Annotated in this window: 104 protein-coding genes and 2 tRNA genes (1 of these 106 running past the window's edge); 34 read left to right on the plus strand and 72 right to left on the minus strand. The window is 66.6% G+C overall.

Annotation, left to right across the window (positions count from 1 at the left end; genetic code table 11):
- Window positions 1-70 precede the first annotated feature (70 nt).
- From DQG17_RS07150 to DQG17_RS07175, 6 genes are all read left to right on the plus strand, one after another.
- On the plus strand, window positions 71-607 hold the full coding sequence (locus DQG17_RS07150; RefSeq protein ID WP_116132019.1) for a hypothetical protein: 537 nt from the start codon (window positions 71-73) through the stop codon (window positions 605-607).
- Window positions 608-675: 68 nt separating this feature from the next.
- A complete protein-coding gene (locus DQG17_RS07155; protein ID WP_116132020.1) occupies window positions 676-1,962 on the plus strand; it encodes a homoserine dehydrogenase in 1,287 nt (428 codons plus the stop codon).
- 125 nt (window positions 1,963-2,087) lie between these two features.
- Window positions 2,088-3,059 carry a class II fructose-bisphosphatase gene (glpX, locus tag DQG17_RS07160; RefSeq protein WP_116132021.1) on the plus strand — a complete coding sequence of 324 codons (972 nt, stop codon included), beginning with the start codon at window positions 2,088-2,090 and terminating at the stop codon, window positions 3,057-3,059.
- Between the two features lie 7 nt (window positions 3,060-3,066).
- Window positions 3,067-4,812, plus strand: a complete 1,746-nt coding sequence (gene recJ / locus DQG17_RS07165; protein WP_116132022.1) for a single-stranded-DNA-specific exonuclease RecJ — start codon at window positions 3,067-3,069, stop codon at window positions 4,810-4,812.
- Between the two features lie 104 nt (window positions 4,813-4,916).
- Window positions 4,917-4,991 (plus strand) — tRNA-Glu (locus DQG17_RS07170).
- Between the two features lie 115 nt (window positions 4,992-5,106).
- Window positions 5,107-5,181, plus strand: a tRNA-Glu gene (locus DQG17_RS07175).
- A gap of 145 nt (window positions 5,182-5,326) precedes the next feature.
- Here the strand turns inward: DQG17_RS07175 and DQG17_RS07180 are convergent.
- The 5 genes from DQG17_RS07180 to DQG17_RS07200 all read right to left on the minus strand — a co-directional run bounded on the left by DQG17_RS07180 (window position 5,327) and on the right by DQG17_RS07200 (window position 13,849).
- The gene (locus DQG17_RS07180) at window positions 5,327-8,461 is read right to left on the minus strand and encodes an efflux RND transporter permease subunit (RefSeq protein ID WP_116132023.1); all 3,135 of its coding nucleotides are present in this window, start codon (window positions 8,459-8,461) and stop codon (window positions 5,327-5,329) included.
- On the minus strand, window positions 8,458-9,768 hold the full coding sequence (locus tag DQG17_RS07185) for an efflux RND transporter periplasmic adaptor subunit (RefSeq protein ID WP_116132024.1): 1,311 nt from the start codon (window positions 9,766-9,768) through the stop codon (window positions 8,458-8,460). Before DQG17_RS07185 ends, DQG17_RS07180 begins: the two co-directional genes overlap by 4 nt.
- 151 nt (window positions 9,769-9,919) lie before the next feature.
- The gene (locus DQG17_RS07190) at window positions 9,920-12,007 is read right to left on the minus strand and encodes a bifunctional DedA family/phosphatase PAP2 family protein (protein ID WP_116132025.1); all 2,088 of its coding nucleotides are present in this window, start codon (window positions 12,005-12,007) and stop codon (window positions 9,920-9,922) included.
- A 4-nt stretch (window positions 12,008-12,011) separates the two neighbouring features.
- The gene (locus DQG17_RS07195) at window positions 12,012-13,238 is read right to left on the minus strand and encodes an MFS transporter (protein ID WP_116132026.1); all 1,227 of its coding nucleotides are present in this window, start codon (window positions 13,236-13,238) and stop codon (window positions 12,012-12,014) included.
- A 236-nt stretch (window positions 13,239-13,474) separates the two neighbouring features.
- Window positions 13,475-13,849 (minus strand): helix-turn-helix domain-containing protein, encoded by a 375-nt coding sequence (locus DQG17_RS07200; RefSeq protein ID WP_116132027.1) that lies wholly within the window; start codon window positions 13,847-13,849, stop codon window positions 13,475-13,477.
- 106 nt (window positions 13,850-13,955) lie between these two features.
- Between DQG17_RS07200 and DQG17_RS07205 the strand changes: the two genes are divergently transcribed.
- Window positions 13,956-14,969: a zinc-binding alcohol dehydrogenase family protein gene (locus tag DQG17_RS07205; protein ID WP_116132028.1), complete on the plus strand. Its 1,014-nt coding sequence runs from the start codon at window positions 13,956-13,958 to the stop codon at window positions 14,967-14,969.
- Window positions 14,970-15,140: 171 nt separating this feature from the next.
- Here DQG17_RS07205 and lpxB read toward each other — a convergent pair whose 3' ends face one another.
- From lpxB to DQG17_RS07240, 7 genes are all read right to left on the minus strand, one after another.
- Window positions 15,141-16,331 carry a lipid-A-disaccharide synthase gene (gene lpxB / locus DQG17_RS07210; RefSeq protein WP_116132029.1) on the minus strand — a complete coding sequence of 397 codons (1,191 nt, stop codon included), beginning with the start codon at window positions 16,329-16,331 and terminating at the stop codon, window positions 15,141-15,143.
- Window positions 16,331-17,137, minus strand: a complete 807-nt coding sequence (locus DQG17_RS07215; RefSeq protein WP_116132030.1) for an LpxI family protein — start codon at window positions 17,135-17,137, stop codon at window positions 16,331-16,333. Before DQG17_RS07215 ends, lpxB begins: the two co-directional genes overlap by 1 nt.
- 5 nt (window positions 17,138-17,142) lie before the next feature.
- Window positions 17,143-17,940, minus strand: a complete 798-nt coding sequence (gene lpxA / locus DQG17_RS07220; protein WP_116132031.1) for an acyl-ACP--UDP-N-acetylglucosamine O-acyltransferase — start codon at window positions 17,938-17,940, stop codon at window positions 17,143-17,145.
- 5 nt (window positions 17,941-17,945) lie between these two features.
- Window positions 17,946-18,467, minus strand: coding sequence for a 3-hydroxyacyl-ACP dehydratase FabZ (fabZ, locus tag DQG17_RS07225; protein ID WP_116132032.1), 522 nt, complete (start codon window positions 18,465-18,467; stop codon window positions 17,946-17,948).
- A 348-nt stretch (window positions 18,468-18,815) separates the two neighbouring features.
- Window positions 18,816-19,535 (minus strand): OmpH family outer membrane protein, encoded by a 720-nt coding sequence (locus DQG17_RS07230; RefSeq protein ID WP_116132033.1) that lies wholly within the window; start codon window positions 19,533-19,535, stop codon window positions 18,816-18,818.
- Window positions 19,535-21,820 carry an outer membrane protein assembly factor BamA gene (gene bamA, locus DQG17_RS07235; protein ID WP_116132034.1) on the minus strand — a complete coding sequence of 762 codons (2,286 nt, stop codon included), beginning with the start codon at window positions 21,818-21,820 and terminating at the stop codon, window positions 19,535-19,537. The genes DQG17_RS07230 and bamA overlap by 1 nt, the downstream gene beginning before the upstream one ends.
- A 368-nt stretch (window positions 21,821-22,188) precedes the next feature.
- The gene (locus DQG17_RS07240; RefSeq protein WP_157973548.1) at window positions 22,189-22,725 is read right to left on the minus strand and encodes a DUF3611 family protein; all 537 of its coding nucleotides are present in this window, start codon (window positions 22,723-22,725) and stop codon (window positions 22,189-22,191) included.
- Between the two features lie 211 nt (window positions 22,726-22,936).
- Between DQG17_RS07240 and purL the strand changes: the two genes are divergently transcribed.
- Window positions 22,937-25,096 (plus strand): phosphoribosylformylglycinamidine synthase subunit PurL, encoded by a 2,160-nt coding sequence (gene purL, locus DQG17_RS07245; RefSeq protein ID WP_116132036.1) that lies wholly within the window; start codon window positions 22,937-22,939, stop codon window positions 25,094-25,096.
- Between the two features lie 120 nt (window positions 25,097-25,216).
- On the opposite strand, the gene DQG17_RS07250 is transcribed toward purL, so the two are convergent.
- Entirely contained in the window at window positions 25,217-26,146 is a 930-nt protein-coding gene (locus DQG17_RS07250) for a 5'-methylthioadenosine/S-adenosylhomocysteine nucleosidase (RefSeq protein WP_116132037.1), read from the minus strand.
- Window positions 26,147-26,598: 452 nt separating this feature from the next.
- Here DQG17_RS07250 and DQG17_RS07255 point away from each other — a divergent pair, with 452 nt between their 5' ends.
- From DQG17_RS07255 to DQG17_RS07280, 6 genes are all read left to right on the plus strand, one after another.
- Complete coding sequence (locus tag DQG17_RS07255) at window positions 26,599-28,212, plus strand: MFS transporter (RefSeq protein WP_232829353.1); 1,614 nt, start codon at window positions 26,599-26,601, stop codon at window positions 28,210-28,212.
- Window positions 28,213-28,359: 147 nt separating this feature from the next.
- Entirely contained in the window at window positions 28,360-28,671 is a 312-nt protein-coding gene (locus tag DQG17_RS07260; protein ID WP_116132039.1) for a helix-turn-helix transcriptional regulator, read from the plus strand.
- Entirely contained in the window at window positions 28,668-29,732 is a 1,065-nt protein-coding gene (locus tag DQG17_RS07265) for a permease (RefSeq protein ID WP_116132040.1), read from the plus strand. Before DQG17_RS07260 ends, DQG17_RS07265 begins: the two co-directional genes overlap by 4 nt.
- A gap of 10 nt (window positions 29,733-29,742) precedes the next feature.
- Complete coding sequence (locus DQG17_RS07270; RefSeq protein WP_116132041.1) at window positions 29,743-29,979, plus strand: thioredoxin family protein; 237 nt, start codon at window positions 29,743-29,745, stop codon at window positions 29,977-29,979.
- A 340-nt stretch (window positions 29,980-30,319) separates the two neighbouring features.
- On the plus strand, window positions 30,320-31,255 hold the full coding sequence (locus tag DQG17_RS07275; protein ID WP_116132042.1) for a calcium/sodium antiporter: 936 nt from the start codon (window positions 30,320-30,322) through the stop codon (window positions 31,253-31,255).
- Window positions 31,256-31,262: 7 nt separating this feature from the next.
- Window positions 31,263-33,059, plus strand: coding sequence for an SLC13 family permease (locus DQG17_RS07280; protein WP_116132043.1), 1,797 nt, complete (start codon window positions 31,263-31,265; stop codon window positions 33,057-33,059).
- A 9-nt stretch (window positions 33,060-33,068) separates the two neighbouring features.
- Here the strand turns inward: DQG17_RS07280 and DQG17_RS07285 are convergent, their stop codons facing one another.
- Window positions 33,069-34,448, minus strand: a complete 1,380-nt coding sequence (locus DQG17_RS07285) for an L-serine ammonia-lyase (protein ID WP_116132044.1) — start codon at window positions 34,446-34,448, stop codon at window positions 33,069-33,071.
- Between the two features lie 105 nt (window positions 34,449-34,553).
- Window positions 34,554-35,459 carry a LysR family transcriptional regulator gene (locus tag DQG17_RS07290; RefSeq protein WP_116132045.1) on the minus strand — a complete coding sequence of 302 codons (906 nt, stop codon included), beginning with the start codon at window positions 35,457-35,459 and terminating at the stop codon, window positions 34,554-34,556.
- Between the two features lie 117 nt (window positions 35,460-35,576).
- Between DQG17_RS07290 and DQG17_RS07295 the strand changes: the two genes are divergently transcribed.
- Window positions 35,577-36,518 (plus strand): ring-cleaving dioxygenase, encoded by a 942-nt coding sequence (locus DQG17_RS07295; RefSeq protein WP_116132046.1) that lies wholly within the window; start codon window positions 35,577-35,579, stop codon window positions 36,516-36,518.
- An 89-nt stretch (window positions 36,519-36,607) separates the two neighbouring features.
- Window positions 36,608-37,759: a low temperature requirement protein A gene (locus DQG17_RS07300; RefSeq protein ID WP_116132047.1), complete on the plus strand. Its 1,152-nt coding sequence runs from the start codon at window positions 36,608-36,610 to the stop codon at window positions 37,757-37,759.
- A gap of 55 nt (window positions 37,760-37,814) precedes the next feature.
- Here DQG17_RS07300 and DQG17_RS07305 read toward each other — a convergent pair whose 3' ends face one another.
- Window positions 37,815-38,144 (minus strand): GNAT family N-acetyltransferase, encoded by a 330-nt coding sequence (locus DQG17_RS07305; RefSeq protein ID WP_116132048.1) that lies wholly within the window; start codon window positions 38,142-38,144, stop codon window positions 37,815-37,817.
- The gene (locus DQG17_RS07310; protein WP_116132049.1) at window positions 38,141-39,676 is read right to left on the minus strand and encodes a VOC family protein; all 1,536 of its coding nucleotides are present in this window, start codon (window positions 39,674-39,676) and stop codon (window positions 38,141-38,143) included. The genes DQG17_RS07305 and DQG17_RS07310 overlap by 4 nt, the downstream gene beginning before the upstream one ends.
- A gap of 399 nt (window positions 39,677-40,075) precedes the next feature.
- Here DQG17_RS07310 and DQG17_RS07315 point away from each other — a divergent pair, with 399 nt between their 5' ends.
- Genes DQG17_RS07315 through DQG17_RS07335 form a run of 5 tightly spaced genes read left to right on the plus strand, consistent with a single transcriptional unit; the run spans window position 40,076 to window position 45,906 of the window.
- Window positions 40,076-41,098 carry a BMP family protein gene (locus DQG17_RS07315; RefSeq protein WP_116132050.1) on the plus strand — a complete coding sequence of 341 codons (1,023 nt, stop codon included), beginning with the start codon at window positions 40,076-40,078 and terminating at the stop codon, window positions 41,096-41,098.
- Window positions 41,099-41,102: 4 nt separating this feature from the next.
- Window positions 41,103-42,644, plus strand: coding sequence for an ABC transporter ATP-binding protein (locus DQG17_RS07320; RefSeq protein WP_116132051.1), 1,542 nt, complete (start codon window positions 41,103-41,105; stop codon window positions 42,642-42,644).
- Window positions 42,634-43,683 carry an ABC transporter permease gene (locus DQG17_RS07325; RefSeq protein WP_116132052.1) on the plus strand — a complete coding sequence of 350 codons (1,050 nt, stop codon included), beginning with the start codon at window positions 42,634-42,636 and terminating at the stop codon, window positions 43,681-43,683. The genes DQG17_RS07320 and DQG17_RS07325 overlap by 11 nt, the downstream gene beginning before the upstream one ends.
- A 1-nt stretch (window position 43,684) precedes the next feature.
- Window positions 43,685-44,629 carry an ABC transporter permease gene (locus DQG17_RS07330; protein WP_116132053.1) on the plus strand — a complete coding sequence of 315 codons (945 nt, stop codon included), beginning with the start codon at window positions 43,685-43,687 and terminating at the stop codon, window positions 44,627-44,629.
- Window positions 44,629-45,906, plus strand: coding sequence for an amidohydrolase family protein (locus DQG17_RS07335; RefSeq protein WP_116132054.1), 1,278 nt, complete (start codon window positions 44,629-44,631; stop codon window positions 45,904-45,906). The genes DQG17_RS07330 and DQG17_RS07335 overlap by 1 nt, the downstream gene beginning before the upstream one ends.
- A gap of 24 nt (window positions 45,907-45,930) precedes the next feature.
- Here DQG17_RS07335 and DQG17_RS07340 read toward each other — a convergent pair whose 3' ends face one another.
- The 13 genes from DQG17_RS07340 to DQG17_RS07400 all read right to left on the minus strand — a co-directional run bounded on the left by DQG17_RS07340 (window position 45,931) and on the right by DQG17_RS07400 (window position 61,053).
- Window positions 45,931-46,602, minus strand: a complete 672-nt coding sequence (locus DQG17_RS07340; protein ID WP_116132055.1) for a cysteine hydrolase family protein — start codon at window positions 46,600-46,602, stop codon at window positions 45,931-45,933.
- Between the two features lie 18 nt (window positions 46,603-46,620).
- Entirely contained in the window at window positions 46,621-48,420 is a 1,800-nt protein-coding gene (locus tag DQG17_RS07345; protein ID WP_116132056.1) for an ABC transporter ATP-binding protein, read from the minus strand.
- Window positions 48,417-49,361, minus strand: coding sequence for an acetamidase/formamidase family protein (locus DQG17_RS07350; RefSeq protein WP_116132057.1), 945 nt, complete (start codon window positions 49,359-49,361; stop codon window positions 48,417-48,419). The genes DQG17_RS07345 and DQG17_RS07350 overlap by 4 nt, the downstream gene beginning before the upstream one ends.
- Complete coding sequence (locus DQG17_RS07355; protein WP_198666079.1) at window positions 49,351-50,982, minus strand: ABC transporter substrate-binding protein; 1,632 nt, start codon at window positions 50,980-50,982, stop codon at window positions 49,351-49,353. The genes DQG17_RS07350 and DQG17_RS07355 overlap by 11 nt, the downstream gene beginning before the upstream one ends.
- Window positions 50,983-51,026: 44 nt before the next feature.
- The gene (locus DQG17_RS07360) at window positions 51,027-51,947 is read right to left on the minus strand and encodes an ABC transporter permease (RefSeq protein WP_116132059.1); all 921 of its coding nucleotides are present in this window, start codon (window positions 51,945-51,947) and stop codon (window positions 51,027-51,029) included.
- The gene (locus DQG17_RS07365; protein ID WP_116132060.1) at window positions 51,947-52,843 is read right to left on the minus strand and encodes an ABC transporter permease; all 897 of its coding nucleotides are present in this window, start codon (window positions 52,841-52,843) and stop codon (window positions 51,947-51,949) included. The genes DQG17_RS07360 and DQG17_RS07365 overlap by 1 nt, the downstream gene beginning before the upstream one ends.
- Window positions 52,840-53,436 carry an ANTAR domain-containing response regulator gene (locus tag DQG17_RS07370; protein ID WP_116132061.1) on the minus strand — a complete coding sequence of 199 codons (597 nt, stop codon included), beginning with the start codon at window positions 53,434-53,436 and terminating at the stop codon, window positions 52,840-52,842. Before DQG17_RS07370 ends, DQG17_RS07365 begins: the two co-directional genes overlap by 4 nt.
- A complete protein-coding gene (locus tag DQG17_RS07375; protein ID WP_116132062.1) occupies window positions 53,433-54,593 on the minus strand; it encodes a transporter substrate-binding protein in 1,161 nt (386 codons plus the stop codon). Before DQG17_RS07375 ends, DQG17_RS07370 begins: the two co-directional genes overlap by 4 nt.
- 779 nt (window positions 54,594-55,372) lie before the next feature.
- Window positions 55,373-56,395 carry a carbohydrate kinase family protein gene (locus DQG17_RS07380; RefSeq protein ID WP_116132063.1) on the minus strand — a complete coding sequence of 341 codons (1,023 nt, stop codon included), beginning with the start codon at window positions 56,393-56,395 and terminating at the stop codon, window positions 55,373-55,375.
- Between the two features lie 6 nt (window positions 56,396-56,401).
- Window positions 56,402-57,403, minus strand: coding sequence for a hypothetical protein (locus DQG17_RS07385; protein WP_116132064.1), 1,002 nt, complete (start codon window positions 57,401-57,403; stop codon window positions 56,402-56,404).
- Window positions 57,404-57,507: 104 nt separating this feature from the next.
- Window positions 57,508-58,740 carry an MFS transporter gene (locus DQG17_RS07390; protein WP_116132065.1) on the minus strand — a complete coding sequence of 411 codons (1,233 nt, stop codon included), beginning with the start codon at window positions 58,738-58,740 and terminating at the stop codon, window positions 57,508-57,510.
- On the minus strand, window positions 58,737-59,381 hold the full coding sequence (locus DQG17_RS07395; RefSeq protein ID WP_116132066.1) for a DsbA family oxidoreductase: 645 nt from the start codon (window positions 59,379-59,381) through the stop codon (window positions 58,737-58,739). Before DQG17_RS07395 ends, DQG17_RS07390 begins: the two co-directional genes overlap by 4 nt.
- A gap of 112 nt (window positions 59,382-59,493) precedes the next feature.
- Window positions 59,494-61,053, minus strand: a complete 1,560-nt coding sequence (locus tag DQG17_RS07400; RefSeq protein WP_369907995.1) for an AMP-binding protein — start codon at window positions 61,051-61,053, stop codon at window positions 59,494-59,496.
- Window positions 61,054-61,088: 35 nt separating this feature from the next.
- On the opposite strand from DQG17_RS07400, the gene DQG17_RS07405 reads away from it, so the two are divergent.
- Window positions 61,089-61,724: a helix-turn-helix domain-containing protein gene (locus DQG17_RS07405; protein WP_116132068.1), complete on the plus strand. Its 636-nt coding sequence runs from the start codon at window positions 61,089-61,091 to the stop codon at window positions 61,722-61,724.
- Between the two features lie 50 nt (window positions 61,725-61,774).
- On the opposite strand, the gene DQG17_RS07410 is transcribed toward DQG17_RS07405, so the two are convergent.
- From DQG17_RS07410 to DQG17_RS07435, 6 genes are all read right to left on the minus strand, one after another.
- On the minus strand, window positions 61,775-62,170 hold the full coding sequence (locus DQG17_RS07410; RefSeq protein WP_116132069.1) for a VOC family protein: 396 nt from the start codon (window positions 62,168-62,170) through the stop codon (window positions 61,775-61,777).
- Window positions 62,171-62,272: 102 nt separating this feature from the next.
- Window positions 62,273-63,574 carry a DUF3422 family protein gene (locus tag DQG17_RS07415; RefSeq protein ID WP_116132070.1) on the minus strand — a complete coding sequence of 434 codons (1,302 nt, stop codon included), beginning with the start codon at window positions 63,572-63,574 and terminating at the stop codon, window positions 62,273-62,275.
- Between the two features lie 129 nt (window positions 63,575-63,703).
- A complete protein-coding gene (locus tag DQG17_RS07420) occupies window positions 63,704-64,876 on the minus strand; it encodes a type III PLP-dependent enzyme (protein WP_116132071.1) in 1,173 nt (390 codons plus the stop codon).
- A 243-nt stretch (window positions 64,877-65,119) separates the two neighbouring features.
- A complete protein-coding gene (locus DQG17_RS07425) occupies window positions 65,120-66,553 on the minus strand; it encodes an NAD(P)(+) transhydrogenase (Re/Si-specific) subunit beta (protein ID WP_116132072.1) in 1,434 nt (477 codons plus the stop codon).
- Between the two features lie 15 nt (window positions 66,554-66,568).
- Window positions 66,569-68,140: a Re/Si-specific NAD(P)(+) transhydrogenase subunit alpha gene (locus DQG17_RS07430; RefSeq protein ID WP_116132073.1), complete on the minus strand. Its 1,572-nt coding sequence runs from the start codon at window positions 68,138-68,140 to the stop codon at window positions 66,569-66,571.
- 141 nt (window positions 68,141-68,281) lie between these two features.
- Complete coding sequence (locus DQG17_RS07435; RefSeq protein WP_232829354.1) at window positions 68,282-68,746, minus strand: isoprenylcysteine carboxylmethyltransferase family protein; 465 nt, start codon at window positions 68,744-68,746, stop codon at window positions 68,282-68,284.
- Window positions 68,747-69,205: 459 nt separating this feature from the next.
- Here DQG17_RS07435 and DQG17_RS07440 point away from each other — a divergent pair, with 459 nt between their 5' ends.
- Both DQG17_RS07440 and DQG17_RS07445 read left to right on the plus strand, forming a co-directional pair.
- Window positions 69,206-69,379: a DUF1328 domain-containing protein gene (locus tag DQG17_RS07440; protein ID WP_116132074.1), complete on the plus strand. Its 174-nt coding sequence runs from the start codon at window positions 69,206-69,208 to the stop codon at window positions 69,377-69,379.
- Window positions 69,380-69,465: 86 nt separating this feature from the next.
- Window positions 69,466-69,885: a hypothetical protein gene (locus DQG17_RS07445; RefSeq protein WP_157973550.1), complete on the plus strand. Its 420-nt coding sequence runs from the start codon at window positions 69,466-69,468 to the stop codon at window positions 69,883-69,885.
- A gap of 128 nt (window positions 69,886-70,013) precedes the next feature.
- Here DQG17_RS07445 and DQG17_RS07450 read toward each other — a convergent pair whose 3' ends face one another.
- Window positions 70,014-70,967: an MBL fold metallo-hydrolase gene (locus tag DQG17_RS07450; protein WP_116132076.1), complete on the minus strand. Its 954-nt coding sequence runs from the start codon at window positions 70,965-70,967 to the stop codon at window positions 70,014-70,016.
- Between the two features lie 133 nt (window positions 70,968-71,100).
- On the opposite strand from DQG17_RS07450, the gene kynU reads away from it, so the two are divergent.
- Window positions 71,101-72,294: a kynureninase gene (gene kynU / locus DQG17_RS07455; protein ID WP_116132077.1), complete on the plus strand. Its 1,194-nt coding sequence runs from the start codon at window positions 71,101-71,103 to the stop codon at window positions 72,292-72,294.
- A 255-nt stretch (window positions 72,295-72,549) separates the two neighbouring features.
- On the opposite strand, the gene DQG17_RS07460 is transcribed toward kynU, so the two are convergent.
- From DQG17_RS07460 to DQG17_RS07525, 14 genes are all read right to left on the minus strand, one after another.
- Window positions 72,550-73,236, minus strand: coding sequence for a D-lyxose/D-mannose family sugar isomerase (locus DQG17_RS07460; protein WP_116132078.1), 687 nt, complete (start codon window positions 73,234-73,236; stop codon window positions 72,550-72,552).
- Between the two features lie 117 nt (window positions 73,237-73,353).
- Window positions 73,354-74,130, minus strand: coding sequence for a gamma-glutamyl-gamma-aminobutyrate hydrolase family protein (locus tag DQG17_RS07465; protein ID WP_116132079.1), 777 nt, complete (start codon window positions 74,128-74,130; stop codon window positions 73,354-73,356).
- A gap of 131 nt (window positions 74,131-74,261) precedes the next feature.
- Window positions 74,262-75,035, minus strand: coding sequence for a VPLPA-CTERM sorting domain-containing protein (locus DQG17_RS07470; RefSeq protein WP_116132080.1), 774 nt, complete (start codon window positions 75,033-75,035; stop codon window positions 74,262-74,264).
- A gap of 208 nt (window positions 75,036-75,243) precedes the next feature.
- A complete protein-coding gene (locus DQG17_RS07475; protein ID WP_116132081.1) occupies window positions 75,244-77,424 on the minus strand; it encodes a malate synthase G in 2,181 nt (726 codons plus the stop codon).
- A 179-nt stretch (window positions 77,425-77,603) separates the two neighbouring features.
- A complete protein-coding gene (locus tag DQG17_RS07480) occupies window positions 77,604-78,005 on the minus strand; it encodes a DUF302 domain-containing protein (RefSeq protein WP_232829392.1) in 402 nt (133 codons plus the stop codon).
- 129 nt (window positions 78,006-78,134) lie between these two features.
- The gene (locus DQG17_RS07485) at window positions 78,135-79,724 is read right to left on the minus strand and encodes a c-type cytochrome (protein ID WP_369907996.1); all 1,590 of its coding nucleotides are present in this window, start codon (window positions 79,722-79,724) and stop codon (window positions 78,135-78,137) included.
- On the minus strand, window positions 79,708-80,994 hold the full coding sequence (gene soxC, locus DQG17_RS07490; RefSeq protein ID WP_116132083.1) for a sulfite dehydrogenase: 1,287 nt from the start codon (window positions 80,992-80,994) through the stop codon (window positions 79,708-79,710). Before soxC ends, DQG17_RS07485 begins: the two co-directional genes overlap by 17 nt.
- Before the next feature lie 100 nt (window positions 80,995-81,094).
- Window positions 81,095-82,798, minus strand: coding sequence for a thiosulfohydrolase SoxB (soxB, locus tag DQG17_RS07495; RefSeq protein ID WP_116132084.1), 1,704 nt, complete (start codon window positions 82,796-82,798; stop codon window positions 81,095-81,097).
- 101 nt (window positions 82,799-82,899) lie between these two features.
- On the minus strand, window positions 82,900-83,757 hold the full coding sequence (gene soxA, locus DQG17_RS07500; protein ID WP_116132085.1) for a sulfur oxidation c-type cytochrome SoxA: 858 nt from the start codon (window positions 83,755-83,757) through the stop codon (window positions 82,900-82,902).
- An 86-nt stretch (window positions 83,758-83,843) separates the two neighbouring features.
- Window positions 83,844-84,173 (minus strand): thiosulfate oxidation carrier complex protein SoxZ, encoded by a 330-nt coding sequence (soxZ, locus tag DQG17_RS07505; protein WP_116132086.1) that lies wholly within the window; start codon window positions 84,171-84,173, stop codon window positions 83,844-83,846.
- 78 nt (window positions 84,174-84,251) lie between these two features.
- On the minus strand, window positions 84,252-84,668 hold the full coding sequence (soxY, locus tag DQG17_RS07510; protein ID WP_116132087.1) for a thiosulfate oxidation carrier protein SoxY: 417 nt from the start codon (window positions 84,666-84,668) through the stop codon (window positions 84,252-84,254).
- A 74-nt stretch (window positions 84,669-84,742) separates the two neighbouring features.
- The gene (gene soxX / locus DQG17_RS07515) at window positions 84,743-85,225 is read right to left on the minus strand and encodes a sulfur oxidation c-type cytochrome SoxX (protein WP_232829355.1); all 483 of its coding nucleotides are present in this window, start codon (window positions 85,223-85,225) and stop codon (window positions 84,743-84,745) included.
- Window positions 85,226-85,404: 179 nt separating this feature from the next.
- Entirely contained in the window at window positions 85,405-85,980 is a 576-nt protein-coding gene (locus DQG17_RS07520) for a thioredoxin family protein (RefSeq protein WP_116132639.1), read from the minus strand.
- A gap of 33 nt (window positions 85,981-86,013) precedes the next feature.
- Window positions 86,014-86,748, minus strand: a complete 735-nt coding sequence (locus DQG17_RS07525; protein ID WP_116132089.1) for a cytochrome c biogenesis CcdA family protein — start codon at window positions 86,746-86,748, stop codon at window positions 86,014-86,016.
- Between the two features lie 71 nt (window positions 86,749-86,819).
- Between DQG17_RS07525 and DQG17_RS07530 the strand changes: the two genes are divergently transcribed.
- The 3 genes from DQG17_RS07530 (at window position 86,820) to DQG17_RS07540 (ending at window position 88,862) form a co-directional block, all read left to right on the plus strand.
- Window positions 86,820-87,221, plus strand: a complete 402-nt coding sequence (locus DQG17_RS07530; RefSeq protein WP_232829356.1) for a hypothetical protein — start codon at window positions 86,820-86,822, stop codon at window positions 87,219-87,221.
- Window positions 87,222-87,383: 162 nt separating this feature from the next.
- Entirely contained in the window at window positions 87,384-87,725 is a 342-nt protein-coding gene (locus DQG17_RS07535) for a helix-turn-helix transcriptional regulator (RefSeq protein WP_116132090.1), read from the plus strand.
- An 81-nt stretch (window positions 87,726-87,806) separates the two neighbouring features.
- Window positions 87,807-88,862, plus strand: a complete 1,056-nt coding sequence (locus tag DQG17_RS07540) for a YeeE/YedE family protein (RefSeq protein WP_116132091.1) — start codon at window positions 87,807-87,809, stop codon at window positions 88,860-88,862.
- 164 nt (window positions 88,863-89,026) lie between these two features.
- Here the strand turns inward: DQG17_RS07540 and DQG17_RS07545 are convergent, their stop codons facing one another.
- The 3 genes from DQG17_RS07545 to DQG17_RS07555 all read right to left on the minus strand — a co-directional run bounded on the left by DQG17_RS07545 (window position 89,027) and on the right by DQG17_RS07555 (window position 93,044).
- Window positions 89,027-90,013, minus strand: coding sequence for an aldo/keto reductase (locus DQG17_RS07545; RefSeq protein ID WP_116132092.1), 987 nt, complete (start codon window positions 90,011-90,013; stop codon window positions 89,027-89,029).
- A 215-nt stretch (window positions 90,014-90,228) separates the two neighbouring features.
- The gene (locus DQG17_RS07550) at window positions 90,229-91,617 is read right to left on the minus strand and encodes a bifunctional enoyl-CoA hydratase/phosphate acetyltransferase (RefSeq protein WP_116132093.1); all 1,389 of its coding nucleotides are present in this window, start codon (window positions 91,615-91,617) and stop codon (window positions 90,229-90,231) included.
- Window positions 91,618-91,901: 284 nt separating this feature from the next.
- Window positions 91,902-93,044, minus strand: coding sequence for an alpha-D-ribose 1-methylphosphonate 5-triphosphate diphosphatase (locus DQG17_RS07555; RefSeq protein WP_116132094.1), 1,143 nt, complete (start codon window positions 93,042-93,044; stop codon window positions 91,902-91,904).
- A 71-nt stretch (window positions 93,045-93,115) separates the two neighbouring features.
- On the opposite strand from DQG17_RS07555, the gene DQG17_RS07560 reads away from it, so the two are divergent.
- Entirely contained in the window at window positions 93,116-93,805 is a 690-nt protein-coding gene (locus DQG17_RS07560) for a DUF1045 domain-containing protein (protein ID WP_116132095.1), read from the plus strand.
- Here DQG17_RS07560 and DQG17_RS07565 read toward each other — a convergent pair.
- The 15 genes from DQG17_RS07565 to DQG17_RS21835 form a co-directional block, all read right to left on the minus strand.
- Window positions 93,787-94,329: a phosphonate metabolism protein/1,5-bisphosphokinase (PRPP-forming) PhnN gene (locus tag DQG17_RS07565; RefSeq protein ID WP_116132096.1), complete on the minus strand. Its 543-nt coding sequence runs from the start codon at window positions 94,327-94,329 to the stop codon at window positions 93,787-93,789. The two genes, DQG17_RS07560 and DQG17_RS07565, sit on opposite strands and share 19 nt — an antisense overlap.
- A gap of 59 nt (window positions 94,330-94,388) precedes the next feature.
- Entirely contained in the window at window positions 94,389-95,309 is a 921-nt protein-coding gene (locus DQG17_RS07570; RefSeq protein ID WP_157973551.1) for a CorA family divalent cation transporter, read from the minus strand.
- A gap of 307 nt (window positions 95,310-95,616) precedes the next feature.
- Window positions 95,617-96,363, minus strand: a complete 747-nt coding sequence (locus DQG17_RS07575) for a hypothetical protein (protein WP_116132641.1) — start codon at window positions 96,361-96,363, stop codon at window positions 95,617-95,619.
- 87 nt (window positions 96,364-96,450) lie between these two features.
- Window positions 96,451-97,596 (minus strand): LysM peptidoglycan-binding domain-containing protein, encoded by a 1,146-nt coding sequence (locus DQG17_RS07580; RefSeq protein ID WP_232829357.1) that lies wholly within the window; start codon window positions 97,594-97,596, stop codon window positions 96,451-96,453.
- 91 nt (window positions 97,597-97,687) lie between these two features.
- Window positions 97,688-98,329 (minus strand): protein-L-isoaspartate(D-aspartate) O-methyltransferase, encoded by a 642-nt coding sequence (locus tag DQG17_RS07585; protein WP_116132098.1) that lies wholly within the window; start codon window positions 98,327-98,329, stop codon window positions 97,688-97,690.
- A complete protein-coding gene (surE, locus tag DQG17_RS07590; protein ID WP_116132099.1) occupies window positions 98,326-99,114 on the minus strand; it encodes a 5'/3'-nucleotidase SurE in 789 nt (262 codons plus the stop codon). Before surE ends, DQG17_RS07585 begins: the two co-directional genes overlap by 4 nt.
- A gap of 99 nt (window positions 99,115-99,213) precedes the next feature.
- Window positions 99,214-99,867, minus strand: coding sequence for an SDR family oxidoreductase (locus DQG17_RS07595; RefSeq protein ID WP_116132100.1), 654 nt, complete (start codon window positions 99,865-99,867; stop codon window positions 99,214-99,216).
- Between the two features lie 132 nt (window positions 99,868-99,999).
- Window positions 100,000-100,266 (minus strand): hypothetical protein, encoded by a 267-nt coding sequence (locus tag DQG17_RS07600; protein ID WP_116132101.1) that lies wholly within the window; start codon window positions 100,264-100,266, stop codon window positions 100,000-100,002.
- 446 nt (window positions 100,267-100,712) lie between these two features.
- Window positions 100,713-102,236, minus strand: a complete 1,524-nt coding sequence (purF, locus tag DQG17_RS07605; protein ID WP_116132102.1) for an amidophosphoribosyltransferase — start codon at window positions 102,234-102,236, stop codon at window positions 100,713-100,715.
- A gap of 189 nt (window positions 102,237-102,425) precedes the next feature.
- Window positions 102,426-103,034: a CvpA family protein gene (locus tag DQG17_RS07610; protein WP_116132103.1), complete on the minus strand. Its 609-nt coding sequence runs from the start codon at window positions 103,032-103,034 to the stop codon at window positions 102,426-102,428.
- Window positions 103,035-103,070: 36 nt separating this feature from the next.
- On the minus strand, window positions 103,071-104,432 hold the full coding sequence (radA, locus tag DQG17_RS07615) for a DNA repair protein RadA (RefSeq protein ID WP_116132104.1): 1,362 nt from the start codon (window positions 104,430-104,432) through the stop codon (window positions 103,071-103,073).
- A 42-nt stretch (window positions 104,433-104,474) separates the two neighbouring features.
- On the minus strand, window positions 104,475-104,924 hold the full coding sequence (locus tag DQG17_RS07620) for a paraquat-inducible protein A (RefSeq protein ID WP_198666081.1): 450 nt from the start codon (window positions 104,922-104,924) through the stop codon (window positions 104,475-104,477).
- Window positions 104,925-104,999: 75 nt separating this feature from the next.
- On the minus strand, window positions 105,000-105,779 hold the full coding sequence (locus DQG17_RS07625) for an SDR family oxidoreductase (RefSeq protein WP_116132105.1): 780 nt from the start codon (window positions 105,777-105,779) through the stop codon (window positions 105,000-105,002).
- Between the two features lie 137 nt (window positions 105,780-105,916).
- Entirely contained in the window at window positions 105,917-106,540 is a 624-nt protein-coding gene (locus DQG17_RS07630; RefSeq protein ID WP_116132106.1) for a ParA family protein, read from the minus strand.
- 36 nt (window positions 106,541-106,576) lie between these two features.
- Window positions 106,577-106,738: a hypothetical protein gene (locus DQG17_RS21835; RefSeq protein ID WP_198666047.1), complete on the minus strand. Its 162-nt coding sequence runs from the start codon at window positions 106,736-106,738 to the stop codon at window positions 106,577-106,579.
- A gap of 308 nt (window positions 106,739-107,046) precedes the next feature.
- Between DQG17_RS21835 and DQG17_RS07635 the strand changes: the two genes are divergently transcribed.
- The 3 genes from DQG17_RS07635 to DQG17_RS07645 all read left to right on the plus strand — a co-directional run bounded on the left by DQG17_RS07635 (window position 107,047) and on the right by DQG17_RS07645 (window position 108,396).
- A complete protein-coding gene (locus DQG17_RS07635; RefSeq protein WP_232829358.1) occupies window positions 107,047-107,301 on the plus strand; it encodes a PepSY domain-containing protein in 255 nt (84 codons plus the stop codon).
- 62 nt (window positions 107,302-107,363) lie between these two features.
- Window positions 107,364-107,894 (plus strand): cytochrome b/b6 domain-containing protein, encoded by a 531-nt coding sequence (locus DQG17_RS07640; protein WP_116132107.1) that lies wholly within the window; start codon window positions 107,364-107,366, stop codon window positions 107,892-107,894.
- Between the two features lie 49 nt (window positions 107,895-107,943).
- Complete coding sequence (locus tag DQG17_RS07645; protein WP_116132108.1) at window positions 107,944-108,396, plus strand: helix-turn-helix transcriptional regulator; 453 nt, start codon at window positions 107,944-107,946, stop codon at window positions 108,394-108,396.
- A gap of 64 nt (window positions 108,397-108,460) precedes the next feature.
- On the opposite strand, the gene DQG17_RS07650 is transcribed toward DQG17_RS07645, so the two are convergent.
- Window positions 108,461-108,802 carry a nuclear transport factor 2 family protein gene (locus tag DQG17_RS07650; protein WP_116132109.1) on the minus strand — a complete coding sequence of 114 codons (342 nt, stop codon included), beginning with the start codon at window positions 108,800-108,802 and terminating at the stop codon, window positions 108,461-108,463.
- Window positions 108,803-109,149: 347 nt separating this feature from the next.
- On the minus strand, window positions 109,150-110,217 hold the full coding sequence (locus tag DQG17_RS07655) for a Gfo/Idh/MocA family protein (RefSeq protein WP_116132110.1): 1,068 nt from the start codon (window positions 110,215-110,217) through the stop codon (window positions 109,150-109,152).
- Window positions 110,218-110,593: 376 nt separating this feature from the next.
- On the opposite strand from DQG17_RS07655, the gene leuC reads away from it, so the two are divergent.
- Together leuC and DQG17_RS07665 are read left to right on the plus strand one after the other, a co-directional pair.
- The gene (gene leuC, locus DQG17_RS07660) at window positions 110,594-112,000 is read left to right on the plus strand and encodes a 3-isopropylmalate dehydratase large subunit (RefSeq protein ID WP_116132111.1); all 1,407 of its coding nucleotides are present in this window, start codon (window positions 110,594-110,596) and stop codon (window positions 111,998-112,000) included.
- Between the two features lie 41 nt (window positions 112,001-112,041).
- Entirely contained in the window at window positions 112,042-112,566 is a 525-nt protein-coding gene (locus tag DQG17_RS07665; protein ID WP_116132112.1) for an HdeD family acid-resistance protein, read from the plus strand.
- Window positions 112,567-112,597: 31 nt separating this feature from the next.
- Here the strand turns inward: DQG17_RS07665 and DQG17_RS07670 are convergent, their stop codons facing one another.
- A protein-coding gene (locus DQG17_RS07670) for a HupE/UreJ family protein (protein ID WP_232829359.1) crosses the window boundary here: on the minus strand, window positions 112,598-113,527 show its 3' portion. It continues 219 nt past the right edge of the window; only the last 930 of its 1,149 coding nucleotides appear in the window; the start codon falls outside the window, past its right edge; its stop codon occupies window positions 112,598-112,600.

Raw genomic sequence — 113,527 nt, forward strand, 5'->3', positions numbered from 1 at the left:
GGCCCATCGCCAGCCTTGCTCGATTCCGTCGCATCGCGATAAGGTGCGCGCGATCCTTCTGGAGCCCCGGATGCGCACCGCCCCCCCACTGTTTTGCCTCCTTCTTGTCGCCATATCCCCGGGCTGCGCGCGGTTTCCCCAGCTTGATGCCAAGCTGACCGAAACCGGGCGGCAGGCGCCCTCGCCGGTTCTGACCGACATTCGCCCGATCCTCGCCGGGGCGCCCAAGGTCACAGCGAACGAGACCGAAACCGACATGATCGAGCGGGCCGACGCGCTCAGGGCATCGGCTGCGGTGATCAGCCTGCCGGTCATGACCGAAGACGAACGCACGCAGCTTGCCTCTGCGCGCGGCCTTGGGCCGGATGCGGACGCCGCCGCCATCGACGCGGCCGAGCGCGCGCGCCTTGAGGACGCCCATGCCCGCCTGCGTGGCATCGCCGATGCGGCCGCGACCGGCGATGCGGCCGCAAGCGATGCGGCCGCCGCCACGGACCCGACCGCCCCCGCCGATGAGGGCGACCAGCAACGGCTGGAGGATGCCGCCGCCCGGCTTCGAAAGCTCATGCAGGATGCCCAGACCGGCGTCGTTGCGCCCGACCCGTGAACAGGATAAGTCACGCCGGCCGGACGATTTCGAGCGGCAGACATCCTACCTGAACCGGAGGCGCGACCATGACCGACCCCCTTCGCCTTGGCATTGCAGGGCTCGGCACCGTCGGCACCGGCGTGGTGCGGATCGTGCGGCAAAAGGCGAATCTGCTGGCCCGCCGCACCGGCCGCGCGATCGAGATCTCGGCCGTCTCCGCCCGCTCGCGCACCAAGGATCGCGGCGTGTCGCTGTCGGGCTATGCGTGGGAGGATGACCCCGTGGCGCTCGCCACCCGCGACGACATCGACGTCTTCGTCGAACTGATGGGCGGCAGCGAAGGCCCGGCCCGCGCCGCGACCGAGGCCGCACTCGATGCCGGCAAGGACGTGGTGACCGCGAACAAGGCCTTGCTGGCCCTGCACGGCCAGGAACTGGCCGAACGCGCCGAGGCGATGGGCCACGTGATCCGGTTCGAGGCCGCCGTCGCCGGTGGCATCCCGGTCGTCAAGGCCCTGACCGAGGGCCTTGCCGGCAACGAGATCTCGCGGGTGATGGGGGTGATGAACGGCACCTGCAACTATATCCTGACCCGGATGGAAGAGACCGGCCAGGGCTACAACGCGCTGTTCGAGGAATGCGCGCAGCTCGGCTATCTCGAGGCCGATCCCAATCTCGACGTCGGCGGCATCGATGCCGGCCACAAGCTGGCGCTGCTCGCCGCCATCGCCTTCGGCACCCGGGTCTCGTTCGGCGCGGTCGAGCTTGAGGGGATCCAGCAGATCTCCCTCGACGACATCCACCATGCCGCCGACCTCGGTTTCCGGATCAAGCTTCTGGGCGTGGCCCAGATGACCGGCCGCGGACTGGAACAGCGGATGTCGCCCTGCCTGGTGCCGGCCGACAGCCCGCTTGGCCAGTTGCAGGGGGGCACCAACATGGTCGTCCTCGAAGGCGACAGCGTCGGCCAGATCGTGCTGCGCGGACCCGGTGCGGGATCGGGTCCGACGGCAAGTGCTGTGATGAGCGACGTGATCGAGATCGCGCGCGGAACCCGGCTGACCACCTTTGGCCAGCCCGCCGCCGGGCTGATCCATCCGACCCCTGCCCGCGCCACGGCGCCCGCGCCCTATTACCTGCGGCTGCGTCTGTCCGACAAACCGGGCGCACTGGCCAAGGTCGCGGCCGTACTGGGCGAGGCCGGCATCAGCATCGACCGGATGCGCCAGACCCGGCACGACGAGATCACCGCCCCGGTGCTGGTCGTCACCCACAAGACCAGCCGCGATGCGCTCGACCGCGCGCTCGAAGCCTTCCCGGCGACCGGCGTTGTGGTGGACGAGCCCATCGCGATCCGGATCGAATCGATCTGACGCATCACTTTCGGCGCCGGCGCGAGGCCCTTTGACGCTTTAGCGCAAACACCAGTTGCATCCTCCCACGCCACGCCGCTACCCCGTTTCAGGCCTTGATCCAATTAACCGCAGGAACCTCTCCGATGTCGACGATTCACACCCCTCCCGAATTTCACGACCGTTTGCTCTCGCTCTCCCTCGCACGGGTGACCGAGGCCGCCGCCATGGCTTCGGCCCATCTGGTCGGGCGCGGCGACGAAAAGGCGGCCGACCAGGCTGCCGTGAACGCCATGCGCGTGCAGCTCAACAAGATGGAAATTCGCGGCGTCGTGGTGATCGGTGAGGGCGAACGCGACGAGGCGCCGATGCTGTTCATCGGCGAAGAGGTCGGCATGGGCGAAGGCCCCGAGGTCGACATCGCGCTCGACCCGCTGGAGGGCACGACCCTGACCGCGCTCGACAAGCCGAACGCGCTCTGCGTCATCGCCATGGGTCCGCGCAATTCGATGCTGCACGCGCCCGACGTCTACATGGACAAGCTGGCGATCGGCCCGGGCTATCCGCTGGACGTCGTGACGCTGAAGATGTCGCCGGCCGAGCGCGTCCATGCGCTGGCCAAGGCCAAGGGCTGCGCGCCCGAGGATATCAATGTCTGCGTGCTGGAACGGGACCGTCACATCGACATGATTGCGGAAATCCGCAAGACCGGCGCCGCGGTTCGGCTGATCCAGGACGGTGACGTCGCCGGTGTCATGCACTGCGCCGAGCCTGAGCTGACCAACATCGACATGTACATGGGTGCAGGCGGAGCGCCCGAGGGCGTGCTGGCCGCCGCGGCGCTGAAGTGCATGGGCGGCCAGATGTACGGCCGGCTGCTGTTCCGCAACGACGATGAAAAGGCGCGCGCCGCCAAGGCCGGGATCGACGATCTCGACCACATCTATACCCGCGACGAGATGGTGACCCGCGACGTGATCTTTGCCGCCACCGGCGTGACCGACGGCAGCATCCTTCCCGGCGTCAAGCGGACGCCGCACCGCTATACCACCGAAACGATCCTGATGCGGTCCAAGACCGGCTCGGTTCGGCGCGTGATCTATTCGAACCCCGTCTGATCGCGGGATGGTGGCTGCGTTCCTTGGCGTCGAACATTCCCTGACCGGCCGCAGATGGGTCGGTCCGGGCGTCGACCGGGAACGTCAGGCCGAAGCACTGGCACAAGCGACCCGGCTGCCCGGGCCGCTTTGCCACATTCTCGCGCAACGCGGGGTCGCCCCCGAGGCGGCCGCGTCATTTCTCGCCCCCGCCCTGCGCGACCTGTTGCCCGATCCGCTGACGCTGAAGGACATGGGCCTTGCCGCCGAACGGCTGCTGGCCGCGGTCGAGCGCACCCAGCGGATCGCGATCTTTGCCGATTACGATGTCGATGGCGGCAGTTCGGCCGCGCTGCTGATCTGGTGGCTGCGCGCGCTGGGGCGCCGCGCCACGCTTTATGTCCCCGACCGCATCGACGAGGGCTATGGCCCGAACCCGCCCGCGATGGCCCGGCTTGCCGCCGACCATGACCTGATCATCTGTGTCGATTGCGGCACGCTCAGCCACGAGGCGCTGGCGGCGGCGGCCGGCACCGATGTGCTGGTGATCGACCATCACCTGGGGGGCGAAACGCTGCCGCCCGCACTTGCCGTCGTCAACCCGAACCGGCAGGACGAGTCGGGCGATCTTGCGCATCTATGTGCCGCCGGGGTGGTGTTTCTGGTACTGGTCGAGGCCGGGCGCAGGATCCGCGCCGCGGGCGGCAGGCAGCCCGACCTGATGGGCTTGCTCGATCTGGTGGCACTGGCCACGGTCGCCGACGTTGCGCCGCTGGTGGGCGTCAACCGGGCGCTGGTGCGCACAGGGCTGAAAGTGATGGCCCGCCGCGACCGGCCCGGTCTGCGCGCGCTCGCCGATGTGGCAGGACTGAACGAGACGCCGCGCGCCTATCACCTGGGCTTTCTGCTCGGGCCGCGGATCAACGCCGGCGGCCGGATCGGTCAGGCCGATCTTGGCGCGCGGCTGTTGGCGACCGAGGACCCGGCCGAGGCGCAGGCGCTGGCCGAACGGCTCGACACACTCAACCACGAACGCCGCGAGATCGAGGCCGCCGTGACCATCGCCGCCATGGCGCAGGCCGAGGCGCGCGGCACCGACGGCCCGCTGGTCTGGGCGGCGGGCGAAGGCTGGCACCCCGGTGTTGTCGGCATCGTCGCCTCGCGGCTGAAAGAGGCCACAAATCGCCCTGCCATCGTGATCGGTCTGGCGGGCGGCGAGGGCAAGGGATCGGGCCGCTCGGTCACCGGTGTCGATCTTGGCGCCTCGATCCAGAAGCTCGCCGCCGAGGGGCTGCTCGTGAAGGGCGGCGGTCACAAGATGGCGGCCGGACTGACCGTCATCGAAGCGCAGCTTGAACCCGCGATGGAGCGGCTGGCCGAGTTGCTGGCACGCCAGGGCGCAGGTGCCGGGGGGCCGCGGGATCTGAACCTCGACGGGCTGTTGATGCCCGGTGCCGCCTCGATCGAACTGATCGAACAGGTCGAGGCCGCCGGCCCCTTCGGCCAATCCGCTCCGGCCCCGCGTTTCGCACTGCCGGACGTCGCGATCCTGCACACCCGGCGGATGGGCGAAAGCCATCTGCGGGTGACCATTGGCGACGGGCTTGGCGCACGGCTCGAAGCGGTGGCCTTTGGCGCCTTCGACGGCCCGATCGGTCCCCGGCTCGACGCGCACGGCGGTGCCAGGTTCCATCTGGCCGGAAAGCTCGAAATCAACGACTGGAACGGTCGGCGCAGCCCGCGACTGCGGCTGGACGATGCCGCCGAGGCCTGATGTCCCGCGCTGACGATCAGGGTCCGAGAAATTCTCCCGCGAACCCGAAAAACCGCTTGCACGCTGCGGCAGCGTTTCATAAGTAACGCCGCACTGATTGCTGCGGTCCGTTCGTCTATCGGTTAGGACGTCAGGTTTTCAACCTGAAAAGAGGGGTTCGACTCCCCTACGGACTGCCACTTTCAGCATATCCCACGTATCAGGACAGGGTGTCGCAGCCACACCCGGCCCGGCAGGAATACCAGGATCGTGGGTCGATGCGCCAATGCCGGATGGCGCGACACTCGTGGTTTGGGTCCGTTCGTCTATCGGTTAGGACGCTAGGTTCTCAACCTGGAAAGAGGGGTTCAACTCCCCTACGGACTACCAACCACACCACCGCTTCAAGTGTTTTCAATGGATTGGCGGCTATAACCAGGCGGTTTTGGCGCGCGCCTGACGGGCAACGCCGTCCAGGGCGCCGTGCCCGGCGCCCACCCTTCGGCTCAGCATTCCGCCCTCCGGCGACAGGCCCTCAGGCTTCGACGCCGGGAGGAAGGGTTTCGCCAGTCCCGGACTCCGCCCGCCCCGTGCGCAACACTCCGAAGTCATTCAGGATCAGCAGCATCGCCGGTGTGACGAACAGCGACAGGATCGTGGCGCTGGTCAGGCCAAAGGCGAGGCTGGCCACGATGGGGCGCAGAAACTGCGCCTGGGTCGACGGCTCGAACAGCAGCGGCCCAAGCCCCACCAGCGTCGTCAGCGAGGTCAGAACGATGGCGCGGAACCGGTCGCGCACCGCTTCGCGCGCGGCATCGGCAAGCTCGGCACCCTCGGCATGACGGTCCTTGATGAACCCGACCAGCAGGATCGAACCGTTGACGACCACACCGGCAAGCGTGGCGAGGCCCACGAGGCTCGGCAGCGAGATCTGCAGGCCAAGCGCCATATGCCCCCAGACAACACCGATCAGCGACAGCGGGATGGCGGCAATGACGACCACCGGCAACAGGAAGCTGCGGAACTGGAAGGCGAGGATGAGATAGACGCCGATCAGCCCGATCGCCATGTTGCGGCCAAGCGAACTGCCCGTGGTCGCGGTATCCTTCGCCTCGCCGACGATGACGACCCGCACGTCGGGGCGTTTGTCGGCCAGCCCGGGCAGGAAATCGCGGCGTAGCGCCGCCATCAGTTCGCGGGAATTGGCGATGGCGGGGTTGATCGAGCCTTGCACCGAAACCGTGCGCTGGCCGTCGATGCGCTGGATCGTGGCATAGTCGCGCGATTGCCGGATCTCGGCGACGGCCGACAGCGGCACCAGCGCCCCGTTCGCCCCCGCGACGCGGATTGCCGCCAGATCGGCCGCCGTGGCGCGGTCGGCGCCGGTCAGCCGCGCCGTGATGTCGAGACTGCCCAGATCGTCGCGCACCTCGAGCCCGGTGTCGCCGCGGAAGGCCGCGCGCAGCGCAGTCGCGATCCCTTGTGCGCTCACGCCGAGCGCGGTCGCCGCCGAAGGGCGGATCGCGATCAGGTATTCCGTCCGGCCGGGCTGCAGGTCATAGGTCACTTCGCGCACACCGGCAAAGCCGCGAAAGAACTTGCGCATCTCCTTTGCCGTGACCGCCAGGTCCGCCAGATCTGGACCCTGCAGGCGAACGTCGATCGGCTTGCCACCGGCGCCGCGCTCCTTATCGGTGATCCGGAAGGCAGCCATGTCGGGCAGCGGTCCGGTCAGCTTCTTCCAGGTATCGAGGACCTCGGTCACCGAGGTTCTGCGCTGCCCCGCAGGCAGCAGCGCCGCACTGACCGTCGCCAGGTGGGGTCCCGTCTCGGGCGTGTCGGCGTTGCTGCCATAGGTGACCGTATAGCCCTGCACCAGCGGCTGGCCGTCAGGCTGGGCGGGCGATAGATCGGCGTTCATCTGGTTGAGCGCCGCCACGACCTTGTCCACCCGCTGCTCGGTGCGGGCCAGCGGCGATCCCTGCACCAGCAGCAGGCGCGCCTCGACCGTGTCGCTTTCGAGCGTCGGGAAGCTTTGATACTTGATGAAGCCGCCGGTGAAGGGCGCAATCGACACCAGCACCAGAAACGCCGCAATCCCGACCGTCAGGTAACGATAGCGCAGCGCAAGACCGGCGAAGGGCACGACCACCCGGTCGCGCAGCCGGTCGAAGCCGCCGTTCACCGCCCGGCCCACCATCCCCGGTGAAAGATCCCGGTCGAGCGCGCGCAGCATGTGATGCGGCAGGATCAGGAACGCCTCGATCAGGCTGACCACCAGCGTGATGACCAGCACGATGGGGATGTATTTCAGCACCGCCCCGATGTTGCCGGCCATGAAGCCGAGCGGACCAACGATCATCACCGTGGTAAGAAACGAGGCGATGACACCGGGGCCGACCTCGGTCGCCCCGTTCACAGCCGCGTCGATGGCGCTCTCCCCGCCCTGACGGCGGCGCACGATGTTTTCCGAAATCACGATGGCATCGTCCATCAGCAGGCCGACCGCCACCAGCAGCGCCACCATGGTCATCATGTTGATCGTCAGGCCGAAAAGCTGCATGGCAAAGACCGTGCCCAGAAACGACACCGGCAACCCCATCGCCACCCAGAACGAGACCCGGACGCCAAAGAACAGCCACATGGTGACGAGCACCAGCGCCAGCCCCTGCAGCCCGTTCACACCGATGATCCGCAGCCGGTCGCGAATGTTCGAGGTCGAATCCTGCGAGATCGCCAGTTCGATATTGCCCGGCGCCTCGGCCTGCGCCACGGCGATCTGGCGCTGTAGCGCCGCCATCACCTGCAGGGCATCCTGGGTCTCGGTCTTGCTGACCGCGACGATGGCCGCCCGCCGCCCGTTGTACCACGCGGCGACGGACGGGTCGGAAAAGGTCGTGGCAATGGTCGCGATATCGCCGAGCAGAACCTCGCTGCCGGTATCGGTTCCGGCAACCGGGATGCGGGCCAGTTCGGCGGGGCTGCGCCGTTCGCCCAGAAAGCGGATCGCGGCATCGCCGCCCGGTCCCTCCATGGTGCCCGCCGGCATGTCGATCGATTCACGTGCAAGCGCTGCGCCGACGTCCCCCAGCGTCAGGCCGAAGCGCAACAGCGCCACGGCGGGCACGTCGATGGCAATCTCGCGGTCGGAAAAGCCGTTGATCGCGACCTTGCTGATCGCCGGATCGGCCCGAAGGCGTTCGGCAAAGGCATCGGCATAGGCCAGCAGGACGGCCGGGTCCTCCGGCCCGGTGATGGCGACCGAGGCAACGCTTGCCACCCGCTCGACCACCTGAACCACCGGATCCTCGGCCTTGTCCGGGAACGTTGTGATCCCGTCGACGGCGGCCGAGACATCGGCGGCAAAACGGGTCATGTCGGCGCCTTCGACCATCTCGGCCGTCACGACCGCCATGCCGTCCCGGGACAGGCAGACGAGTTCGGCAAGGTTGTCGACTTCGCGGATCGGGTCCTCGACCTCGCGACAAATTTCGGCCTCGACCCCGGCGGGCGTGGCCCCCGGATAGGCGATGCGCACCTCGACATCGGTCGGCGGCACGGCGGGAAAGGTGTCGCGCTGCAGGGTCGGCGCGGCGGCCAGCCCCAGAACGATGAAGGCCAGCATCAGGATGTTGGCGGCGGTCGGGTGGGTGGCAAACAGCCGGATCATCGGGCCTTCCCCGCACCGGCGGCGGTCTTGCCACCCGCAGCCGTCTGGGCGATGCGGGCTGCCGTGGCCTTGTCCTCCATGGCCTTGACGCCCATCCCCGGCACCGCGATGGCGGGATCGGTCACGACCAGCCGGTCACCGGCCGCCAGCCCCTCGGCAACCACGGCGATCCCCTCCATCGTGTAGCCGAGCGTCACCTCGCGCGGTTCGAGCGTGCCCTCGGGCGAAACGACAAGCGCGCGGCCATTCACCACCGCCTCCTGCGGGACAACCAGCACCTCGACCGGCGGGGCGCTGAGAATGACCTCGACAAAAGTGTTGCGGCGCAAGGGCGGCCGCAACCCGGCCTGTGCGCGGTCGAGAGGGTTCTCGACCCGAACGACCAGTGTGCTGCTCTGGGTCGCGACATCGACCGCCTCGCCGACGCGAACGACCTTTGCGTCCCATGTTACCGAATGATCGGCCGCGGGCAGCCGGACCCTGGCCTTCAGGTCGGTCACCTGGCCGCTGGCCAGCATCCGCACCAGCGGGCCGACCTGACCGATGGGGAACCGGGCCGCGATCTCGACCGCCTCCGTGCCCTCGGCCGCGATCATCTGCTGACCGTGGCTGACCACCTGCCCCAGTTCGGCCGAGACATCGGTCAGGCGAACATCATAGGGGGCGACGACCGTGGTGAACTCGAGGCTGCGTGCCTCGAGCGCGCGCCGCGCTTCCAGCACCCGGCGTTCGGCGAGGTTAAGCGCAAGCTGGTTTTCCAGATCGACCACCTTGGCCCGGGCCACCAGTTCCTGACGCCGCGACTGTTCCAGCGTCGCCCGCGTGGCGACCCCCTGATCTGCGAGGTCCTGCTGGCGTTGCATCTCGGACCGGCTGAGCTCCAGATCGGCGCGGGTGATTTCAAGGCTCGCCGCCAGTGTCTGGTCCTTGACCGCCAGGGCACCAAGACTCGCGTCGATCTCGGCGAGCGACAGCCGCAGGTCGGTATCGTCGAGCCGCAAAAGCTCGGTCCCGGCCGGGACAATCTCGCCCGGCGAAAGCTGGTCCGATGTCTCGACCACCATACTCTCGATCCGCGCGATCGCCCGCCATTCGCGGGCAGGCTCTGCGGTTCCGTGCCCGATGACCCGCGGCGTCAGCGTGACGGGGGCCAGCGTGATCGTGCGCACCGGCGTCGCGGGCGGCGTGCGTTCGGTCCCCGCAGGCGCCTGTTTCAGATCTGCGGAATAGCCGATTGCCAGCAACCCCAGGGCCACCGGAAGCGAAACCGCCAGGGCGCGCAAAAGAACCTTCCCGGGTCCGGCCATCGTGATCTCCTGATATTTGTCGAATGGAACGCGTCCGCGGCACGTTCATATCACGCTATCAGAATATATCCTATGCGCCCTGACGCACCATCCCCGGTCGGGCCTGCCATTGCGGCGCAGTCTTCGAAGCGGCGATCCGGGTCGCGGGACCTCAGGGAAGGGTCACGACGATGGCCTGATGCCGGGGGGGATCGGGCATGGCCCCCTCTGGCACTTGCGTGGCGGCTCGCAGATCCAGTCGGGTCGCGAGTGTCGCGCCAGAGGCAAGCAGGTCGCTGACAAGCCGGTCGCGGGCGGCAAGGTCGCCCGCGACCGTTGACCCCGCCTCGGCGCCCTCATCGACGCCAACCGCCCCCGCAAAGACCCGCAGGCCCTGCGAAGTGACATAGTCTGAAGCCCAGAACCGCGCCCGATAGGCTTGCCCGAGCGGCATGCCTGCCGGCCCCTGCCCGGTCTGGAAGGCGATGTCGTTTGGCTGGCCGCGCCAGAAATGGGCGACGATCTCGGCCGTTGGATCTTCGCGCCCCTCAAGGGCTGCAAACATCGCATCGAACACCATCCCGGGCGACGGCCTCGCCGCCGCGGTCCAGCCTGCATCGACAAGCGCTCGGGTCACCGTGCCCGTATCTTTCGCAAGCACGATCACGCCAATCGGCTGAAGCTCTGACCCGAGCAGCGATTCCGTGCCCGCCGGAAAATCCTCGGCCACGGCAAGGCCCCCGATATCGCTGAGGGTCCAGTCGGCGGACGCAACCACCGAAAGGTTCAGCGGATGGTCATAGCGCCAGGCGCTGACGACCGCGAGGCACAGCAGCATGGCAGCCGCGCCAAGGCAAAGCGGCCGCAGCCATGCCCGCGCCGGCGCGACCGGCATCGCGGGCGCGTCGCGCGCAGACAGCCATTCGGTGACCGCGATTGCGACCAGCACCCAGAGGCAGCCGACAAGCCACCCGTTCACGACATCGCTCAGATAATGCTCGATCAGATAGATCCGGCTGACGCCGATGGCAAAGGCCGCCAGACCCGCGCCAAGCAGCGCTGTCTCGGCGCGCAGCCGGCCGGCCCGCCAGAGTACAAACATCAGCATGCCATAGAACCCGACCGAGGCCGCCGCATGGCCAGAGGGAAAGCTGTTCGAGGTTTCGAGGAAATAGCCGAGCGGAGACCGTGGCCGCTGAAACACCATCTTGAGCAGGGCGACCGAGAGCGTGCTGCCCAGGACCGAGACCACAAGCCCCAGCGCCAGGGCGCGACGACGCGCGCTCAGCAGCCACAGCACCGCTGCCGCCATCAGAGGCCAGACCACCTGCCAACTGCCCAGGGCCGTGATCCGCGTCGCCAGCCGGATCGGCCCCGGCGACTGGAAATGGTGGATCAGTTCGGCCAGCCGCATGTCGAGCTGCCGCACCGGGTCGTCGAGCAGGAAATCGACGATCGAATCGAGCCACACCGAGGCGATATAGACAAAGACGAGGCCGAGGACCGTCAGCGGCATGCCGGTGAAACTTGCGCGATCGAAGCGGGCCCTGACCCACCCGGCGATGCCGCGATGCGCCCCGATCCAGCCCGCAACCGCCGGCCGGTCGGCGATGGCGTGCGCCGCATCCTCAAGGATCGACCAGGTCAGCGGCATCAGCCGGACCACGCTGAACAACAATCCCCACACCACGACCAGCAGGAATGCGACAACGCCGGTCAAAAGCGCGATGCGGGTGAACGAGCCGCTGATGCGCCCCGCAACGTCGCCAAGGAAATACCCGATCCCTACGTGGACCAGCGCATAGGGGATGCTGCCCGCAAGGTTCCAGATCAGGAACCGGCGCCGCTCCATCCCCGCCGCTCCCGCCACCAGCGGCACAAGCCCGGCGAGCGGGCCAAGAAACCGTCCGAGGACCAGCGCCAGACCGCCGCGCCGCTGGAACAGCGCCTCGGCGCGGGCGAACGCCTTTGAGCGCTCGATGCGGCGCGTGCCGGGCACCCGGTGCATGGCCAGCCGTCCGGTCCAGTAGCCGGCCTCTGACCCCAGCACAGAGCCGAGTGCCACGAACCAGGCGAGATCGAAGAAATCGAGCAGCCCGCGCTGGACCAGAACGCCCCCGGCATCGACGATCAAGGTTCCCGGCACGACAACGCCGGTAAGGAAATAGGCCTCGAGCGCCGAGGCAAGGCCGATCAGCCAATAGCTTCCGACACCGAACGCCTGAAGGGAGGGCAAGATCTGGTCGATGGAATGGGGCATCAGATCACTTCCCGGCCTCCTGCGGGTCCCTGCGGCCCAGTCGTTGCCGGAGCGGCAGCAGGCCCAGAATGGAGACCGCGGCAAAGACGGAGCCTGCCAGGAACGTCGCCTGCGGTCCGAAACCCTGCCATAGCGCGCCCGCAAGCACGCTTGCCAGCAGCAGCATGACGCCGGTGACAAGGTTGAACATGCCAAAGGCCGTGCCGCGCAACTCGGGCGGCACCGCCTCGGCCACCAGCGCCGCGATCAGCCCCTGGGTGAACCCCATGTGCAAACCCCAGAGCAGTATGCCGATCCCGAATCCGGCAAGACCGTGCGTCAGCGCAAGGAACAGATCGGCCGCGATCAGCAGGACAATTCCCGCGATCAGAAGCCCGAAGCGATCCACCCGGTCCGACAGCGCGCCCACCGGATAGGCCGACAACGCATAGACCGCGTTCATCGCGACGAAAACGAGCGGCACGAGCATCAGCGGCACGCCCGTCACCTCGGCGCGCAGGATCAGAAACGCCTCGCTGAACCGCGCCAGCGTGAACAGCGCCGCGACGGCAACCACCCACCAATAGACCGCACCCAGCAGGCCGAGTTCGCGGCGGCTGAGCGGATTGCGCACCTTGCGCAGGCCCGCAGGCCGGGCGGGCTCGTGCACCGCAAACAGGATCAGCGCGAGGGCCAGAAAGGCCGGGATCACCGCGACCCAGAACACGCTCCGGAAATCGTCGGCAAACAGCCACATCAGCGCGATGGCGGCAAGCGGCCCAAGAAAGGCCCCGAAGGTGTCGAGCGACTGGCGCAGGCCAAAGGCCGCCCCGCGAAGCCCCGCTGGCGTGATGTCGGCGATCAGCGCATCGCGCGGGGCGCCGCGAATGCCCTTGCCGACCCGGTCGACAAACCGCGCAGCGACCAGCCAGCCGATGCCGGGGGCCAGCGGAAACACCGGCTTGGTCAGCGCCGCCAGACCATAGCCGAGCGCGGCCAGTTCCTTGCGCCGCCCGATCCGGTCCGAAAGCGCGCCGGAAAAGACCTTGGTGATCGACGCGGTTGCCTCGGCGATCCCCTCAATGACACCGACGGCCAGCACGGTCACGCCGAGCCCGACGGTCAGATAGACCGGCAGCAGCGCGTGGATCATCTCGGACGAGACATCCATCAGCATCGAGACGAACCCGAGCGCCCAGATCCCCGCGGGCAAGCGTGGCCACTGCTGTCGGGTCGCGTGGTTTTCCGTCATCCCGTCTTTCCGCCGCTCGCCGCTCCATCAGCCTTGCCGAGGGCCTTGGTCATTCCCGTTGACGCCGGCGCTCAACCCGGTCGGAGCACGCTACTGCAACGCGTCGCTGCCAGCCATGTCAAGCGCGCTCCCCCACCCGACGTGGATGACGCCGTGAGGATCCGGGCTGCAGCGCCCGTCCAGCGCCCTTCGATGGGTGAGTTCCGGAAAACGTCGGATCGCGGTGCCGGGATGGCTCAGGCGGCGTCCCGCGGATCGTGACCGTTCGGCTTGCCATAAAGGCCGATGTTCGCGTCGCCCCAGTCTTTCAGCGCCCGCAGGATCGGCTCCATGCTGCGGCCGAGATCGGACAGCGAATATTCCACCTTGGGCGGCACCTGGGCATAGACCTTGCGGGTCACAAGCCCGTCGGCCTCCATCTCGCGCAACTGGTTGGTCAGCATCCGGGGGGTGCAGTTTTCCACATTCCGCCGGATTTCGCTGAAACGCAGCGTGCCGGACAGCAATTGCCACAGGATGATCGACTTCCACTTGCCGTCGATCAGGCCGATGGCGGCCTCGACCGAACAGCCGGGCGTACAGTCGAACCGCGAGTGCCGTGGCTTGGCCATTTTACAGTATCCTTTTGATACTATGTGCAGCGTTTGTACGTATTGCACATGTTTGAATGTAGGCCCAGTTTCCGTACAGCGCAACGGACCCTCAGGAGCGACGACCTTGAAAGCCATCGGATACAGAAACGCCGGAGACATCGCGCGCCCGGACGCGCTGGAAGACATCGAGTTGCCGCGCCCCAGCGCCAGCGGCCACGACCTTCTGGTCGAGGTGGCGGCGGTCTCGATCAACCCGGTCGATACCAAGGTGCGCCGCAGCGCCGCGCCCGGGCCGGGGCAGTTCAAGGTGCTGGGCTGGGATGCCGTCGGCCGGGTGGTTGAACTGGGCGAGGCCGCGACAGGCTTTGCCGTGGGTGACTCGGTGTTCTACGCAGGGTCGATTGCCCGGCCCGGCGCGAATGCCGAATTCCATCTGGTCGACAGCCGCATTGTCGGTCACAAGCCCGCCTCGCTTGGCAATGCCGAGGCGGCCGCGCTGCCGCTGACCGCGATCACCGCCTGGGAGACGCTGTTCGACCGGATCGACATCCGCCGCCCGGTTCCGGGGGCCGCGAATGCCATCGTGATCGTGGGCGGCGCCGGCGGAGTCGGCTCGATTGCCATCCAGCTTGCCCGCGCGCTGAGCGATGTGACGGTGATCGCCACCGCCTCGCGCCCCGAGACGCAGGCCTGGGTCCGCGAGCTTGGCGCGCATCATGTCATCGACCACTCAAGGCCACTGGCGCCACAGGTCGACGCGCTGGGGATCGGCGCGCCCGCCTTTGTCTTCTCGACAACGCAGACCGACCGGCACATCGACGAGATCGTTGCCTTGATCGCCCCGCAGGGCCGCTTTGGCCTGATCGACGATCCCGAAGGCCTGAGCATCATGGGCTTCAAGCGCAAGGCCGTGTCGATCCACTGGGAATCGATGTTCACCCGCGCGGTGTTCGGCACGCCCGACATGGCGGAACAGGGCAAGCTGTTGAACGAGGTGGCGAAACTGGTCGACGCGGGCCGCATCCGCACCACGCTGACCGAGACCCTGTCGCCGATCAATGCCGCAACCCTGAAACGGGCCCACGCCCTGATCGAAACCGGCACGGCGCGCGGCAAGATCGTCATCGAAGGCTTCTGAGGCGGCAGGGCACCTGAGCCACCTTGCCCCCTTGCGGGCATCGTGGCGGCCGGCCGGTGCGTGGGTTTTCAGGCGGCCGGACGATCCGCCGGCCGTCGGTTCCCGCGCCCGACGACGCGCGTCACGACATGGCTGCAACCGTCCGGGAGCCGAGGTTCCGCAACCATACCTTCAGCCCGGATCGCCTGCGCCCGCCCCGCGCGCGGCGATCCCCTCCAGCACCGCGCGCGCCGCGCGCAATCCCGGCGGTTCGGCGCCGCGGCCGAGCCGTTCCATGGTCAGCGCCATCGCCTCGCGCTGATTGCCCGGATCCTGCAGCACCTTCAGGAGCGCAGGGGCAATCGCCTCGGCCCGGCACGCCTTGCCGACAAACTCGGGCACCACGCGGGTCTCCGAGACCAGATTGACCAGCGTCACCGTGTCGACCAGCAGCATGCGGGTGACATAGACCCGCGCCAGCCAGGACGCGTCATAGGCGATCACCATCGGGGTATCCGCCGCCGCCAGTTCCAGCGACACGGTGCCCGAGGCCGCAAGCGCCACATTGGCGGCCCGGAAGGCCGCGCGCTTGGCCGCCAGCGCCTGCGCGGCATCGCAATCGCGCGGATCGAGAAGGATCGGCTCTCCGGGCCAGGCGGCGACCACCTCGCGCGCCAGATCGGCGCGTGCCGCCACGGTCGGCACAACGATCCGCGCCTCGGGCCGCACCGCCAGAACCTGCGCCAGCGCCTGGCCAAAGACCGGACCGAGCCGCGAGATCTCGCTGCCGCGCGATCCCGGCAGGGCAAGGATCAGCGGCGCGGCGGGATCGATGCCGTGGGCTGTGCGAAACGCCGCCGCCTCGGCCGCGCTTGCCTGCGGCTCCGACACCACCGGGTGGCCGACGAAATCGCAGCGCATGCCTGCAGCTTCCATATAGGGCGGCTCGAACGGCAGCAGCGCCAGTACCTGGTCGATATCGGGCGCCATCTTGGCGGCCCGTCCCGGACGCCAGGCCCAGACCGTGGGCGCCACATAGTGGACATTGTGCTGCGCCGGATTGCGCTCGCGCACGAGGTGCGCCAGCCGCAGGCTGAACTCTGGCAGATCGATGGTGATCAGCGCGTCGGGCCGCTGTGCCAGCACGTCTTCGGCCGTCTCGAACAGCCGCCGCCGCAGCGCCGGATAGTGGCGCAGGATGTCGACAAGCCCGACGACGGACAACTCCTCCATCGGAAACAGGGACACCAGCCCTTCGGCTTCCATCAGCGGGCCGCCGATGCCGACGATCTCGACCCCCGGGACAAGCTGTTTCAGACCGGCCATCAGTGCCGCCCCAAGCCGGTCGCCCGAAGGCTCGCCTGCCACAAGATAAAGCCGCATCAGCCCGCCTCCCGCACCCAAAGGAACAGCCCGGCCGCGTCAGCAGCCGCGATCACCGCCCGATGGTCCAGAACCATGACGCCCGCCGCCTCGATCACAACGCCAGAGAGCCCCGCCGTGGCCGCGCCTTCGATGGTCTCGGGCCCGATCACCGGCAGATCGACGCGCCGGTCCTGCCCCGCCTTCGGCGCCTTGTAGAGGATCCCGCCCTCGGGCAACCCCGCGCGGTCCCGCGCGAGCGACGCAAGCATCCGGTCGGTTCCGGGCATCGCCTCGATCGCCAGCGCCTGGCGCCGGGCCACCACGCAGGCCTGCCCCACATCCGCCACGCTCAGCGCCGAAACAATGGCCTCGGCGCGCGCGGCATCGGCCTTCGCCGCCTCGTCGGGCTGGGCGATGGTCGGTACGCCCGCCTGGGGCAGCAGTTCGGGCAGGATCTGATGCGCGCCACGCACCGTCATGCCGCGCGATTCGAACAGCTCCAGAACCACGCGCAAGGCGCCGTCGTCACCCTTGCCAAGGGCGGACAAAAACCGCGGCACCAGTGGCGCCGTGGCAAGATCGAGCTTTTTCGGGTCGAACTTCGGCCGCCGGATCGCGCCGGCAAAGCAAACCTCGGTCGCACCGCGTTTCTGCAGTTTCTTCAGAAGGCTGCCCAGGGTTTCGAGCCGGAATGCCAGATCGGCGCCTTCGGGGACCCCGCCCTCGGGCGCATAGGCGCAGACCGCCATGTCCCGGCCCTCGGCGCGCAGCCGCTCGGCCAGTATCTGCGGCAACCGCCCCTCGCCCGCGATCAGCGCCAGCAAGCGCGCTACTCCGGGGTCAGGAAATGCCGGTCGCTCGGGCCGGTGATGAACTCGACAACCTGACGGACAGGCTCGCTCTCGGTCGCCGCGCCGATTGCGCGCGCGCGTTCCTGGAATGTGCCATCGTCGGATTTCAACGCCTTGTAGGCGGCCATCAACGCCGAAATGTCGGCCCGGTCCATGCCGCGCCGTTTCAGCCCGATCAGGTTCAACCCGACCAGACCGCCCGGCACCGCCTGCACCATGCCAAAGGGGATCACGTCCTTCTCGACCTTGCAAAGCCCGCCAATGATGGCGCCCTGGCCGATCCGCACCCATTGATGCACGCCCGAGAGCCCGCCAAGGATGACGTCGTCGCCAATGTGGCAATGACCTGCCATGCCCGAGTTGTTGACCATGACGACCCGGTTGCCGACGTGGCAGTCATGCGCCACGTGAACCCCGGCCATCAACAGGCAGTCGTCACCAACCGTGGTGACCCCGCCGCCACCGGCGGTGCCGGGGTGGATCGTGACATGCTCGCGGATCCGGTTGCGGGCGCCGATCACCAGCCGGGTTTCCTCGCCGCCGAACTTCAGGTCCTGCGGAACCTCGCCGATCACCGAGAACGGAAACAGCACCGTCCCGGCCCCGATCTCGGTCCGGCCCGAGATCACGACATGGGACTTCACCTCGACGCCTTCGGCCAGCACCACCTTGGGGCCGATCACCGAAAACGGCCCGACCGTGACGCCCGGGCCCAACACGGCGCCGTCTTCGACCAGAGCCTGGGGGTGAACATGCGCCGTCGCATCGATTGTCATCGGGGTCAGCCTTCTGTCTTCTCGATGGACGCAGCGTCCCGGGGCGTCGCGTCCTCGGTCTCGGGCTCTTTCGGCATCTGCATCATTGCCGAGAATTCGGCTTCGGCCGCAAGCTCGCCGCGGACCATTGCCCGGCCTTCAAACTTGCCGATCCGGGCGCCGGCCCGTTTCACCGTGATGTAGAGTTCGAGCACGTCGCCCGGCACCACCGGACGGCGGAACTTTGCCTTGTCGACGGTGGCAAAATAGATCATCAGCTCGCGCTCGATCCCGCGCGACGCGCCAATGAGCACCGCCCCCGTCTGCGCCATGGCCTCGATCACCAGAACCCCCGGCATCACCGGATGGCTCGGGAAATGGCCCTGGAAATGCGGCTCGTTGAAGGTGACGTTCTTGATACCCACCGCGCTCTTGTCCGGAACGATGTCGATCACCCGGTCGATCATAAGGAACGGATAGCGGTGCGGCAGGATTTTCAGGATCGTGGCATAGTCCGCTTCCAGCAGCGGGCCCGGTGTCTCGGTCATGGATCTCAGCGCCTCATCTTTCTCCGACGGGTCACGGCCGCGCCCGCCACGCGCCGCTCCTACACGCCAAGTGACGGTTCGGCAAGCGATGGGCCCTGCCCCCGACGTCGGTCGCGGTCGCGCCGGGGCCAATGCAGCAGCGCGGCGCCGGACCGGATTGCGCCCGCGCCGCGCAAGATCCGACCGCGTCCAAGCGTTGCCGGACCGAACCCGGAGGGCCCGCCCGAAGGGCGGCGTGCACCTGCGGGTGCCGCCGGCCTGCATTCGGGCCAGATCCTGTTCGGTCCGGATTGCCTTTGGCGGCGTTGGCTAACACGGCTTCCTCGCGTCTGCGTCACGGGCGAAATGTCACGGCCGGGCGACCCCGGGGTCCGGCACCGCCAGCGGCGTATTCCCCGAACCGGGCTGCGTCCCGGCATTTCCGGCCGCACCCGCGCCAATCCCTGACCCGTCCGGTGCCGGCGCGTCCGCCGGTCCGGTATCTTCGGCCTCGGCGGGTCCGAACTGCGCGCCGTCGCCCAGGCGCTCGTCGATCTGCGCAATCGCCCGGTCGGTGATATCGATCTGATCGGACGCAAGGATCACCGCACGCTCGTCAAGAATGGCAAGCCCGCCGACCTCGGCCACGATGTCGCGCAGGATCGGCAGGATCCGCACCGAAAAGGCGTGCCGCTCCTGGTCGCGCTGGCGCTGCAAGGCGACGATCTTGTCGTCCTGCTCCTTGCGCAGCCGTACGACCTTTTCGTCGAAGGCATCGGCCAGCGGACGAAACTGTTGAAGCGTCATCTGCTTGCGCTGTTCGGTCAGGTCCTTTTCCTCGGCCGCAAGCTCGGCGCTGACGTCGCGGTTGCGCTGCGCCAGCTCCTCCGAAACCCGTTCGACCTCTGACACCAGCCGCTTGCCATAAAGCGTTTCGGAAAACAGCCGTTCCTGGTCGAGCGTCAGGATCTGCGGCGGTACGGCGACGGTCGCCTGCTGCGCGCTTGCCGGACCGCCCGACGGAACGCTTGCCGCGAAGGCCAGCGCCATCCCGATCAGACCCGCCCGAACGGCCCCCCGGACAAGCATCAGAACCGCGTCGAAACGGTGAATTCGAAGTTCTGCTCCTGGTCGTAATCCTCTTTCAGGATCGGACGCGAGAAGTTGAACCGCAATGGCCCGACCGCTGTATCCCAGAAGATCGAAATACCGGCAGCCGAGCGCAGATGGAATGCGTCGTCGACCGGATCCTGCCCGTCCGGGCCGCCGTTGATGTTGTTCAGGTCCCAGACCGAACCGATGTCCCAGAACAGGCCGCCGAGGATGCCATATTCCTCGGGCAGGCCGAGCGGGAAGTCGGTCTCGAACCGGGCGACGGCATAGTAGTTGCCGTTCAGCACATCTTCGTTCTCGACGTTCAGGTCGCGCGGGCCGACGCCGTTCGACTTGAAGCCGCGGATCTTGTTCGACAGCGAGAAACGGTCGACGATCAGGCTGTCGCCGCCGAAGTAGTTCAGCGCCCCGCCCTCCAGTTCCGCCCGCAGGTTCACCTGTTCGTTCCAGATTGCTTTCTTGGCACGCAGCGACGCTTCGGTCTCAACCCAGGTTGCGCTGTCGCTGCGATATCCGAAGTCCTGGCTGAACGACGCCTGAAAGCCGGACGTCGGATCAAGCGAGGAGCGCAGAGTGTTGTAGGACAACGTGTAGCCGGCCAGCACCGATGTCAGCCCGCCCATCTCCTGTTCGACCCGCAGGATATCCGAGGATCGATCGTCGACACCGTGTACCTTGCCGTATTGTACGCCGACACGCAGGCCGAACCGGCTCTGCTCGGTGATCGGGAACGAAAAGCTCGGTTGGAACAGCCCGCGGTCGGTGCTGTAGTCCGAGTTGTCGTCCTCGGTCGTGCGGTAGAACGCGTTGAGGCCAAAGTTGACATCGCGGCCCAGGAACGCCGGTTCGTTGAAGCTGAACGCCAGGTTCTGGCTCGACGAAGTGGCGGCAATCGTCGCAGACAGTCCCTGGCCGCGGCCAAGGAAGTTGCGTTCACTGAAGGTGATGCTGACGCCAAGACCGTCATTGGTCGAATAGGTACCGCCAAAGCCCAGCGATCCGGTCGGCTGTTCCTCGACGTTGACGTCGATGATGACCTCATCCGATGACGTTCCCTCGCGGGTCTGCACGTCGGCATCCTTGAAGAATCCCAGCGCCCGGATCCGGTCGGCACCCTCGCGCACCATCCGCGGGTTGAACGGGTCGCCCTCGACCAGATCGAACTGGCGCCGGATGACCTGATCGAGCGTGGTCACGTTGCCCTCGATGTCGATCCGTTCGACAAAGACCCGCGGCCCCTTGCTGATCACATAGGTCACGTTCACGGTCAGGCCGCGGTCGTTGCGAGTGATCCTCGGTTCGATCTGGATGAACTGCAGCCCCTCCTGCACCGCCAGCCGCTCCATGCGTGCGACGTCGGTGTCGATCGGAACCGGGGAATAGATCGCGCCCTTGCGCAGCTTTGCTGCCCTCAGGAACTTCTGGGCATCGACCTCGGGCAGATCCGAGGCAACCGAAACCTCGCCGATCCTGAACCGCTGTCCCTCGCGCAGGTTGAAGGTCAGGATGAAACCGCGACGGTTGCGGTCAAGCTCGGAACTGACGCTGAGCACCTGGAAATCGATGAAGCCGCGCGAATTGTAGAAATCGGTCAGCAGTTGCCGGTCATAGGCGATGCGATCCTCGATCAGCGTATCGTTGGAAAACACCCGATGCAGCAGGCCGGCCTGCTTGGTCGCCAGCACCCGACGCAGCCGGCCGTCCGAATAGGAGCGGTTGCCCACAAAGGACAGCCGCTCGATCTCGCTGACCTGGCCTTCCGAGATTTCGAACACCAGATCGACGCGGTTTTCAGACCGGCGAATGATCTTGGGCTGGACCACGGCCGCGATCCGGCCGGACTGGCGGTACGCATCGGCGATGATCTGGGAATCCGCCTCGGCCATCGACGGCGAATAGACCCGGCGCGACTGGGACTGGATCAGCCCCTGCAGCATCTCGTCCTTCAGCCGCTTGTTGCCCTCGAACGAGATCACGTTGATCGTGGGAAATTCCTGGACGTTGATCTTGAGTGTGTTGCCCGACGGCACCAGTTCGACGGTTTCGAACAGGCCGGTCCCGGCCACCCGCTGATAGGCATCGTTGAGCTCGGACGCCGTCACCGGCTGGCCTTTGCCGATTCCCGCATAGGTCAGGATCGTGGCGCCATCCACCCGGATGTTGCCGTTGATGTCGACATTGCTGAAAGTATAGGTTTGCGCGAATGCCCGATCCGGGAAAAATCCGGCCGGAACAGCTATCAAGCAGATCGCAAGCAGCATGGCGTGAAGCCTTGCGGCAACGCCTCCCCCGAATAAACTCCGCACTTGCGCGCCTGCCCTGCGTCCATGACCCATGCTCACGCCCCCCAAGGCGCCGTCTGTTTATATTCTTTGTGCCCTTAGCTAGCGATCATCGCAAATGTTGTCAAAACTCCAAAGCAGCGCGGGTAAAAACCAATGCCGAAGCCGCGGAGTGTTGCGCTCAGGGCGCGCGCGGCGGGCCACCTGCCTGATCCTTGACCGATCCATGCCCGATGGGCCCGGCCAAGGTGCCCGGGGACTGCAACACCACCTCGTCTATCAGCAATTTCTGGAGGTGGCAGGCGCGCGGATCGACCGCCGGTGGCGCGGCGGGACCGCGCCCCGCCTCACGCTGCCGCGCGCTCGTGCTGGATCTTGATCCGCGCCAGCATCCACAGGCTGAGCACCAGAACGATGATCTCGCCCGTCAGCGCCAGAACCACCGTCATCAGGCTCAGGATATCCACCGCCGAGATCCACGAGGCCGTGGCCTCGGCCGTCTGAATCACCGGTACGCCGGCCTGGGGCGCCTCCAGAAACCGGATCAGCAGATAGGTCATCTCGCTCAGCAGGACGACGACCGAAAGAACGATCCCCGTCGAGGTCAGGAACAACCCCATCCAGATGACCTTGATCAGCTTGGTCAATGTCGTCGCGCTGCCGCCAAGAAGCTTCTGCCCGAGCTTGCTGTAGTACCAGCACCAATAGGTCGTCGCCAGCAGCAGCAAAAAGCTGATCAGCGAAAGCAGGCCGAGGAACCCGGCCGAGTTGACCGGCGACTGAACCCCATAGGCCAGCGTGAACGCGATCGTAATGACAATGACCGGAACCACGGAGATCACGATCTGGGTCCAGAATCCGATTGAGCCGAAGCGTCTCAGCATTCGGCCGGTCTGGAGGGGAACGCTGGTCTTGCCGGGCTTTGCGTCGGGTGCGTTTTCCACAGAACCATCTTTCTGAAGACTGTTTTGCCCCTCTATAGGTAGCGCAAACCCATTCCGCCCCACATGAGATATCTCGACACAGCAAGCCGCGCCGGACCCTTCCGTTTTCCGCGGCTCTGCTCTAGACACCCCTTGCACAACGGGGGTGCCCATGACCGAACCAGCGATGACCGAAGACCTGATTGCCGCCCACGGGCTCAAGCCCGAGGAATATGCCGAAATCCTTCGGATCCTGAACCGCGACCCGAACTTCACAGAACTGGGCATCTTCTCGGCGATGTGGAACGAGCACTGCTCGTACAAATCCTCCAAGAAATGGCTTCGCACCCTGCCGACCGAGGGCCCACAGGTGATCTGCGGTCCCGGCGAGAACGCGGGCGTGGTCGATATCGGCGACGGACAGGCGGTGGTCTTCAAGATGGAGAGCCACAACCACCCCTCGTATATCGAGCCTTATCAGGGGGCGGCCACCGGCGTCGGCGGCATTCTGCGCGACGTCTTCACCATGGGCGCGCGCCCCATCGCGGCGATGAATTCGCTGTCCTTCGGCATGCCCGACCACCCCAAGACCCGCTCGGTCGTCTCGGGCGTCGTCGCGGGCGTCGGCGGCTATGGCAACTGCTTCGGCGTTCCGACCATCGGCGGCGAGGTCCGGTTTCATCCGGCCTACAACGGCAACTGCCTTGTCAACGCCTTTGCCGCGGGCCTTGCCGACGCGAATGCCATCTTCTATTCGGCCGCCTCGGGCGTCGGCATGCCGGTTGTCTACCTCGGCGCAAAAACGGGGCGCGACGGCGTCGGCGGCGCGACCATGGCCTCGGCCGAGTTCGACGAGACCATCGAGGAAAAGCGTCCCACGGTGCAGGTCGGCGATCCGTTCACGGAAAAGCGCCTGATGGAGGCCTGCCTCGAACTGATGCAGACCGGCGCCGTGATCTCGATCCAGGACATGGGCGCCGCGGGCCTGACCTGTTCGGCGGTCGAGATGGGCGACAAGGGCGGCCTTGGCATCCGGCTCGACCTCGACCGGGTTCCGCAGCGCGAGACCGGCATGACCCCCTACGAGATGATGCTGTCCGAATCCCAGGAACGCATGTTGATGGTGCTGCGCCCCGAGAAAGAGGCCGAGGCCCGCGCCGTCTTCGACAAGTGGGACCTCGACTTTGCCATCGTGGGCGAAACCATCCCCGAGGACCGTTTCCTGATCGAACATCAGGGCCGCATTGTGGCCGACCTGCCGCTTGCCACGCTTGCCGGATCGGCCCCCGAATACGACCGTCCCTGGGTGCCGACGCCGGCCGCCGAGCCGCTTGCCCCGGTTCCCGAGATCGACCCCATCGACGCGCTCAAGGCACTGATCTCGTCGCCGAATTACGCCCACAAGGCCTGGGTCTATGAACAATACGACCAGATGGTGATGGCAGACACAGTGATCGCGCCGGGGCTGGGCGCCGGGGTCGTGCGGGTTCACGGCACCTCAAAGGCGCTCGCCTTCACCTCGGATGTGACGCCGCGCTATGTCCGCGCCAACCCGGTCGAAGGCGGCCGCCAGGCCGTGGCCGAGGCCTATCGCAACCTCACGGCGGTTGGCGCGACCCCGCTTGCCGCCACCGACAACCTCAATTTCGGCAATCCTGAAAAGCCCGAGATCATGGGCCAGCTGGTCGGCGCCATCCAGGGCATCGGCGAGGCCTGCAAGGCGCTCGACATGCCTATCGTTTCGGGCAACGTCTCGCTCTACAACGAGACCGACGGCGAGCCGATCCTGCCCACCCCGACCATCGGTGCCGTGGGCCTGATCGAGGATCTAGAGCATATCATCGCCCGCCCGGCCCGTGCCGGCCACGTCCTGCTGCTGTTGGGCGAGACGACCGGCCACCTTGGCCAGTCGGCCCTGCTGGCCGAGGTTTTCAACCGCGAGGACGGCGACGCGCCGCATGTGGATCTGGAGGCCGAACGCCGCCACGGCGCGTTCATCCGCGCCAACCGCGACTGGATCGACGCCTGCACCGACCTTTCGGATGGCGGGCTGGCCCTTGCGGCCTTCGAGATGGCGGAAACTGCGGAGGTCGGTCTCGTGCTCGAACCCGGCGACACCGCGACCTATTTCGGCGAGGATCAGGGCCGCTATCTGATCGCCTGTTCCTTCGACAAGGCCGAGGCGCTGATGGTCGCCGCGGGCCGGGCCGGCGTCCCGCTGACATCGGTCGGCCGATTCACCGGCGACAAGCTCCGCCTTGGCACCTCCGAGGCGCCGCTGGCCGAGCTTTCCACGCTCTATCGTGGCGCCTTCGCCGCAGCACTCGGCTGAGACAGAACCGCCCGATCCCGTCTGCCGCACATCTGGACGGCGGGCGGGATCGGGGTATTGCCCGTGGCACCTCGCAACTGCGCGGCGCCACGATGACAAGCTCGGGGCGTGCCGCTCGGATCACGGCGCTGTCGGCACCTCGTAGGCAGCCAGAAAGGCCCTGACGAGGGCTGCGGAGTTTGCCGCGGCGAGCGAGAAGAAGGTGCCCATTTCATTTTCGCCCCGGCCGCCGCCGGCAAGATCCGACAGCGAGCGGAAGGCGATGAACGGCACCTGATTGGCATAGGCGACCTGCGCTACGGCCGCGCTTTCCATGTCGACCACCTCGGCGCTGAAGGTGTCGGACAGGTAGGACCGGAAATCGGCGTTGTCGAGAAACGACATCCCCGAGACCCCGTTGCCGCCAACGACAACCTTCGGCGGGGTCGAAAGGCAGTCGTTATCGGCGTTGCAGGCCAATAGATCGAAGCTCGCCGCAACCTCTGTGGCGGTTGCCAGCATCCCGGGATCGACGGCGAACCAGTATTTCCGCTCGGGGCTATCGGGGCGGTCCGAGGCGACCTCGACAGGGCCGGTGAACATCATGCCATAGTTCGGGAAATCGGATTTCAGGAACCCCGGGATCGCAAAGCTGCCGGGCGAAGTCTCGCGCGCCAGGATGCCTTCGAGATACTCGATCCACTGCCCGGCCACGACCACGTCGCCGATGTTGAGATCCGGATCGACCCCGCCTGCGATGCCCGAAAACACGATGCCGTCGATCATGAAATGATCGAGCGCCAGCTGGGTCGTCATCGCGGCGTTGACCATCGAGACCCCCGACAGGAACAGCACCACCTCCTTGCCCTCGACCCGGCCGGTGACAAAGGTCACGCCGTTCAACTCCTGCACCGCGGGCGCCTCGAGCACGTCCTTCATCAGCGTCCATTCCGGTTCGAAGGCCGAAATCACGGCGATGCGCGGCGTGGGGTCCAGAACCTCGGCGGGGGCGAGAGCGGGAAGCGCGGCAAGAACGGCCGCAATAAGGACCGTGCGGGGGACGATGGGCATTTGAGATTCCTTTGACGTGGGCAAGCGGTGGCAGGATCCGCCGGGTTCGGGGGGATTGTCAAAGCTCTCCCCCGTCGCCTTGCGACAGATTTAAGCTATTGAATTCATATTTTTATACGATTTCGCGTGGATGACCCTATCCCCGCGTGACAATAAGGCCGCAACGGATTGCAGCGTGCGAGCGCCCGGATTTTGAGTGACCTGCCCGGATTTTCAGCGACGGGGCCGTTGCTCTGCCCAGACCTCGAATCGACTCCGGGCCGCCCTGCCCCTCGCCCTCGCCAAACCCGATCAGGGCGCGCCCAACGCACCGGACGTTGCAGGCGGCATTTGCATTTGGCCGTTCGGATGGCGTAGCGATAACCGGAAAGCGGAAGATCCCCAAAGCCTCTCTATCGCCTGCCATTCCGATCCCGGCCCGAATGCCCGCCGCCCGACCGAAAGAAACGCTCGTGTCCGACTCGACCTTCGCGCCGTTGAAATACCCTGCCTATCGCGCACTTCTGGGCGCCTCGCTGGTCGCGAACCTCGGGGTACTGGTTCAGGGTGTCGGCGCGGGCTGGCTGATGACCTCGCTGACCGACGACGCCGGCATGGTCGCGCTGGTACAGGGCTCGCAGACCCTGCCGCTGGCAGTGCTGTCGCTGCTGGGCGGGGTTCTGGCCGACAGTTTCGAACGCCGCTCGGTGATGCTGCTGGCCCAGATCTTCATGCTGGCGATGGCGGCCCTGCTGGCGGGTCTGGCAGCCCTGCAGATCATCACGCCCTGGAGCCTGCTTGCCTTCACCTTCGCAATCTCTTGCGGCACGGCGATCCGGCTGCCGTCCTGGCAGGCGTCGGTTGGCGATCTGGTGCCGCGCGAACACCTGCCGCAGGCGGTGATGCTGAACGGCATGGGGTTCAACCTGATGCGCAGCGTCGGCCCGGCGGTCGGTGGGGTGATCGTGGCGCTGTGGGGCGCAGGGGCTGCCTTCACCATAACGGCCGTGGGCTTTGCCCCGATGCTCTACACACTAGCGAACTGGCGCCCGGCCAGCCTGCCAGATCCGCTGCCGCGCGAGCCGCTTGGCGCCTCGCTGCGGGTCGGGCTGCGCTATGCCTCGCTGTCGACCGAACATCTGAAGATCATGATGCGCGGGGCGATCTTCGGGTTCGGCGCGGTGTCCTTCCTGGCACTGCTGCCGCTGGTGGCCCGCGACATGCTGCAGGGCACCGCCAGCACCTATGGCCTGATCCTGGGGTTCTTCGGGGTTGGGGCGGTCGGGGCCGCGATGTCGCTGCGGCGGCTGCGCGAGCGGTTCGACACCGAGACCATCGTGCGGATCGCCTTTCTATGCCTTGCCGTGGCGCTGCCGCTGACCGGGCTGTCGCGGTCGGTCTGGCTGACCGGGGTGGCGGGGATGATCGCGGGCTTTGCCTGGCAGTGCTCGATGGCGCTTTTCAACATCGCGGTCCAGCTTTCTACCCCGCGCTGGGTGCTGGGGCGGATCATCTCGGTGCTGCAGGTATTCACCTTCACCGGCATGTCGCTCGGAAGCTGGCTCTGGGGCGAGGTCGCGACCCGATTCGCCGTGCCCGAGGCGCTGTTCGGCGCGGCCGCGGTCTGCCTGCTGGGCGGTTTGCTCGGCCTTGTGGTGCGGCTGCCCGAAGAGGGTCGCGACAATCTCGAACCGCATAACGGCGCCGCGCCGCCGGTTCCGGCGCTCGACATCGACATGCGGAGCGGGCCGATCAAGGTCCAGGTCGAATATATCGTGCCGGACGAGAAGACCGAGGCGTTTCTGGAACTGATGGCACGACGCCGGGTGATCCGGCAACGCGACGGGGCGCTTGGCTGGTCGCTCTATCGCGATCTGGCCGAACCCGAGCGCTGGCACGAAAGTTATCGCGCCGCCACATGGGCCGGCTATCTGCGCCATCTGGCGCGGCGCACGACGACGGATGCCGAGAATTACAAATTGCTGGTCGCACTGCTCGGCGGCGATCCGCGCGCCAAGGCCCGCCGCTGGATCGAGCGGCCGCCCGATCCGCGGCAACTCCACGCCCGCCGCGACGAGACACCCTGATCCTGCGCGGACCGCGCCGCGGTCTTCGCGGTGCCGGTACGCCCTGCCCCGAAGGATCGGAACGCCAGGCCGGAGGCCGTGCGAGATGATCCAGATCATGGCCGCGTGCCACCCCATATGCGCACATGCGCATGAAGGGAGCCGCCTATGATTCTGTCCGTTCTGACCGCCCTTGCCGAACCGACCCGGCTCGACGCCATGCGCCTGCTGCGCGATGGCGACGAACATTGCGTCTGCGAGTTGATGCGCAAGCTCGGCGCCACGCAAAGCCGCATGTCGCGGCACATGCAGGTGTTGAAGCGAGCGGGCCTCGTGCTCGACCGGCGCGATGCGCAATGGGTCCGTTACCGGCGAAATCCGCAACTGGCGTCAGAGCTTGCCGCGGTCCTCGATGCCGTACTGGCGGTGCCAGCGGACGCCGTCGCTGTGCCCGAGATCCAGTCAAGGAGGGTCGCATGACCGTCGAAACCCACGACCTGCACCCGGGTCACCGCCCGCCAGCGTTGCTGTGGCACGCGGGGGTTGCGGGGTTCGTGCTGCTCTGGTGGCTGGTCTATCATCGGCTTTCGCCGCTGGCCGATCGACTGACAGGGCTGATCCCGGTCGACCGTCACAGCCACACCGGCGAGGCGATCGCCTTCTTTCTGTACGACGTGCCCAAGGTGATGATGCTGCTGGCGCTGATCGTCTTTGCCATGGGCGTCGTGCGCAGCTTTTTCAGCCCCGAGAAGACCCGCGCCCTGCTGTCGGGCCGCCGTGAAGGCATCGGCAACGTGATGTCGGCCGGGCTTGGCGTGCTGACGCCGTTCTGTTCGTGTTCGGCGGTGCCGCTGTTCATCGGCTTCGTCTCGGCGGGCGTGCCGCTTGGGGTGACATTCTCGTTTCTGATCGCGGCGCCGATGGTGAACGAGGTGGCGCTGGTGCTGCTGTTCGGGCTGGTCGGCCCGGCGGTCGCCCTGACCTATCTTTTCTTCGGCCTTGCCATTGCCATCGTCGCGGGCTTCGTGATCGGCAAGCTGCATCTCGAGGGCTGGCTGCAGGACTGGGTGCGCGAGATCCATTCCGGCGCAACACCCCCCGGCGGCGTCGAGGGCGAGGACCTGACCATGGTCGAGCGCTATCGCCTCGGCCTGCAGGCGGTGCGCGAGATCTTTGCGAAGGTCTGGATCTGGATCATTCTCGGCATCGCGCTTGGCGCGCTGATCCACGGCTATGTGCCCGACGAATTGATGGCGCGGATCATGGGGGCGGATGCCTGGTGGTCGGTGCCGGCGGCCGTGGGGATCGGCATCCCGATGTACACCAACGCCGCCGGGGTGATCCCGATTGTCGAGGCGCTGCTTGGCAAGGGCGCGGCGCTGGGGACGGTGCTGGCCTTCATGATGAGCGTGATCGCTTTGTCGCTGCCCGAAATGATCATCCTGCGGCAGGTGCTGACGCTGCGGCTGATCGCGGTATTCATCGGCGTTGTCGGCAGCGGCATCCTTGCCGTCGGCTTCCTGTTCAACGCCCTGTTCTGAGGAGACGAAAATGAAACAGGTCAAGGTCTATGGCCCAGGCTGCAAGCGCTGCGAGACGACCGAGCAGATGGTCCGCGACACCGCCGCCAGGCTGGGGCTCGATGTCGAGGTCGAGAAGGTCACCGATGCAAGGGCCATCGCCATGGCCGGCGTGATGTCGACCCCGGGCATTGCGATTGACGGCCGGTTGGTTCACGCCGGCGGTCTGCCCGACGCGACCCGGCTGGAAGGCTGGCTTACGGCCTGAAACCCGCAGGCGCAGGCGCGCAATCTGCACAAAAGCGCGCCGGTGCCGCGTCGCTGCGGCGCAGATCCGCTCAGCGCACGCGCCCCTGCCCCACCCGACACAGGCCGCCGCAATCCGGCCTCTTGAATTGCCCCATTGCGGCGCCAATCTGCGCCTGAGGACGACAATGGCGCACGCGGTCGTGCACCCGTCCCGGAGGCTTGCTGGCGCGACCCGTGCTGAAAGATCGACCGGCCCCCGAAGGGGCCTTTGCCGCGCCAGGCGCGGCCACAAATCACCCAATTGTTCCCTCTCAAGCCAGCCCGCGGCGCGACCTCCGCCCGGCGGGATCGGTAAGATCATGACAGTATTCCTCGTTCTGGCGGGCATCGCACTGCTGGTCACTGGCGGCGATCTCTTGGTGCGCGGCGCGGTGCGGCTGGCCGAATCGCTGCGGGTCTCGCCGCTGGTCATCGGCGTCACGCTTGTCGGCTTCGGCACCTCGGTGCCGGAACTGGCGACCAGCCTGATCGCGGCCCGCGACGGCGCACCGGCCATCGCCATCGGCAATGTCGTGGGATCGAACATCTGCAACATTCTGCTGATCCTTGGCGCGGCGGCCGTTCTGCGGCCCATCGTGATCGACGCGCGGATGCTGCGCCGCGATGGCGCTGTGCTGGCGGCAACCACGCTTCTTTGCATCGCGGTTCTGGCAGCCGGGCTGCTGGTGCCGGCAACGGCGGCGGTGTTCCTGCTGCTGCTGATTGTCTGGACCGGCGCGACCTTCGTGGCTGGCCGCACCGCGATGACGGCAGCAGGGCCGTCGCTTGGCGCCGCGCCGCTGCCCCGACCGGCGGTGCCGGTGCTGCTGACCCTTGGCGGGATTGCGCTGGTAATCCTTGGCGCCAACATGCTGGTCGACGGCGCCGTCGGCATCGCCCGCGGCCTCGGCGTCTCCGAGGCGGTGATCGGCGTGACGGTGGTGGCCCTTGGCACCTCTCTGCCCGAGCTTGTGACCTCGGTCTCGGCGGCGCTGCGGGGCCAGAACGACATCGCGTTCGGCAATATCCTCGGCTCGAACGTCTTCAACGTGCTGGCGATCCTTGGCGTGACCTCGGCCTTCGGTCCGGTTCCGGTGAATCCCGAATTCCTGCGGGTCGATATCTGGGTTCTGGTCGCAGCCACGGTCGCGCTGCTTGCCTTTTCCGCCACCGGCCTGCGCATCACCCGGGCCGAAGGCCTCGCGCTGCTGGCAGGCTATGCCGCCTATTGTACAAGCCTTTTCATTCACATCTGAGGTTTCGATGACACCCTGGATCCCCGATGCCGTCGCCCCTTTCGCAGCCATCGCCCTGATGGCCGGCGTCTTCGGCTTTTTCCTGCTCGAACGCTTCCCGGCCGAGCTGATCGCCTTTTGCGGTGCAGCCCTGGCGCTCGCCCTCGGCCTTGTCGGGGCCAAGGACGTGGGCGCGGCGTTGTCGAACTCGGCCCCTGCCACCATCGCCGCCATGTTCATTCTCAGTGCAGCCCTCGTGCGCTCGGGCGCGCTGGAAACCGCGGTTGCGGGCCTTGGCCGGCTGGTCGAGGCGCGCCCGATGACCGGGCTTGTCGCCTTCTTCCTGTCGGCTGCCGCCGCCTCGGCGCTGATGAACAACACGCCCGTCATGATCGTGCTGATCCCGGTGGCCATGGGGCTGGCGCGGCAGGCGTCGATCTCGTCCTCGAAGCTTCTGATGCCGCTCTCGTTCATGGTGATCCTCGGCGGCACCTGCACGATGATCGGCACCTCGACCAACCTTCTGGTCGACGGCATGGTCCGCGATCTCGGCATGCCGCCGTTTCATCTGTTCGAGATCACGCCGGTCGGGCTGGTCGCGGCGCTGGCGGGCGGCGCCTATCTGGCGCTGGTGGGCCAGCGGCTCCTGCCCGACCGCGGCCCCGGCGTCGCCGATGTTGGCTCGTCCTCGCGGTCCTGGACCACCGAGCTGTTCCTGCCCGAAGGCTCGCCATTGGTCGGCAAGGCACTGACCGAGATCGAGGCGCTGGAACGCAAGGGCACCCGGGTGATCGACGTGCTGCGCGGCGATCAATCGATGCGCCGCGAGCTGCAGGGCCTGCGGCTGGAACCCGGCGACCGGATCGTTCTGCGCACCCGCGACACCGAGATCGCGGGCCTGCGCGAGGGCAACGAAAAGGGCCTGACGCTGACCGGGACCGAACCCGGACGCTCGATCAGGACCGAACTGACCGAGGTCCTGGTGACGAGCCGCAGCCGCGCCCTTGGCCGCACCCTCCGCGCGCTGACCCTGCGCCGGCGCTTCGGGGTCTATCCGCTGGCGCTGCACCGTTCGGGCCATCAGGTCGCGGGCAGCCCCGACGACCTGCCGCTCGAGGTCGGCGACGTACTGATGGTCGACGGTCCTGCCGACGGCATCGCGCGACTGTCCGAGGCGCTGGGTCTCGTGTCCCTTGGCCGGACCGACGCGCGCGCCTATCGCCGCAACAAGGTGCCGATTGCCATCGGGGTGCTGGCCGGCGTGGTTCTGCTGGCCGCCTTCGGGGTCGCGCAGATCCTGGTGCTGGCGCTGATCGGCGTCGCCGTGGTGCTGGTCACCGGCTGTGTCGACATGGACGAGGCGCTGGCCAGCATCGATGGCAGGCTGCTGTTGCTGATCGTCTCGATGCTGATCCTCGGGTCCGCATTTCAAAGCTCGGGCGCGATGCAGATGGTGGTGGATGCGCTCGAACCGGTTCTCGACAGGTCCGGGCCGCTGGTGGCGCTGATCCTCGTCTATGCGCTGACCTCGTTCCTGACCGAGCTTGTGACGAACAACGCGGTCGCGGTGTTGCTGACGCCGCTTGCTGCCGGGATCGCCAGCCAGCTCGGGCTCGATCCGCGGCCCTTTGCGGTGGCGGTGATGTTCGGAGCCTCGGCGAGCTTTGCCACGCCCATCGGCTATCAGACCAACACCATGGTCTATAACGCCGGGGGATACCGGTTCCGCGATTTCCTGCGCGTCGGCCTGCCGATGAACTTTGTCGTCGGCGCCGCCACCGTCGCGGCGATTGCCTGGATGTGGCCCCTGCGCTTGCCGGGTTGATGCAGAGGCTCAGCACTCGGGCAGGTTGACGGCGAGCCCGCCAATCGAGGTTTCCTTGTAGTTCGTGCTCATGTCGAGCCCGGTCTGGCGCATCGTCTCGATGCAATTGTCGAGCGGCATGAAGTGGCTGCCATCGCCGCGCAGCGCCAGCGACGCCGCCGAAACCGCCTTGATCGCACCCATGCCGTTGCGTTCGATGCAGGGCACCTGCACCAGCCCGCCCACCGGATCGCAGGTCATCCCGAGGTGATGTTCGAGCGCAATCTCGGCCGCGTTTTCGACCTGTTCGTTGCTGCCGCCAAGCGCCGCGCAAAGCCCCGCCGCCGCCATGGCCGAGGCCGATCCGACCTCGCCCTGACAGCCGACCTCGGCGCCCGAGATGGAGGCATTGTGCTTGATCAGCCCGCCGATCGCCGCGGCAACCAGCAGGAAATCCCGCTGTCCGGCCAATGTCGCGCCAAGGCAATGGTCGCGATAATACCGCAGCACCGCGGGCACCACACCTGCCGCGCCATTGGTCGGCGCGGTCACGATGCGCCCGCCGGCGGCATTCTCCTCGTTCACCGCCATGGCATAGACCGACAGCCAGTCGTTGACGATATGCGGCTGCGACAGGTTGCGGCCCTGTTCGGCCAGCAATTGCTGGTGGATCAGACGCGCCCGCCGCCGCACGTTCAACCCGCCGGGCAGGACGCCTGTCTGGCCAAGGCCGCGGTCGATGCAGGCGTCCATCACCCCGTGCAACTGGTCAAGCCGCTGATCGAGGTCTGGACCGTGCAGCGCCGTTTCATTGGCGCGCTTCATTGCCGCGATGGACAGCCCGGCCGCGCGGCCCATGGCGAGCATCTGCGACGCCGTGGCGAAGGGCCAGGGATAGTCGGCGGGCGGCTCCGCGATCAGCGGGCCACCGGTCAGTTCGGCCTCTGTCACGACAAAGCCGCCGCCAATCGAATACCAGGCCTGCCGCAGAACCGGCGTTTCCTCCGCGCAAAGCGCCGACAGGATCAGTCCGTTGGCATGCCCCGGCAGCGGCGGGCCATAGTCAAAGACCAGATCCGCCGCGGGGTCGAAACCGACCCGGCCGACGCCCGCAACGTCGATGCCACATCGGTCGCCCAGGCCCACCAAGGCGATCTCGGCCAGATCGGGATCGAGCGTGTCGGGACGAAACCCCAACAGCCCCAGCATCACCGCACGGTCGGTGCCATGCCCCCGGCCGGTGAAGGCAAGCGAGCCGTGCAGCGAGGCGGTCAACCGCCGCGTCTGGCCGCAATCGGGCACCTCTCGCAACGCCTCGATAAACCGCGCGGCGGCCAGCATCGGCCCCATCGTATGCGACGAGGACGGGCCGATCCCGATCTTGAAGATGTCGAAGACGGACAGAAACATCGGGACTCCCTGAGGCGGGCAGCATCGTCTGCGCGCTGGCCTGCTGCTGAGCTTGGGCACAGGGCAGGCGTTGTCAATCGGCTTGGCGGCGCACGCGGGCGCCGCTCAGGGCAGATCCGTCAGCCAGGGCGGGCGGTCGCCGAACGCCTGCGCCAGATGGTCGACAAACAGCCTCAGCTTGCGCGGCATCGGCCGGGCCGGCAGCCAGACCGCGTTGATCGGCAAGGGCAGCGGCTCCAGTTCGGGCAGCAGACGCACCAGCGTCCCGGCCCGCAGCGCCTCGTGCGCGATGAACACCGGCAGCAGCGCGATGCCAAGCCCGGCAATCGCCATGTCGCGGATCGCCTCGCCGTTGTTGGTGGCAATCCTTCCGGCCCTTGGCAGAACGACCGGCTGGCGGAACTGCCAGACCTGCCCCAGCCGGACGTTCGAATAATTGATCGCCGGATGCCCTGCCAGCGCATCGGGACCGGTCAGCGGACCGAACCGGTCGAGATAGCCGGGGCTTGCCACCACAACGCAGGGATCCTCGCAGAGCTTGCGCGCCATCAACGAGCTGTCCGACAACCGGCCAACGCGGATCGCGATGTCATGCCCTGTCGCGGCGAGGTTCGAGATCTGGTCGTCGAGATCGAGCACCAGATCGAGGTCGGGATGCATCCGGGCGAAATCGGCGATCACCGGCCCGAGGTGTCGGGTGCCGAAACTCATCGGCGCGGTGATGGCAAGCCTGCCGCGCAGCCCGGTGTCGCCCCAGGCCACGCTCTCGGTCGCAGCCCGCAGTTCGGCCAGCGCCGGGCGCAGCCGTTCGGCCAGCGCGATGGCGGAATCGGTCGGGCTGATCCGCCCGGCGTGGCGGGTGAACAGCGGCGCCCCAAGCGCCAGTTCGAATTCGCTCACCCGCTTGCTGACCACCGATTTCGACAGGTTGACCCGGGCCGCCGCGCCCGAGATGCTGCCAGCGTCGATCACCTCGAGGAATGTCTCGATCTCGTTCAGGGTCCATTTCATGGCATCAACCTAGATCCCGCGCAGGCCGTTCGCAATTCGCGAACGCAGGGTTGGCCACGGCGCCCCTGCACATCGCAGCAATCTGCCCTTTATCATGAGCAGAGAAAGGAGGGCCCCATGGACCTCACAGGCATTCACCACCTCACGGCGATCACCGCCGACGCACGGGCGAACAACCGGTTCTATACCGACACGCTGGGACTGCGCCGGGTCAAGAAGACCGTGAACCAGGACGACACCTCGGCCTATCACCTGTTCTTCGCCGACGGCGCAGGCAGCCCGGGCAGCGATCTGACCTTCTTCGACTGGCCGGTGTCACGCGAACGCCGCGGCACCCATTCGATCAGCCGCACCGGGCTTCGCGTCGCGGCCGACAGCCTCGACTACTGGGCCGGGAGGCTTGGCGATGCGGGGCTGACGCGCGGCGAGATTGCCGAACTCGACGGCCGCGCGACGCTCGATTTCGAAGACCCCGAGGGTCAGCGGTTCCGGCTGACCGCCGACGAACCGGGCACCGCCCACCCGTGGGACAAAAGCCCGGTACCGGCCGCGCACCAGATCCGCGGGCTTGGCCCCATCACCATCTCGGTGCCGCAGATCGCGCCGACCGAAGAGGTGCTGACGCGGGTCATGAACATGCGGGCAAAGGGCGAATATGCCTCGCCCGACGGCAAGGGCCGGGTCGTCGTGTTCGAGATGGGCGATGGCGGCCCGGCAGCCGAGCTGCACGTGGCCGAACAGCCGGGGCTGCCGGTGGCACGCCAGGGCGCGGGCGCGGTGCATCACGTCGCCTTCCGCACGCCCGACGTCGCGGCGATCCACGACTGGGCGCAGCGGCTGGGCGACTTCCGTATCCCGAATTCGGGCGAGGTCGAACGCTATTACTTCCGCTCGCTCTATTTCCGCGAACCCGGCGGCAACCTGTTCGAGATCGCGACCGACGGACCGGGGTTCGATGTCGACGAGCCGCGGGAGACCATGGGCGAAGGCCTGTCGCTGCCGCCGTTCCTGGAACCGCGCCGGGCCGAGATCGAGGCCCGGTTGAAACCGATCGACTGAACCGTCAACCGACGCCCCGCCTGCCTGTCAGGCGGGGCGTTTTCCGTTATGCTGACGACGACCCTTCCCCTGTTCACGAAAGGATCGCCATGCCGGGATTGCTGGAACTGAGCCTGCCGCCGCGCGACAGGGACGAGGCGCATCGTGCCGCAACGCCGCTTGAACTGATGTTCGATCTGGCCGCGGTCATCGCGATTGCGGCGGCCGCCGCCGGGCTGCACCACGGTCTCGCCGAAGGCCATGTGGCCGAGGCGATGACCGGCTTTCTGTGCAGCTTCTTCATGATCTGGTGGTCGTGGATGAACTATACATGGTTCGCCTCGGCCTATGACGACGATTCCCCGCATTTCCGCATCCTGAGCATGGTGATCATGTTCGGCGCCCTTATGTTGGCCGCCGGGGTCCCGGCGGTCTTTGCCCATCAGCGGATCTGGCTTGCGGTCTTCGGATTTGTCATCATGCGCGTGGCGCTGGTCGCGCTCTGGCTCGGGGCGGCACGGGGCGACGGCGCACGCAGGCGCACGGCCATGGGCTATGTCGTCGGTATCTCGATCATGCAGCTGTACTGGGTGGCGATAGTTGCCCTATCGCCACCCGAGGGCGCTTTTTATCTGCTGCTGTTCCTGCTGGGCATTGTCGGCGAGCTTGCCGTTCCGGCGTTCGCGGAACGCCGTGGCGCCACAACCTGGCACCGCCACCACATCGTCGAACGCTATGGGCTGTTCAACATCATCGTGCTTGGCGAATGCTTTCTGGTGATCGTCACGATCATGGTCACCGGATCGGGCGAGGAGGTGCCGCTTCTTCAGACCTTCGGGCTGGCGGTACCGGCAGCGATCATCACCTTTTCGATCTGGGCGATCTATTTCGCCCCCGGTCCGCATCTGTCCGACGACAGGCTGGGGCGGGCGTTGCTGTGGGGATACGGCCATTTCGTGGTCTTTGCCGCCGGTGCTGCGACCGGCGCAGGCTTTGCCGTGATGCTCGAGGTTGCAACCCACCACGCCCATGTCGAGGCGCGCACGGCCGCGCTGACCGTGGCGGTTCCGGTGGCGGTCTATCTGGCCGCGCTCTGGGTCATTCGCGACCGCTTCTGCGTGACCGGCCGGGGCCTCTGGGTGCTGCCGGCGGCGGCGGCACTGATCCTGCTGGCCGGGGCTTTCGCGCCCGCGCCCTATCTGGTTGTCACCGCAATCACCCTGCTGACCGTTCCGGCCCGCCGCCACGTCACCACAGTCTGACCGGACCCCACAGCGGAGGGCGGGCGGACAAACCGCCCGGCCCCCGCGCGTTCAGTCAGCCCGACAGCGCCGGCGCCTCGCCCGGGGCGGTGGTGAAGACATCCGCCCAGTCGGGATGGCGGGCGTATTGCTTGCGCACATAGGGGCAGAGCGGGATGATCCGAAAGCCCATGGCGCGCGCATCCGCGACCAGATGCGCGACCAGCGCCGCCGCTATGCCGGTGCCGCGCAGCGCCTCGGGGGCACCGGTGTGATCGGCGCTGATCACACCCGGACCCCGGCGGGTAAAGGTGATCTCGGCCTCCTCCGCGATCCCCTCCACCCGGCCGACATAGCGCCCGTGGCGGGCGTCGGTTTCCTCGATCTCGAAGCTGAAGTCGCTCACGCCGTCTCTCCTTTCGCCTGTTCCAGCCAGTCCTGCGCCAGACTCAGATCGCCTGCTGTCAGTTCATGCCCGGCGGGCAGCGCCCGCGCGGTCAGCGCGGCACCCTGCCCCGCCAGCCAGTCGTCAAACCGCCCGGCGTGCGCCCCATAGGGATCGTCGCGCCCCGAGACGGTCAGCACACGGGTTCCCGCCAGATCGACCTGCGGCAGGTCATCAAGCGCCGGCATCGCCCGCAGCAGGATCGCCTGCCGGATCAGCGCAGGATAGAGCCCCATCACCGCCCCGGCAAAGTTCGCGCCATTGGAATAGCCAAGCACGGTGATCCGGTCGGGGTCGAGCCCATAGTCCCGGATCGCGCCTTGCAGGAAGGCGGCGAAGGCCGCCGCCTCGGCGCGGATATCGTCCTGATCGAACTGCACCATGGACAGCCGCCGGAACCAGCGGGCGATGCCCTCCTCGGTCGACCGCCCGCGCACCCCCAGAAGGGTCGCGCGCGGCGCAATCCGGCGTGCCAGCGGCATCAGGTCGGCCTCGTTGCCGCCGGTGCCGTGCAGCAGGACGATGACCGACCCGTCAGGATCCTCGGGCCGGTGAAAACGGTGAACAAATGGCAGATCACGCATCGGGGTCCTTTCCTCGCCCGGCAGGGCGAACTGGGGCAACATCGCAACGAGGTCTTCGCCGCGGTCGGCATCATGGGGCGGCACGAACAGCGTCGTGCCCAGGGTTTCGGCGGGTTCGTCCACGGAGAATCCGGGGCCGTCTGTTGCAAGCTCGATCAGCGTGCCGGCGGGTTCGCGGACATAGAGCGAGCGAAAGTACTTTCGGTCGTGCACGTTGACCGGGCCAAGGCCATCCGCGGCCAGCGCCGCCTCGTGGCCGGCTAGGGCCGCGTCGTCGGCCACCCGCAGCGCCACGTGATCGGCAACCCCGGTGCCGGGAATGCCGGGAACGAAGCCCCTGGCATCGCGAATGTCGATGGCGTCGCGGTCCGACAGCAGGCGGCGTACCCCGCCCTCGACCGGCCCGGCACGATAGCCGAAGCGGGCGAGGAAATCGGCGGTGCCCGCCGCATCCTCGGACCAGATCGTCACCGCGCGCAGCCGCGCGGGGGCATCGCGCCAAGGCTCCGTCGGGGCCAGATCGGCCGCCACCAGCTTGACAATCACCCCGTCTGGATCGCGTAGCCGCAGCACCGTCTCACCGAACTCGCGCGACGGTCCTTCGATGCGGATCTGCTGCGCCAGCCCGCGGGTCAGCCAGTCGCCGACGCTGGCACGCGGGATCGCAAGTGCGATCTCGGCCACCTGCGCGTGCCCGACCCGGCCCGGCGCGCCATCCTCCCAGACAAGGAAGCTGACAAGCGAGCCGGGAGAGCCCGCGCCATCGCCATAAAACAGGTGAAGCTGTTCGCCATCCTCGAACCCGGCCGTCCGTTTGACCAGCCGCAGGCCCAGAAAACCGGCATAGAAATCGACATTCGCCTGCACCCGGCGGGTGATCAGCGTGACGTGGTGGATGCCCGAGGTCATTGAAAGCTCCTTTCTCGCCGGTGGACCGGTGTTCCCGTGAAGATGGCGTGTTTCCGGCGCGATGGCATAGCTCAACCGGCAAACCCGGCGTTCCGCAATCGCGAACGCCGCCTGCGCGCGCCGACCGGCACCAAAGGCGCGGCAAGAAGGATCCGGGACGATGGCTTGGCGGGGCCGCTCCGACACCGGCTGCGCGTCATGCCGGGAGAACAGGGGGCTTGCCTGCGACCTTTTCCACCCCTGCCCAAGCCGCACGCGCGTCATTCGGACCGCGATCAAAGATTGTGCGCAGATTTCTTTGGCTGCATCTTCACAGCCAATCGCCTTGTCGCGAACACCGTTCTCTTCGAGCGTCTGCGCAAGGCCAAAGGCCAGTGATAACAACAACGGGACGGATCCATGTCAGAAGCCACAGGAACAGGCGTGCTCTCGCGCCGCAGCCTTCTTTGCTCGGGCGCAGCCATCGGCGCGCTTGTCGCCGCGGCGCCCTTCCGGGCCGTTGCCGCCGAACCGCTGAAGGTTGCCGGGATCTATACCGTACCGGTCGAACAGCAATGGGTCAGCCGGATCCACGTCGCCGCCGTCGCGGCACAGGACCGTGGCGACATCGCCTATACCTACTCCGAGAACACCTCGAACACCGATTACCCAAGGGTGATGCGGGAATATGCCGAAGCGGGCTATGACCTGATCGTGGGCGAGATCTTCGGCGTCGAGGCCGAGGCGCGCGAGGTGGCCGCGGATTATCCCGATACCGCCTTCCTGATGGGGTCGTCCTTCAAGGAGGATGCGGGCCTGCCGAACCTCGCCGTGTTCGACAACTACATTCAGGATGCCTCGTATCTGTCCGGTATCATTGCCGCTTCCATGTCGGAGGCCGGCAATATCGGCATGGTCGGCGGCTTCCCGATCCCCGAGGTCAACCGGCTGATGAACGCCTTCATGGCCGGCGCGCGCGAGATCAATCCCGACATCGCCTTCCAGATCTCGTTCATCGGTTCGTGGTTCGATCCCCCGAAAGCCAAGGAAACCGCCTATGCGATGATCGAGAACGGTGCCGACGTGCTTTATGCCGAACGCTTCGGGGTCTCGGACGCGGCAAAGGAAAAGGGCGTACTGGCCATCGGCAACGTGATCGACACCCAGGCCGATTATCCCGACACCGTCGTCGCCTCGGCGCTGTGGAACTTCGGCCCGACGCTCGATGCGGCCATCGCGGCGATCCGGGATGGCAGCTTTGTTGCGGCCGACTACGGGGTCCATTCCTTCATGGCCGCGGGCGGCGCCTCGCTCGCCCCGTTCGGCACCTTCGAGGGCAAGATCCCGCAGGCGGCGCTCGACCTTGTCGCCGCGCGCGCGGCGGCGATCAAGGACGGCTCCTTCGTGGTCGAGATCGACGATACCGAACCGAAATCGTCCTGACCCGATGACAGGCGCAGAGCCGGCGCATCCCGTTCTGCGCCTATCCGACATCACCAAGCGTTTCGGGGCGCTGACCGCCAACGACCGCGTCAGTTTCGATCTGGCGCGCGGCGAGGTGATCGCGCTGCTGGGCGAAAACGGCGCCGGCAAGACGACGCTGATGAACATCCTCTTCGGCCAGTACACGGCCGACGCGGGCACGGTCGAGGTGTTCGGCCGGATCCTGCCCCCCGGCGCGCCGCGTGCAGCACTCGACGCCGGCGTCGGCATGGTGCACCAGCACTTCACGCTCGCTGGCAACCTGACGGTCTGGGAGAACATCGTGCTCGGCGCCCAGTCCCTGACCGCGCTGTCGTTGAAGCCGCGCGAGGTCAAGGCGCGGATCCGCGATCTGTCGCAGCGCTTTCACATGAAGGTCGATCCGGACGCACGGGTCGGCCGGCTGACCGTGGGCGAACGCCAAAGGGTCGAGATCCTGAAGGCGCTTTATCGCGACGCGAAGATCCTGATCCTCGACGAGCCGACCGCCGTTCTGACCCCGCAGGAGACCGACGCGCTGTTCGCGACGCTGCGCGAGGCGATCGCACAGGGGCTGTCGATCGTCTTCATCTCGCACAAGCTGCACGAGGTCATGGCGATCTCGTCCCGCGTGATCGTGCTGCGCCACGGCCGCCTTGTCGCCGAACGCCGGACCGAGCAGACCAGCCGCGAGGAACTGGCCGCGCTGATGGTCGGGGCCGAGGTGACGGCGCCCGAGATCCGGCCCTCCACGCCCGGTGCACCGCTGTTGTCGCTCGCCGCCGTGACAACCGCCGGGATCGGCAGCGCGCCGGGGCTCGACGCGGTCACGATAGATCTGCGCGCCGGCCAGATCACCGGGCTTGCCGGGGTGTCCGGCAACGGTCAGGCAGCGCTTTCGAACCTGATCTCGGGGCTGACACTGCCGCTGTCGGGCGAAATGCGGATCGCGGGCCAGCCGGTCGGGGACTGGACCCCGCGCATGGCCATCGGCCGCGGTGTCGGGCGCATCCCCGAGGATCGCCACCGCACCGGCACCATCGCCGACTTCACCCTGACCGAGAACGCGATCCTCGAAACCTATGCCAGCCAGTTCGCGCGCCACGGCTGGATGGATTGGCAGGCCGCCCGCGCCCATGCCGAGGAAATGATCGCGACCTATGACATCCGCTGCCCCGGCCCCGATGTGCGCATCCGCCTGCTGTCGGGCGGCAACATGCAGAAACTGATCCTCGGCCGGGTGCTGGAGACCGGGCCGCAGATCGTCCTCGCCAACCAGCCGGTCCGCGGCCTTGACATCGGGGCGGTCAATTACGTCCATGGCCGGCTGGCCGAGGCGCGCGACAAGGGCGCGGCCGTCCTGCTGATTTCCGAGGATCTGGACGAAATCCTGCGCCTGTCGGACGTGATCCATGTGATCTCCGAGGGCCGGCTCAGCCCCGCTTTCCCGCGCGGCACCATGCGCCCCGAGGATCTGGGCCAGTGGATGGCAGGCCACGGATTCGAGGAACCCGCCCATGCGTCTTGAACCCATCGCCAACCCGACGCTGCCGCGGCGCACCCTGCCGCCGGCGCTGGCGCTGATTGCAACCTTTGCCGTCGCGGCACTTCTGGTGATGATCGCGGGCGGCAACCCGGCCGATGTCTTCGGGTTGATCTTCAAGGGCGCGTTCGGCTCGAAATTCGCCCTGCTCGAAACGCTCAATCGCGCCACGCCGCTGATCTTCACCGGGCTCGCCATTGCCGTCGCCTTCCGGGCAAAGCTGTGGAACATCGGCGCCGAGGCGCAGCTTTATGCCGGCGCCGTCGTCACCGTGGTGCTGGGCACCGGCGCCCTGCCGCTGCCCGCCCCGATTTTGTTGCCGCTGATCGCTGTCGCTGCCATGGCCGCGGGGGCGCTGGTGCTGTTCATCCCCGCGCTCATGAAAACCCGTTTCGGGGTCGACGAGGTGGTGACGACGCTGCTGTTCAACTTCATCTTCCTGCTCTTCGTGTCGTACCTTCTGGAAGGCCCGCTGAAGGACCCGATGGGCATGGGCTGGCCGAAATCGGCGCGGCTGGTGCCAGAGGCGCGCCTGCCGCGGATCATCGAGGGGCTGCGGTTGCACTGGGGTTTTGGGCTTGCGCTGATCTCGGCCGCGGTGATCTGGGTGATCGACGCCAAGACCACGCTCGGGTTCGAGATGCGGGCGGTCGGCCAGAATGCCGAGGCCGCGCGTTTTGCCGGCATCCCGGTGACGAAGGTCATCCTGAAGACCGCCGTTCTGTCGGGCGGGCTTGCCGCACTTGCAGGCTTCTCCGAGGTCGCGGGTCTGAAAGGGTCGCTGACGCTCGATCTCAGCCCCGGCTATGGCTATACCGGCATCGTGGTCGCGATGCTGGCGCTGCTGCATCCCGCGGGGGTCGTCGTGGCGGCGCTGTTCGTTGCGGCGATATTCGTCGGCGCCGACAGCATGAGCCGTGCGGCCGGCGTGCCAAGCTATATCGCCGACATCATGCTGGCGACGGCGCTGTTGCTGATGGTCCTGGCAATCCTGCTGACCAAGTTCCGCGTGCGGAGGGATTGAGATGGACCTGTTCGACATCCTGATCTCGGCCTCGTTCTGGGCGGCGGCGATCCGCATCGCCTCGCCGCTGATCTTCGCCACGATGGGCGAGCTTGTCTGCGAACGCGCCGGCGTGCTGAACCTCGGGATCGAGGGCATCATGGTCGCGGGCGCCTTCGCGGGCTGGATCGCGGTCTGGGCCGGGCTGCCGCTCTGGGGCGGGGTCGCGGTGGCCTTTGCGGTCGGAATGGCACTTGGGGGCGTGCATGGCATCCTGTCGGTGCCCTTCGGGCTGTCCCAGCACGTGGTCGGCATCGGCATGACGCTGCTTGCCACGTCGCTCACGTTCTACACCTACCGCGTCGTGCTGCCCGAGGTCTCCTCGCCACCGAAGATCGAGGCGTTTCAGGCCTTCGAGATCCCATTTCTGTCAAAGATCCCGGTGCTTGGCCCGGCGCTCTTTGCCCAGACCCCGCTGACCTATGCGGCCTTCGTGCTGGTCATCGTGACCTCGCTCGTGCTTTACCGCACGCCGCTGGGCCTTGCCGTGCGCGCGGCGGGCGAAAACCCCTCGGCGGTCGCGGCCCAGGGACTATCGGTGACGGCGATCCGGATCGGCGCGGTCATGGTGGGATCGGGTTTCATGGCCGTGGGCGGCGCCTTTCTGACCATGTCGGCCTTCGACAGCTTCTTCTTCGACATGGTCAACGGACGCGGCTGGATCTGCATCGCGCTTGTCGTCTTCGGGGCGTGGAAGCCCGGCAAGGCGTTGCTGGGCGCGATCCTGTTCGCGGCCTTCGACGCCTTTCAGATCCGCCTACAACAGACCCCGATCGGCGCGGTCGTGCCCTATCAAGTCTTCCTGATGATGCCCTATCTGCTGTCGATCCTTGCGCTTGTCGTCATGTCGCGCCGGGCCGAGGTGCCAGCCGCCCTGATGGTGCCGTTCAACAAGGGAGAACGATGATGTTCGATCTGATCGTCCGGGGCGGCACGCTGCCCGACGGAACCCAAGCCGATATCGCGATCTCGGGCGACCGGATCGCGGCCGTCGCGCCCGGCATCACCGCAGAGGCGGCCGAGGTGATCGACGCCACCGGCGATCTGGTCGCGCCGCCCTTTGTCGATCCGCATTTTCACATGGACGCAACGCTGTCCTATGGGCTCCCGCGGGTGAATGCCTCGGGCACGCTGCTCGAAGGGATCGCGCTTTGGGGCGAATTGCGCCAGATCGCGACCGTGGACGAGATGGTCGCGCGCGCGCTGACCTATTGCGACTGGGCTGCCTCCATGGGTCTGCTGGCGATCCGCTCGCATGTCGACACCACGCCCGATCACCTCAACACCGTCACCGCGATGCTTGAGGTACAAAAGCAGGTGAAGCCCTATATCGACCTGCAGCTGGTCGCCTTCCCGCAGGACGGGCTGTACCGCAGCGCGACGGGGCGCGAAAACCTGATCCGTGCGCTCGACATGGGGGTCGAGGTGGTGGGCGGCATCCCGCATTTCGAGCGCACCATGGCCGATGGCGCGGCCTCGCTGAGCGATCTGTGCCGGATCGCCGCCGACCGCGGTCTGATGGTCGACATCCACTGCGACGAGACCGACGACCCCCTGAGCCGCCATATCGAGATGCTGGCCTTCGAGGCGCAGCGCCTTGGCCTGCAGGGCCGGGTCGCGGGCAGCCACCTGACCTCGATGCATTCGATGGACAACTACTATGTCTCGAAGCTACTGCCGCTGATCGCCGAGGCCGGAATCTCGGCAATCCCGAACCCGCTGATCAATATCGTCCTGCAGGGCCGGCACGACACATTCCCGAAGCGCCGCGGCATGACCCGGGTGAAGGAGATGCAGGCGATGGGGATCCCGGTCGGCTGGGGTCAGGACTGCGTGCTCGACCCCTGGTACAGCCTTGGCACCGCTGACATGCTCGACGTCGCCTTCATGGGGCTGCATGTCGCGCAGATGACCCACCCCGACGAGATGGCGCGCTGCTTCACCATGGTGACCGAAACCAACGCTGCCATTATCGGGCTGCAGGACTATGGCCTGCACAAGGGCGCCATGGCCTCGCTGGTGGTGCTCGATGCCGCCACCCCGACCGAGGCGCTGCGCCTGCGCCCTGCCCGCCTTGCCGTGATCGCCAAGGGCAAGGTGATCGCCCGCAGCGCCCGGGGCGACGCCGCGCTCAGCCTGCCCGGGCGCCCCGGATCGGTGCGCCGCCGCGCGCCGCGGGGCTGACAGGCGGGCCGAGAGGGCACCGCCTCAGCGCGGCGAAAACCGCTCGACCTCGGCCCGGCTCACCACATGGCAATAGATCATGTTGATGATCTCCAGCTCGCGCCGGTGCAGATCCTCGGTCGCGGCGGCACAGCAATCCTCGACCACGACGACATTGAAGCTTTCGTCGGCAAGGCTGCGCACGCTGGACGAGATGCACTGATCGGTAAAGATGCCGGCCACGATCACGTTCTTCACGCCGAGATTGTGCAGGATCATCCGCAGGTTGGTGCCGGTCAGCGCACTGTCGGTGGTCTTGGTGATGACGATCTCGTCGCCCTTCGGCGCGACCGCCGCCACGATCTGGCTGTCGTGGCGGTCCTTCGGCAGCAGCAGATAGTTGAAGCCGGGCTTCTTCTGGCTCAGCGACCGGTCGCGGCCGTCTTCTTTCAGACAGGCGATGCGGGCATGGATCACCTCGATCCCCTTCATCCGCGCCCAGGCCTGCAGCGCGGCGGTGTTCGGGATCACGATGTCCTGCATGCGCGACAGGAAGGGCGCCCAACGGGCGGCCTCGGCCGGATCCTCGGGCGGTTCGACATAGGTGTTCTGGATGTCGATCACCAGCAGCGCCGTCTCGGCCGTCGGCAGCACGATGTCGTCGGGTTCAGGCGCGTTCTGGTAGTAGAAGGAGCGATAGGCGGTCTTCCAGCTCACTGGGCTCTCCTTGACGGTTCAGGCGGCGGATCGTGCGGCAGCGTCGGATCGGGCGACCCAGTGGCCGGGGGCGACCTCGTCCATTTCCAGCCGCACGGGGTGCTGCCCGAGCGGCCGCACGGGCGATCCGACCTCGCCGTCGCGCGCCAGAACGGCCGGGCGGACATGGTTCGGATCGGGGATCGGTACCGCCGACAGCAAACGCCGGGTATAGGGATGCATCGGCGTGCGCAGCACCTGCTCGCGGCTGCCGGTCTCGACGATCTGGCCAAGGTTCATCACCGCCACGCGGTCGGCCACCTGATCAATCACCGCCATGTCGTGCGAGATGAACAGATAGGCCAGCCCCTCCTCCTGCTGCAACTCGCGCAGCAGATCGAGCACCTGCGCCTGGATCGAGACATCGAGCGCCGAGACGCATTCGTCGGCCACGATCACCCTGGGGCGCAGCGCCAGCGCCCGCGCAATGCAGATCCGCTGTCGTTGCCCGCCCGAGAACTCGTGCGGATAGCGGTCGATCTGCTCGGGCGTCAGACCGACCCGGCGGAACAGCCATTCGATCCGGTCCTGCAATTCGCTGCCGCGCGCCTGTCCATGCACCACCAGCGGCTCGCCCACCTGCCGCCCCACCGTCATGCGCGCGTCGAGCGAGGCGCCCGGATCCTGAAAGATCATCTGGATATTGCGGCGCACCGGCTTCAGACCCTTGGGCGACAGGCCCTGCATCTGCTGCCCGGCAATGCGGATGCTGCCGGTCCAGGGCGCCAGCCCCAGCAGCGCCTTGCCGATGGTCGACTTACCGCAGCCGGATTCACCGACCAGCGCCAGCGTCTCGCCCGGAGCGATGCGGAAATCCACGTTCTCGACCGCGTGGACCTGCGCCTGCACCCGGTTGGCAATGCCGCCGCGGATCGGATAGCGCACGGTCAGCCCCTCGACATCCACAACGTCGGGCAGCCGTTCGGGCACCGGCCGCGCCGGTGCATGACCGAGCCGCGGCACCGCAGCCAGCAGTTCCCGCGCATAGGCAGTCCGGGGTGCTGCAAACAACTGGTGGACCGGCGCGGTTTCCTCCTGCCGGCCATGGCGCAGCACGATCACGCGGTCGGCCATCTCGGCCACCACGCCCATGTCGTGGGTGATCATCAGAACCGTCGTGCCATGCTCGCGCTGCAGCGTGCGGATCAGATCGAGGATCTCGGCCTGCACGGTCACGTCAAGTGCGGTTGTGGGTTCGTCCGCAATCAGGATCTCGGGGTCGCAGGCCAGCGCAATGGCGATCATCACCCGCTGGCGCATCCCGCCCGACAGCTCGTGCGGGTATTGTTTGAGCCGCCGCGCCGCATCGGTGATGCGCACGTCGCGCAGCAGGTCGAGCGCGCGGCCCGGCGCCTCGGCCCGGCTGCAGGCACCGTGTTCGAGCAGCACCTCGGTCAACTGGGTGCCGATGGTCAGCACCGGGTTGAGCGATGTCATCGGCTCCTGAAAGATCATCGAGATCCGGTTGGCGCGGATCTTGCGAAGGGCGCGATCCGACAGCCCGGCAAGCTCGGTGCCATCGGCAAGCCGGATCGAGCCCTGGGCGATCCGCGCCGTCGGTTGCGGCAACAGCCCCATGATCGCAAGCGCCGTCATCGACTTGCCCGACCCGCTTTCGCCGGCAAGGCACAGCGTTTCGCCCGCGATCAGATCGAAACTCAGATCCTCGACCACCGGCTGCGCACCGCCGGGCGTGGCGACGGCAACCGTCAGATCGCGGACCGAAAGCACCGGGCGCGGCGCGTCCCCGCGACCGGTCTCTGCGGTGGCAGCCGTCATTCGAACACGACCCGCGGCATGTAGAACGACACCACCCAGTTCGGCATGTCGACGATCTCGGATATCCGCAGATCGCCGCAGACCGAACAGAGCATATAGGCCTCGACCGGGCTGAGTTTCTGGCTTGCGCAGATCAGGTCGATCATGCCCGACAGCGCATCGCGCGCACCCGTCATCAGGTCGGGTCCGACGCCGGTCGTGACCTCGTATCCCTTGGTGTCGAGATGCCGCGTCACCGGACCCGGCGTGGTGAACCGCGGGAATTTCAGCGGCGTGTCCTTGATCAGATCAAAGCTCAGCGCCACGTCCATCGGGCTTTCGATGGCGGTGCCGCAGACCTCGCCATCGCCCTGCGCGGCATGGGTATCGCCGACCGAGAACAGCGCGCCTTCGACCTCGACCGGCAGATAGAGCGTCGTGCCCGCCGCAAGATCGCGAATGTCGAGGTTGCCGCCGACCCGCCGGGGCGGGACGACCGAATGCAGGCCGGGTTCGGCCGGGGCAAGCCCGATTGTGCCGGCGAAGGGCTTCAGCGGCACCCGCGCGATCCCGCAATAAAGCGCGGGTGCGAGGCTGCCCGGCTCATAGGACCAGACGTTCAGCGCCGGGTCCGCGAACTGGTCAGCCAGCAGCCCGAAGCCCGGGATGTTCGCGGTCCAGCCCCAGCCCGAGGGCGTGAAGGCGTCGATTGTCACCTTCAGGATGTCGCCGGGTTTGGCCCCGTCGATATAGACAGGGCCAGTGACCGGGTTGACCTTGTCGAAGGACAGCGCGGGCAGATCCGCGACCGTGCTGTCCGCCGAAAGCTGCCCGCCCGAGCTGTCGAGGCATTCGAAGAACACGCTCTCGCCCGGGGCCACGGTGGCGACGGGGGGGATCGCATGATCCCACCCGAAATGATGATGCCGTCCGTGGATGGTGTGGTTGCAGTTATTGCACATCGTTCGAATACACATAGTCATAGTTGACGGGCACGTGGACCGGATCGACGAAGATCGCGTCGGGACCACCCAGCTTTTCCGACCGCATGGTAAAGCGCTGTTCGTTGAACACCGGCACCCAGGGCGCATCGTCCATGATCTTCAGGAAGATGTCGCGCCATTTCTGCTCGCGCTCGCCCGCCTTGGCGGGATCGGTCATCGCGTCGGCCTCGACCGCCGCGGCATCGAGATCCTTGTTGCAGTACCACGACCAGTTCCAGCCGCCCTGCACCGCGCCGTCACAGCCGAGGATCGGGCCATAGAAGTTCGACGGATCGGGGAAGTCGGCGATCCAGGCCATGCCGCCGGACCAGATCATCGGCGCCTGATCGGGTTCGCCGCCCGCGGCGATGACGTTGGCCTGGGCAAGGCTGCGGATCTCGGCCTTGATGCCGATGGCGGCCAGATCCTGCTGGAAGCTTTGCGCCAGCCGCGGGTTCGGGTCGGTGTTATAGACGTAGAGCTCGGTCTCGAACCCGTCGGGGAAGCCCGCTTCGGCCAGCAGCGCCTTGGCGGCCTCGGGATCGAAGGCATAGCCCTCGTAATCCTTGGCATAGCCCGGCATGGTCGGCGGCAGCGGCTGGTTGGCGGGCACTGCGCGGCCGTTGATGATGCGCACCGCGCGATCCTTGTTGATCGCCATGTTGACGGCCTGCCGCACCTTGAGGTTGTCGAACGGCGGCATCAGCACGTTCATGGTGATATAGCCGGTGTGCAACTGCCCGCCCTCGATCACCAGATCCTTGTAGGCGGGGTCCGCCGTCACCTCGAGGAACTTTGCCGGCGGGATGCCGTCGCCCGGAATGTCGGCCTCGCCCTGTTGCAGCCGCAAGAGCGCGACGATGGGCTCCAGTCCGATCTCGAAGGTGATCTGGTCGAGTTTCGGCACGCCCGTGTGCCAGTAATCCTTGTTGCGCTCGAAGGTCAGGCTCTGGCCGAGCGTCCAGTCGGACAGCTTGAAGGCGCCCGAGCCGACCGGATGCTTGCCGAAATCGAGCCCCCATTTTTCGACCTCTTCCTTCGGAACGATGGAGGAGAAGTTGATCGCCATCACGTGCAGGAAGGTCGCGTCGGGGCGCGACAGCTTGATCTCGACCGTGTAGGGGTCGATCACCGTCACCCCCGACAGGCTCGTCGCCTCGCCCGAGGCCATGGCGTCATAGCCCTCGATCGAGCCGAAGAACCCCGCGCCGGGGCTTTGGGTTTCGGGGTTGGTCACCCGGTCGAGCGAATATTTCACGTCCTCGGCGGTCAGTTCGCGGCCGTTGTGGAACTTGACCCCCGGCCGCAGCTTGAAGGTAAAGGTCATGCCGTCGTCCGAGATCGTGTAATCCTCGGCCAGGTCCTTTTTCAGGATCGTCGTACCCGGCTCGTAATCCATCAGCCCGTCGAACAACGACTTGATCATCGACCAGTTCTGCCAGTCATAGCCGATCGCCGGATCGAGGGTCGAGACGTCGTCCTTGTAGGTGACGATCATCGAGCCGCCCTGCTTGGCCTCGGTGAAATCCTGCGCCGATGCGGCCCCCGACGTCAGCCCAAGGGCGACCCCGATTGCCAGGGCACTGGTCATCAATTTCATGGTCATGGCATTGTCTCTCCTGTTGGCATTTGTTGGTTATGGGTTCATTTCAGCTTGATGCGCGGGTCAACGAGCGGCGCGATGAGGTCGGCCACAAGGTTGCCCAGGACGATGAAACAGGCCGACACCAGCGTGACCCCCATGATGATCGGGATGTCGACACGCTGGATCGCCTGCCAGGCCAGCTGGCCGATCCCGGGCCAGCCGAACACGCTTTCCACCACCACGATCCCCGACATGAAAAGGCCGATGTCGATGCCGATCATGGCGATGATCGGCAGCACCGCGTTCGGCACCACATGGCGCAGGATGATCCGCAGCCGGCCCAGACCCTTGGCACGCGCGGTGCGCACATAGTCCTGCGCCAGCACGTCGATCATCGAGGATCGCATCATCCGGCTGTACCAGCCGGTGCCAAGCAGCCCGATGGTGATCGCCGGCAGCACCAGATGGGCGAAGCTGCCGTAGCCGCCGATCGGGAACCAGTGCAGCCGGACCGCGAAGACATAAAGCAGCAGGATGCCCACCACGAATTGCGGCGCCGAGATCGTGACGAAGGAAAACACCATCAGCGACTGATCGACCGCGGTGTTGCGTTTCAGCGCCGCGACGATGCCGATGGTCAGGCCAAGGATCAGCTCGACCACGATGGCGGCCGCCATCAGCAGCAGCGTCGCGGGCATCCGCGCCGCGATCAGCTCGGCCACCTCGGAGCGCTGCAGATAGGAGCGGCCGAGATCGCCCTGCAGCAGGTTGCCGAGATAGCGGACATACTGGATGTGGAACGGCTGATCGAGGCCAAGCTGGGCGCGGATATTGGCCACCGTCTCGACCGTGGCGGACCGCCCGGCGATCTGGCGCGCCGGATCAGCCGGCACGAGGTAGAGCAGCACGAAAGTGACAAGACTGATGCCGAGCAGGATCAGCAGCGCCTCGCCGGTGCGACGGACAAGATAGGCCCACATCAGTGCCGCCCCTTCAGCTTGGGGTCGAGCGCGTCGCGCAGCACGTCGCCGAGCAGGTTGAACGACAGCGCCAGCAGCACGATGGCAAGACCGGGGAAGAACACCAGCCAGGGCGCATTGGCGAAATAGGTCTGGTTTTCATAGATGATATTGCCCCAGGACGGGGTCGGCGGCTGCACCCCCACACCGAGATAGCTGAGTGTCGCCTCCAGCAGCACGGTGGTCGAGATCCCGAGCGTGCCGAAGACGATGATCGAATAGAGCAGATGCGGCAGCACGTGCAGCCGCAGGATCCGGAAGGTCGAGGCGCCCATGGCGCGCTGCACCGAGATGAACTCGCGCTCGGCAAGGCTGCGGGTCTCGGTATAGATCACGCGCGCCATCTGCACCCAGTTCACCATGGCGATCACGACGGCGACGATCAGCAGCGAAGGCTTGAAAATCGCCGCCAGAACGATGGCGAGCAGCAGTGCGGGAAAGGCCATCATCAGGTCGGTAAAGCGCATCAGGATGCCGCCGACCCAGCCGCCGAGAAAGCCCGCCGTGATCCCGACGCCCGCCCCCAGCATCACGGCAATGCCGTTGGCCAGAAGCCCGATGATCAGCGAGGTCTGGGTGCCAAGGATCAGCCGCGAGAACAGGTCGCGCCCCAGAAGGTCGGTGCCAAGCCAGAACTGCGCCGAGGGCGGCAGAGGCGCGCCCTCGAGGCTGAGACCGTCAAACATCTGGTCATTCGGGTCATAGGGCACGATCCAGGGCGCCAGCACAGCGGCCGCCACCATGGTGACAATCACCACCAGCGCAAAGGCCGACCGTGGTCGCACCATCAGCTGGCGCAGGACCCTGCCCGCCCCCGGTCGCACCGGTGTTGCGGAAACTGCCGCCGAACCGCTCATCGCTGGCCTCCCCGGCGGCCGCGAAGCTCGTGCTCGTCCAGAAACAGCGCCGCGGCATCCTCGAGGCTCACGCGACGCGCCATTGCGAAGGCACGCAGCCGTTTCAGCGCCGTCAGCTCGTCGACGGCCTCGCGCGCCATGACCTGATTGGCGGCGCGGATCAGCAGGTGGCGCTGGCCCGCGCGGCGCGCGACCTCGACCTCGCGGCGGGCATTGCGCAGCCGTTCGGCGCATTTCGCCGACCCGATCACCAGCGTCGAATAGACAAGCCCGAGGGCTGCCTGCGGCAGGAAGGCATCGACCCCCTGTTCAAGCGCCCAGGTCAGCCGACCGGGGCTTTCCGACCGCACCAGCCCGATCAGAGGGACGGGCGCGGTGCCTGCGGGCCAGGGGATCTGTTCGTCGTGGCCGGTGTCGACATCGACGAAGACGACATCGGGACGCGGCGCAGACGCCTCGGCCACGGGCCAGATGCCGACAGCCTCGACCCCCAGAACAGCCAGACGTGTCGCCAGTTGCTGGCGCAAGGTCTCTGCCGGATGCAGCACCCAGGCCAGCCGGCCGGTGAAGTTGAGATCGACAACAGGTTTCATGACACGATCCTCAGATCAGGCGCGCGCCGGAGCGGAGCCGCCGGCGCGACGCGGGTCAGATAGGGGTCGGGCGCCAAAGCCTCGCCGGCATCGGCAAGGATCTGGAAGATCCCGCCGCGGGCGACGGCAAGCCGCGGGATCAGGCTGGTGTGGCGGGTCACCGGGTCGATCGTCACGCGCCCCAGCACCGTTTGCCGCGGCGCCCCCGCGACTGCGGCGAAGACCGCGCGCGGATCGTCGGTCCCGGCCAGCGCAAGCCCCTTGGCCAGCAGCCGCACCCCGGCATAGGCCGTCGCAAAAAAGCACGAGGCGCGATAGTCTTCGCCGTACCGCGCCGCGATCCGGGCGCGGAACCCGGCGGTATCGGGCCCCTCGACGCTTTCGAACCAGGCCCCCATCGACAGCAGCCCGTCGGCCGCAGGCCCCAGGTCGGGAAGGTCTGCCTCGGTCTGGTTGGCGCTGACAACAAGGCAGGGCGCGCCCTGCTCGCGGTGCTGCGCCAGCGCCTGCAGAAACGCATGGTTCGACGGGCCGATAAGGCTGTTGACGATCAGGTCGGGGCCATGGTTGTCGATCTCCTCGATCAGACGCGCGCAGTCGGTGCCGCCGAGCGGCACAAAGCGTTCCGCCGCGACCTCGACGCCACGGGCCGACAGCCGTTCGCGCGCAACCCGCAGCGTCTCCCACCCCCAGACATAGTTCGAGCCGACCAGGAAGGCGCGCCGTGCCCCCGCGGCCAGCACGTGATCGACCAGCGGGACAAGGTGCTGGTTTGGACAGGCGCCCAGATAGACGACATGATCGTTGCATTCGAATCCCTCGTAGGGACAGGGATACCACAGCAATGCCGCGTGCCGCTCCAGCACCGGGATCATGTCCTTGCGCGACCACGAGGTGATGCCGCCGACGATGTGGCGCACCCCGCCGCCCTCGAGCATCGCGGCGGTGAGGCGTTCGTAATCCGACGGGATCCCGCCGGGATCGGCGGTAACCGGGTCAAGCTGCAGCCCGGCAACACCGCTTACATCCCCGGCGTTGACCTCTTCGAGCGCCATCAACGCACCGTCGCGCGCGCTGCGCCCCAGCGCCGCATAGGGCCCGGTCGTCGAGAACATCAGACCGATCCGGTATCTGCGCAACGTCTCGCCCGACCGCATTCGAATACCCCTAAAAACGACAAAACCCCGATACCTCTCGCAGAGAGGGGTCGGGGCGCATTTGCCAACGTGTCTTTCGCCCAAATCCACCACAGCCGGCCGGGGCTGGCAAGGTTTGGCGTGCCGGGCGGAGCGGCGGCCCGGCAAGACGCACTCTTTCCCGGCACTGCGCCAAGCAATTGGGCAGATCGCGAGTCAGGGGTCGCGGCCCGGCGGGCGCTGCCGGCCAGCGGCCCCGCCCCGACCGGTCCGTTATCCGCGCCAGCCGAGTCGTTCCCGCCATACAGCGCGCCCCCACCGCCACACAGCGCCTTAACCTCAAGCGCGCTCGACCGCCCGCTGCAGGAAGACCGGCTTGAATTCGTCTGCGTCCCGGGCACCTCGGCCGGGGCCATGAATGCCGCGGTGATGGCGCGCGCCTCAGCCCGTTTCAGCGCAGCCCGCGCGATGGGATGCTGGGGCGCCGAACGCACGACACGAACCCGCCTTGTGTCGCCCTCGACATGATGTCTCGGCTGGTGTCGCCCGATGACCTCAATCCCAGGGGCAACAATCCGCTGCGGGAGATCCTTGAAAGGCAATCGATGTCGAGCGGATCAAGGCCTCGCCGGTGAAGCTGTGCGTCACCGCTTCGATATCTTCATGGTCGCCGTCACCGGGCCGGTGATCGCGCTCGTGGCCGTGATCGTTCCGGGATCGCTGTTCGGCAGCTTCTGAACGGCAACCGCACCGCCGAGGGTTGCAATGAGGGCCTAAAACCGGGGAGTGCGCCCGCGGCCTCAGGCCATCGCCGCGTGCCAGCCCCAGCGGTCGGCCTGGGCCAGACAACTTGCGTGGTCTTCGATCCCGCTGTGCGGGTCGGGCGCGCGCAGGCAGGCTGCGGCGGTCGCGTGGGCCATCCTCAGGCATTCCTGCGCCGGCCAGTTCGAACTGAGGCCATAGAAGAACCCGGCGGCAAAGGCATCGCCCGCGCCATTCGCCCCCTTGCGCGCCTCGGCCGGCACGTTGACCGAGGGCAGTTCTGCGAGGCTGCCGTCGCGCGCCACCAGATGGGCGCCGGCAGTGTGATGTACGACAACCAGGTCCATCGCCCCCATCTGCAGGACCTGCCGGGCGGCCATCCGGCAAGCGGCCGGGTCGGGCTGTCCTGCGCGCAGGGTCGCAACCCCGGCCAGCGCCCCGATCTCCTGGTCATTGACCACGAGCGTATCGAGATGTGGCAGGCAGGGATGCACATGCTCCCGGATCGCCTCGGCCTCGGCCGCGACGAGTTCGAGATTGGTCCGGATCCCCAGCGCGCGCGCCTGCCGCAGCACCGCGACCCAGCCATTGGCGTCGCCCTGCCAGGCTGCGTCCATCACGGCGTGAATCCCCGGCAGACCGAGGTGCAGGTATTTGGCGCGGGTCTGCGAGAAATCGAAATGCGCGGGCGACAGCAGGTTGCCGACCCCGACGAACAGGATGTGGGTGCGCCGCCCCGTTGCCTTCGACACATAGGCATCGGTGGTCTGGGTGCCCGCCGCATCGGACCGGCAGAAACGGTGGGCGATGCCGTTGGCCTCGGCCACCGATTGCAGGAAATCGCCCGCCGCGTCCTGACCGAGCAGCCCCATGGTCTCGACCTGCACAGACGGATCGAGCCTGCGCAGATCGACCGCAAAGTTGCAGGCCGACCCGCCGCCCGAAAGCTGCAGGTCGAGCACCGAGGTCGCCATGTCCTCCTCGGGCCAGTTTTCCACGGTTATATTGCGGTCCAGACACCAGGTGCCTGCGGTGATGAACCCCTCCCTTGCGCCGTCCATCGCCCGCTACTCCGCATACTCCCGCAAGACCGGATCGGTCAGCTCCAGATCGGCCTCGATCGGCCGGTGGGGTGTGATGCCTGCGGCCACAAGGTCGGCGTGATAGGCGCGCGTCGCCTCGGTCGACCCGATCGGTTCCTCGATCACCCGGCGTATGGCGCGGACCATCAACACGCTGTCTTCGGAATGATAGATCTTGCGCCCGAACAGCGCGACACGGGCGCCGTATTTCTCGGCCTGCGAGATCAGTTCCAGGCAATCCCGCGTGGTGCCGGCGCCGCCCCCAAGAATCCCGAAGATGATGTTCTCGGGATCATAGGAGGCGATCTCTTCGGTCGCGCGCGGGCCATTGTAGGTGGCCTTGAGGAAGATCGGCCGGTCCTGCCGCGAAACGCCCGCCAGGCAACGCACGATCATGTCGTTGTTGTAGGAGGCGAATTCGGCGTCTGCGGTGGCAACCGCGAAGGCCGGGTTGAAGATTTCGAGGAAGTGGCGAACATGGTTGGCGCTCGCCTCTTCGCGGAACGCACGATAGGCCTCAAGTGTCTGCCAGTCACGATCCGGGTCGTTGTAGAAGGTGACGGCATAGAGCCCGAGATCCGTGACATCCCGCACCCGGTCGAGCCGGGCGGTGCGGAACGGCCGTGCGGGCGACCGGCCATAGGCCCCGCCGCGGGCAAGCCAGATGTCGGTGGTGTCGTTCAGACGGACCGCGGGCGTCACCTCCGAGTCGCGAAACAGGCTCTGGTCCTGCATCATCTCGGCTGTCGACAGCGACATCAGCATGATGTCGGTCAGATCCGACTCGGTCACCTTGACGATATCCGCGCGATAGTCCGTGATCGGCCTGAACCGCCCGGTGGGCGTGCCATCCGCGGCGATCTCTGCGCCCGGGGTGGCGCAGCCGAACGCCATGTCGCCGTCCTTGGCATCGGCAATGATGAAGTCGCCGGGCGTGTAGCGCCCCTGCCGGATACGTGCGAGTTTCCTGTCGAGACGTCTGGTCATCTGTCCCCCTCCCCGAGCAATTTTCGGGGCTTACCTAATACCCGTCAGCAGGCAGGCACAAGGCACGAAGCGAGGCGCACAGCCGACACCGGGCGGCCGCCTCGCTAGGACCGGCGCAGAGGCAGCACGACCACCAGCGCCAGCACCGCCAGCACCAGCACCGCAGCCATGAGCGGCACCGGCGTCCCGTCAAAGGCAAGCCCGATCGGCACTGCGAGAACCACAGCCACAACCGTGGCAAGCGATCCGACAACCGAGGCCGTCAGCCCGGCAAGGTGGCCCATCGGCTCCATCGCCAGCGCATTGAGGTTGCCGACGGTCAGGGCCATCTGGCCGAAGACCGCCGCGGTCCAGATCACGTAGACCGCGAATTCGCCCGCCGGCGGCAGCAGGCCCGACAGCATCAGCGCCAGACAGACGGCGAACAGCACAACCTCGCCGGACAGGACGATCAGGATGAGCTTGCGCATGCCGACCCGCTCGACCAGCAGCGCATTGACAAGGCCCGCGCTGCCGGCCAGCAGCGCCACGCCCCCGAACCACAGCGGAAAGCTGTCGGCGCGCCCGAAGCTGACATCGAAGACCTGCTGGGTCGACGACAGGTTCGCAAACAGCATCGCAAAGCACAGCGACTGGGCGATCATCGAGCGCAGGACGACGCCGTTCGTGACGATCTCGCGCGTGCCCTCGACCAGGAGCGAAACCCGGAACGGGCGGCGGCGCGCGGGATCGAGCGTTTCGGGCTGGCGCAGTTGCAGCCAGAGACCCGAGACCGCCGCGAAGGCGATGAAGACCATGAAGATCGCGCGCCAATCGGCCACGTAGATCACCGCGGCCCCAAGCGACGGGGCAAGGGCCGGAATGAGGGTGAAGGCCATCATGATGAAGGACATCAGCCGTGCCATGGCCCGGCCGGAGTGCAGATCGCGAATGATCGCGACCGCAACGATCCGCGGGCTGGCGGCGCCAAGGCCCTGCAGCCCCCGCGCCAGCACCATGGTCTCGAGCGTATTGGCCTGGGCGGCAAGCAGCGCGCCGAAGATGAACAGGATCGTCCCGCCAATCGCCACCGGCTTGCGCCCGAGCGTATCGGACAGCGGGCCGGTGAACATGGTGCCAAACCCCATGCCGAGCACGAAGCTGGTGACGACCAGTTGCGCCCGGTTCGGCGCATCGGGGCTGATCTCGGCCGCGATCTGCGGCAGCGCCGGCAGCATCGCGTCAATCGAGATCGCGACGGTGGCGAACAGCATCGCCATCATGGCGACGAATTCGACCGGCCCGAGCTGGCGTGGACCGGCGGTGCCGGCCGGAGGCAGGACGGGCGCGTCGGTCATGGCTGGCCGATCAGCTGGCCGTTGATTTCGTCGATCAAGCGGATCCAGAGCGCGGGTTGCTGTGCGCCCGGCACCACATGCGTGTTGGCGATGACAAAGGTCGGAACGCCGGATACCCCGCGCTCGCGGCTGGCGGCGTCACGGGCGCGGATGTCGTCGGCATCGGCATCCGACGACAGCAACCGGCGGATCACGGCGGCATCGAGGCCCTGGGCATCGGCAATATCCGCCAACACGTCGTGATCGCCAATATCGCGGCCTTGGGTGAAATAGGCTTCGAACAGCGCGGTGGCGACCTCGGTCTGGCGGCTCTCGATCCCGGCCCAGTGGATCAGGCGATGGGCATCGAGCGTGTTCGGCGTGCGGGAGACCGCGGCAAAGTCGATCGGGACCCCGGCCTCTTCCGCCGCTTCGGCGACGCGGGCATAGGCTGCGACCGCCTCTGCCTTGCCGCCGAACTTGGCTTCCAGATAGGCGCGCCGGTCGGCGCCCTCGGGCGGCATGTCGGGGTTGAGCTGGAACGGGTGCCACTCGATCACGAAGGGATGGTCAGGGCGGTCGGCCAGCGCCCGCCGAAGATGGGCGAGGCCGATATAGCACCAGGGGCAGATCGGATCGGAGAGCACGTCGAGTTTTATCATGCCAGTCCTCTAGCAGCCTGAGAATCGAAGCCAAGGCATATTCGCGCACACTGCCCCTGCGGGAATGCCGGCACCCTCCGTTCCGGCGGCTGTGGCAGGACGCTCCCGCCCGTCAGGTCAGCGGCTGGCGGCGCAGAGATTTCCGGTCGATCTTGCCATTGCCCGACCGTGGCAGGGCCGCGAGGTGCACAAAGATCCGCGGGCATTTGTAATGTGCCAGCCGTTCGGCCGCGAAACCCGCCAGCTCGGCCGCGGGCAACGGTTCGGGGCCGGTGTAGAACGCTGCAATCACCGTCGTATCGGCCTTGACCTCGACCTCGGCACAGGCCGATTCGGCAATGCCCGGATGGGTGTTCAGCACGGCCTCGACCTCGAGCGGCGAGACCCGGTAGCCGCCGGCATTCATCATGTCATCGGCCCGCCCGAGATAGGCCAGCGCACCATCCTCGTCCATCCGCACCGTATCGCCGGTCAGGAACCACTCGCCGAGATAGCGCTCCGCTGTCTCCTCCGGGGCGTCGAGATATCCGAGCATCAGCCCGGGGTCGCTGGCGTGGATGCCGAGCGTGCCAGGCGTGCCGCGCGGCACCGCCTCGCCGTCGGGCGCAAGCACCGCGATGCGCCGCCCGGCCTGCGGGAACCCGATGCTGCCAAAGGGCGCCGGCCGATCCGGGCTGCCCGAAAGATACGTCGAGCATTCCGTCATGCCGAGCGCCTCGTGAACCTCGGTTCCGGTCGCCGCCTGCCAGGCCGCCCGGATCCGGGCCGACATCTTTTCGCCCGCCGAAAGGCCGTGGCGCAGGCGCGGCAGATCCGGCATCTCGCAACGCTCGAGGATCTGCCGATAAACCCCTGGTGCTGCGGCAAATATCGTCGCGTCATAGCGTTTGAGCAGCAGCGGGATCTGGTCGGACGTGACGCCCTCGGCCGGGATCAGCGCGGTGGCGCCAATCGCCCAGGGGTCCATCAGCCCGGTGCCGAGCGTATAGGCCCAGTTGAAGGCGCCGGCGTGCAGCAGCCGGTCGTCCGGGGTCAGCCCGTACCAGCCCTGCCACATCATCTGCCGCGCCCAGACCGCGCGGTGGGCGTGCACGACGCCGCGCGGCTGGCCCGAGGTGCCCGACGTATAGATGATGTATGCAGGCCGGTCCGGGTCGCCCATCGCCGGTGCGACCGGCGGTGTGGTTTCCATCTCGCGCAGCGCCAGCGCCGGGATCACCCACCCATCATAGCCATCGGGCAGCGAGACATCGGGGGCCGCGACAATGGCCGCAGGGCGCGTCTCGGCCGCGATCCGGGTGATCTCGGGCACGCTCAGCGCCGCCGAGGCCGGGATCGGCAGGATGCCGGCCCAGATTGCGGCGAGATAGGTCAGCGGAAACTCGACCTCGTTGCCAAGCCGCATCAGCAGCCGGTCGCCGGGCCCGAGGCCGCTGGCCAGCAGCCCCGCGGCGATCCCCTCGACCGCCTGGGCAAGCGCGCCATAGCGCCAGCGCGCAGCCCCCATGGGCGAAACGATGGCGAGCGCCGTCCGGTCGGGCCGGTCGCCAGCGCGGGCCAGCACATGGGCTGCCATGTTGAACCGTTCGGGCGGGGCGGGCGGCGTATCGAAAAAGATCGAATCCATACCTTCCGGGTACGAAAGCCGCGCCTTTTGGGCAAGCCCCGGCATTGCGCGCTGCCCCTGCGCGCCCTAGAACCGCCCTCATGTCCGATGGAACGCCCGATACCGATCCCAAGGCGCTGATCCGCATTGCGCGCGAATCCGGCACCGTTGTCGCGACCGAACCGCTCGATCTGGGCGAACGGGTGCGCGAACTGCGCAAGGCCCAGGGATGGACGCTGGAACAGGCGGCGAACCATGCCGGCCTTGCCCGTTCGACGCTGTCGAAGATCGAGAACGGCCAGATGTCCCCGACCTACGAGGCGCTGAAGAAGCTGGCCGAGGGGCTTAAGATCTCGGTCCCGCAGCTGTTCACGCCGCCGGCGCGCGCCGGGGCCAACGGGCGGATGGGCGTGACCCGCGTTGGCGAGGGGGCGGCCCATGCCACCGCGACCTATGAACACGAACTGCTGGCGGGCGGGCTGACCCAGAAGAAGATGCTGCCCTATCGCGCCCATATCCGTGCCCGCAGCATGGAGGAATTCGACGGCTGGGTGCGCCACGACGGCGAGGAATTCCTGCTGGTGCTGACCGGGATCATCCGGCTTTACACCGAGTTCTACGCGCCGCTGGAAATGCGCCGCGGCGACAGCGCCTATTACGACGCGACCATGGGGCACAACGTGATCTCGATCAGCCCCGAGGATGCGACGATCCTGTGGGTGACCTCACTGGCCTGAGGCCGCCACGATCCGGCGAAAGCGGCGGTGGCCGCTGGTGCCACACGTGCCTAGCGATACCTTCCCAGACGTTTCAACACTTCGATCTGATAGCCGTCGGGATCGGCGACAAAGAAGAACTGCGCCATGACACCACCGTCGCGTTCGAAGGTCACGATCTTGCGCGGCGCAAAGCCCGCGGCATCGAGCCTTGCATGCAGCGCCTCGAGATCGTCGACGCAGACCGCGAGATGGCCATAGCCGTCGCCAAGGTCATAGGGCGTCTCCCTGCCCTTGTTCACCGTCAGCTCCAGTTCGAAATCGGCCTCGGCATTGCGCAGATAGATCAGCGTGAAGCTGTCGAAGTCGAACCGGTCGGCGACATCGAGATCGAAGGCCGCGCGATAGAAGGCGACCGAGCGTGCCTCGTCGAGAACACGGATCATGCTGTGAATGGCCTTGGCCATGGCGGGTCCTTTCATGTCGGAACTTCGCGCGGACGCTAGCCCATCGCCTGTGACGGCGCGAGCGCTTCTGTGGCGCGAGGGCCGCGCGACGGGCAGTCCTGTCTAGTGCATCCTGTTGCGGATGCGGCGGACCATCAGGAAGACAGCCCCGACAACCAGTGGCAGCAGCACGGCCGTCGCCATCCCCTTCGAGATTTCCAGCGGCTCCAGCAGGGGATAGACCGCATAGCTGGCGAGGTTCAGCGCGTAATAGCTGATCGCCACCACCGACAACCCCTCGACAGTGTGTTGCAACTTCAGCGCCTGATCGGCCCGTCGATCCATGCTTTCCAGCAGCTTCTGGTTCTGCTCCTGACGTTCGACATCGACCCTGGTGCGCAACAACTCGCCGGCCCGCGCCGCACGGTCGGCCATGGCCCGCAACCGCAGTTCTGTCGACCGGATCGTGCGCATCGCCGGATCGAACCGGCGCAGCATGAATTCTTCCAGCGTCTGCTTGCCGCGGAACCGGATCTCTCGCAGCGCGCGGATGCGGTCATGCACGATGGCCTCGTAGGCTTCGGTGGCGCCAAAGCGGAAGGTCGAGGTCGCAAGCAGGTTTTCGAGCTTTGCCGAGATTTCCAGCAGCACGTCCAGCATCTCGTCGGCGGGATGCAGATTGCCTGTCATGTCGCCCACAAGCGCGGTCAACTGCGGATCGAGTGCTGCCATGTCGCTGCCAAGCGCGCGCGCCCGCGGCAATCCGAGCAGCGCCATGGTCTTGTAGATCTCGATCTCGGTCAGCCGCTGGACCAGCCGGCCCAGCCGGCTTTGCGAAACGTCGGTCTGCAGGAACACCGCGAAATGATTGTGCCCCGACGGGTCGGGATGGAAATCGGCGGCAACGATGGCACCGCCGTCAAGCACCCGCGAGGTGGCAACGCTTTCCGACAGGAACCAGTCCGCGATCCTTTGCGGGACATCCGTCGCCTCGGCGTCGGTCAGCTCCACCCGGATCAGGGCCGAGGCGATGCGCATCCCCGGCGCTTCGGCCAGCCAGTCCTGCGGCAGGATCTCGTAGGCGGCAGGATCAAAGGCCGTGTCCTCGAGCCCGTCGATGAACAGCGTGTAGGTGGTGAACTCGGTGTGGCATTCCCACTTCAACCGGTGCGGCCCGAGCGGGCCGATCCAATGGGTCGCGCCGGGCTCTGGCGCCTCGGCCCCGAACCGTTCGAGCAGCGCCAGAAGATGCGCCAGATCGCGCCCCTTGTGACGGTTCGCGGCGTCCTGCGGCTGTTTCAGCGCCAGAAACAGAACGTGCCCCGGCGCAGAAATCTTCGGAAACGGCCGGGCGTGAAGCTCGGCCGCGAGCGCGGCGCGGCTCGGGTGATCTGCCAGTTCGGGATGTGGGGCGGGCGAAAGCATGGCCTCAGATAGCCGAGCGCAAACAGCACTGTAAAAGGTTTTCTGGGCATGCCTTGGCATACCGGAAATGGTGCCAAGATCAGGCATTAGGTCCGGGCTGCACCGCCTGTGCAGCCCGGCCTGTCCGGTTCAGATCGCGACGACGTCGAGCGGCGGGAAGCCGTTGAAACCGACCGAGGAATAGCTCGAGGTATAGGCGCCGGTGTTGCGGATCAGCACCCGGTCGCCGACGGCGAGCGTCAGCGGCAGCGACACGGGGCGCTTTTCGTACAGCACGTCGGCACTGTCGCAGGACGGGCCGGCAAGCACGCAGGGACCCGCGGGCGAGCCGTCGTGCGGGGTCTCGAACTGATAGCGGATCGCCTCGCCCTCGGTCTCGGCCAGGCCCGAAAAGCGGCCGATGTCGAGATAGACCCAGCGATGGGCGTCCCGCGCCGACTTGCTCGACACCAGCATCACCTCGCAGACGATCACGCCCGCCTCGGCAACAAGGCCGCGGCCCGGCTCGGCCATGATGCGGGCGACGTCGCCAAAACGCGCATGGACCTGCCGGATGACACCGGCGGCATAGTCGGTCGGCGCCTCGACCGCCTCGCCATAGAACGCCGGGAACCCGCCGCCGATGTTGAGCAGGCTGAGCGCGTGCCCCGCGTCGCGGGCGGCGTGCCAGATCCGTGCCATCTCGTCCAGCGTATCGGCCCACATCGCCGATTTCCGGGTCTGGGAGCCGACATGGAACGAGAAACCGACCGGATCGAGCCCGAGCGCCCTGGCGCGGTCGAGCAGCTCGAGCGCCATGTCGCGGTCGCAGCCGAACTTGCGCGTCAGCGGCCAGTCGGCCTGGCTGGTCTCGACGATCAGGCGGATATAGACCTGTGCCCCCGGCGCATTGACGGCAATCTTTTCCAGCTCCGCCTCGGCGTCGGCGGCAAACAGCGTGATGCCGGCACGATGCGCAAAGGCGATGTCCGAGCCGCGCTTGACGGTGTTGCCGAACGAGATCGTCTCCGGGCGGGCACCGAGCGACAGGCACAGCTCGATCTCGCCACGCGAGGCGGCATCGAAATGCGAGCCGAGGTTGATCAGGCGCGCAATCACCTCGCGGGTCGGGTTGGCCTTGACTGCATAGTGGATGTCGGCAGTGCCCAGCCCACGCTTCAGCGCGATGTATCGGTCGGCCACGATCTCGGTGTCGATCACCAGCGTCGGGCGGTCGAATTCAGTCACCGACAGGAAGGCGTCCAGACGATCGGGAATAGCAACGGGGAGCGAGGCCACAGCCTCGCCGAACAGCATCGTCATCGGTCATCTCCAATAGACCCGGCCATGTATGGCCGCTCAGTTCCAAGGGAGACGTTACCGTCGCTACGTAAACACGTATCGCGAGATGCGTTCGGCCAGAGGCGCGTGCGTTGGCGTCTTGAAACCGCATTTGCGGTCAAACGGGATTCGGATCAAGAGGCAAAATGCGGGACGGCGAAGAAAAAACGAACGACCCGCCCGGGTGTGACGGGCGGGTCGATTTCATGCAGCAGATGCAACAGGTTAGCTTACCCGGGTCAGAAGCTCGTCCATGCTCTTCTTGGCATCGCCGAAATACATCCTCGTGTTCTCCTTGTAGAACAGCGGATTCTCGATGCCGGAATAGCCGGTGCCCTGCCCGCGCTTCGAGACGAACACCTGCTTGGCCTTCCAGACCTCGAGCACCGGCATGCCGGCAATCGGGCTGTTGGGGTCTTCCTGCGCGGCCGGGTTCACGATGTCATTCGAGCCGATGATGATGACAACGTCGGTCGCGGGGAAGTCGTCGTTGATCTCGTCCATCTCGAGCACGATGTCATAGGGCACCTTGGCCTCGGCCAGCAGCACGTTCATGTGCCCGGGCAGACGCCCCGCCACCGGGTGGATGCCAAAGCGCACCGTCTTGCCCTTGGCGCGCAGTCGCCGGGTCAGCTCTGCCACGTTCTGCTGAGCCTGCGCGACCGCCATGCCATAGCCCGGCACGATGACGATGCTGTCGGCATCGTCGAGCGCTGCCGCCACACCATCGGCGTCGATGGCGATCTGCTCGCCCTCGACCGCCATCGCGGGACCCGTGGTATTGCCGAAGCCGCCGAGGATGACCGAGATGAACGACCGGTTCATGGCCTTGCACATGATGTAGGACAGGATGGCCCCCGAAGAGCCCACCAGCGCACCGACGACGATCAGCAGATCGTTGCCGAGGCTGAAGCCGATGGCCGCCGCCGCCCAGCCGGAATAGCTGTTCAGCATCGACACAACCACCGGCATGTCGGCGCCGCCGATGCCCATGATCAGGTGATAGCCGATGAAGAACGCAAGCAACGTCATCAGGACCAGCGCCCAGGCGCCGCCGCTGTTGAGATAGACCAGCAGCAGGATCAGCGACAGCGCCGCCGCAGCGGCGTTCAACAGGTGCCCGCCCGGCAGTTTGGTGGCTTTCGAGTTCAGCTTGCCGGCAAGCTTGCCGAAGGCGACGATCGAGCCGGTGAAGGTAACGGCCCCGATGAAAACGCCGAGGAACAGCTCGACCCGAAGGATCGACTGCTCGACCGGGGTCTTGTGGGCCAGCACCGCGCCAAAGCCTTCCAGCGCATGACGCGCCGTCTCGTCCATGGCCAGCACACGACCGAGTTCGATATGCGCGTTATAGCCGACGAAGACCGCCGCCAGACCGACCAGCGAATGCATGGCCGCCACAAGCTGCGGCATCTCGGTCATCTGCACCCGCTTGGCGACGATGAAGCCGATGACCCCGCCAGCCGCAACCAGGATGAGCGACAGCAGCCAGAGGCCGGAACCCGGCCCGATCAGCGTGGCGAAGACCGCCAGCGCCATGCCGACGATGCCGTACCAGACCGCGCGCTTGGCGCTTTCCTGACCCGAAAGACCCCCGAGGCTGAGGATGAAGAGGACAGCCGCGACCACATAGGCCGCCGTTGTGAATCCGAAGTCCATAGTCCCTACCCCCGGTTACGATTTCTGGAACATGGCGAGCATGCGCCGTGTCACGAGGAAGCCGCCGAAGATGTTGATCCCGGCCATGAAGATCGAGAGCGCGGCAAGAAGGATCACCAGGAACGAGCCCGAGCCGATCTGCATAAGCGCGCCCAGAATGATGATCGAGGAAATCGCGTTCGTTACCGCCATGAGCGGCGTGTGAAGCGAATGCGACACATTCCAGATCACCTGGAAGCCAATAAAGATCGACAACACGAAGACGATGAAGTGCTGCATGAACGAGGCCGGCGCCACCAGCCCGATGGCCAGCAGAACAAGCGCCCCGACCGCAAGCAGGGTGACCTGCTGGCGGGTCTGTGCCTTGAAGGCCGCAACTTCCTCGGCCCGGCGCTCTGCCGGGGTCAGTTCCTTGGGCTTTTCCTTCGGCTTCTGCGCCGCGATCGCCTTTATCTTCGGCGGTGGCGGCGGGAAGGTGATATCCCCGTCAAAGGTGACGGTCGCGCCCCGGATCACATCGTCTTCCATGTTGTGCACGACCTGCCCGTCCTTGCCGGGCGTCAGATCGGTCATCATGTGACGGATGTTGGTGGAATAGAGCGTCGAGCTTTGCGCCGCCATCCGGCTGGGGAAGTCGGTATAGCCGACGATGGTCACGCCATTGTCGGTGACGATCTTTTCGTCCGGCACCGTCAGCTCGCAGTTGCCGCCGCGTTCGGCGGCCAGATCGACGATGACCGAGCCGGGCTTCATCGCCTCGACCATATCCTTGGTCCACAGAACCGGCGCCGGCCGGTTCGGGATCAGGGCCGTGGTGATGACGATGTCCATCTCGGGCGCAAGTTCGCGGAACTTGGCCAACTGGGCCTCGCGGAACTCGGGGCTCGAGGGCGCGGCATAGCCCCCCGTCGCCGCGCCGTCCTGCGCCTCTTCGAATTCGAGGAACACGAACTCGGCGCCCATGGATTCGATCTGCTCGGCCACTTCGGGGCGGACGTCGAAGGCATAGGTGATTGCGCCAAGCGAGGTCGAGGTGCCGATGGCGGCAAGCCCTGCAACGCCCGCGCCGACGATCAGCACCTTGGCGGGCGGCACCTTGCCGGCCGCCGTCACCTGCCCGGTGAAGAACCGGCCAAAGTTGTTGCCGGCCTCGATCACCGCGCGGTAGCCCGCGATATTGGCCATCGAGGACAGCGCATCCATCTTCTGGGCGCGGCTGATACGTGGAACCATGTCCATGGCGATGACATTGGCGCCCTTGTCGCGGGCAGCCTCCATCAGCGCCTCGTTCGAGACCGGATAGAAGAAGCTGATGAGGGTCTGGCCGCTGCGCAGCAGCGCGACCTCGGCCTCTGTCGGCGGCCGCACCTTGGCCACGACGTCGACCGCCCCGAACAGCGCCTCGGCGCCGTCGATCACCTCGACCCCGGCGTCGGCATAGGTCGCGTCGGAAAATCCCGCACCCAGCCCTGCCCCGGATTCGATGGCACAGTCATATCCCAGTTTCTGCAAGGCCCGCGCCGAATCCGGCGTCATCGCTACCCGTGCTTCGCCAGGAAACACTTCCTTCGGTGATCCTATCTTCACGTGCTCCGTCCCTCTTTTCTTTTCAGACCGGTGGTCGCCGGGGCGCCACCGATAACAACTGAATCCCACGTTTCATCGCATCTGTCGCTGGCAGGGGCCAGCCCCCAGAGGTCGCATCGCAGCAAAATCAGCGACGGCCGGTCACAGCCATCGCCGAACCCGGGCCGACCAGTCCTCGAAACCCGGGCCGAAATCCTCGGCAAGCCAGGCTTCCTCCTGCAGGACGAAACGGTCGGTGATCACCCACAGGAACAGCGGCACCAGCACCAGACTGGGCCAGGCGTTCCAGTAAACGATCAGTCCGGTCAGCACCATCGCATCGCCAAGATAGATCGGATTGCGGCTGCGCGCGAAGACTCCGTTCGTCACCAATTGCCGCGCATGGCGATGGGGCACGAAGGTCGTGTGATTCTGCCGCATCTGGATCACCGCGACCAGTGTCAGCAGCACGCCGCCGCCGACAAGCAATCCGGCCAGAAACCCGATCAGCGGATGGTCGAGCGGCGCAACCGGCAGGCGCACCGCCTGGATCCGGGCCAGCACAAGGAACAGCATCAGCCAGGCTGGCGGTACGTCCAGCCATTTCAGGATGTCGGATCGGGACATGGCTCCTCCTGTTCCAGCGCGACTGCGGGGCCGCGGAAATCGGGCCGGAGAGTGTCCTCCGCGGCCCGCACTGTCAATGCTGGCGGGCCGCTCAGCGCCCGCGGCGGCGGCGGCATGGCTGGCGTGCAAAGCGCGACGGCGTCGCCGCGCCGGGCGGCGCCCTGCCATTCCCTGCCGGATCTTCGCTTTCTGGATATCGGCGGATTCCCGCGATGATACTCTTCCCGTCACGCTGTCATCGAGGGCAAGCGGGGATGATATCGACCGCAAGGAGGCCCGGCCCGGCGACGGGGGCGCAGGGTTCGACCGGCGGTTTCGCCGGGGCGGCCCGAAACGGCAGGCCCACAACGGCAGGCCAGCAGCGGCAGGGGGCGCATCGAGGCGAATGGAACAAACGCGCGTCCTGCGCATTGATCCCGCACCAAACGGTTCTTCAATCGCAATCCCAAGGATTTAGACATGCTCACCTGGATCATCATCTTTCTCGTCATCGCCCTGATTGCCGGCGTCCTGGGTTTCGGCGGCGTCGCCACGACCTCGGCCGGGATCGCGCGTATCCTGTTTTTCGTCTTCCTCGTGCTGTTCATCGGCTCGCTGATCATGCACCTGCTGGGCGGTGGCGCCGCAGTCTGAGGACGCAGCCTCGTCCGTGGGCACCAGAAATGACAGGGATTCTCGGGCCCGGCATGGTGTCGGGCCCCGTTTGCAGGAGGACCTGAATGAAACCTATGCTCTCGATACTGGCGATTGCCGCCATGACCGCGGCGGCGCCGCTGGCTGTTCCGATGGCCGAGGCCGCCTCGGCGATCCATTTCGAGAAAGGCACCGACCACGGGGCCGTCACCGGTAAGGTCACCGGCAACGACGATGTCGAATATACGCTGGGCGCCAAGGCGGGCCAGAAAATGGGCGTCACGCTCGCCGTCGACAGCACCGATGGCGACGGCACGGTCTATTTCAACATCACCCCACCGGGGGGCGGCATGTCGATCTATACCGGCTCGATGGCGGACGACCCGCGCTATGCCGAGGTGAAATTGCCGACGAGCGGAAATTATACCATCACGGTCTATCAGATGGGCAATGACAAGGACGCCGGAAAGACCGCGCATTTCTCGCTGGTCGTGACGATCGACTGACCTTGTCACCGCGGGCGTGCTGCCAAGACTTCAGGGGAGCGCGCAGGCCCGCCCCGCGCCATCATGCCAGACGATCCGCCTCGACAAGTCCTGCTTTTTTTAATCCAGCGCTGGCGGCCAGAGAGGGGTCATTCGAACTCCATCTGCTCATAGACCAGACCGGCATTCTTGGTCGCCAGTTCCTCGAACGTGTCGAGGTGCTGATAGGGGGACTGGTCGATGTAATAGGCGCCGGCCAGGTCGCCGCCCTCGTCGATGTGCGCGCCGATCTTTGCACGCAGATAGACGAGATAGTCGTGGGTATAGCGGCGTACCTGATCCATGTTGGTCGGATGGCCATGGCCCGGGATGACATAGGTGGCGCCGAGCGGCTCGAACGCCGTCTCCCATGTCTCGATCCAGGCGGCGGTGTCGGTATCGGCAAAGATCGGCAGCATCCGTTCGTGAAATGCCATGTCGCCCGCGATCACCAGCCCTTGATCGGGTAGCCAGACCTGGATGTCGCCGGGGCTGTGGGCAGGGCCGAGGTGCAAGACCTCGATCCGGGTGTCGCCCATCGACGCGTCATAGCTGTCCTCGAAGGTGATCGTCGGCAGTTGAACCTCGGTCCCCTCGGCCTTGTCGCGGTTATAGCCGCGCATTGCCTCGAGCAGGCGGAAGCCGTCGCGCTCGACCGCTTCGGCAGCCTCGGCATGGGCAAGGATCGGCACGCCCTGCGCCGCCCAATAGGAATTTCCCAGCACCGCGTGGCCCTGCCCGTTTTCGTCGATCACCAGCTTTACCGGCTGGTCGGTGACTTGCCGGATCTCGTCATGCAGCGCCTCGGCCAGGATCGCGGCCGCACCACCGTTGATCACCACCACCCCGTCCGAGGTGACGATGAAGCTGAGGTTGTTGTTGTGGCCCGAATTCTCGTAGGTGGGCGGCGCGGTTGCGCCGGTCGCGGTCCAGACGCCGGGGATGACCTCGTAGGGTTTCGAATACAGCGGGCTTTGCGGATACTGGTCGGGGATGTCCTCGCTCGATTGCGCCGCAAGGGCGAATGCCGACAGGCCGAGGGCGAGCGTCAGTCTCTGGATCATGGTCTTTCCTCCCGGCCATCACATTCCACGATACGAATGCAAAACACCAGCCCGCACGGCAGGTCGGCGCCATGGTTCTGGCCATTGCGCCGGGAGTCTGGCAAGAGGCGGACAGCACCAAGGGAGGCGTGCGATGACCGATTTCAACTGGACGAGGCAGCAGTTTCATCTGCCGGACGGGGTAATCTATCTCGACGGCAACTCCTTGGGACCGCTGCCAAAGGCGACGCCCGCACGGGTCGCGCGGGTGATGCAGCCCGAGTGGCAGGAGCTGCTGATCGGCGGCTGGAACACGGCCGGCTGGCACCGTCTGCCCGAGGCACTGGGCGACCGGATCGCCGCCATGATCGGCGCCGAGCCCGGGCATGTGGCAGTCGGCGACACGCTGTCGATCAAGGTCTATCAGGCGCTGGCCGCGGCGCTGGCGTTGCGCCCCGAACGGCGTGTGATCCTGTCGGACACCGGGAATTTTCCCTCCGACCTCTATATCGCCGAAGGGCTGGCACGAATGCTGGGGCGCGGATACCGGCTGGTGACCGTGGCGCCCGAGGCGGTCGCGGATCGGCTCGGCGACGACGTGGCGGTGATGATGCTGACCGAGGTCGACTATCGCACAGGCCGGCGCCATGACATGGCGGCCCTGACGGCACAGGCGCACGCGGCCGGTGCCTTGGCGTTGTGGGATCTGGCCCATTCCTTTGGCGCGTTGCCGGTGGACCTGACCGGATGCGACGTCGATTTCGCGGCCGGCTGCACCTATAAGTATATCAACGCCGGGCCGGGCGCGCCGGCCTTCGTCTATGTCGCGCCGCGCCATGCGGATCTGGCCGACACAGTGCTGCAGGGCTGGCAAGGGCACGAGGCGCCCTTCGCCTTCGATCCCGCCTACCGGCCGGCCGCGGGCGTGCAGCGATTGCGCGTCGGCACGCCCGCGGTGCTGCAACTCGCCGGGCTCGACGCCGCGCTCGATGTCTGGGAGAACGTCGATATCGCCGAGGTGCGGGCGCGGTCGATGGCACTCTCCGAACGCTTCCTCGCCGGGGTCGAGGCCGCTTGCCCGATGCTGGAACTCGGCTCGCCGCGCGATCCAGAGGCGCGCGGCAGCCAGATCTCGTTCCGCCACGCCGAGGGCTATGCCGTGATGCAGGCGCTGATTTCCCGCGGCGTGATCGGGGATTTCCGGGCACCCGACGTGCTGCGATTTGGAATCGCGCCGCTCTATATCGGCGAGGCCGAGATCGATGCCGCGGTGGCGATCCTGGCCGAGGTCATGGCCGAAGGGCTGTGGGACCGGCCGGAGTTCAAGGCGCGGGCAGAGGTCACATGATCCCGCCGATCCGGCAGGGCGGCGCGGCGGACGCCCCGGCCTGCTTTTCGGTCCATGTCGAAGCCGTGCGCAACGGCACCGCGCCCCATTAACCGCCGAGCAAGCGCATGCCCGGGCCCCGAGCGAGACGGTCGCGGACTGGCTGCCGCCGCGGCTGAGGGCGGGCCTCGCCTGGATCTCCGAAACGCCCGGCCCAATGGGAGGCGCCGCATCTTCGATGCGGGCGTCACCGGGCGGGAGCGCCGCCCTGCCCGTTCAGTCGAGCCAGGTGTCGTAGTCGCTGACCAGCAGATGCGTCGGCGCGACATCTTCCTCGATCTTCGCGAATCGGCCGATCGGCTCGCGGAACACATTGTCGGTCAGATCGTCGTTGACGGTCGAGACCTCGCCGATCAGCACATCGCCGCCCTCGCCCCAGAACGCGTGCCAGTCGCCGGGCATCAGCGTCACGCTTTCGCCGGGCGCCAGCATCAACACATCGCCCGGGGCGAAGTTGCGCACGATCCCGTCGCAGCGGACAGCACCGCCGGCGGCCTCGTCAAAGTTGCCCTCGGGGTCCGAGCCGAACAGCTCGACCGCCAGCGTCGCACCACCGCGGTTGATGATGTCCTCGGCCTTGATGATATGGCGATGCATCGGGCTGATCTGGTCCTGGCGCGAGATCAGCAGTTTCTCGGCATAGCACATGCCGCCGCCCCGCTTGAGATCCGCCAGTTCGCCGTTGCGCAGGGTGAACAGGAACAGGCCCAGCCGATCAAAGTCGCCCTGCCCGTAGTCGGTGATATCCCAGCCCATGCGCGATGTGACGATCCGCCGGGTCGCCTCGCCGCTGGCGCGAAACTCCTCGGGCGACAGATAGGCAAACGGCGGCAGGACGAAGCCATAGTGCCGGATCATCTCGTCGGCCGCGGCCATGATCTCGTTGATGCGTGATCGTTTCATGGGCTCCCCCTCAAGCTCGGGCAGCGGGCGAACCTGCCCGTCCCGGGCATCTGCCGGGTGCTGCGGATCCGGTCTAGCGCCGAACGGCGCCGGGGTCCACGCCCCGGCGATGCCGGCTCAGGCGCTGCGCCTTGCGGGGGCGCGGCGCCGCGCTGCCCAGTCGGCGAGTGCCGCGCCGAACGCCTCGAACAGCGGGCGCGACACCGGATCGCGCGCCGCGCGGAATTCAGGATGCCACTGCACCGACAGGGTGAAGCCCGCGGCGCCATCGACATGGATCGCCTCGGGCGTGCCGTCGGGCGCGTGGCCGTCGATGACGATCCGCTTGCCGGGCTGCTTGATGCCCTGGCCGTGCAGGGTGTTCGTCATCACCTCGCGGGTGCCATACAGCTTGTGGAACGGGCTGCCCTCGGTGAACTCGACCTTGTGGCGCAGCGCGAATTTTTCCTCAAGCGTGCCCTCTGGGGGCATCCGGTGGTTCATGCGTCCGGGCAGGTCGCGGATCTCGGGATAGAGCGATCCGCCCATGGCCACATTGACCTCCTGGAATCCCCGGCAAATCCCCAGGAACGGCTGGCCGCGTTCGACAAGCGCCCGCACCAGCGGCAGCGCAATCGCGTCGCGGGCCCGGTCGAAGACGCCATGCGCCTCGGTCGCTTCCTCGCCATATTCGTCGGGATGAACGTTTGGCCGGCCGCCTGTCAGCAGGAACCCGTCGCAGACCTCGAGCAGTTCGGGCACCGAAACGTAGCGCGGATCCGCCGGGATCAGCAACGGCAGCGCGTGTGAGACCTCGGCCACGGCCTCGGAGGTCATGGTGCCGCCGGAATGGGCGGGATAAGTGTCGTTCAGCAAATGAAAGTTGCTGATTATTCCGACGACGGGACGGGTCATTCTGCTCTCCGGAACCTTTCCCTTCCAACCTACGTGGCGCGGCCGCGTCACTCAATGGCAAGGATGCGTCAGACGTGCCTCGGCGCGGCTGCGGCACGAGCCGGCAGCGACGCCGAGGCCCGACGCCTGCATCATGGGCAGACTTGCCGGCGGCGGCGCAGGGCAAGCAATGCCCCGACCCCTCCCGCCAGCAGAGGGAGGCTTGCTGGCAGCGGCGTAGCTGCCAAATTCATCGCCCGGGAAACGCTCGCGATGTTGACGAAAAAGCTCTCCGCGACAGTCGAGGCCGGATCGTCAAAGAAGTTTCCGTCGCCAAGGCCGATCACCAGACCCCGACCGTATTGCCGCTGAACGACAGCTGCGTTTTCGCCGATTGTGGCGAGGACGTCGTAGTCGCCCGGGGCAAAATAGCCGCCCGAGCCAAAGCCCAGGTCCGCCCCCGCGACCTCGCCCGCCAGCAGCGCATCGGGACCGCTGCCCCAGATCCCGCCCGACAGCGACGCCTCTACCAGGGTCAGTCCGAAGGGCGTCATCCAGCTGTTGGCAGCCGCCGTGAAGTTCTGGTTGTCACCGCCGAGCACCAGCACACCGCCCTGTTGCACCCAGGCCTGCAGGGCCGTTATCTCGGCTGCGGCGGCGTAACCCGCGGTCGTGCCGAGGATCGCCGGCAACCCGGTGACAAAGACGTCGACCGCCGCCAGATAGTCCGAGGTAACGACCCTTGTGGGTGCCGCGGCCTCGTTTCCGGCGTCAAGAAGGGCTGCGAGGACATCCTCGTATTTCGACCCGGTCAGCGCAAAGCCGATATGGACGCGCGAGGTGTCGAGGCTGCCGATGGTGGTCGCATGGGCCGACGTCGAGAGGGCCAGCAGCCCGAGGGCTGCCGGAAGTAGGAAACGAGACATGGAGGAACCCCGATACTGGTTACAGACACCGCGGATCGACACGACCCGCGCACCGGAGCGTTTTCCCCCATTCGCGTTTGAAACCGGTTAACGGCGGTCCGAGATCTCGAAGCCCATTCCGGGCGCCACTCCCAACGGGTCCCGGTGCCGGATGGCATCGCGACCGGGCGGAAGAGCCCGCGCCCCAGGTCCTGCGCGCGAGCTCGACCTATGCCTCGCCTGCCTGCCTGGCCTTCACCTGACGGCGGCGGTAATGCAGCGTCGGTTCGGTATAGCCCGAGGGCCAGTTGCCGTCGTTGAACACCAGATCGCAGGCCGCCTGAAAGGCATGGCCGCCGAATTCGGGTGCCATCGGCCGATAGTCCGGGTCGCCGGCGTTCTGGCCATCCACCTTCTCGGCCATGCGCCGCATCGCGTTCATCACCTGACCGTTGTCGACGACGCCGTGGTGCAGCCAGTTGACCAGCGCCTGCGACGAGATCCGGCAGGTCGCCCGATCCTCCATCAGCCCGACGTCGTTGATGTCGGGGACCTTGGAACAGCCGACGCCCTGATTGACCCAGCGCACCACATAGCCAAGGATCCCCTGCGCGCAGTTCTCGATCTCGGCTTCTATCTCGTCGTCGCTGAGCGGGTGGGTCAGCAGCGGGATGGTCAGCAGCTGATCGAGGCTCGCCCGTGGCGTGCCCCCGGTTTCGCGCGCGATGTCGTCGAGCCGCCGGAACACGTCGACGATGTGGTAATGCGTGGCATGCAGCGTCGCCGCGGTCGGGCTTGGCACCCAGGCGCAGGTCGCGCCCGCCATCGGATGGGCGATCTTCTGGGCCAGCATGTCGGCCATCTTGTCGGGGGCAGCCCACATGCCCTTGCCGATCTGGGCGCGTCCCTTCAACCCGCAGGCAAGCCCGATGTCGACGTTGCGCAACTCGTAGGCGCCAAGCCAGGCCGCGCGCTTCATCTCTGCCTTCGGCACCATCGGCCCCGCTTCCATCGAGGTCGAGGTCTCGTCGCCGGTGCGGTCGAGGAACCCGGTGTTGATGAAGCAGACCCGGTGCCGCGCGGCCGCGATGCAGGCCGCAAGGTTGACCGAGGTGCGCCGCTCCTCGTCCATGATGCCGATCTTCACGGTATAGCGCGGCAGACCGAGGATTTCCTCGACCCGGGTGAAGATATCGTCGGCAAAGGCCACCTCGTCGGGGCCGTGCATCTTGGGCTTGACCACATAGATCGAGCCGGTCGCGGTGTTCACCGATCCGCCCGGCCGCCTGAGATCGTGAAGCGCGATCAGGACCGAGATCAGCGCGTCGAGCACGCCTTCGGGGATCTCGTGACCCTCGGCATCGAGCACCGCAGGCGTCGTCATCAGATGGCCGACATTGCGCACCAGCATCAGCGCACGGCCCTTCAGCCTCTGCGGCGTGCCCTGCGGATCGGTATAGGCAATGTCGGGGGCAAGCTTGCGGGCAAAGCTCTGGCCGCCCTTGCTGACGGTTTCGACCAGATCGCCCTTCATCAGCCCCAGCCAGTTGCGATAGGCATGGGCCTTGTCCGGCCCGTCGACGCAGGCGACGCTGTCTTCCATATCCATGATGGTCGAGATCGCGGCCTCGAGCATCATGTCCGAGATGCCGGCCGGATCGCTGGCGCCGACCGCGGTCGAGGGGTCGAGGATCAGGCGGATGTGCAGCCCGTGAACCTTCAGCAGCACCTCCTTGAGCGTGCCGTCCGCGTCCCGCACGGTGCCCGCGAAATCCGCGGGGCGATCGAGCGCGGTCATCCCGCCCTTCAGGATCAGCCCCAGGATCGGCCCGTCAAAGGTGAACCCCGTGACATCGGCCCAGCGGCCGGCGGCCAGCGGCGCAACCCTGTCGAGATGGGACTTGGCCCAGCGGATGACCTCGGCCCCGCGCGCCGTGTCATATCCCGGTGCGGCCGGAACGCTGCCGAGGGCATCGGTGCCATAGAGCGCGTCATAAAGGCTGCCCCAGCGGGCGTTGGCCGCGTTCAGCGCATAGCGGGCATTGGTGATCGGGACCACCAGTTGCGGCCCGGCGATCGAGGTGAACTCGGGATCGACGCCCGCGGTCTCGATCGTGAAGGGCGCGGGTTCCGGAACCAGATAGCCGATCTCCTCGAGATAGGCGCGATAGGACACCGGATCGTGCTCGCCCTCGCGTTCCCGGACGTGCCAGGAATCGATCAGCTGGTGAATTCTGGCGCGTTCGGCCAGCAGCGCGGCATTGCGCGGCGCAAAATCCCGCACCATGCCGGCGAGCCCGTCCCAGACCTGTCCAAGCTCGACGCCGGTGCCGACAACCGCCTCGCGTTCCACCAGGTCAGCAAGGCTCTGCTCTATCCGCAGCCCGCTGCGCGTAACATAGGTGTCCACGATGCTCCTCCGCTTTCGTTTCCCTCAACCGCGGGTCGCAACCTAACAGATCTCCAAGGACCATCAATCGCCTGCGCCGCGTCCCGCTGCAGAAAGCCATGGCCGCCGGCCAGTGTCACGTGCCGATCGCAAGCGGCCGGACCACGGCCGCCCGCTTGTCCGCAGCCCCGGGCGGCAGATCAGTCCCCGGCCGCCTCGACGACGATCGAATCGAGCAGTGCCTGAACCTCCTGCATCGGACCGTCGGGATAGGTGCGATGCCCGATCAGGACCTCGCCATCCTTTTCGGTCACGAAGATCGAATAGGGGCAATGGGCGATATTCATCGGGTCGGCTTCCATCACCTTGCGCGACACCACGGCCGAGCAGAACAGGAAGATGTCGGCATTGTCGAAGATCACGACATCGCTGCCGACATCGGCGCCGGTGCGGTTCATCATCTCGCCGGTGTGACTGACATAGTCGATCACCAGCCCACGGCCGACAATGGCCGATTCGACGGCGAAGGTCGCATCGTCGAACGACCCGTCGAAGGCATGCGTCACCGCCTCCTGCGCAAAGGCGGGCAGTGCCAGCCCCATGCAGGCAACGACGGCTGCGGACAATTTGTGACGGCGGATCATGGCATCTCCCCTTGCAATGAATTCCGGTGCCCGGGGCCAAGCCTTGGCCCGCCCCGGGCGATCATGTCGACTCGGCCTTGCCAGCGATCAGGAGTTCGACTCGATGAAGGCGATCACCGCCTTGATCTCGTCGTCCTTCTTCAGCCCGGCAAAGGCCATCTTGTTCCCCTTAATATAGGCCTTTGGGTCGGCGAGGTATTCCGAAATCGTGGTCTCGTTCCAGACCAGGCCACCGCCGCCCGCATCGGTCATGGCCGGCGAATACCTGAACCCCTCCTCGGTGCCCGCGGTGCGGCCGACGAGACCGGTCAGGACCGGGCCGACCTTGTTCTTGGCCCCCTCGCCCACGGCGTGGCAGGCCTGGCATTTCTTGAATACCTTCGCGCCTGCGGCCACCAGTTCGGGATCCTGCGCCATGGTCATCGCCGCCGCGGGGGCGGCCGCGGCCTCGGGGGCCACGACATCGGTGTTCGGCGCCTCGGCCACCGCGACGACCGCCGCGGCCTCGGGCATCGCCTCGGGTTCGGCGGCTGGCGTCGCCGTCTCGGCGCCCGCGTCCATCCCCTGCATCGCCGCCGCATCGACGACAACATCACTGCCGCCGTGATCCGGCGTCACGTCGAGAACGGCGGCACGCATGGTGATCTCGACGCTGTCCTTGCAGTTCTCCATGCAGGGGGCCTGGCTGAACTTGCCGTATTCGGTCGCGTCCCGGTCATCGACGAAGAAGCCGTCGGCATTGGGCATTTCGACGTCGAGGAAGGTTTCCTTCGACAGCACGAAATCGTCCTCCACGAGGTCGTTCGAATAGACGATATAGGCCACCAGCGCATAGACATCGTCGTCGCTCATGGTCTGGGCAGCGCCGAAGGGCATCGAGCGGCGGACATAATCGTAGGTCGTCGACAGGTGCGGCCAGAAGGAACCAACCGTCTTCAGCGGATCGTCGCGGTTGAGCGTGCCCATCCCGCCGGCAAGCTTTGGCCAGTTGTCGACGCCTTCGGCGAACTCCCCGTGGCAGACCGCGCAGTTCTCCGAGAACAGCATTTCGCCATCCTCGACCGACCCCGACCCTTCCGGCAGGTTGCGGCCGTCGGGCATGATCTCCTTGGTCCAGGCCGTGATCTCTTCGGGCAGCGCAGTCCGGCCTAGGCCGAACTTGCCATGCGGCGGCGCTGTGTCGTCGCCGGCCATGGTCAGGGCATCGCCCTCGCCCTGCAGCCGATCCGTGCTGCCATCGACCAGTGGCGCCGCCGCGATATCGGCCGCAGCCGCCGTGTCCGGTGCCGCATCGGCCGCAGTTTCGGTAGCCGTGCCGGTGGCCGTGTCTACGGCAGTTTCTGTGGCCGCCATGTCGCTGGCGGCGGGGTCGGCGGCGACTGTGGCCGCAACCTCCGGCACCGCGGTTCCGGTTTCGGCAACCGCGACCGCTGCGGCGGGCGCCTCGGCCGGCGCGGGTTCGGCAGCGGCAGGTTCGGGCGCCACGTCGGCTGCAACCGCCGCTTCGGCGATCTGCCGCGCCGCTTCCTGTTGCGCCTGCTGCGCGGCCTCGGCCGCAACCTCGGCCGCCTTCGTCGTGGCGCGGTCGTTCATCCCGACCGAGACCCCGATGGCCGACAGCCCGAGCACCCCCACCAGGGCAAGCTGACCCGGAAATTCCTTAGGAAATCTCGACATTCTCGGCCTCCCCGTTCGGCTGGACCCACCAGGTCTGAATGCCGTTGTTGTGATAGACCGAGTTCAGCCCGCGCACCTCGCGCAGCTGGTTCTTGGTCGGCTGGACATAGCCCGTGGCGTCATGCGCCCGGCTTTGCAGGAACATCTCTTCGCCCTGCCAGTCGTAATCGAGGTAGAACCGGGTCAGCGCCTTGTCCTGCCCGGGGGCGGCCAGCCGCGCCTTCATCCAGTTCTTGCCGCCATCGACGGTCACGTCGACTTCGGTGATCGCCCCGCGGCCCGACCAGGCAAGCCCGGTGATGACCAGCGGCCCGTGGCCATGGGTGATCGGCGCCTGCGGGCTGGGGCTGGTGATGACCGACTTCGCGTCCATCACCCAGGTCCATTTGCGGCTGGTGCCGTCGGCCATGGTGTCGGTGTATTTCGAGGTCTCCTCGCGGCTTTCGACCGCGGCATCCGTCACCTCGATGCGGCGCAGCCACTTGATCCACATGTTGCCTTCCCAGCCCGGCACCACCAGGCGCACGGGATAGCCATGCTCCATGCGCAGCGCCTCGCCATTGGCCTTGAAGGCGACGAGGCAGTCGTCGAGCGCCTTGTCGAGCGGGATCGAGCGGCCGTTCGAGGACGCATCCGCCCCCTCGACATAGACCCACTTGCCCTCGGTCTTCACCCCGGCTTCGTCGAGCAGGGTGCGCAGCGGCACGCCGGAATACTCCATGTTGTGGATCATGCCATGGGTGAACTGGGCCCCGTTCAACTGGGCACCGGCCCATTCCATGCCGGTGTTGGCGGCGCATTCCAGAAAAAAGGTGCGGTTGATGCGCGGGAACCGTTCCAGATCCTCATAGGTGAAGACCAGCGGCGTATCGACAAGGCCGTTGATCATCAGCCGATAGTCTTCCTTGCGCAGGCTGATCGCACCCGAATGGTGCCGCTCGAAGGCGCAGCCCTGCGGGGTGATCGTGCCGTCGAGCGCATGGATCGGCGAGAAGTTGATCGAGCTGATGGTGTCCGCGGTCAGCCATGCGACGTTACGGCGGATCACGTCGGATTCATATTCGATCGGCAGGCCATAGGGCGTGGCATCGACGCCGGCACCGGTGGCGCTGGCCCATTCCTGCACTTCGGTGATCAGCGGGTCGGGGGTCACTGCGGCTCTGGCGGCGGGGCTTGCCACGGCACCTGCGCCAACGGCGGCTGCCCCGGCCAGGAATTGCCGCCGGGAGGGCGCGAGGCCGGCGCCGCTCTTCTGGTCCTTGGTGGTCATCGGGGATGTCCTCCTTCGTTGCGGAAAACGCCGGGCCGGCCCGGCTGCGGTTTCGACGGACAGGCCAGAACGCCGGTCGCGAATGATGTGTCAGACCGGCTCAGATGCCGGTCACGATGACGGATGTGTTGGGCCTGGTGCTGACGGTGCCCAAATTGCGCACGTGCTCCTCGACCACGTCCCAGATCTGCGGCCCCTCGGTGCCCTCGTTGACGCTCGCCCAGCCCGCCACGACATAGGTCTTGGCCGGGTCGATGGCCTCGCCGGTTTTCAGATGCACCATGTCGGTGATCCGGCTGCCCTGCGGTTTGGTGATGTCGATGGTATATCCCATGCCACCGATCCGGACCATGTCGCCGCCCTGCTGATAATAGGGGTCGGTGTTGAACAGGTTGTCGGCCACGTCTTCCATGATGACATGGATGAATTCGCCTGTCATTTCGGTGCGATAGGCCTTGCCGTAGGTCATCGAGGTGACGTTCCAGATATCCTCGCGGGTGATCGGCGAGCCTGGCAGGATCGACGGGCCCCAGCGCACGCCCGGGCTCATGGCGATATCTGCCTCGCGCACCGTCAGCAGCGCGTCACAGATCAGGTCGTCCCAGCTGCCGTTGAAGTTGCCGCGCCGGAACAGGGTCGCGTCGCCGTCGGTCTCGCCGATCACCTCTTCGAGCTGTTCGACATAGGGCGCGCGCTGTTCCTCGATCACCGCCGCCATCTCGGGATCGGGGGCGATCACGTCCGAGAAGATCGGGATCAGCTTGTGCCGGAAGCCCATCAGTTGCCCGTCCCGCACATCGAGATCGACGCGGCTGACGAACTTGCCGTTCGAGCCGGAGGCCACGATGATCGTTTGGCCGACCAGCACCGGCTCGGGCAGCGCGTCATGGGTGTGGCCCGACAGGATCACGTCGATGCCCGAAACCTTGGCGGCCATCTTGTGGTCCACATCGAAGCCGTTGTGCGACAGCAGCACGACCACCTCGGCGCCCTCGGCACGGGCCTCGTCCACCATCTCCTGCATCCGCTCGTCGCGGATCCCGAACGAGAATTCGGGGAACATCCAGCCCGGATTGGCAATCGGCATGTAGGGGAAGGCCTGACCGATCACGGCGATCTTGGTGCCGCCGCGTTCGAACATCTTGTAGCTTTCGAAATACTCCGAATGCTCGTCCCATTCCTTGTCGAAGATGTTCTGGCCAAGCGCGGCAAAGGGCAGCTCGCCCACCAGTTCGAGCAGCCGTTCCGAGCCGAGCGTGAATTCCCAGTGAAAGGTCATGGCGTCGGGCTTGAGCTGGTTCATGGCGTTGACCATGTCCTGACCGGCCGAGTGATAGCAGGTGTAGGAGCCGTGCCAGGTGTCGCCGCCGTCAAGCAGCAGCGCATCGGGGCGTGCGGCGCGGATCGAATTGACCACGGTCGCAACCCGGTCGAGCCCGCCGACGCGGCCGTATTCCTTCCCGAGCGCTGCAAAGTCGTTGTAGGTCAGCGCATAGGCGTCGGGCGAGCCATCCGCGATGCCATAAAGCCGGCGAAAGTCGGCCCCGGTGACATGGGGCACCCGGCCGCGCGCATCGCCGACGCCCAGGTTGATCTCGGGTTCGCGGAAATAGACCGGCTTCAGCTGGGCGTGGATGTCGGTCACATGGATCAGCGTCACATTGCCGAACGTATCGAACTCCAGCAGCTGATCCTGCGTCAGCTTCTGCTGGGCGGCCAGACGGGCCCAGTTGCCAAAGCCCGAGGCCCCGACGATGGCGGACGCGGCCATCGAGACCTGCAGAAAGTCACGGCGCGAGATCATGCGTTCACTTCCCCTGTGCCACGCATAAACATGCGTGATTTTGAATGGATTGAGCCAAGAAAAACCCCGCTCGGCGTCTTGGCCGCGCGGGGCGCTGTATATCAGTTGCGGACGGACGGTCCTTCGACCGACAGGCCGTTGCCGCGCGAGGCGACATAAAGCTCGAGCGCCGTGAACTCCGGGCTGCCGATGTCGAACGGCACGCCGCGGGTGTCGCGGATGCAGCCCTTGAACCGGTTCTGGATCGACACCAGTGCCGCATCCTTCAGTCGGTAGGACGGGAAGGCATTGGTCTGGCCCTGGCTCAGGTGATCGGCGCGGATCCAGTCCCCGTAATGGTCCTCGTGGCAATTCGAGCAGGCAAGCTCCAGTTGCCCATAGCGGGTGTAATAGATCTCCTTGCCCTTCTCCCAGGTCTCCTGGGCCGGGCCGTCGATTGCCACGTTCATCGGAATGCCGCGGGATTCATAGGACATCAGCGCCGACATGTTGGTCATGTCCTTGCTGTTGAGGCCCCAGGCTTCGGCGCCCATCCGTTCGGTCCGGCAGGTGTTGATCGTCTGCTCGAGCGTCCAGACCTCGCCGGCGTTCTCGTTCCATTTCGGATAGACCGCACGGACACCGACCATCTGGCCGTCCTCCAGCGCACCGTGGCAGTCCGAACAGGCCTTGCCGGCCGTGCCTTCAACCGAATCCCAGGCCTCCATGGCCGACTCGACACCGAGCATGCCCGGGTTGTCGAAATCGTCGCGCTGAACGTCCCGCGTGTCTTCGGACCGGAACAGCCAGCCCGAATAGATCTCGTCGAACGCGCCCAGATGGGCGGGCGCCGGGGCCTTGGTGACGATCTCGATATCATCGTTGATGACAAGCTCGTCCTCCGCCATTTCCGCGGACGCAAGCGGCGCGTGGGCGATGGCGAGAGCCCCTGCGAGCGCCGTGTAAGCCCAGAATTTCATCTCTCGTGTCCTCCCGTTGGGTCGCCCCGCCCTGCAATAGATCTGCGGGGCGGGCTGTGCCTCACGTTCCGGTTGCGTCCGGGGTATCAGCCGATCTCGATCGCCTTGACGTCCTCGTAGACCGACCCGTCGTCGTCGTACCACGTGAACTTGAACTCGCCCGCTTCAGGCACCTTGGCATCGAATTCGATGTAGGGATTGGTCGAGATCGCCGACTCGAGCGTGACATCGACCACGTTCTCGCCGTTGAAATCGCAGGTGAAGCGATGGATGATCGAGCGCGGGATGACGTTGCCGTCCTTGTCCTTGCGCTGCCCGGATTCCATCGGGTGGGAAATCAGGGTCTTGATCGTGATGACCTCGCCGGCCGCAGCACTTTTCGGGACTTTGACGCGGGGTTTAACACCGTCTGCCATTCTGTTGTTCTCCTGAGAAACTCTGGGAAATGCTGTCTCCGGCCCCGGGCGCGCTGGCCCGCCGGAAAAGCACCCGTGTCAGCCGCCGCAGCCGCCGATGGTCACCTTCACGGTCGAAGAGGCCTGGGCAAAGCTGCCGTCGGCCATCTTGGCAATGGCCAACACGTCCTGGGTTCCGGCCAGCCGGATCCGGGTCGAGGCCGTCTGCGAACCGGCGAGCGGCCCGAACTTGAACGTCGCCACGCCCGGGGTGGGGTTGCCGGCCGCCACGATCATGATCTCGCTCGCACCCGGCGCATCGACCGTAATCGGCACTGTGTTGCCATTCTCGGCAATCTCCGGGGCGGTCAGTGTGACGCCGCTGTTGCCGATGGCGCCACCGCCGGTGAAGGCGGCAATCACCTCGTCGGCAGAAGCGCTCGCACGGAAGGGCATGACGCCCATGGCGACGGCGCCAAGGCCAAGGGCCAGCGTCTCGCGTCGTGAGAAGTTCATTCCTGTCTCCTTGAATTGGGAACGGCTTGAATGGGCAGGTGCAAACCGCACCGGGCGCCGGAACGGGCCCGTGATCATTGTTCCTTGAGGGTCATCAGAAACGCGACGACGTCCTCGATCTGTTCGGGCGTCAGCAGCGGGGTGATGTCCTCGGGTGCAATCGGCTTGCTGGTGAAACCGATCCCCGGGCGGATGAAACCGGTGACCTTGTAGAACGAGGGCATCATCGAACCGTCGAACGTCATCTTGGCGTTGGTCACGATCCCGCGCAGCTGCGCCTCGGAGTACCGATCCGCCGCACCGTCAAGCGCAGGCCCGATATTGCCCGGAAACTGCACGTCGGGCAGGGTCGAGACCGCGTGGCACGACACGCAATTTCCGACCGATTTCTCGGCGTAGATCTCCGCCCCTGCCACCGGGTCGCCCGGCATTCCGGTCAGCGAGGCCGCAACCGCTCCGTCCTCGAAAACCACGTCGCCCGGGGCGACGGGGCTTGCCGAAACTCCTGTTCCAGCAAATCCAGTTGCCAGAATGCATGCGGCCGCTGCCGCTGTCATTGCGCGCTTCATTAGTCCTCCCGTGGCGTCACCGTTTGGCGATGGCTGCGATCGTTTCTTCGTCGCTCCGCATACCGTAGCGCACCGACTTCGGATCGCGCAACAACAAATTCGCTTTCTTGAATTCTCCGCACTGCAGCAAGATCCGCAACGCTGTATGGCCGGTCCCGCGACAGGGCTCACTCGGTGGTGTCCTGCTGCCGCTCGGTAATCATGCGGGCATGATAACGCTGGAAATCCTCGTCGGAATCATAGCCATGCTCTCTCACCCAGACCAGAAGGTCATAGGTCGTGCTGGGCCCGAAGGCCCCTGGCATGCTGACGACGGCTGCGCGGTTGGCAGCGACATCCTCGGGGACCTCTTCGGGCAAAAACAGCATCAGCGGGGTGAACATCAGCCCCCATTTCTTTGCCATGTCCGATTCGGTCAGCACCTCGCCGTCGAAATCGGTCACTTCCGTCGCGCCGTGCATGTTCAGCTGCACCACGAAGTAGTTGTCGGTGATGTACTGGGCCACCTCGGGCTTCGAGAACGTGTTCTCGTGCATCTCCTTGCAATAGATGCAGCCGCGCTGTTCGAAGATCACCATCAGCCGCTTGCCCTCGGCATTGGCCTCGGCCAGATCCTCGCGCATGTCCTTGAAGGTGTCGCGCATCCAGGGCTCCTTGTGCAGCCCGTCGTCGCCGATCACCGCCGCCAGCGCCATCGGCACCGCGACCATCAGCACCGCAAGCGCGGCCAGAAGTCTCTTCAGCATCTTGGTGTTCCTCCCCAGGAATTCGCCGGCTCAGCCGCGGGCCGGCATGAAGTTCAGCATCCATTCAGCGATCAGGTTGACCGAGTTCGTCCCGATCATGATCCCGAACACGATCAGCAGCACGCCCATGATTTTTTCAACCATAGGAAGGTGTTTTCGAAAATTCTTCATCCACCGCATGAAGGGTCCGATGAAGGCCGCCGCCAGAACGAACGGCAGGGTCATGCCCAACCCATAGACAAACAGCAGCATCGCGCCGCGCATCGCCCCCTGCGCCTCGGTCGCCGCGGTGAACAGAATCGCCGCCAGCACCGGGCCGACGCAGGGCGTCCAGCCAAAGGCGAACGCGAGCCCGATCACATAGGCACCGACAAAGGACATGTTCGTGGTCTGCCCCGCCTCGGCGCGGAACTGGCGATAGAGGAATCCGATGCGGATCACGCCAAGGAAATGCAGCCCCATGAGGATGATGACCCCGGCCGCAACGATCCGCAGGATGTCCATGTACTGGACCACCAGCTGCCCGAAGGCCGAGGCCGAGGCGCCGAGCGCCATGAAGATCGTCAGGATCCCGGCCGAGAAGAACAGCGCCGAGATCACCGCACGCCGGCGCACGCCCGGCGGCACCACGCCGTCCGCCGTAATCTGGTTCATCCCGACGCCGGCGAGATAGGACAGATAGAAGGGCACGATCGGCAGGATGCACGGCGACAGAAACGACAACAGTCCCGCCACCGCAGCCCCCACCCAGGAAACTTCGAGCACCAATCCCCTCCCTTGTCCTATTCACACATTCAGATTATGTTGGGCGGGAACACCCCGTCAATCGGTCCCGCATGCGCGCTGCAATTCTTTTCCTCCGGGCCGCCCTTGTGGCCCTTGCCTCGCTGGTCCCGATCGGGCCGGCGGCTGCGGCAGGCATCGAACTCGTCATGGTCGAACAGACGGGATGCCAGTATTGCGCCCGCTGGAACGCCGAAATCGCCCCGATCTATGACAAGACGCCCGAGGGCGCCTTTGCACCGCTCCGCCGGGTCGACCTGCGGGGACCGGACCTCGACGGTCTGGGACTGGACCGGCGCGTGATCTTCACGCCGACCTTCGTGCTGCTCGACACAGGCGGCCACGAACTCGCCCGGCTCGAAGGCTATCCGGGCGAGGATTTCTTCTGGGGCCTGCTCGAAAAGATGCTCGTCGAGCACACCGACTACAGCGCGCCGCAGGAAACCGGCGGCTGAGAACCGGACCATAGGCCCAAGGTTGGCCGCTTTCTTGGCCATTCTTGCCAATATGGCCCACGAACGGTCCCAGATGACCGGGAAACTGACCGAGGCCGCTTGAGATTGCCGCCTCTGGATGCAACCTTGTAGGCTGCATCAGAAAAAAAGGTGAAGGATCGGATGGCACTGCCCGCTATCGACGACAATACGACCGAGGCCGAGATCGACCGCATTGTCGCCAAGGCGACGCAGGCCTCGAACTTCCTGAAAGCCATCAGCCACGAAGGTCGGCTGATGATCCTCTGTTATCTGGTCACCGGTGAGAAATCGGTGACCGAGCTGGAGAACCTTCTGTCCGCCCGGCAGGCGGCGGTGTCGCAGCAATTGTCGCGTCTGCGGCTCGAAGGGCTGGTTCAACCGCGTCGCGAGGGCAAGACGATCTACTACAGCTTGACCGACGACCGGCCGCGCAAGATACTCGAAGCTGTGTACGACCTGTTCTGCAGGGACGACGCCGCCTGAACTGATGGCGCTCAGAGCCCGGGTCAACGGGCCGCCGCCAGACCGGCCCTGCGCCGGGAACTTGGGCCGGGAGGATAAGGGATGGGCGCGGAACTGAGCCCTGGCGTACTCGTCGCCGGCTTTGGTTTTCTCGGCGGCGTGGGACTGGGCCTCGCGGCCCGTATCGGCAGATTCTGCACCCTTGGCGCAATCGAGGACCTGTTCTACGGCAGTTCCGACATCCGCGTGCGGATGTGGGCAATTGCGCTTGGCACCGCGATCCTTGGCAGTTTCGGGCTGACCGCCGCCGGCCTCTTCGATCCCGAACAAAGCTTCTACCTCGCCGGAGGCTTCAACCCGGTCGCCCACGCCTTTGGCGGGCTGCTGTTCGGCTATGGCATGGCGCTGGCCGGCAATTGCGGCTACGGCGTGCTGGCCCGCGTCGGCGGCGGCGATCTGCGGGCCTTCGTCATGGTCCTCGTGATGGCGATTTCGGCCTATCTGGTGATCTCGGGGCCACTCGCGCCGCTGCGCGTCGCGCTGTTTCCCCAAGGCGTGCTGTCCACCGGACGGCCGGCAGGATTTGCCCATCTCCTTTCCGATCTGAGCGGCGTCGCCCCCGCGGCCCTCGGCATGGCGATCGGCACGCTTGTCCTCGGCGCGGCGCTCGCCCCGGCGCGGATGCGCGCCGACCGCAAGTCTGTCGTCTGGGCGGTGGTTGTCGGCCTCGCGATCACCTCGGGCTGGGCCGGCAGCGCCTTTGTCGCCGATCAGAGCCTTGGCGCGGTCCGGGTCGAAAGCCACACCTTCTCGGCCCCGCTCGGCGATGCGGTGCTCTATCTCATGCTGTCCTCGGGCCTCACGCTTGGCTTCGGCGTCGGATCGGTCGCGGGCGTGCTGGTCGGCGCCGCCCTCGGCAGCGCCGTCAAGGGACAGTTCCGGTGGGAGGCCTGCGAGGACCCGCGCGAGTTGCGCCGCCAGATCGGCGGCGCCGCCGCCATGGGTGCGGGCGGCGCCATCGCCTTCGGCTGCTCGGTCGGCCAGGGGCTTTCGGCGTTCTCGCTGCTGGCCTTCTCGGCACCGCTCACGCTCGCCGCCATCGTTGCCGGCGCTTGGCTGGGCCTGCGCCAGCTGATCAGCGGCTTCGCCCCGTCCTGACCACCCCCATCCCTCCTGACCACCCCCCTCCCGAGCGGCCAGCGGTTCTCCACACACCCAAATTTCTTCTGTTCTGAAATATCCCGGGGGAAGCCGCCGGACCATGGCCCGGCGGCGCGGGGGCAGCGCCCCCGTCCCGGCCCTGCCAATCCCGCGACCGGCTCTCAGTAGGGGCCGCGGATCTTGTCCTTCACCTCGGCCTGATAGAACGCCGCCAATGCCTCGTGGAGCTCGGCCGGCAGCGGCGCAAAGTCGGTGACGCCGGTGTTGCGCACGATCTGGTCCGGCGCGCTGGCGCCCGGAATGATCGTCGAGACCGCCGGATGATCGAGGATCCAGCGTTGCGCCATCTTGGCCAGCGTCATCCCCTCGGGCAGCATCCCCTTCAGCTCCTCGACCAGTGCCAGCCCGGTTTCGAACGGCAGCCCGGCGAAGGTCTCGCCGACGTTAAAGGCCGCACCATCGCGGTTGTAATTGCGATGGTCATCCGCCGCGAACGTCGTCTGCGGCGTGAACTTGCCGCTCAGCATGCCGCTTGCCAGCGGCAGGCGGACAATGATGCCGACGCCCTTCTGCTGCGCCTGCGGGAACAGCTCGGTCACGAGCTTTTGCCGGAACAGGTTGAAGATCACCTGCAGCGACTGCAACCCCTCCTCGGCAAGGCAGATCAGCCCTTCTTCCACTGTCTCGACGCTCGCCCCGAAATGCCGGATCGCCCCCTCGTCCTGCAGACGCCGCAACCAGTCGAAGATCGAACCGTCGCGCATCACCTCGGTCGGGATGCAATGCAGCTGCACGAGGTCCAGCGCCTCGACCCCGAGCCGCTCGCGCGAGGCCTCGACGCCGCGGCGCAGCGCCTCTTCGGTGTAGCCGTCAGGATAGACGTCGGGTCCGCGGCCGAACTTCGTCGCGACCCGGATCGGCGGGCCGTCGTGGTGTTTCAGGAACTGGCCGATCAGGTCCTCGCTGCGCCCGGCGCCATAGACGTCGGCGGTGTCGAAGAAACTGACGCCATGAGAGGCGGCAGTGGTCAGGATCTCCATCCCGATCTCGCGCGAGACCCCCGAGCCCCAGTCGGCACCGAGCTGCCAGCAGCCCAGGCCCACCTCGCTCACGTCAAATCCGTTCGCTCCAAGCTGTCTCGTCTTCATCGGATGCCTCGCTGCGTTGTTCTGAAAGACCCGGGACCTGCCCGCGACGGGGCCGGGGAGACCCGGAGTGGCCATGAAATGTCGGCCCCGTTATCTGCCCGCACGGAGGGGGGGTCAAACCCATTGGGGGCGACAGATCGCGCAGGCGAAAAACGGCGGCCCGAGGGCCGCCGCATCAACGTCTCGCATTACAGGAACTCGGGCAAGCCCCAGCCTCAGTCCAGTTTTTTCCGGGCGGCATAGAGGGCTGCCACCGCACAGGACACCAGCCGCGACTTGTCGTCGTCGGCCCGGCTGGTCAGGATCACCGGGCATTTCGCGCCGATCACGATGCCGCCGGCTTCGGCATGGGCGATGAAGGTCAGTTCCTTGGCCAGCATGTTCGCCGATTCCATGTTCGGCGCGATCAGGATCTCGGCCTGGCCGGCGACCAGCGACCGGATGCCCTTGGTCCGCGCCGCTTCGATGTTGATGGCGTTGTCCATGGCCAGCGGCCCGTCGACCAGTGCGCCCTTGATCTGGCCGCGCTCGGCCATCTTCGACAGCGCCGCAGCATCGAGGGTCGAGGGGATCCTCGGGTTCACGGTTTCCACGGCCGAGAGGATCCCGACCTTCGGTTCGGACATCCCCAGCGTGTGGGCCAGATCGATCGCGTTCTGGGTGATGTCGACCTTGGTCTCGAGATCGGGGGCAATGTTGATCGCGGCGTCCGAGATCAGCAACAGATGGGTCAGCCCCGGCACGTCCATGACAAAGACATGGGACAGCCGCCGCCCGATCCGCAGCCCGCCCTCGCGCTTCACGACTTCGCTCAGCAGCGTGTCGGTGTGCAGGTTGCCCTTCATCAGGGCGCCGGCGCGGCCTTCGTTCACGAACTTGACGCCAAGGCCCGCGGCAAGCTTGTTGCTCGGTTCGTCGTGGATCTCGAAGGCCGAGATATCGCGGCCGATCTTCTCGGCTGCCGCACGGATCTTGGCCGCGTTGCCGATCAGGATCGGCTCGATCAGGGTATGGTCATAACCCAGAAGCGCGCCGAGCAGCGAATCCTCGGTCTCGGGCGCCACCACGGCCGTGCGCATCGGCGGCAGCGGCTCGGCCTCGGCCAGCAGCTTGTCGAAATGAACATGCCTCTGCACGATCAGGCCGGGAATGTCGTCGACATTGTAGTCCATCTTGGACGTCGGTGCGAAGACATCGGCGGAACCGTCGGCCAGCTTCTTGCCGTCGACCGTGTCGACCCTGCAGGAAAACCGGGCGATCTTGCCCTCGAGCTTTTCGACCAGCTTGACCTTGATGATCAACTCGTCGCCAGCGAAAGCGCGTTCGTAGAAGTTCATGCAATGCGATTTATAGAGCGTGCCGGGCCCCGGCAGCTTGTTGCCGAGGGCCGAGGAAATCAGGGTCGCAACCCACATCGCCGGCGCAACCGGTTCCGTCAAAGGCGCACCTTCGACTTCCTTGAAGCGCGGAAAGTGCTTGGGGTTCATGTTGCCGGTGATGTTGGCGAAGACAAAGAAATCGTCGGCGCGGCAGACGCGCCGGACTTCTGCCTCCATCCCGACTTCGAGCTCGTCCCAGGTGGTGTTGGTCAGGGTCGTCGTCATCGTTTCATCCTTGCCCGGGTCATGACACCGCGCGCGAGGAGAGACCCGGTCACCCGCCCCGCTTGTCCGTCGTCTCCCCGCCTATGCCTGTTGCATGACCGGGCGGTGAAGACAAACCCCGTTGGTGCCGCAGAGCAGCATTGCACTGGCCGTTTCGCCCCAAGGGCGATTATGCCGCGGCGTCATGCAGATCTTCGCGACGCCCTGAACCGGTGAAATCCTGTCGGGTGAACCGCAGTCGTCCCCGGTGCCGGCGCAGGGCTGCGGCCGCGCCGGCCGCGGCCTCAGGCCACCCGCCGCCCGGCAACCCAGACCCCGCGCACCGCTCCGGTGCCGGCCACACGCTGCACCCGGATCAGATCGGCCCGCGCCCCGATCTGCAGCCGCCCGCGGTCCGGCAAGCCGGCCGCATCGGCCGGCGCGGCCGTGACACAGGCGATCCCGCGCGCCGGATCGCCCCACAGATCCCCCAGCATCAAAGCCCCCGACAGCAGCGCCGAGGGCACGTAATCCGAGCTGAGGATGTCGAGCAGACCGGCGTCGGCCAGATCCCGCGCCGCAACATTGCCCGAATGGCTGCCGCCCCGGATCAGGTTCGGCGCCCCCATCATCACCGCGATTCCGGTGTCGTGGCAGGCGGCTGCGGCCTCGATGGTGGTCGGAAACTCGGCCAGGCGCACGCCATGGCCCTGCGAGGCCACCACCTGTCCGGCTGTCGTGTCGTCGTGGCTGGCCAGCACCGCGCCAAAGCGCTGCGCCTCGGCCAACGCCGTCGCCTCGTGCCGGTCGCCATGGCGCGCCCGCAGCGCGCGCAACTCGGCGACGTGGATGTCGAACTCCGCATCCGAAAAGCCATACTTGCCCTGCACGTACTGGCGCAGCTTGCCGATGTCGCGGAACTGGCGGGCGCCGGGGGTGTGGTCCATCAGGCTGACAATCCGCACCCGGTCCTCGGGGCCAAAGGCCGCCATCTCGGCCGCCAGCGTCTCGGAACAGATCTCGGCCCGCAGGTGCAGATAGTGGCTGATCCGAAGCACCCCGAGGTCGAGCAACTGCAGCAGTTCGCTGGCAAGCTGGCGCGCATAGGGTTCGTATTGCCGCTTCCCGGAGGGGATCGAGCCCACCCGCATGGCGTCGAAGACGGTGGTAATGCCGGTGCTGGCAAGCTCGCCGTCATGGGCAAGGATCGCCGTGGCATGGGGCCAGTCGACATTCGGCCGCGGCCGGATGTGGCGTTCGAGGTTGTCGGTGTGCAGCTCGATCAGACCCGGCATCACCATGTCGCCGCCGCAATCGATGGCGCCGGCGGGCACACCGGCTCCGGTGTCGATCGCCGCGATCCGCCCTGCGACGACGCGCAGCGCGCCGGTCACCACTTCGCCCGGAAGCACCAGCGTCGCATTGCCAAGGATGACATCGCAAGTCATTGGCATGGCGTCTTCTTCCCTCGCGGCGCGGGTAGGTTTGTGCTAGGGGGGAAGCTCTCTGGAGGGACGACATGGACGGATTCACGCGCTATGCGCTGTTTTATGCCCCGCCACCGGGGCCGCTTGCGGAGTTCTGTGCCGCCTGGCTCGGCTGGGACCCGCGACAGGGTCGCAAAGTCGCCCACCCTGCCCTGCCCGGCCTGCCGATGCCCGCCGCCGAGATCACCGAGACCCCGCACAAGTACGGGTTTCACGCCACGCTGAAGCCGCCGTTCCGGCTGGCCGAGGGGTTCGACGTGGCCGAGCTGCACAATGCCGCCGAGGCGCTGGCCGCCACGCTGCCGGCGGTTCTGATCGACGGTCTGCGGCTTGGCTCGATCGAGGGGTTTCTGGCGCTGCTGCCCGAGGGCGAGGCGACGGGACTGGCGCTGCTGGCGGCACGGATCGTCGAAGCGCTCGACGTGTTCCGCGCCCAGCCCGAGGAAGACGAACTGGCGCGGCGCAGGGCGGGAGGATTGAGCTCGCGCCAGGAGGCGTTGCTGCAGCGCTGGGGCTATCCCTATGTGATGGAGGAGTTCCGGTTCCACATGACGCTGTCGGGCCGGCTGCCGGCGACCGAGATCGAGGCGGTCAAGGCCTGCCTTGGTCCGGTGCTGGAGCCGCTGCTGCCGCGGCCGTTCCGGATCCGCGAGTTCTGCCTGTTCGGCGAGGGGCAGGATGGGCGGTTCCATAACCTGCATCGCTACACGCTTTCAGGCTGAAGCGCCGCCAGGAACTTGGCCACCGCATCCTCCAGCCGGCCGTCGTTCTCGACCACGCGGATCGACGGGCCATAGGGGATCTCATAGGCGGCGCGGGCCAGCCGTTCGGCAATCTCCGCCCAGCTCTCGCCGCCGCGTGCCGCGAGCCGCGAGGCCAGCACCGGCAGCGAGGCGGTGACATGGACGACCGCGAGGCCCGGGAACACCTCCCAGGCCTGGCCGACGACCCCGCGCGAGGCACTGAACAATACGTCGCGCCCCTCGGCGATGGCCTTGTCGATGTTCGCCGGGATGCCGAATTTGACTCCGTCGGTCTCCCAGTCGAGGACGAAGGCGCCGGCCTGCTTGCGCCGCAGGAATTCCTCGGTATCGACGCTGTCGAAAACCTCGCCATTGGCATCGGGGGGGCGGGTGATCACCCGCTCGACAATGCTGATGTCATGGCGCCTGCGCAGCGCCTCGGTCATCAGCGTGAACTTGCCCGCGCCCGTGGGACCAACCACGGCAAAGACCCGCCCGGCCATCTCTCAGCCCGCCCGCCGGGCAGGTTTGGGCAGCATCCATTCCCGCACAACCTGCATCGTCACAACCACCCCCGCCATTTGAAATAGAGGAATGTCAGCCCCGCCGATGCCGCCATCAGCGCAAGCGACAGGAAAAAACCGAATTCGTTCTGGATCTCGGGCATCCAGACAAAGTTCATGCCCCAGATCGACGAGATCAGCGTCGCGGGCGCGAACAACGCGACCATGGCCGACAGCATCGAAACCGCCTTGTTCTGCTCGAGCCCGATCAGACCCAAGGTTGCATCGGTCACAAACGACACCCGGGCCGACAGATGATCGCCATGGACCACGAGCGACAGCACATCGCGCGCCTGACCGCGGGCCAGCCGCTTGACGTCCTTGCCGGTCTCTTTCTCGGCCGGGAACTGGTCGATATAGTTCAGCGCCCGTTCCATCGTCAGCAGCGACAGCCGTACCTTGCCGATCCGTTCGCCCTGCAGACCCGCAGATTCGAGCGAGCGCTGCAGCACGTTGATCCGGTTGAGCCGCCCGCCGCCGAAGACCTCGCCCGATATCTCGTCAAGGCGGCGGCCGATCTCTTCCAGCGCATCGGCCAGATGATCGACGATGTCCTCGACAAGCCCCATCGCCACCCGTCCCGGCGTATCGCAACCGACCCCGGCGCGGCCGCCGTTGGCGACAAAGCGGCGGAAGGGCTCGGGTTCGTGATAGCGCACGGTGACAAGCCGTTCAGGGGCGAGCACAAAGCAGATCGGGCGCGACATCTTGCGACCCTCGGGCGTCATTCCGGGCAGCACGACGGTGATATAGTCGACATCGCCTTCGCGGTAGAGCCGGCTCGAGAGCTGGATTTCCTCCATGTCCTCAAGCGTCGGCACATCGATTCCAAGCGCCTTCACCCGGGCAATCTGTGCCGGCTGCGGTCCATAGAGATCGATCCAGATCGCCTCGTCCAAGGCGTCATCCTGCGGCGCCATCTGCCGCAATCCCCGATCCGTGTTCCGATAGGCGTAAAGCATTGTGTCAGGTCCGCAGGACGAATTTTGCCGCCCCCTTGGGTAGCGCCATGAAGCGGCCGATCCAAGGCCCGACAGTCACAAAGACGCGCCGCGACCGACGCCCCTGCCTGCGAGGTTGCCGGATCGCCTCGCTCTGCCTGCCGCGACAGCGCTTGCCGGACCCATGCAGCCCGTCCCGTCGCTGCCACGGATGCGCGGGGGCCGCCGAACCGGAAAAGAGCCGCTCAGACCGCCCTAAACCGCCCGCAGCCGCGATCAGCGTGGATCACCCCTGACCACGGCCCGCCAAGGGATGGGCGCGCCAGGCTGCAAGCCAGGCCGCGTCGATGGCATCGAGGGCTGCCGTGTCGAACCCTGCGGCCTGTTTCCAGTAGCGCCCGGAGGCGACGAAATACCCCAGCCGCCGTTCCAGCGACAGGGGCCGCCCGGCCAATGCATCCGCCGCGCCATCGACGGTGCGGCGGCAAAGCACCGGCAGATCGCCAAGCCCCGTGCGGGCAAAGACCAGCCGGCTTTCCGCGGCCGCCGACAAGTTGACGCAAACACAGCCCCGCCGCGCCGCCAGCAGGGCAAGGCGCGCCGACTTCGCCGGAAGCGACCGCAGGGTCGGGTCGCGGCGCAAAGGGTCGGGCGCGCCGGTACCATAGAAATGCGTCGGTCCGGTCGCCGGATAGACCATGTCGCAGCCGACAAAGGCCATGACCCGCGGCCGCAGCGCGTCCAGCGCCCAATAGCCCGCGGTAAAGGCCATGGTGCCGCCAGCATAGACGAAGCCGCCAAAGCGGTTCTGGGCCGGAACATAGCTGCGATAATCGACGATCTGCTGACCCGGCGACAGCGCCTGCGGGCGACGGTCCTCGGGAAAGTCCTCGGGATGGATCAGATGGGTCCAGTCCGGGCGCACCCGCCAGGCGTTGTTGATCGCCACCCGCGCATCGAACGCCGCCGCCGGCCAGGCTCGTGCTGCCACAGCATCGGGGCCACTGCCCAGAATCAGAACGATGCGTGCCATGGCGCCCTCAAGCCTGCCCTCGCCGCCCGACCGCGCGGCATTCGTCCGGGCCGCGAAGGGCGGCAAGGCCCCGTTTCAATCGATGTGTCAGTCGATAAAGATCGCCGGGTCCCGGGCGTCGATCCCCTCGCGAACCTCGAAGTGCAGGAAGGGTGTCGGCGCATTTCGCACCGAAGCAATCGGCTGGCCACGGCTGACCGTCTGGCCTTTCTGGACCTTCAGATCGTCGACATTGGCATAGACGGTCAGAAGCCCGCCGTCGTGGCGCAGCACGAGGATCGGGACCTGATCGGTGTCGCGGGTGATAGCGGCCACCACGCCGCCGTCGGCTGCGACCACCGTGGTCCCGGCCGGAACCGCAATGTCGATCCCGTCGTTCTTGCCGCCAAAATCGCGGATCACGGTGCCCTGCACCGGGGTCGTCATGCGCGATTTCGAGGCCGCGGTGCGTTCCTTGGCCAGATCGGGCGAAGGCGGCGTGCCGGGGACTGCCCCGGCTTCGGTCTTGGACACGGGCTGGGTCTTTTCGGCGGGCAACGGGGTCGCGGCGCTGGGCGGTGTCGGCGTCGGGCTGCCGACCCCGGGGGCCGTCGTCGTGTTCGCCGAAGGTGCCGGCGACACCACCACCGGGATCAGCAGGTACTGGCCCGAGCGCACTTCCATGTTCGGGCCAAGCCCGTTCCATTCGGCCAGCGATTTGGTCGAAACGCCATAGAGCCGCGCAATCGAATAGGCGGTCTCGCCCGCGACGACCTTGTGGCGCAGAGGCTCGCTGCCGGAACTCGCGCTGGTCGTCGTCCCGGATGTCTTGACCGCCGGCGCGGCGCGCGCAATCGCGCCGCTGGCAAGGGTTTCCACGTCGACCCGGTCGGTGCTTGTGGCGCTGGTCTGGCCTGCGGTCGCGGACACCCGCCGCGGCAGCACCAGAACCTCGCCAGCGTTCAGCGGCGCATTGACCGGCAGGCCGTTGTAACGCGCCAGTTCTTCAGACGACAGACCGAGACGGACGGCGATAGTGCCGACGGTATCGCCATCGCGCGCCACCACGGCCTGATAGGTCGGATACGAAATGACACCGCGGTTGTCCGGGGTCGGACGTGGAGCAGTCTGGGCCTGCGCCGCCGTGGTGGTGTCAAATCCCTTGCCGAGATCCCGCATGTCGAGGTCGATCGGCCCGTTGGTACAGGCAGCCAGCGCCAGAACTCCGGCGCTCATGAAAAAATAGGCGCGCATCGGCTCGTACTCCTCAATCGCGGGGCCCTCTTGCCGGGGCCTGCGGGCAAATCACCCCGGAAGCGGCACAAAAGCTGCCGTCCGGGACATCTCATTCCCGCCCCAGCCCTTCGAGCAATGGCACGAAGCGCACCGGGCAGAGTTCATCATAGTCGAATCCATGGTCGGTCCGCCGCACACGGATCAATGTCTGTACCGCATCTGACTGGCCAACGGGCAGCACCATGATACCGCCGATCCTGAGCTGGGCCAAGAGCGGGCCGGGCGGATCCTCGGCCGCTGCCGTCACGAGGATCCGGTCGAAGGGCGCGTGATCGGGCAGCCCGTGGCTGCCGTCGGCGGTGAAGGTGATGATGTTGGTCAGCCCCAGCCGGTCGAACATCGCCTGGGCCTGGGCGACGAGGCTGCGAAAGCGGTCGGTGGTATAGACGCGGCGGCACAGGTGGCTGAGGATGGCCGCCTGATAGCCCGATCCGGTGCCGATCTCGAGCACCTTGTCGCGCGGCCCGACCTCCAGCGCCTGGGTCATCAACGCCACAATCGAGGGCTGGCTGATGGTCTGGCCGCAGGCGATGGGAAGCGGGCGATCCTCATAGGCGCGTTCGGCGAAGAGGCCCTGCACGAACAGCCCGCGGTCCACCGCCTCCATCGCCTCGAGAACGCGTTTTTCGGTCACACCCTTCGTCCGGATGGTGAAGAGCAGCTGCATCTTCTGCTCGGCCGTCCAGGTCATTCCAATGCTGCTCTCAACATCTCGACACGATCATGGGCGGTCAGGTCGGCGCGCATCGGCGTGACCGAGACATAGCCGTCGAGGTTGGCCTCGACATCGGTGCCGGGGCCGGAGCGCACGTTCTGCGCACCGCTGCGAACCCACAGGAATCGCCGCCCCGAGGGCGCTTGCGTCGGTTCGACCGACATCCGCACACCGGGCCGCACGCCCTGCGTCACGGCGCGGACGCCGCGCACCTTGCTGGCCGGCACGGGCGGGAAGTTCACGTTATAGAACAGATTGTAGCCACCGTCGCTGTCCCAGGCGGCATGATCGAGAAGGCGGCGGACCAGATCGGCGCCCGTGGCGGCGGCGGCCTCGAACGGATCATCGAGCCCAACGTTGCCGGGGCCGAAATACTGCGACAGCGCAATCGCCGGCACACCCTGCAATGCGGCTTCCATCGCCCCGCCGATGGTGCCCGAATAAACGGTGTTTTCGCCCGAGTTGTTGCCGCGATTGACCCCGGAGAGCACCAGATCTGGAACGTCCCCCTTCAGGACATAGTAGATCCCCGCCATCACGCAGTCGGCGGGGCTGCCTTCGGCGGCAAAGCGGCGTTCGCCGAGCTGGGCGATCATGGTCGGGTGAACATAGCTGACGCAATGGCCAACGCCCGATTGTTCGAATGCCGGGGCGACGGTCCAGACCTCGCCTTCGGGGCCGGCAATCTGCTCGGCGATGGATTGCAAGATCTCCAGGCCCGGCGCGTTGATCCCGTCGTCGTTGGTAATGAGAATACGCATCTTCCGCCCCGCTAAGTCACGCCCTGCTTAGACCGCGCCCCTTGCGGGGGCAAGAACTCCGGCTCTCGAAGATGTGGTTTGACGGCAACGGCCGCGAGGTCAGTCCCGCGGAGCGGCAAGTTCGGCTGCCAGCCGCGTCCCCTCCTGCCACAGATCGGTCAGTTGCGAGCGGTCCTCGCCGGGGAAGAACCTGGCCCGCAATGCTGTCGGCACAGGCTGCGGCGCAAGGATACGCACCTCGGGGCCGATCTTCTGCGTCTCGGCCGCCCAGGACCGCACCAGCGCCATCTGCGCCGCCTTGGTCGCGCCATAGCAGCCGAAATACGCCCGCCCCGCCCGGTCGTCGTCCAGAAACACTGCCCGGCCCTTGCGAGCCTGCAGCAGCGGCTCGACATAGCCGATCAGCCGGCGCGTCGCCTCGATGTTGACCGCGACAGACGGATCCCAGTCCTTGGCATCGATCATCTGGGTCGGCGTCATGGGGGCGGCGTGGATCGCGCTGTGCACCCACAGGTCGACCCCGCCCCAGCGATCGTGGGTCGAAAGACACAGATGCTGCATCGCCCCGTCGTTGGTGACGTCGAGCGGCGCAAGCGTCGCCGAGCCGCCCCGCGCCTTGATCCGGTCGTCGAGGTCCTCCAGTCCACCCACGGTGCGGGCGACGGCAAGGATATGGTATTCGGGGGCAAGGGCCACGGCCATTGCGGCGCCAAGGCCGCGGCTTGCGCCGGTCACGAGGGCAATTCTGGTCATTCCCGGCCTTTCGCCCGGCGCGCCGGCAAGGTCAAGAGAAAGCGTCGGGCAAATCGGTCGATCCGGCTGCGGCGGCTTGTCCGGCCCTTGGTGCCCTGCCCTGCCGGGGTCAGGACCCGGCGTCTCGCCGCCTCAACCCGCCGGCATCTCGAGCTTGCGGACACTCTTGCCCGTCTCGATGCTCAGGCTGTCCTTGTCTATGGCGACCACTGTGGCGCCCCCGAGCTTTGCCCCCAACGCAACCTTCTCGATCTTGCCGGTGGCATAGCGCACCAGGGCGCTACGGTCGGTGTCGGTGCCAAAGACACCGATGAGCGTAAGTTCGTGCAACGAAATCGCATCGGTCTGGGTGGCCTGCTGTTCGGCAAAGCTCTGACCCGTCATCCCCTGTTTGGGCATTCTGTTCCCCTGTTCAGGACCATCACGCAAGCCACCGCCACAGCGCCCCGGGGACGCATGCCGGCTGGCAACGAAACGGATAAAATGAGTCGTTCTCGGCCCGGAGCGCTCGGGCATCCCGCGCCGCCCCGACACCCGGACGCAGCTAGCAGGCATGCTGCATCCGCGAAAGCGGGTTGCACGCGGGGCAGGCGCAACAGCGCAGGGCGAAGGCCCAGAAAGCGGCGGAAAGGCGCCGCCGCCGGCAGGAGATTGCCGGATTTCCGTTTCGTGCGCTCACATCCCGTCACGTTCGCGACAACGCTGGCGCACGTCATGGCGGCGCCGACACACCGCCGGGACCCAGCAGATTCTCCAGCAAGGCAACGCTTGTCTTCCAGCTGATCGGCCCTGCGCCGGTCAGTCTGGCCGCGCGCCCCGGGTCCCTCAAGACCCGGGTGTGCAGTTCATTCCGCGGCAGTCTTGAGCTTGAACCCGCGCTGGATCATGTCGGCCGGCTCGACCGGATATTCGCCCGAGAAGCAGGCGTCGCAATATTGCGGCCGGTCCGGGTTGCGCCCCCCGGCCTCGCCCACCGCGCGATAGAGCCCGTCGAGCGAGATGAACTTCAGGCTGTTGACCGCAAGATGCTCGCGCATCTCTTCCTCGGTCATGGTGGCGGCCAGCAGTTTTTCGCGCTGGGGCGTGTCGACGCCGTAGAAACACGGCCAGGCGGTCGGCGGGCTGGCGATCCGGAAATGCACCTCGGCCGCGCCGGCATCGAGGATCATTTCCTTGATCTTGCGGCTGGTGGTGCCGCGTACCACGCTGTCATCGACGAGGATCACCCGCTTGCCGGAAATCAGCGCCCGGTTCACGTTCAGCTTCAGCCGCACGCCCATGTTGCGGATCTGCTCGGTCGGTTCGATGAAGGTGCGGCCCATGTACTGGTTGCGGATGATCCCCATGCCATAGGGAATACCGCTTTCATGGCTGAACCCGATGGCCGCGGGCGTCCCCGAATCCGGCACAGGGCAGACCAGATCGGCATCGACCGGCGCCTCGCGGGCCAGTTCGACCCCGATCTGACGCCGGGTCTCATAGACCGAGCGCCCACTCTGGATCGAATCGGGACGCGAGAAATAGACATGCTCGAAGATGCAGAACCGCGGCGGGCGCGGCTCGAACGGGTGATAGCTTTTGACCCCGCTGTCCGCCGAGATCACCACCATCTCGCCCGGCTCGATCTCGCGCACGAATTGCGCACCGACGATGTCGAGCGCACAGGTCTCGGAGCTGAGGATCCAGGCGTCGCCGAGCCGGCCCAGCACCAGCGGCCGCACGCCCAGCGGGTCGCGCACGCCGATCAGCTTGGTCCGCGTCATGGCGACGACCGAAAACGCCCCCTCGACCCGGCGCAGCGCGTCCTTCATCCGTTCCGGGATGTCGCGCTGCAGCGACCGGGCCATCAGATGGATGATGCATTCGCTGTCGGACGACGACTGGAAGATCGAGCCACGGTCGATCAACTCGCGGCGCAGCGCCTCGGCGTTGGTGATGTTGCCATTGTGGGCAATCGCCGCCCCGCCCATCGAGAACTCGCCGAAGAAGGGCTGCACATCGCGGATCTCGGTCCGGCCCTTGGATCCGGCGGTCGAATACCGCACGTGACCGATGGCAAGGCCGCCCGGCAGGGTCTCCATCAACCGGGTCGAGGTGAAATTGTCGCGCACATAGCCAAAGCGGCGGGCCGAGTGGAAACCGGTGCCAAAGTTGTGGGTGACGATCCCGCCCGCCTCCTGGCCGCGGTGTTGCAACGCGTGCAGCCCGAGCGCCACGAACTGCGCCGCATCGGCCACGCCGATCACGCCGTAGACGCCGCATTCCTCGCGCAACTTGTCGTCATCCCAGCGATCGAAGGGATGACGAGGGAACTCTGCCTCGGACTCAAGGCGATCAGTCGGCTGTGGTTCGGGCAGCACGGATGTCATTTGGCGGTGGGCTCCAAATCCGGACGGTGGCGCGTTCACTCTTTACGGCGTTGCGGCGCGGGTGTCATCCCTCTGTCACAGTGACGCAGGCAATCCATCACCCCGAAGTGAGCCACGGGGACCGTTCTGCCAGATTGCTGCCAAGCGACTGAGACTGCCCGGCAAAATGGCAATCGGACGCCCGAATCGTCAATTCCCGACGGTCGGCGGCGCGGTTATGATCACCGGAACCTCGGTCGTCGGGCCGCAGGAACGGTCGATCAGCGATTCGAATTCGCCGGTCAGCCACGACAATGCGGTCTCCTGATCGGCCAGCTTGCCGCCAAGGTTCTGCTTCATCGAATCGAAGACCCGGGCCGAGCGGCTGTCGTCGACCATCGCGATCCCGCTCTGGCCAATGGCGAAATCATAGATCACCAGCGCAATCACCACCAGCAGCATGCCGCGCAGCGCCCCGAAAAGAAAGCCAAGGCCCTGATCGATGGCATTCAGCGCCGACCGCTGCACCAGCGAGGAAAACAGCGGCGTGAACAGCGCGAAGACGATCAGTGCCAGGGCAAAGACCGCGGCAAAGGCCGCAATGGTCGAGGCCGTGCAGTTTTCGAGGAAGTCGCGCAGCAGCGGGATTTCACGCACCAGCGGTTCGGCCTGGGGCGCGAACATCCAGGCCAGCACGGCCGCCGCGACCCAGCCCGCGATTGCCAGGGCCTCGCGCACGAACCCGCGGGAATAGGCCAGGATGGCCGATATGATGATGACGACAGCGACGCCGCCGTCGACGATGGTGAAGCCGTTCATGGGTCTGCCCCTGCCCCCGCTCGTTGCGCGCCGACGCTATCCTGCGCCGAACATTTCTCCCACGAACGCGACCAGATCGGGGAAGCGCCGTACGCCGACCCCCCGAGGGACCGCGCCGGCCGACCGCTCTGGCAGCGCCGCCTGCGTGAAACCAAGTTTCTCGGCTTCTTTCAACCTGTTTTCTGTCTGGCTGGCCGGACGAAGCGCGCCCGAGAGGCTGATCTCGCCGAAAACCACCATGTCGGCGGGCAGCGCCACGTCCTCGCGGGCCGAGACCAGGGCCGCGGCAACGGCAAGGTCCGCGGCCGGTTCGCCGATGCGCAAGCCACCCGCAATGTTGAGATAGACGTCGAGCCCGGCAAAGGGGATCGCACAGCGCGACTCGAGGACCGCAAGGATCATCGCAAGCCGCCCGGCATCCCAGCCGACGACCGACCGGCGCGCCTGCGGCTGCGGGCTCGGGCTGACCAGCGCCTGGATCTCGGCCAGCACCGGGCGCGTGCCCTCGATCCCGGCAAAGACCGCGGTGCCCGGGCTTTCCCGGTCACGGTCCGACAAGAACAGTGCCGAGGGGTTCGAGACCTCCGCCAGCCCCGCCCCCGTCATCTCGAAGACGCCGATCTCGTCCGCCGGGCCGAACCGGTTCTTGACCGCGCGCAGGATGCGGAACTGGTGCCCGCGCTCGCCCTCGAAATAGAGCACCGTGTCGACCATGTGTTCGACCACCCGGGGCCCCGCGATCTGGCCTTCCTTGGTGACATGGCCGACCAGCACCACGGCGGTGCCGCGACGCTTGGCGAAGGTGACCAGATCGTGGGCTGCCGCCCGCACCTGGCTGACCGATCCCGGCGCCGCCTCGACACTGTCGCTCCACATGGTCTGGATCGAATCGATCACTGCCAGATCGGGGCGCTCGCGGTCGAGCGTGCTCAGGATGTCGCGCAGGTTGGTCTCGGTGGCAAGCCTGACCGGCGCACTCGCAAGGCCAAGCCGCTGGGCACGCATCCGCACCTGTGCCGCGGCCTCCTCGCCCGAGACGTAGATGACCCCAAGCCCGGTCTCGGCAAACCGTGCGGCGGCCTGCAACAGCAACGTCGACTTGCCGATCCCCGGATCGCCCCCCACCAGCAGCGCCGAGGCCGGCACCAGCCCGCCGCCCAGCACCCGGTCAAGCTCGTCGATGCCGCAGCGGGTCCGTGGCGGCGGCGGTGTCTCGTCGGCAAGATCGCTCAGCGCAATGCTGCGCCCGCCGCCCGACGAGGCGCGCCGACCGGGACCCGCGACGACCGGCGCCTCCTCGATGATCGAATTCCAGGCGCCGCAGGCGTCGCAACGCCCGGACCATTTGGAATGGACCGCACCGCAGTCGGAACAGGTGAAACTCGGAGTTCTTGCCATGCCCCTCTGTGCCGCAGCCCGCCGCGGCCGGCAAGCCCGCGCTCAGGCCTCCGACCGGCCCCGTGCCAGCGCCCGCTTGGTCGCAGCCCCGATCCCGATCGAGGCCAGCACGCAGAAGGTGAACAGATAAAGCCCCCAGGCGGTCTCGACCCGACCGAGCCCCACCCCCTTCACGATCACCACATAAAGCGCGATCAGGAAGACATCGGCCATGGCAAGCCGCCCCAGCACCTCGAGCAGCGGCATCCAGCGCCGTCCGGCCCGGCCGGACTGCACCGCCGCAAGGCCGAGCGTCTTCGCCATCGGGGCCACCAGCGCCAGCAGCGCCACCAGCAGCGCCAGCGCAACGTCGCTTTTCCACAGCGCCACAAGGCCCGACACCACCGAGATCTCCTTGGTGCCAAAGAACGGCAGCAAGCCCGCGCGCAGCAGCGGCGAGATCCAGGCCAGCGGATAGAGGATCAGAAGCGAAAGGTTCGCGTATCGAAGCAGCTGCATGGCATCGATATAGGCACCCCGTCGCACGGGCGACAGCCCTCTGCCCCAGGTCCCGGCCGAACGCGGCCATCACATCGTCTGGTTGGTCGCGCCGCCGTCGAGCAGGATGTTCTGCCCGACGATGAATCCCGCATGCTGCGAACACAGGAACGCACACATCGCCCCGAAATCCTCGCGCGTGCCAAAGCGTCGCGCCGGGATCGCCGTCAGCCGCGCCGCCTGCACCGCCTCGACCGTGGTCCCGGTCCTTTGCGCCTCGGCAGCATCGAGCGCCGCCAGCCGGTCGGTGGCATGTTGCCCCGGCAGCAGGTTGTTGATCGTCACCCCATGCGGCGCCACCTGCCGTGCCGTGCCGGCAACAAACCCGGTCAACCCGGTGCGCGCGGCATTCGACAGCCCCAGCGCCGCAATCGGCGCCTTGACCGAGACCGAGGTGATGTTGACCACCCGCCCCCAGCCAGCCGCGATCATGCCCGGCAACAGCGCCGTCATCAGCGCGATGGGTGCCAGCATGTTGGCATCGAGCGCCCGGATGAAATCCTCCCGCCCCCAGTCCGACCAGATCCCCGGCGGCGGCCCGCCCGCGTTGGTCACCAGGATCCCGACGCCCTCCGCGGCGTCGAGCAGCCGCGCGCGGTCCGCCTCGACCGTCACGTCGCCCACGACGGTTGCGACCGCCACGCCGTGGCTGCGCCGGATCGCCTCGGCCGTCTGCTCCAGCGCCGCGCCACCGCGCGCGTTCATCACCAGATCGACGCCCGCCGCCGCCAACGCCTCGGCACAGCCGCGCCCCAGCCCCTTGGACGAGGCCGTCACCAGCGCCCGCTTGCCTGCAATCCCCAGATCCATCGCGTTTCCCCCGGCCTCCCGTCACCGCAGATTGCCACCCGAACTCCTGCAACACTGCATGAAGGTCGCACCCTACCCCATTCTTCTTGGTAAAAATACCTCCGCCGGAGGCATCGCGCGCCAGCGCGATCCCCGGCTCAGACAATCGCCCGGATCAGCGGCTCCCACTGCGCCCGGAGCGGCCGGAACGCCGCCTGCGGCTTGTCGAACACCGACAGCCCCGCCTCGGCCAGATCGCCATAGGCCACCCGCTCGGTGATCCGCGCCACCGGCTGCTGTCCCATGCGCTCGAAAAAGGCGTCGAGCCTCTGGTTGGCGCGGCCCCGCGGTTTCACCCGGTTGGCCAGCAGTTCGACCCCGACCTTGCCCTTGCGGATGCGCTTGATCTCGTGGATCTCCTTCAGGAACCGTCGCGAGCTGTCCTCGTCGAAAAACGACGGCATCACCGGGCAGATCACCGCCTTGGCCTCGGCCACAAGCGTTTGCGCGTCGTCTTCATCGAGCGATCCCGGCGCGTCGATCACCACCCAGTCGATCCCCTTCGGGACATCGCCCAGAACCTTCTTCGAACTCCAGTCGAGGGCTGTGATCGCGGCCACGCCATCGGGGCGCCGTTTCAACCAGCGGGTCGAGGATTTCTGCGGGTCGGCATCTGCAAGCCCCACCTTCCAGCCGCCGTCGGCCAGCGCGGCGGCGAGCGTGATCGCCACCGTGGTCTTGCCGCAGCCGCCCTTGCGATTTGCGATCAGCACGGTCTTCATCTGTCTCCCCCGTTCATTCGTTTCGTTCCGGTTCGCTCACTCAGGGTCCCGGCTTTCGACGAAGGCCCGGATGAACTGCCGGATCTCCCGCGACGCCGAGGTGCCGCGTTTCTCGCAAAGCCGCACGAAACCGTCCCGCTCTTCGGTGCAGATTCGGATCGCCAGCTGCCCGTCCTTTTTCTTGCCCCGGTCGGACATTGCCGATGCGCCCTCCGTCATTGCCCGGTCAGTGTATATACGTCGGGCGGGACGCCACAACCCGCAACCCACAACAACTGGCGGATCTCGCCGACCGAGCCACAGGATGCTGTGGCGCAACGTCGATATCCCACCCCGAAATCCGTCTATAACCCAGGTTGCATGCCCCTGATCCGGGAACGGAGGCGGGCGATTTCCACCCCGGGGCCGATTGGGCGGGACGGGTCTTGGCGTCATTTCGGCGGCGTCGGAGCGCCACCGTTCCGGCACCAACGAATACGACACTTCCTCAAACTACAGGATACGACATGTTGAAGAAAATGACCGCCCTGGCCGTTGCAGCGACGCTGCTGGTTTCCGCGACCGGCGCCATCGCCTCCGGCCTCAAGCTCACCGACGAGACCAAGGCCCAGATCAAGACGACCCTCACCGAGCAGGGCTATGACGTCGGCAAGATCAAGGTCGAGGACGGCTATTACGAGGCCTATGCCAAGAAGGACGGCAAGAAGCTGGAGATCTATCTCGACGGCGACCTGAAGATCGTCACCACCAAGGTCGACTGATCCAGTCCGGACGGCGGTGGCCCGCAGGGCTGCCGCCTCCCTTTCCGAGAAGGCCAAATTCCATGACACGCATCAAGGTCTGGGACCCGCTCGTCCGGGTCTTTCACTGGTCGCTGGTGACGCTTTTCGCGGCCAACGCGCTGTTTACCAACGGCGAGCACAAGCTGCACCGCTGGATCGGCTACACGATCCTGGCGCTCATCGCCGTTCGCATCCTCTGGGGCTTTGCCGGACGCGGCTATGCCCGCTTCGCAAGTTTTCCCCCCAGCATCTCGGCCGCGGTCTCGCAGGTCTCGGACATGGTGCTGGGCCGAACGCCGCTGCACAGGGGTCACACGCCGCTTGGCGCCTACATGATCTATAACCTTTTGCTCACGCTCGGGGTGATCTGCGTCTCTGGCTATCTGATGACCACCGACATGTTCTGGGGCGTCGAATGGCCCGAAACCGTGCACAAGGCCGCCGTCACCTGGGCCGAGATTTCGGTCGTGCTGCATGTCTCGGCCGTCATCATCGAAAGCCGCCGGACCAGGATCAACCTTCCCTCCGCCATGATCACGGGCTACAAGAAGATCCCTGCCGAACTGGACTGACAGACCCGTGATACCTGCTTCGCGCGACGGCACCAGGCTACCCTATCTCATGATCGCTTTGATCGCGACGCAGGTGTTCTGCGCCGCGTTCTACGTGGTCGATTCGATTTCGGACATGACGTCGGGGACCGCCAGCGACCCGACCTGGCATCTCGGGGTCGAGGGCATTGCGGCACTCACCCTGTGTGTCGCGATTGCGCTCGAGATGCGCTATCTCGGCTGGCTGTTGCGGCGGAAGGCGCATCTGGAGCATTCGGTTTCGATTGCCTCGGCCGCGGTCCATGACGTGATCGAATCCCATTTCGACGGCTGGAAGCTGACACCGGCGGAACGCGATGTCGCCATGCTGATGGTGAAGGGGCTTTCGAACGTCGAGATCGCCCAGATCCGCGGCAGCGCCGAAGGCACCGTCAAATCCCAGCTCAACGCGGTCTATCGCAAGTCCGGCACCACCGGGCGCGGCGAATTCCTGAGCCAGATCATCGACGGCATGATGGGCTGAACACAGCGGGTGCGCCCGCCGGTGTATCGGGGCGGCCCTGCGCAGGGGTGTTACCTCGTACGATCTAGGCCGGAGCCTTTGCCGAGACCGGCGTCGCCCCGGTCTCGATCCGGCGGATCTTGCCGTCCTCCAACGTGCAGACCACCAGAACTGCCTCGCGGGTGCCGTCGGCAAAGTCCATGAAAGAATGTTCGACCAGGATATCGTCGTTCTCATAGATGCACCGCGCCTGGCTGCGGGTCGGGGAACTGCCCGTCATGCTGCGCATCATCGCAGAAAATTCCGCCTTGTTCAGGACCGTGCCGGTGGCATGGCGGTGAAACTCTGCGTCCTCGTGCAGAAGGTCGATGAATGCGTCGGCGTTGTTGTCGCTCATTGCAGCATCGAGCTTTTCATAGATCGACATGGTGTCCTCCCAGATCTCATGTCCGTCAATTTTATCACAGTCGGGACGGTCGGGGCTGTTTTATCGGCGTCGCTGATATGACCGCCTTCCGACGGCATCGATGTACCAAGGCGGGTCCGCAACGATCCCCAAAGAGGGACGGTCATGTCGGAGACGTGTCGCGGTCAGGCGCGAGCTTGCGAGGAATCGAGGAATGCGGTCCAGGCGCACGGGGCCGGTGCCGCGGGCCGTCCGGGGAAAGCGGTCGTTCCCGGGTCACCCGATTTGGACAGCAGAGCCAGTCAGCAAGACCACAGAGCCTGCCATGGCAGGGCTGCGCCGATGGTCGATGCTGATTGCCCCAGGCCTCACGGCCCAACCGCGACGCTTCGCCCCTCGCGGGCCGATGTTTCGATTGCCGCGATCAGTTTGTGAACCAGAAGCGCCGCGCGCCCGGGCGCGGCGGGCGGGGTGCCGGTGCGGACCGCATCGGCGAAATCCTCGATCACGGCTTGATGCCATTCGTGGGTGAAGGCCATCGGGTCGGCACCGCCGCCGGTTGCCGCGGTCTCGCCACGGGTCTCGACCCGCCCGTCGCGCCACGAGACGGTCAGGACCCCCGAATCGAGCCTGAGGCTCGCCGCCTCGAAATGCAGAACGATGGTCTCGGGGGCGCCGGGAAAGCTGGCGGTACTGGCAACCAGCGACCCAACGGCACCGTTCTCGAAGGACAGGCCCGCAACCGCGACGTCCTCGGCCTCCATCCGGTGGAAGACGCTCGTCGCCGTCATCGCCTGAACGCTTCGAACCGGACCGGTCAGGCTGAGCGCCAGATCCATGGTGTGGATCGCCTGGGTGATCAGCACGCCGCCACCGTCGCGGGCATAGCTGCCGCGGCCCGGCTCGTCGTAGTATCCCTGCCCCCGCCACCAGGGAACCGCAATCTCGACCACACCCAACCGACCGAGCGCGCCACCATCGACCAGTTTGCGCGCTGCGCGCGAGGCGGCGCGCAGACGGTGCTGGAAAACGACGCCAAGGGTGACGCCTGCGTCCTCGCAGAGGGCAACGACCTCTTCGGCCTCGGCGAAACTGCGCGCCACCGGCTTTTCCAGCAACACGTGCAGCCCGGCGGCCGCAAGCGGCGCAATCAGACTTGCGCGGACATCCGGGGGCGTGGCGACGATCGCGGCCTGCACCCGGCCATCCGACAGCAGATCGTCAAGGCCGCGATAGGCGCGCACCGATGGCGCGATATCGTCTGGAAGGCCCGAGACAAGCGCCGCCGCGCTTTCCGGCCTGCGGGTCAGGACACCGCAAAGCGAGACATGATCGCGCGCCTGTGCAATGGCCGCAATGTGCGGCTTGGCGCCCATGCCGGCGCCGATCAGCGCAATTCCAAGCGGCAGCGTCGCGCCCGCGGTCGAAATCCCCATGGACCACCTCCTTCATCAGGATACCGCTATACCGGACATTCCCTGGCAACCAAGCCCGACGTCTATCGCCCCCTTGGTGCAACCCGTCAGGCGGCGCAGGGTCGCGCGGAGCCGGATCCGGCCCTTGCAACGCCGCGCCGAGGCCAAACGTTTCGACCGCTCACACCGCCAGACCCTTGCAGAACGCTCCGCGCGGATGTAGCGGGAACTCATGGCACAGATGCTGGACATGGACGACCATGCGCGCCTGCCTTGGCGCTTTCACGGCCTGACCGGCCGGGCCACAGCCTTTCTATGACGCTGGCCTGACCGAAGGCCCGCGCACTTTCGCGGCGCCTCCCATTCCACGCTCACATACCCGAACGGGAGATCCCCAATGACCGCCCCCAAGACGCTCTATGACAAGATCTGGGACGCCCACGTCGTCGAAGAGGCCGACGATGGCACCTGCCTGCTGTATATCGACCGCCATCTGGTGCACGAAGTCACCAGCCCGCAGGCCTTCGAAGGCCTGCGCATGACCGGCCGCAAGGTGCGTGCGCCCGAAAAGACCATCGCCGTACCCGACCACAACGTGCCGACCACGACCGACCGCGAGGGCGGCATCACAAACGAGGAGAGCCGGATCCAGGTCGACGCGCTCGATACCAACGCCCGCGAGTTCGGCGTCAACTATTACCCGGTCTCGGACGTGCGTCAGGGGATCGTGCATATCGTCGGACCCGAACAGGGCTGGACCCTGCCCGGCATGACGGTGGTCTGCGGCGACAGCCACACCGCGACCCATGGCGCCTTCGGTGCGCTGGCCCACGGCATCGGCACCTCCGAGGTCGAGCATGTGCTGGCGACCCAGACGCTGATCCAGAAGAAATCCAAGAACATGAAGGTCGAGATCACCGGGCGGCTGCGCCCCGGCGTGACCGCCAAGGACATCACGCTGTCGGTCATCGGCGAGACCGGCACGGCGGGCGGCACCGGCCATGTCATCGAATATTGCGGCGAGGCGATTCGCGCGCTGTCGATGGAAGGCCGGATGACGGTCTGCAACATGGCGATCGAAGGCGGCGCGCGCGCCGGACTGATCGCGCCGGACGAAACCACCTTTGCCTATGTCATGGGCCGCCCCCACGCGCCAAAGGCCGCACAATGGGAAGCGGCGATGAACTGGTGGCGGACGCTCTATACCGACGAGGGCGCGCATTTCGACAAGGTCGTGACCATCCGGGGCGAGGACATTGCGCCAGTGGTCACCTGGGGCACCTCACCCGAGGACGTGCTGCCGATCACCGGCACAGTCCCGGCGCCGGAGGATTTCCACGGCGGCAAGGTCGATGCGGCGCGCCGGTCGCTGGAATACATGGGGCTCGAACCCGGCACACCGCTGAACGAGATCCCGATCGACGCGGTGTTCATCGGATCGTGCACCAATGGGCGGATCGAGGACCTGCGCGCCGCCGCTGCCGTGCTGAAGGGCAAGCACATCGCCAAGGGCGTGCGCGGCATGGTCGTGCCCGGCTCGGGTCTGGTGCGGCTGCAGGCCGAGGAAGAGGGTCTGGCCGAGATCTTCGAGGCCGCGGGCTTTGAATGGCGCATGGCAGGCTGTTCGATGTGCCTTGCAATGAACCCCGACCAGCTTGCCCCGGGCGAGCGCTGCGCCTCGACCTCGAACCGCAATTTCGAGGGGCGGCAAGGCTTCAAGGGCCGCACCCATCTGATGAGCCCGGCGATGGCCGCGGCCGCTGCGGTCACGGGACGGCTGACAGACGTGCGCGATCTGATGTAGCATTCTCCGGAAAGCTAAATCGATTGTATTGAGGAGCGTGCATGACCGAATGGACCAGATGGATGGGCCTCGGAGTCCTGTCGATTGTCTTTGGCATATTAGCGATGACCGAGGCGGTTGCCGTCTCGGTCGCGATCACTTGGGTCACTGGCACCTTGCTGGTGCTGGCGGGGTTGTTTCAGACCATCCTCGGCGCGGGCGACAGGGGCCCCGCCAACAAGTTCTTTTCGGTGATGCTGGGACTTTTGATGATCGTCCTCGGGGTGTCGTTCATTCGAAACCCGTTTCAGGGGATGCTGTCGCTGACGGTCGTGCTGACCGCCGCCATTGCGGTGGCAGGCACCCTGCGCCTGTTCTGGGCTTTCAGGATGCGCCAGACCCATTATTTCTGGATGATGCTGATCTCGGGCGCGCTGTCGCTGCTGCTTGCCGGATATATCTTTGCCAATCTCGCCGCGGTCTCGACCCAGATCCTGGGCATTCTGCTCGGCGTAGAACTGATCCTGAACGGCCTCGCCCTGTCGGTGCTGGCGTTGTTCCTGCGCGCACATTCAAGCGACGGCTGAGGCCGCGAGCGCGCTGCCCTGGCCCCAAGGCTCAGAACGGCAGCCGTTCGATCGTCCACCAGATCCCGATGCCCGCGATCACCAGCGATGCCGGCACGGCGATCACGCGCCGGTACCAAGGATAGCCGCCGAAGGGCAGGCCCACCAGCAGCCAGGCGGCAAGGATGACGGTCAGCTGACCAAGTTCGACCCCGATGTTGAAGCCGATCAGCCGGGTGAAGAACCGCCCGGAATCGTCGCCCACATCGCCCAGCATCGTGGCAAAGCCAAGCCCGTGCAGCAAACCGAACCCGAACACGACCGCGATCCGGCCCCAGCCGAGCTTGCCGCCAAAGACATTCTCGACCGCGACGAAGACAATCGACAGCGCGATCAGCGGTTCGACCACCGCGCTCGGAACCGAAACGATGCCAAGGCTTGCCAGCGCCAGCGTCGTCGTGTGCGCCACCGTGAAGGCGGTGACCTGCGCCAGCAGCGGCCGCATGTTCAGCGAAAAGAAGAACAGGCCCAGCACGAACAGGATGTGATCGACGCCCTTGGGAACGATGTGTTCGAACCCGGTGCGGATGAAACGCAGAAAGACCTTCCAGCCCGGCTCCTGGGCCACCGCCTCGCGCGGCAGCGGCGCCGACAGCTCGCCGCCGTGCAGGATCGCGGCATAGGCCTGATCGCCGCCGGCGGCCTGGCGCACGACGACAGGGCCGAACTGTCCCGCCCAGCCAAAGACCACAGGGCTGCCGTCGGGCGGCAGCTGCGCCACCAGCGTCAGGCGGCTGTCGCGTGGCAGGCTCGGGTCCCCGACCTCGGGGATCCTCAGCGCGGCGATCTCGGGCGATAACGGGGTCTCGCCCGCCCGCAGCGTTATCCCGTCGGAAATCTCGGGCCAGATTGCGCGGAAAGCGGCGTCAAGCGCTGCGGGATCCTCGGCCCGCAGCCGGTCGTGATAGCCCGACAGCGGGGA

The sequence above is a fragment of the Tropicimonas sp. IMCC34043 genome, assembly GCF_003390845.1.
Taxonomy (GTDB): Bacteria; Pseudomonadota; Alphaproteobacteria; order Rhodobacterales; family Rhodobacteraceae; genus Tropicimonas.

Coding starts and splice junctions, on each gene's coding strand:
- DQG17_RS07535 (WP_116132090.1), top strand. CDS start 87,384: ATGGCACTGCCCGCTATCGACGACAATACGACCGAGGCCGAGATCGAC.
- lpxA (WP_116132031.1), bottom strand. CDS start 17,940: ATGACAATCGATGCGACGGCGCATGTTCACCCCCAGGCTCTGGTCGAA.
- DQG17_RS07440 (WP_116132074.1), top strand. CDS start 69,206: ATGCTCACCTGGATCATCATCTTTCTCGTCATCGCCCTGATTGCCGGC.
- DQG17_RS07375 (WP_116132062.1), bottom strand. CDS start 54,593: ATGCGGTCGGGCGAGACGTTGCGCAGATACCGGATCGGTCTGATGTTC.
- surE (WP_116132099.1), bottom strand. CDS start 99,114: ATGCGTATTCTCATTACCAACGACGACGGGATCAACGCGCCGGGCCTG.
- DQG17_RS07555 (WP_116132094.1), bottom strand. CDS start 93,044: ATGACTTGCGATGTCATCCTTGGCAATGCGACGCTGGTGCTTCCGGGC.
- glpX (WP_116132021.1), top strand. CDS start 2,088: ATGTCGACGATTCACACCCCTCCCGAATTTCACGACCGTTTGCTCTCG.
- DQG17_RS07310 (WP_116132049.1), bottom strand. CDS start 39,676: ATGACCTCGGGCATCCACCACGTCACGCTGATCACCCGCCGGGTGCAG.
- DQG17_RS07380 (WP_116132063.1), bottom strand. CDS start 56,395: ATGGACGGCGCAAGGGAGGGGTTCATCACCGCAGGCACCTGGTGTCTG.
- DQG17_RS07230 (WP_116132033.1), bottom strand. CDS start 19,535: ATGCTTGTCCGGGGGGCCGTTCGGGCGGGTCTGATCGGGATGGCGCTG.
- DQG17_RS07365 (WP_116132060.1), bottom strand. CDS start 52,843: ATGAGCGGTTCGGCGGCAGTTTCCGCAACACCGGTGCGACCGGGGGCG.
- DQG17_RS07270 (WP_116132041.1), top strand. CDS start 29,743: ATGAAACAGGTCAAGGTCTATGGCCCAGGCTGCAAGCGCTGCGAGACG.
- soxC (WP_116132083.1), bottom strand. CDS start 80,994: ATGACCACCAAGGACCAGAAGAGCGGCGCCGGCCTCGCGCCCTCCCGG.
- DQG17_RS07655 (WP_116132110.1), bottom strand. CDS start 110,217: ATGGGGATTTCGACCGCGGGCGCGACGCTGCCGCTTGGAATTGCGCTG.
- DQG17_RS07550 (WP_116132093.1), bottom strand. CDS start 91,617: ATGACGACGACCCTGACCAACACCACCTGGGACGAGCTCGAAGTCGGG.
- DQG17_RS07320 (WP_116132051.1), top strand. CDS start 41,103: ATGACAGGCGCAGAGCCGGCGCATCCCGTTCTGCGCCTATCCGACATC.
- DQG17_RS07185 (WP_116132024.1), bottom strand. CDS start 9,768: ATGGCCGGACCCGGGAAGGTTCTTTTGCGCGCCCTGGCGGTTTCGCTT.
- DQG17_RS07540 (WP_116132091.1), top strand. CDS start 87,807: ATGGGCGCGGAACTGAGCCCTGGCGTACTCGTCGCCGGCTTTGGTTTT.
- DQG17_RS07630 (WP_116132106.1), bottom strand. CDS start 106,540: ATGAAGACCGTGCTGATCGCAAATCGCAAGGGCGGCTGCGGCAAGACC.
- DQG17_RS07275 (WP_116132042.1), top strand. CDS start 30,320: ATGACAGTATTCCTCGTTCTGGCGGGCATCGCACTGCTGGTCACTGGC.
- DQG17_RS07560 (WP_116132095.1), top strand. CDS start 93,116: ATGGACGGATTCACGCGCTATGCGCTGTTTTATGCCCCGCCACCGGGG.
- lpxB (WP_116132029.1), bottom strand. CDS start 16,331: ATGCGGCTTTATCTTGTGGCAGGCGAGCCTTCGGGCGACCGGCTTGGG.
- DQG17_RS07580 (WP_232829357.1), bottom strand. CDS start 97,596: ATGCGCGCCTATTTTTTCATGAGCGCCGGAGTTCTGGCGCTGGCTGCC.
- DQG17_RS07635 (WP_232829358.1), top strand. CDS start 107,047: ATGTTGAAGAAAATGACCGCCCTGGCCGTTGCAGCGACGCTGCTGGTT.
- DQG17_RS07610 (WP_116132103.1), bottom strand. CDS start 103,034: ATGAACGGCTTCACCATCGTCGACGGCGGCGTCGCTGTCGTCATCATC.
- DQG17_RS07625 (WP_116132105.1), bottom strand. CDS start 105,779: ATGGATCTGGGGATTGCAGGCAAGCGGGCGCTGGTGACGGCCTCGTCC.
- DQG17_RS07420 (WP_116132071.1), bottom strand. CDS start 64,876: ATGACGATGCTGTTCGGCGAGGCTGTGGCCTCGCTCCCCGTTGCTATT.
- DQG17_RS07465 (WP_116132079.1), bottom strand. CDS start 74,130: ATGACCCGTCCCGTCGTCGGAATAATCAGCAACTTTCATTTGCTGAAC.
- DQG17_RS07335 (WP_116132054.1), top strand. CDS start 44,629: ATGTTCGATCTGATCGTCCGGGGCGGCACGCTGCCCGACGGAACCCAA.
- DQG17_RS07565 (WP_116132096.1), bottom strand. CDS start 94,329: ATGGCCGGGCGGGTCTTTGCCGTGGTTGGTCCCACGGGCGCGGGCAAG.
- soxB (WP_116132084.1), bottom strand. CDS start 82,798: ATGATCTCGCGCCGTGACTTTCTGCAGGTCTCGATGGCCGCGTCCGCC.
- DQG17_RS21835 (WP_198666047.1), bottom strand. CDS start 106,738: ATGTCCGACCGGGGCAAGAAAAAGGACGGGCAGCTGGCGATCCGAATC.
- DQG17_RS07570 (WP_157973551.1), bottom strand. CDS start 95,309: ATGGCGCCGCAGGATGACGCCTTGGACGAGGCGATCTGGATCGATCTC.
- DQG17_RS07150 (WP_116132019.1), top strand. CDS start 71: ATGCGCACCGCCCCCCCACTGTTTTGCCTCCTTCTTGTCGCCATATCC.
- DQG17_RS07415 (WP_116132070.1), bottom strand. CDS start 63,574: ATGCTTTCGCCCGCCCCACATCCCGAACTGGCAGATCACCCGAGCCGC.
- purL (WP_116132036.1), top strand. CDS start 22,937: ATGACCGAACCAGCGATGACCGAAGACCTGATTGCCGCCCACGGGCTC.
- DQG17_RS07435 (WP_232829354.1), bottom strand. CDS start 68,746: ATGTCCCGATCCGACATCCTGAAATGGCTGGACGTACCGCCAGCCTGG.
- DQG17_RS07265 (WP_116132040.1), top strand. CDS start 28,668: ATGACCGTCGAAACCCACGACCTGCACCCGGGTCACCGCCCGCCAGCG.
- DQG17_RS07600 (WP_116132101.1), bottom strand. CDS start 100,266: ATGCCCAAACAGGGGATGACGGGTCAGAGCTTTGCCGAACAGCAGGCC.
- DQG17_RS07665 (WP_116132112.1), top strand. CDS start 112,042: ATGACCGAATGGACCAGATGGATGGGCCTCGGAGTCCTGTCGATTGTC.
- DQG17_RS07485 (WP_369907996.1), bottom strand. CDS start 79,724: ATGTCGAGATTTCCTAAGGAATTTCCGGGTCAGCTTGCCCTGGTGGGG.
- DQG17_RS07450 (WP_116132076.1), bottom strand. CDS start 70,967: ATGATCCAGAGACTGACGCTCGCCCTCGGCCTGTCGGCATTCGCCCTT.
- DQG17_RS07530 (WP_232829356.1), top strand. CDS start 86,820: ATGCGCGCTGCAATTCTTTTCCTCCGGGCCGCCCTTGTGGCCCTTGCC.
- soxX (WP_232829355.1), bottom strand. CDS start 85,225: ATGACAGCGGCAGCGGCCGCATGCATTCTGGCAACTGGATTTGCTGGA.
- DQG17_RS07240 (WP_157973548.1), bottom strand. CDS start 22,725: ATGCTGAGACGCTTCGGCTCAATCGGATTCTGGACCCAGATCGTGATC.
- DQG17_RS07315 (WP_116132050.1), top strand. CDS start 40,076: ATGTCAGAAGCCACAGGAACAGGCGTGCTCTCGCGCCGCAGCCTTCTT.
- recJ (WP_116132022.1), top strand. CDS start 3,067: ATGGTGGCTGCGTTCCTTGGCGTCGAACATTCCCTGACCGGCCGCAGA.
- DQG17_RS07190 (WP_116132025.1), bottom strand. CDS start 12,007: ATGCCCCATTCCATCGACCAGATCTTGCCCTCCCTTCAGGCGTTCGGT.
- DQG17_RS07345 (WP_116132056.1), bottom strand. CDS start 48,420: ATGACGGCTGCCACCGCAGAGACCGGTCGCGGGGACGCGCCGCGCCCG.
- soxY (WP_116132087.1), bottom strand. CDS start 84,668: ATGAACTTCTCACGACGCGAGACGCTGGCCCTTGGCCTTGGCGCCGTC.
- soxA (WP_116132085.1), bottom strand. CDS start 83,757: ATGAAATTCTGGGCTTACACGGCGCTCGCAGGGGCTCTCGCCATCGCC.
- DQG17_RS07645 (WP_116132108.1), top strand. CDS start 107,944: ATGATCGCTTTGATCGCGACGCAGGTGTTCTGCGCCGCGTTCTACGTG.
- DQG17_RS07355 (WP_198666079.1), bottom strand. CDS start 50,982: ATGAAATTGATGACCAGTGCCCTGGCAATCGGGGTCGCCCTTGGGCTG.
- DQG17_RS07385 (WP_116132064.1), bottom strand. CDS start 57,403: ATGACCAGACGTCTCGACAGGAAACTCGCACGTATCCGGCAGGGGCGC.
- radA (WP_116132104.1), bottom strand. CDS start 104,432: ATGGCAAGAACTCCGAGTTTCACCTGTTCCGACTGCGGTGCGGTCCAT.
- DQG17_RS07395 (WP_116132066.1), bottom strand. CDS start 59,381: ATGATAAAACTCGACGTGCTCTCCGATCCGATCTGCCCCTGGTGCTAT.
- DQG17_RS07295 (WP_116132046.1), top strand. CDS start 35,577: ATGGACCTCACAGGCATTCACCACCTCACGGCGATCACCGCCGACGCA.
- DQG17_RS07390 (WP_116132065.1), bottom strand. CDS start 58,740: ATGACCGACGCGCCCGTCCTGCCTCCGGCCGGCACCGCCGGTCCACGC.
- DQG17_RS07350 (WP_116132057.1), bottom strand. CDS start 49,361: ATGTGCAATAACTGCAACCACACCATCCACGGACGGCATCATCATTTC.
- DQG17_RS07370 (WP_116132061.1), bottom strand. CDS start 53,436: ATGAAACCTGTTGTCGATCTCAACTTCACCGGCCGGCTGGCCTGGGTG.
- DQG17_RS07260 (WP_116132039.1), top strand. CDS start 28,360: ATGATTCTGTCCGTTCTGACCGCCCTTGCCGAACCGACCCGGCTCGAC.
- DQG17_RS07285 (WP_116132044.1), bottom strand. CDS start 34,448: ATGTTTCTGTCCGTCTTCGACATCTTCAAGATCGGGATCGGCCCGTCC.
- DQG17_RS07585 (WP_116132098.1), bottom strand. CDS start 98,329: ATGACCTGGACGGCCGAGCAGAAGATGCAGCTGCTCTTCACCATCCGG.
- DQG17_RS07545 (WP_116132092.1), bottom strand. CDS start 90,013: ATGAAGACGAGACAGCTTGGAGCGAACGGATTTGACGTGAGCGAGGTG.
- purF (WP_116132102.1), bottom strand. CDS start 102,236: ATGACATCCGTGCTGCCCGAACCACAGCCGACTGATCGCCTTGAGTCC.
- DQG17_RS07460 (WP_116132078.1), bottom strand. CDS start 73,236: ATGAAACGATCACGCATCAACGAGATCATGGCCGCGGCCGACGAGATG.
- DQG17_RS07470 (WP_116132080.1), bottom strand. CDS start 75,035: ATGTCTCGTTTCCTACTTCCGGCAGCCCTCGGGCTGCTGGCCCTCTCG.
- leuC (WP_116132111.1), top strand. CDS start 110,594: ATGACCGCCCCCAAGACGCTCTATGACAAGATCTGGGACGCCCACGTC.
- fabZ (WP_116132032.1), bottom strand. CDS start 18,467: ATGACCGAGACACCGGGCCCGCTGCTGGAAGCGGACTATGCCACGATC.
- DQG17_RS07480 (WP_232829392.1), bottom strand. CDS start 78,005: ATGGGGCTGGCACTGCCCGCCTTTGCGCAGGAGGCGGTGACGCATGCC.
- DQG17_RS07280 (WP_116132043.1), top strand. CDS start 31,263: ATGACACCCTGGATCCCCGATGCCGTCGCCCCTTTCGCAGCCATCGCC.
- DQG17_RS07290 (WP_116132045.1), bottom strand. CDS start 35,459: ATGAAATGGACCCTGAACGAGATCGAGACATTCCTCGAGGTGATCGAC.
- DQG17_RS07425 (WP_116132072.1), bottom strand. CDS start 66,553: ATGGACTTCGGATTCACAACGGCGGCCTATGTGGTCGCGGCTGTCCTC.
- DQG17_RS07155 (WP_116132020.1), top strand. CDS start 676: ATGACCGACCCCCTTCGCCTTGGCATTGCAGGGCTCGGCACCGTCGGC.
- DQG17_RS07575 (WP_116132641.1), bottom strand. CDS start 96,363: ATGGCACGCATCGTTCTGATTCTGGGCAGTGGCCCCGATGCTGTGGCA.
- DQG17_RS07330 (WP_116132053.1), top strand. CDS start 43,685: ATGGACCTGTTCGACATCCTGATCTCGGCCTCGTTCTGGGCGGCGGCG.
- DQG17_RS07650 (WP_116132109.1), bottom strand. CDS start 108,802: ATGTCGATCTATGAAAAGCTCGATGCTGCAATGAGCGACAACAACGCC.
- soxZ (WP_116132086.1), bottom strand. CDS start 84,173: ATGGCAGACGGTGTTAAACCCCGCGTCAAAGTCCCGAAAAGTGCTGCG.
- DQG17_RS07195 (WP_116132026.1), bottom strand. CDS start 13,238: ATGACGGAAAACCACGCGACCCGACAGCAGTGGCCACGCTTGCCCGCG.
- DQG17_RS07325 (WP_116132052.1), top strand. CDS start 42,634: ATGCGTCTTGAACCCATCGCCAACCCGACGCTGCCGCGGCGCACCCTG.
- DQG17_RS07405 (WP_116132068.1), top strand. CDS start 61,089: ATGTCCGATGGAACGCCCGATACCGATCCCAAGGCGCTGATCCGCATT.
- bamA (WP_116132034.1), bottom strand. CDS start 21,820: ATGCTGCTTGCGATCTGCTTGATAGCTGTTCCGGCCGGATTTTTCCCG.
- DQG17_RS07400 (WP_369907995.1), bottom strand. CDS start 61,053: ATGCCGGGGCTTGCCCAAAAGGCGCGGCTTTCGTACCCGGAAGGTATG.
- DQG17_RS07180 (WP_116132023.1), bottom strand. CDS start 8,461: ATGATCCGGCTGTTTGCCACCCACCCGACCGCCGCCAACATCCTGATG.
- DQG17_RS07410 (WP_116132069.1), bottom strand. CDS start 62,170: ATGGCCAAGGCCATTCACAGCATGATCCGTGTTCTCGACGAGGCACGC.
- DQG17_RS07250 (WP_116132037.1), bottom strand. CDS start 26,146: ATGCCCATCGTCCCCCGCACGGTCCTTATTGCGGCCGTTCTTGCCGCG.
- DQG17_RS07360 (WP_116132059.1), bottom strand. CDS start 51,947: ATGTGGGCCTATCTTGTCCGTCGCACCGGCGAGGCGCTGCTGATCCTG.
- DQG17_RS07445 (WP_157973550.1), top strand. CDS start 69,466: ATGAAACCTATGCTCTCGATACTGGCGATTGCCGCCATGACCGCGGCG.
- DQG17_RS07595 (WP_116132100.1), bottom strand. CDS start 99,867: ATGACCAGAATTGCCCTCGTGACCGGCGCAAGCCGCGGCCTTGGCGCC.
- DQG17_RS07300 (WP_116132047.1), top strand. CDS start 36,608: ATGCCGGGATTGCTGGAACTGAGCCTGCCGCCGCGCGACAGGGACGAG.
- DQG17_RS07640 (WP_116132107.1), top strand. CDS start 107,364: ATGACACGCATCAAGGTCTGGGACCCGCTCGTCCGGGTCTTTCACTGG.
- kynU (WP_116132077.1), top strand. CDS start 71,101: ATGACCGATTTCAACTGGACGAGGCAGCAGTTTCATCTGCCGGACGGG.
- DQG17_RS07200 (WP_116132027.1), bottom strand. CDS start 13,849: ATGGCCAAGCCACGGCACTCGCGGTTCGACTGTACGCCCGGCTGTTCG.